Origin of the sequence: Paenibacillus urinalis, assembly GCF_028747985.1 — a bacterium.
Classification (GTDB): domain Bacteria; phylum Bacillota; class Bacilli; order Paenibacillales; family Paenibacillaceae; genus Paenibacillus; species Paenibacillus urinalis.
The window spans coordinates 312672-428014 of record NZ_CP118108.1 but is presented as its reverse complement, the minus strand read 5'-3'; the positions used below and the strand labels follow the sequence as shown (position 1 = coordinate 428014).

Annotated in this window: 101 protein-coding genes, 1 pseudogene and 2 riboswitches (2 of these 104 cut by a window edge); of the genes and pseudogenes, 46 read left to right on the top strand and 56 right to left on the bottom strand. The window is 47.6% G+C overall.

The window, feature by feature from the left end:
• Positions 1-5156 carry the 5' portion of an Ig-like domain-containing protein gene (locus PUW25_RS02000; RefSeq protein ID WP_274337950.1) on the bottom strand. 2695 nt of this gene lie to the left of the window's left edge, so the window shows 5156 of its 7851 coding nt (coding positions 1-5156); the start codon lies at positions 5154-5156; the stop codon falls past the left edge of the window.
• Between the two features lie 220 nt (positions 5157-5376).
• Positions 5377-6447 carry a lactonase family protein gene (locus PUW25_RS01995; RefSeq protein WP_238546337.1) on the bottom strand — a complete coding sequence of 357 codons (1071 nt, stop codon included), beginning with the start codon at positions 6445-6447 and terminating at the stop codon, positions 5377-5379.
• Positions 6448-6665: 218 nt separating this feature from the next.
• Between PUW25_RS01995 and PUW25_RS01990 the strand changes: the two genes are divergently transcribed.
• Together PUW25_RS01990 and PUW25_RS01985 are read left to right on the top strand one after the other, a co-directional pair.
• Positions 6666-8105: a glycoside hydrolase family 1 protein gene (locus PUW25_RS01990; RefSeq protein WP_047911417.1), complete on the top strand. Its 1440-nt coding sequence runs from the start codon at positions 6666-6668 to the stop codon at positions 8103-8105.
• Between the two features lie 167 nt (positions 8106-8272).
• Complete coding sequence (locus PUW25_RS01985; RefSeq protein ID WP_047911416.1) at positions 8273-9256, top strand: LacI family DNA-binding transcriptional regulator; 984 nt, start codon at positions 8273-8275, stop codon at positions 9254-9256.
• A 20-nt stretch (positions 9257-9276) separates the two neighbouring features.
• Here the strand turns inward: PUW25_RS01985 and PUW25_RS01980 are convergent, their stop codons facing one another.
• The 5 genes from PUW25_RS01980 to PUW25_RS01960 form a co-directional block, all read right to left on the bottom strand.
• Positions 9277-11250, bottom strand: coding sequence for an RNA polymerase sigma factor (locus PUW25_RS01980; RefSeq protein ID WP_047911415.1), 1974 nt, complete (start codon positions 11248-11250; stop codon positions 9277-9279).
• 47 nt (positions 11251-11297) lie between these two features.
• Complete coding sequence (locus PUW25_RS01975) at positions 11298-13223, bottom strand: RNA polymerase sigma factor (RefSeq protein ID WP_047911414.1); 1926 nt, start codon at positions 13221-13223, stop codon at positions 11298-11300.
• Positions 13224-13284: 61 nt separating this feature from the next.
• Positions 13285-15192, bottom strand: a complete 1908-nt coding sequence (locus PUW25_RS01970; RefSeq protein WP_274337949.1) for a sigma-70 family RNA polymerase sigma factor — start codon at positions 15190-15192, stop codon at positions 13285-13287.
• Between the two features lie 151 nt (positions 15193-15343).
• Positions 15344-15781, bottom strand: coding sequence for an RrF2 family transcriptional regulator (locus PUW25_RS01965; protein ID WP_047911413.1), 438 nt, complete (start codon positions 15779-15781; stop codon positions 15344-15346).
• 264 nt (positions 15782-16045) lie between these two features.
• The gene (locus PUW25_RS01960) at positions 16046-17167 is read right to left on the bottom strand and encodes a hypothetical protein (protein WP_047911412.1); all 1122 of its coding nucleotides are present in this window, start codon (positions 17165-17167) and stop codon (positions 16046-16048) included.
• A 273-nt stretch (positions 17168-17440) separates the two neighbouring features.
• Here PUW25_RS01960 and PUW25_RS01955 point away from each other — a divergent pair, with 273 nt between their 5' ends.
• Positions 17441-17941: a CcdC family protein gene (locus tag PUW25_RS01955; protein WP_274520934.1), complete on the top strand. Its 501-nt coding sequence runs from the start codon at positions 17441-17443 to the stop codon at positions 17939-17941.
• A 257-nt stretch (positions 17942-18198) separates the two neighbouring features.
• Here the strand turns inward: PUW25_RS01955 and map are convergent, their stop codons facing one another.
• On the bottom strand, positions 18199-18945 hold the full coding sequence (gene map / locus PUW25_RS01950) for a type I methionyl aminopeptidase (protein ID WP_047911411.1): 747 nt from the start codon (positions 18943-18945) through the stop codon (positions 18199-18201).
• Positions 18946-19099: 154 nt separating this feature from the next.
• A complete protein-coding gene (locus PUW25_RS01945) occupies positions 19100-19744 on the bottom strand; it encodes a hypothetical protein (protein ID WP_047911410.1) in 645 nt (214 codons plus the stop codon).
• Between the two features lie 474 nt (positions 19745-20218).
• On the opposite strand from PUW25_RS01945, the gene PUW25_RS01940 reads away from it, so the two are divergent.
• Positions 20219-21187, top strand: coding sequence for an L-lactate dehydrogenase (locus tag PUW25_RS01940; protein WP_047911642.1), 969 nt, complete (start codon positions 20219-20221; stop codon positions 21185-21187).
• 149 nt (positions 21188-21336) lie between these two features.
• On the opposite strand, the gene PUW25_RS01935 is transcribed toward PUW25_RS01940, so the two are convergent.
• The 5 genes from PUW25_RS01935 to PUW25_RS01915 form a co-directional block, all read right to left on the bottom strand.
• Positions 21337-22059, bottom strand: a complete 723-nt coding sequence (locus PUW25_RS01935; RefSeq protein ID WP_047911409.1) for an ABC transporter permease — start codon at positions 22057-22059, stop codon at positions 21337-21339.
• A gap of 2 nt (positions 22060-22061) precedes the next feature.
• Positions 22062-22778, bottom strand: a complete 717-nt coding sequence (locus PUW25_RS01930) for an ABC transporter permease (protein ID WP_047911408.1) — start codon at positions 22776-22778, stop codon at positions 22062-22064.
• Positions 22775-23686, bottom strand: a complete 912-nt coding sequence (locus PUW25_RS01925) for an ABC transporter ATP-binding protein (protein WP_047911407.1) — start codon at positions 23684-23686, stop codon at positions 22775-22777. The genes PUW25_RS01930 and PUW25_RS01925 overlap by 4 nt, the downstream gene beginning before the upstream one ends.
• A gap of 82 nt (positions 23687-23768) precedes the next feature.
• Entirely contained in the window at positions 23769-25217 is a 1449-nt protein-coding gene (locus tag PUW25_RS01920) for a sensor histidine kinase (RefSeq protein ID WP_238546336.1), read from the bottom strand.
• Positions 25218-25225: 8 nt separating this feature from the next.
• On the bottom strand, positions 25226-25903 hold the full coding sequence (locus tag PUW25_RS01915) for a response regulator transcription factor (RefSeq protein WP_047911405.1): 678 nt from the start codon (positions 25901-25903) through the stop codon (positions 25226-25228).
• 255 nt (positions 25904-26158) lie between these two features.
• Between PUW25_RS01915 and PUW25_RS01910 the strand changes: the two genes are divergently transcribed.
• From PUW25_RS01910 to PUW25_RS01900, 3 genes are all read left to right on the top strand, one after another.
• Positions 26159-27901 carry an alpha-glycosidase gene (locus PUW25_RS01910; RefSeq protein ID WP_047911404.1) on the top strand — a complete coding sequence of 581 codons (1743 nt, stop codon included), beginning with the start codon at positions 26159-26161 and terminating at the stop codon, positions 27899-27901.
• Between the two features lie 223 nt (positions 27902-28124).
• The gene (locus PUW25_RS01905) at positions 28125-28415 is read left to right on the top strand and encodes an ArsR/SmtB family transcription factor (RefSeq protein WP_047911403.1); all 291 of its coding nucleotides are present in this window, start codon (positions 28125-28127) and stop codon (positions 28413-28415) included.
• Positions 28412-30994: a DsrE/DsrF/DrsH-like family protein gene (locus PUW25_RS01900; RefSeq protein ID WP_047911402.1), complete on the top strand. Its 2583-nt coding sequence runs from the start codon at positions 28412-28414 to the stop codon at positions 30992-30994. The genes PUW25_RS01905 and PUW25_RS01900 overlap by 4 nt, the downstream gene beginning before the upstream one ends.
• Positions 30995-31086: 92 nt before the next feature.
• Here PUW25_RS01900 and PUW25_RS01895 read toward each other — a convergent pair whose 3' ends face one another.
• Positions 31087-32331: an L-lactate MFS transporter gene (locus tag PUW25_RS01895; protein ID WP_047911401.1), complete on the bottom strand. Its 1245-nt coding sequence runs from the start codon at positions 32329-32331 to the stop codon at positions 31087-31089.
• A gap of 291 nt (positions 32332-32622) precedes the next feature.
• On the opposite strand from PUW25_RS01895, the gene PUW25_RS01890 reads away from it, so the two are divergent.
• From PUW25_RS01890 to PUW25_RS01880, 3 genes are all read left to right on the top strand, one after another.
• Positions 32623-33525 (top strand): LysR family transcriptional regulator, encoded by a 903-nt coding sequence (locus tag PUW25_RS01890; RefSeq protein WP_047911400.1) that lies wholly within the window; start codon positions 32623-32625, stop codon positions 33523-33525.
• 137 nt (positions 33526-33662) lie between these two features.
• Positions 33663-34400 carry an SDR family NAD(P)-dependent oxidoreductase gene (locus tag PUW25_RS01885; RefSeq protein ID WP_047911399.1) on the top strand — a complete coding sequence of 246 codons (738 nt, stop codon included), beginning with the start codon at positions 33663-33665 and terminating at the stop codon, positions 34398-34400.
• Between the two features lie 229 nt (positions 34401-34629).
• On the top strand, positions 34630-35652 hold the full coding sequence (locus PUW25_RS01880) for an LLM class flavin-dependent oxidoreductase (protein ID WP_047911398.1): 1023 nt from the start codon (positions 34630-34632) through the stop codon (positions 35650-35652).
• A gap of 183 nt (positions 35653-35835) precedes the next feature.
• On the opposite strand, the gene sdaAA is transcribed toward PUW25_RS01880, so the two are convergent.
• The 7 genes from sdaAA to PUW25_RS01845 form a co-directional block, all read right to left on the bottom strand.
• A complete protein-coding gene (gene sdaAA, locus PUW25_RS01875) occupies positions 35836-36759 on the bottom strand; it encodes an L-serine ammonia-lyase, iron-sulfur-dependent, subunit alpha (RefSeq protein ID WP_047911397.1) in 924 nt (307 codons plus the stop codon).
• Positions 36749-37444 (bottom strand): L-serine ammonia-lyase, iron-sulfur-dependent subunit beta, encoded by a 696-nt coding sequence (gene sdaAB / locus PUW25_RS01870; RefSeq protein WP_238546335.1) that lies wholly within the window; start codon positions 37442-37444, stop codon positions 36749-36751. The genes sdaAA and sdaAB overlap by 11 nt, the downstream gene beginning before the upstream one ends.
• A gap of 205 nt (positions 37445-37649) precedes the next feature.
• A riboswitch (glycine riboswitch) is annotated at positions 37650-37762 on the bottom strand.
• A gap of 258 nt (positions 37763-38020) precedes the next feature.
• Positions 38021-39265, bottom strand: a complete 1245-nt coding sequence (locus PUW25_RS01865; RefSeq protein WP_047911395.1) for an MFS transporter — start codon at positions 39263-39265, stop codon at positions 38021-38023.
• Positions 39266-39455: 190 nt separating this feature from the next.
• Positions 39456-40214 carry a phosphate ABC transporter ATP-binding protein PstB gene (gene pstB / locus PUW25_RS01860; protein WP_274337942.1) on the bottom strand — a complete coding sequence of 253 codons (759 nt, stop codon included), beginning with the start codon at positions 40212-40214 and terminating at the stop codon, positions 39456-39458.
• A 39-nt stretch (positions 40215-40253) separates the two neighbouring features.
• A complete protein-coding gene (gene pstA / locus PUW25_RS01855; protein ID WP_047911641.1) occupies positions 40254-41150 on the bottom strand; it encodes a phosphate ABC transporter permease PstA in 897 nt (298 codons plus the stop codon).
• Positions 41150-42082, bottom strand: a complete 933-nt coding sequence (gene pstC / locus PUW25_RS01850; RefSeq protein ID WP_047911393.1) for a phosphate ABC transporter permease subunit PstC — start codon at positions 42080-42082, stop codon at positions 41150-41152. The genes pstA and pstC overlap by 1 nt, the downstream gene beginning before the upstream one ends.
• A 157-nt stretch (positions 42083-42239) precedes the next feature.
• Entirely contained in the window at positions 42240-43190 is a 951-nt protein-coding gene (locus PUW25_RS01845) for a phosphate ABC transporter substrate-binding protein PstS family protein (protein ID WP_274337941.1), read from the bottom strand.
• Between the two features lie 322 nt (positions 43191-43512).
• On the opposite strand from PUW25_RS01845, the gene PUW25_RS01840 reads away from it, so the two are divergent.
• Both PUW25_RS01840 and PUW25_RS01835 read left to right on the top strand, forming a co-directional pair.
• Positions 43513-44409, top strand: a complete 897-nt coding sequence (locus PUW25_RS01840) for a LysR family transcriptional regulator (protein WP_052511863.1) — start codon at positions 43513-43515, stop codon at positions 44407-44409.
• 25 nt (positions 44410-44434) lie between these two features.
• Positions 44435-45109 (top strand): hypothetical protein, encoded by a 675-nt coding sequence (locus PUW25_RS01835; RefSeq protein ID WP_047911391.1) that lies wholly within the window; start codon positions 44435-44437, stop codon positions 45107-45109.
• A 137-nt stretch (positions 45110-45246) separates the two neighbouring features.
• Here PUW25_RS01835 and PUW25_RS01830 read toward each other — a convergent pair whose 3' ends face one another.
• From PUW25_RS01830 to PUW25_RS01815, 4 genes are all read right to left on the bottom strand, one after another.
• Positions 45247-46974 (bottom strand): alpha-amylase family glycosyl hydrolase, encoded by a 1728-nt coding sequence (locus tag PUW25_RS01830; RefSeq protein WP_047911390.1) that lies wholly within the window; start codon positions 46972-46974, stop codon positions 45247-45249.
• Between the two features lie 6 nt (positions 46975-46980).
• Positions 46981-47823: a sugar ABC transporter permease gene (locus PUW25_RS01825; protein WP_047911389.1), complete on the bottom strand. Its 843-nt coding sequence runs from the start codon at positions 47821-47823 to the stop codon at positions 46981-46983.
• A complete protein-coding gene (locus PUW25_RS01820; RefSeq protein ID WP_047911639.1) occupies positions 47820-49160 on the bottom strand; it encodes a carbohydrate ABC transporter permease in 1341 nt (446 codons plus the stop codon). Before PUW25_RS01820 ends, PUW25_RS01825 begins: the two co-directional genes overlap by 4 nt.
• Positions 49161-49300: 140 nt before the next feature.
• The gene (locus tag PUW25_RS01815; protein WP_052511861.1) at positions 49301-50593 is read right to left on the bottom strand and encodes a sugar ABC transporter substrate-binding protein; all 1293 of its coding nucleotides are present in this window, start codon (positions 50591-50593) and stop codon (positions 49301-49303) included.
• A 591-nt stretch (positions 50594-51184) separates the two neighbouring features.
• On the opposite strand from PUW25_RS01815, the gene PUW25_RS01810 reads away from it, so the two are divergent.
• Positions 51185-52222, top strand: a complete 1038-nt coding sequence (locus PUW25_RS01810; protein WP_047911388.1) for a LacI family DNA-binding transcriptional regulator — start codon at positions 51185-51187, stop codon at positions 52220-52222.
• Positions 52223-52457: 235 nt separating this feature from the next.
• Here the strand turns inward: PUW25_RS01810 and PUW25_RS01805 are convergent, their stop codons facing one another.
• Together PUW25_RS01805 and PUW25_RS01800 are read right to left on the bottom strand one after the other, a co-directional pair.
• On the bottom strand, positions 52458-52724 hold the full coding sequence (locus tag PUW25_RS01805) for a hypothetical protein (protein WP_047911386.1): 267 nt from the start codon (positions 52722-52724) through the stop codon (positions 52458-52460).
• Positions 52676-53014 (bottom strand): RNA polymerase sigma factor, encoded by a 339-nt coding sequence (locus tag PUW25_RS01800; RefSeq protein ID WP_081872357.1) that lies wholly within the window; start codon positions 53012-53014, stop codon positions 52676-52678. Before PUW25_RS01800 ends, PUW25_RS01805 begins: the two co-directional genes overlap by 49 nt.
• A 326-nt stretch (positions 53015-53340) precedes the next feature.
• Here PUW25_RS01800 and PUW25_RS01795 point away from each other — a divergent pair, with 326 nt between their 5' ends.
• Complete coding sequence (locus PUW25_RS01795) at positions 53341-54426, top strand: hypothetical protein (RefSeq protein ID WP_337999895.1); 1086 nt, start codon at positions 53341-53343, stop codon at positions 54424-54426.
• A 465-nt stretch (positions 54427-54891) separates the two neighbouring features.
• Here PUW25_RS01795 and PUW25_RS01790 read toward each other — a convergent pair whose 3' ends face one another.
• The 6 genes from PUW25_RS01790 to serS all read right to left on the bottom strand — a co-directional run bounded on the left by PUW25_RS01790 (position 54892) and on the right by serS (position 61733).
• Positions 54892-55068, bottom strand: coding sequence for a hypothetical protein (locus tag PUW25_RS01790; protein ID WP_193746018.1), 177 nt, complete (start codon positions 55066-55068; stop codon positions 54892-54894).
• Positions 55069-55378: 310 nt separating this feature from the next.
• Entirely contained in the window at positions 55379-55981 is a 603-nt protein-coding gene (locus tag PUW25_RS01785) for a hypothetical protein (RefSeq protein ID WP_205054453.1), read from the bottom strand.
• Positions 55982-56072: 91 nt separating this feature from the next.
• Positions 56073-56885, bottom strand: coding sequence for a hypothetical protein (locus PUW25_RS01780; RefSeq protein WP_047911383.1), 813 nt, complete (start codon positions 56883-56885; stop codon positions 56073-56075).
• Between the two features lie 300 nt (positions 56886-57185).
• On the bottom strand, positions 57186-59438 hold the full coding sequence (locus PUW25_RS01775) for a bifunctional 2',3'-cyclic-nucleotide 2'-phosphodiesterase/3'-nucleotidase (protein WP_420799965.1): 2253 nt from the start codon (positions 59436-59438) through the stop codon (positions 57186-57188).
• A gap of 419 nt (positions 59439-59857) precedes the next feature.
• On the bottom strand, positions 59858-60274 hold the full coding sequence (locus PUW25_RS01770) for a pyridoxamine 5'-phosphate oxidase family protein (protein WP_047911382.1): 417 nt from the start codon (positions 60272-60274) through the stop codon (positions 59858-59860).
• 163 nt (positions 60275-60437) lie between these two features.
• Complete coding sequence (serS, locus tag PUW25_RS01765) at positions 60438-61733, bottom strand: serine--tRNA ligase (protein WP_274337940.1); 1296 nt, start codon at positions 61731-61733, stop codon at positions 60438-60440.
• Positions 61734-62111: 378 nt separating this feature from the next.
• Positions 62112-62231: riboswitch (TPP riboswitch) on the top strand.
• Positions 62232-62459: 228 nt separating this feature from the next.
• Between serS and PUW25_RS01760 the strand changes: the two genes are divergently transcribed.
• From PUW25_RS01760 to PUW25_RS01715, 10 genes are all read left to right on the top strand, one after another.
• Positions 62460-63467, top strand: coding sequence for an ABC transporter substrate-binding protein (locus tag PUW25_RS01760; RefSeq protein WP_274338259.1), 1008 nt, complete (start codon positions 62460-62462; stop codon positions 63465-63467).
• 27 nt (positions 63468-63494) lie between these two features.
• Positions 63495-63788, top strand: coding sequence for a thiamine-binding protein (locus PUW25_RS01755; RefSeq protein WP_047911380.1), 294 nt, complete (start codon positions 63495-63497; stop codon positions 63786-63788).
• Positions 63785-64558 carry an ABC transporter permease gene (locus PUW25_RS01750; RefSeq protein WP_076314863.1) on the top strand — a complete coding sequence of 258 codons (774 nt, stop codon included), beginning with the start codon at positions 63785-63787 and terminating at the stop codon, positions 64556-64558. Before PUW25_RS01755 ends, PUW25_RS01750 begins: the two co-directional genes overlap by 4 nt.
• Before the next feature lie 50 nt (positions 64559-64608).
• Positions 64609-65430, top strand: a complete 822-nt coding sequence (locus PUW25_RS01745) for an ABC transporter ATP-binding protein (RefSeq protein WP_238546334.1) — start codon at positions 64609-64611, stop codon at positions 65428-65430.
• 23 nt (positions 65431-65453) lie between these two features.
• A complete protein-coding gene (locus PUW25_RS01740; RefSeq protein WP_274337939.1) occupies positions 65454-66260 on the top strand; it encodes a TatD family hydrolase in 807 nt (268 codons plus the stop codon).
• A gap of 336 nt (positions 66261-66596) precedes the next feature.
• Complete coding sequence (locus PUW25_RS01735) at positions 66597-68366, top strand: sensor histidine kinase (RefSeq protein WP_274338258.1); 1770 nt, start codon at positions 66597-66599, stop codon at positions 68364-68366.
• Positions 68341-69132 carry a response regulator gene (locus tag PUW25_RS01730; RefSeq protein ID WP_274337938.1) on the top strand — a complete coding sequence of 264 codons (792 nt, stop codon included), beginning with the start codon at positions 68341-68343 and terminating at the stop codon, positions 69130-69132. Before PUW25_RS01735 ends, PUW25_RS01730 begins: the two co-directional genes overlap by 26 nt.
• A 155-nt stretch (positions 69133-69287) precedes the next feature.
• Entirely contained in the window at positions 69288-70574 is a 1287-nt protein-coding gene (locus tag PUW25_RS01725; RefSeq protein WP_047911375.1) for an ABC transporter substrate-binding protein, read from the top strand.
• A gap of 93 nt (positions 70575-70667) precedes the next feature.
• Positions 70668-71549: a carbohydrate ABC transporter permease gene (locus PUW25_RS01720; protein ID WP_274337937.1), complete on the top strand. Its 882-nt coding sequence runs from the start codon at positions 70668-70670 to the stop codon at positions 71547-71549.
• Between the two features lie 13 nt (positions 71550-71562).
• Positions 71563-72441 carry a carbohydrate ABC transporter permease gene (locus tag PUW25_RS01715; RefSeq protein WP_047911373.1) on the top strand — a complete coding sequence of 293 codons (879 nt, stop codon included), beginning with the start codon at positions 71563-71565 and terminating at the stop codon, positions 72439-72441.
• Between the two features lie 98 nt (positions 72442-72539).
• On the opposite strand, the gene PUW25_RS01710 is transcribed toward PUW25_RS01715, so the two are convergent.
• On the bottom strand, positions 72540-74156 hold the full coding sequence (locus tag PUW25_RS01710; RefSeq protein ID WP_274337936.1) for a glycoside hydrolase family 43 protein: 1617 nt from the start codon (positions 74154-74156) through the stop codon (positions 72540-72542).
• A 215-nt stretch (positions 74157-74371) separates the two neighbouring features.
• Here PUW25_RS01710 and PUW25_RS01705 point away from each other — a divergent pair, with 215 nt between their 5' ends.
• Positions 74372-75316, top strand: a complete 945-nt coding sequence (locus tag PUW25_RS01705) for a helix-turn-helix transcriptional regulator (protein ID WP_238546333.1) — start codon at positions 74372-74374, stop codon at positions 75314-75316.
• Positions 75317-75504: 188 nt separating this feature from the next.
• Here PUW25_RS01705 and nfsA read toward each other — a convergent pair whose 3' ends face one another.
• The 3 genes from nfsA to PUW25_RS01690 form a co-directional block, all read right to left on the bottom strand.
• Positions 75505-76248, bottom strand: a complete 744-nt coding sequence (gene nfsA / locus PUW25_RS01700; protein WP_047911371.1) for an oxygen-insensitive NADPH nitroreductase — start codon at positions 76246-76248, stop codon at positions 75505-75507.
• A 123-nt stretch (positions 76249-76371) separates the two neighbouring features.
• Positions 76372-76818 (bottom strand): DoxX family protein, encoded by a 447-nt coding sequence (locus PUW25_RS01695; RefSeq protein ID WP_205054462.1) that lies wholly within the window; start codon positions 76816-76818, stop codon positions 76372-76374.
• A 51-nt stretch (positions 76819-76869) separates the two neighbouring features.
• Positions 76870-77466 (bottom strand): TetR/AcrR family transcriptional regulator, encoded by a 597-nt coding sequence (locus PUW25_RS01690; protein WP_047911369.1) that lies wholly within the window; start codon positions 77464-77466, stop codon positions 76870-76872.
• A gap of 1272 nt (positions 77467-78738) precedes the next feature.
• Here PUW25_RS01690 and PUW25_RS01685 point away from each other — a divergent pair.
• The gene (locus PUW25_RS01685) at positions 78739-79296 is read left to right on the top strand and encodes an RNA polymerase sigma factor (RefSeq protein WP_338000041.1); all 558 of its coding nucleotides are present in this window, start codon (positions 78739-78741) and stop codon (positions 79294-79296) included.
• Complete coding sequence (locus PUW25_RS01680) at positions 79293-80261, top strand: hypothetical protein (protein WP_047911367.1); 969 nt, start codon at positions 79293-79295, stop codon at positions 80259-80261. Before PUW25_RS01685 ends, PUW25_RS01680 begins: the two co-directional genes overlap by 4 nt.
• Before the next feature lie 136 nt (positions 80262-80397).
• On the opposite strand, the gene PUW25_RS01675 is transcribed toward PUW25_RS01680, so the two are convergent.
• The 3 genes from PUW25_RS01675 to PUW25_RS01665 all read right to left on the bottom strand — a co-directional run bounded on the left by PUW25_RS01675 (position 80398) and on the right by PUW25_RS01665 (position 83572).
• Positions 80398-82827, bottom strand: a complete 2430-nt coding sequence (locus PUW25_RS01675; protein ID WP_047911632.1) for a heavy metal translocating P-type ATPase — start codon at positions 82825-82827, stop codon at positions 80398-80400.
• 112 nt (positions 82828-82939) lie between these two features.
• A complete protein-coding gene (locus PUW25_RS01670; RefSeq protein WP_047911366.1) occupies positions 82940-83140 on the bottom strand; it encodes a copper ion binding protein in 201 nt (66 codons plus the stop codon).
• Between the two features lie 72 nt (positions 83141-83212).
• Positions 83213-83572 (bottom strand): metal-sensitive transcriptional regulator, encoded by a 360-nt coding sequence (locus PUW25_RS01665; protein WP_047911365.1) that lies wholly within the window; start codon positions 83570-83572, stop codon positions 83213-83215.
• Positions 83573-83858: 286 nt separating this feature from the next.
• Here PUW25_RS01665 and PUW25_RS01660 point away from each other — a divergent pair, with 286 nt between their 5' ends.
• Together PUW25_RS01660 and PUW25_RS01655 are read left to right on the top strand one after the other, a co-directional pair.
• Positions 83859-84461 (top strand): DUF5317 domain-containing protein, encoded by a 603-nt coding sequence (locus PUW25_RS01660; RefSeq protein WP_047911364.1) that lies wholly within the window; start codon positions 83859-83861, stop codon positions 84459-84461.
• A 331-nt stretch (positions 84462-84792) separates the two neighbouring features.
• Positions 84793-86656 (top strand): annotated as a pseudogene (locus PUW25_RS01655) (bifunctional diguanylate cyclase/phosphohydrolase).
• A 131-nt stretch (positions 86657-86787) separates the two neighbouring features.
• On the opposite strand, the gene PUW25_RS01650 reads toward PUW25_RS01655, so the two are convergent.
• Positions 86788-86958 (bottom strand): hypothetical protein, encoded by a 171-nt coding sequence (locus PUW25_RS01650; RefSeq protein ID WP_170862498.1) that lies wholly within the window; start codon positions 86956-86958, stop codon positions 86788-86790.
• 249 nt (positions 86959-87207) lie between these two features.
• On the opposite strand from PUW25_RS01650, the gene PUW25_RS01645 reads away from it, so the two are divergent.
• Positions 87208-88050: a sensor histidine kinase gene (locus PUW25_RS01645; RefSeq protein ID WP_205054463.1), complete on the top strand. Its 843-nt coding sequence runs from the start codon at positions 87208-87210 to the stop codon at positions 88048-88050.
• Entirely contained in the window at positions 88047-88703 is a 657-nt protein-coding gene (locus tag PUW25_RS01640; RefSeq protein ID WP_047911361.1) for a response regulator, read from the top strand. The genes PUW25_RS01645 and PUW25_RS01640 overlap by 4 nt, the downstream gene beginning before the upstream one ends.
• A gap of 127 nt (positions 88704-88830) precedes the next feature.
• Here the strand turns inward: PUW25_RS01640 and PUW25_RS01635 are convergent, their stop codons facing one another.
• The 10 genes from PUW25_RS01635 to PUW25_RS01590 all read right to left on the bottom strand — a co-directional run bounded on the left by PUW25_RS01635 (position 88831) and on the right by PUW25_RS01590 (position 98767).
• Positions 88831-90081 (bottom strand): DUF445 domain-containing protein, encoded by a 1251-nt coding sequence (locus PUW25_RS01635; RefSeq protein WP_047911360.1) that lies wholly within the window; start codon positions 90079-90081, stop codon positions 88831-88833.
• 247 nt (positions 90082-90328) lie between these two features.
• A complete protein-coding gene (locus PUW25_RS01630; RefSeq protein ID WP_047911359.1) occupies positions 90329-90793 on the bottom strand; it encodes a cupin domain-containing protein in 465 nt (154 codons plus the stop codon).
• Between the two features lie 113 nt (positions 90794-90906).
• Positions 90907-91509: an ABC transporter ATP-binding protein gene (locus tag PUW25_RS01625; protein WP_047911358.1), complete on the bottom strand. Its 603-nt coding sequence runs from the start codon at positions 91507-91509 to the stop codon at positions 90907-90909.
• The gene (locus tag PUW25_RS01620) at positions 91499-92494 is read right to left on the bottom strand and encodes an ATP-binding cassette domain-containing protein (protein ID WP_047911357.1); all 996 of its coding nucleotides are present in this window, start codon (positions 92492-92494) and stop codon (positions 91499-91501) included. Before PUW25_RS01620 ends, PUW25_RS01625 begins: the two co-directional genes overlap by 11 nt.
• 21 nt (positions 92495-92515) lie before the next feature.
• Positions 92516-93376: an ABC transporter permease gene (locus PUW25_RS01615; protein WP_047911356.1), complete on the bottom strand. Its 861-nt coding sequence runs from the start codon at positions 93374-93376 to the stop codon at positions 92516-92518.
• Positions 93377-94390 (bottom strand): ABC transporter permease, encoded by a 1014-nt coding sequence (locus PUW25_RS01610; RefSeq protein ID WP_274337935.1) that lies wholly within the window; start codon positions 94388-94390, stop codon positions 93377-93379.
• On the bottom strand, positions 94390-96015 hold the full coding sequence (locus PUW25_RS01605) for an ABC transporter substrate-binding protein (RefSeq protein WP_047911355.1): 1626 nt from the start codon (positions 96013-96015) through the stop codon (positions 94390-94392). The genes PUW25_RS01610 and PUW25_RS01605 overlap by 1 nt, the downstream gene beginning before the upstream one ends.
• Before the next feature lie 271 nt (positions 96016-96286).
• Positions 96287-96502 carry a hypothetical protein gene (locus tag PUW25_RS01600; protein ID WP_047911354.1) on the bottom strand — a complete coding sequence of 72 codons (216 nt, stop codon included), beginning with the start codon at positions 96500-96502 and terminating at the stop codon, positions 96287-96289.
• 114 nt (positions 96503-96616) lie between these two features.
• On the bottom strand, positions 96617-97063 hold the full coding sequence (gene nikR, locus PUW25_RS01595; RefSeq protein ID WP_047911353.1) for a nickel-responsive transcriptional regulator NikR: 447 nt from the start codon (positions 97061-97063) through the stop codon (positions 96617-96619).
• A gap of 102 nt (positions 97064-97165) precedes the next feature.
• The gene (locus PUW25_RS01590; protein ID WP_274338509.1) at positions 97166-98767 is read right to left on the bottom strand and encodes a glycoside hydrolase family 28 protein; all 1602 of its coding nucleotides are present in this window, start codon (positions 98765-98767) and stop codon (positions 97166-97168) included.
• A 353-nt stretch (positions 98768-99120) separates the two neighbouring features.
• Here PUW25_RS01590 and PUW25_RS01585 point away from each other — a divergent pair, with 353 nt between their 5' ends.
• From PUW25_RS01585 to PUW25_RS01555, 7 genes are all read left to right on the top strand, one after another.
• The gene (locus PUW25_RS01585; protein WP_274337932.1) at positions 99121-99849 is read left to right on the top strand and encodes an amino acid ABC transporter ATP-binding protein; all 729 of its coding nucleotides are present in this window, start codon (positions 99121-99123) and stop codon (positions 99847-99849) included.
• Positions 99850-99883: 34 nt separating this feature from the next.
• Positions 99884-100756: a glutamate ABC transporter substrate-binding protein gene (locus PUW25_RS01580; protein WP_274337931.1), complete on the top strand. Its 873-nt coding sequence runs from the start codon at positions 99884-99886 to the stop codon at positions 100754-100756.
• Positions 100757-100829: 73 nt separating this feature from the next.
• Positions 100830-101555: an amino acid ABC transporter permease gene (locus tag PUW25_RS01575; protein WP_274337930.1), complete on the top strand. Its 726-nt coding sequence runs from the start codon at positions 100830-100832 to the stop codon at positions 101553-101555.
• Between the two features lie 30 nt (positions 101556-101585).
• Positions 101586-102239, top strand: a complete 654-nt coding sequence (locus PUW25_RS01570; RefSeq protein ID WP_047912466.1) for an amino acid ABC transporter permease — start codon at positions 101586-101588, stop codon at positions 102237-102239.
• Positions 102240-102378: 139 nt separating this feature from the next.
• Positions 102379-102762, top strand: coding sequence for a hypothetical protein (locus PUW25_RS01565; protein ID WP_274337929.1), 384 nt, complete (start codon positions 102379-102381; stop codon positions 102760-102762).
• A 168-nt stretch (positions 102763-102930) separates the two neighbouring features.
• On the top strand, positions 102931-103224 hold the full coding sequence (locus tag PUW25_RS01560; RefSeq protein WP_047912468.1) for a hypothetical protein: 294 nt from the start codon (positions 102931-102933) through the stop codon (positions 103222-103224).
• Positions 103225-103388: 164 nt separating this feature from the next.
• Complete coding sequence (locus PUW25_RS01555) at positions 103389-103544, top strand: hypothetical protein (protein ID WP_177178771.1); 156 nt, start codon at positions 103389-103391, stop codon at positions 103542-103544.
• A 110-nt stretch (positions 103545-103654) separates the two neighbouring features.
• Here PUW25_RS01555 and PUW25_RS01550 read toward each other — a convergent pair whose 3' ends face one another.
• Positions 103655-104401, bottom strand: a complete 747-nt coding sequence (locus PUW25_RS01550; protein ID WP_274337928.1) for a Crp/Fnr family transcriptional regulator — start codon at positions 104399-104401, stop codon at positions 103655-103657.
• A 247-nt stretch (positions 104402-104648) separates the two neighbouring features.
• Between PUW25_RS01550 and PUW25_RS01545 the strand changes: the two genes are divergently transcribed.
• The 3 genes from PUW25_RS01545 (at position 104649) to PUW25_RS01535 (ending at position 106969) form a co-directional block, all read left to right on the top strand.
• Positions 104649-105101 carry a GAF domain-containing protein gene (locus PUW25_RS01545; RefSeq protein ID WP_205054471.1) on the top strand — a complete coding sequence of 151 codons (453 nt, stop codon included), beginning with the start codon at positions 104649-104651 and terminating at the stop codon, positions 105099-105101.
• Between the two features lie 109 nt (positions 105102-105210).
• Complete coding sequence (locus tag PUW25_RS01540) at positions 105211-105864, top strand: response regulator (protein WP_047912470.1); 654 nt, start codon at positions 105211-105213, stop codon at positions 105862-105864.
• Positions 105857-106969, top strand: a complete 1113-nt coding sequence (locus PUW25_RS01535; RefSeq protein ID WP_274337927.1) for a PAS domain-containing sensor histidine kinase — start codon at positions 105857-105859, stop codon at positions 106967-106969. Before PUW25_RS01540 ends, PUW25_RS01535 begins: the two co-directional genes overlap by 8 nt.
• 221 nt (positions 106970-107190) lie before the next feature.
• On the opposite strand, the gene PUW25_RS01530 is transcribed toward PUW25_RS01535, so the two are convergent.
• The gene (locus PUW25_RS01530) at positions 107191-108423 is read right to left on the bottom strand and encodes an MFS transporter (protein WP_274338257.1); all 1233 of its coding nucleotides are present in this window, start codon (positions 108421-108423) and stop codon (positions 107191-107193) included.
• A 357-nt stretch (positions 108424-108780) separates the two neighbouring features.
• Between PUW25_RS01530 and PUW25_RS01525 the strand changes: the two genes are divergently transcribed.
• Genes PUW25_RS01525 through PUW25_RS01515 form a run of 3 tightly spaced genes read left to right on the top strand, consistent with a single transcriptional unit; the run spans position 108781 to position 110439 of the window.
• On the top strand, positions 108781-109281 hold the full coding sequence (locus PUW25_RS01525; RefSeq protein ID WP_047912473.1) for a chromate efflux transcriptional regulator ChrS: 501 nt from the start codon (positions 108781-108783) through the stop codon (positions 109279-109281).
• A gap of 15 nt (positions 109282-109296) precedes the next feature.
• Positions 109297-109884: a chromate efflux transporter ChrB gene (locus tag PUW25_RS01520; RefSeq protein WP_205054473.1), complete on the top strand. Its 588-nt coding sequence runs from the start codon at positions 109297-109299 to the stop codon at positions 109882-109884.
• A gap of 3 nt (positions 109885-109887) precedes the next feature.
• Positions 109888-110439 carry a chromate efflux transporter ChrA gene (locus PUW25_RS01515; protein WP_047912475.1) on the top strand — a complete coding sequence of 184 codons (552 nt, stop codon included), beginning with the start codon at positions 109888-109890 and terminating at the stop codon, positions 110437-110439.
• Between the two features lie 80 nt (positions 110440-110519).
• On the opposite strand, the gene PUW25_RS01510 is transcribed toward PUW25_RS01515, so the two are convergent.
• A complete protein-coding gene (locus PUW25_RS01510; RefSeq protein WP_047912476.1) occupies positions 110520-112892 on the bottom strand; it encodes an Ig-like domain-containing protein in 2373 nt (790 codons plus the stop codon).
• A gap of 222 nt (positions 112893-113114) precedes the next feature.
• On the opposite strand from PUW25_RS01510, the gene PUW25_RS01505 reads away from it, so the two are divergent.
• On the top strand, positions 113115-113429 hold the full coding sequence (locus tag PUW25_RS01505; protein ID WP_274337926.1) for a hypothetical protein: 315 nt from the start codon (positions 113115-113117) through the stop codon (positions 113427-113429).
• Complete coding sequence (locus tag PUW25_RS01500; RefSeq protein WP_274337925.1) at positions 113387-113707, top strand: class I SAM-dependent methyltransferase; 321 nt, start codon at positions 113387-113389, stop codon at positions 113705-113707. Before PUW25_RS01505 ends, PUW25_RS01500 begins: the two co-directional genes overlap by 43 nt.
• A 347-nt stretch (positions 113708-114054) precedes the next feature.
• On the opposite strand, the gene PUW25_RS01495 is transcribed toward PUW25_RS01500, so the two are convergent.
• Positions 114055-115343: the 3' portion of a heparinase II/III family protein gene (locus PUW25_RS01495; protein ID WP_274337924.1), read on the bottom strand. Its footprint extends 694 nt past the window's final position; 1289 of the gene's 1983 nt are visible here — the last part of the coding sequence; its start codon lies beyond the right edge, outside the window; its stop codon occupies positions 114055-114057.

Below are 115343 nucleotides of genomic sequence, written 5' to 3'. Positions count from 1 at the left end.
ATAGCAACATCAATTGTGATAACCCCAAAGGTGATCCCACCCCGTCCATCACTGACCGCTACAGTGAAGAAATCGGTACCGAAGAAGGTCGGAATGGGTGTGTAAGTGAAGGTACCATCCGGGTTAAGCAATACCGTTCCACTCGCTGGAGGTGTATCTATCACATAGCTCAGCGGATCGCCATCCGGGTCACTTGCCGTGACAATACCTGAGACGGGTACTGACTGTACCGTACCGTATGTTGTATTGGATACAACCGGCGGACGATTGACGACTTGGACCGTGACGGTGGATACTGCCGTTCCGCCCTTCCCATCGCTCACCAGCACGGTGAAGCTGTCAGGGCCGCTGTAACCCGTGTTCGGCGTATAGATAAACGTTCCATCCGGATTCACCTCGGCAATACCATTTGCTGCAAGTGACAGAATGCCGAAGGTTAGTGGATCGCCATCTGGGTCTGCCGCTGTCACTTGCCCGGCTACCGGCGTGTTAATATTCGTTGTCAGACTCAGATCTGATGTCACCGGCGGATTGTCTGTGACGGTAACTTCAACCGAGGCAATAGCTGTACCTCCCAATCCATCACTGACAAGGACCGTGAAGCTGTCCGGCCCTACATAACCGGTATTCGGGAAATAACTAAATGTACCGTCAGCATTAACAACCGCTGTTCCATTCACCGGTGAACTGAGCAGTGAGAAGGTCAGGGGATTACCTTCTGGATCGACGGCAGTGACCGCACCATTGGCTGGTGTATTCTGCGGCGTCGTCACACTCGTCCCTGTCGCTACAGGTGGAGCATTGGTCACTGTAATACTCACCGTAGAGATGGCGGTGCCGCCTTTCCCGTCATCCACCAGAACGGTGAAGCTGTCTGGTCCTACATAACCTGCATTGGGTGTATAGGTGAATGTACCGTCCGGGTTGACCACAGCTGTTCCAAAGACCGGGGCAGCATTGAGACTGAAGGTAAGCGGATCCCCGTCCGGATCGGTGGCGGTCACAGCGCCAGCCACTGGTATGCTGTTCGGTGTACTTAGACTTACATCCTGAGTTACAGGCGGACGATCAATAATATTCACCGTAACGACGGAAGTCGCCGTCCCACCCCGTCCGTCATCGACAAGCACAGAGAACGTATCTACACCAACGACACCTGCATTCGGTGTATACGTAAACGTACCATCCGCCGGGTTTAGCAATACGGTACCCAGTGCAGGCGGTACAGACAAGGTGTAGTTCAGCGGATTGCCGTCAGGGTCGCTCGCTGGAATCTGGCCTGCAACCGGAATGTTCTGGAACGTATCCAGCGTCAGGTTGCCTGCAATCGGTGGAACGTTGCTGACGTTGACCGTAACCAGTGAATCTGAGAATACGCCGCTTGTATTCGTAACTCGGACCGTGAAGGTATCTGTCCCGATAAAGCCTGCATTTGGTGTATAGGTAAACGTCCCATCTGCAGGATTCAGCAACACCGTACCATTCGCTGGCGGAACCAGCACAGCATAGGTCAGCGTTTGGCCTTGCGGATCGGTGGCAATGACTTGACCCCCAACCGGGACATCCGTGGTCGTATTTAAAGTAACATCTGAAGTTACCGGCGCATCAACAGGCACACCGATCGTAACCGTGGAAGTCGCAGTTCCTCCCTTACCATCACTGACGAGCACCGAGAATGTATCTGTCCCTACAAAATTAAAATTAGGAGTATACGTGAAGCTGCCGTCCGGATTTAGTACCACTGTCCCGTTTGCTGGTGGAACGGATACGGTATAGGTCAGCGCATCGCCATCTGGATCGGTCGCTGGAATTTGCCCTGCTACCGGTGTATTGACGTTTGTCGTGAGTGTCAAATCCTGTGCAACCGGCGGCTGATCGATGACCGTGATAATGGCTGTACCGACAGCGGTGCCGCCTTTGCCATCGCTGATCAGGGCTGTGAACGAATCGGTACCCACAAATCCTGCAGCCGGAGTATACGTGAAAGTACCATCAGGATTGACGACCGCTGTTCCATTCGCCGGAGGAGACAGGAGCGTAAAGGTCAGCGCATCGCCATCCGGATCGGTTGCAAGCAGCTGTCCTGGCAGCGGTGTATTTTGCAGTGTGCTGAAATTTTGTGTCTGCCCGATCGGCGGCTGATCGATCACCGTGATGAACACCGTGGATATGGCCGTGCCGCCGAGCCCATCCGATACAAGAACAGTGAAGCTGTCTGGACCCACATACCCCGTATTCGGCGTATAGGTAAACGTTCCGTCCGGATTCACTACCACAGTTCCATTAGCTGGTGCAGACAACTGTGAAAAGGTCAGCGGATCGCCATTCGGATCGGTCGCTACGACTTGGCCCCCGGCGGGCAGATTCTGCAGTGTAGATAGAGAAACATCGCTGGTTACCGGCGGCAGATTCTGCACACTGACCGTTACCGTGCCAATTGCTGTGCCGCCAAAGCCATCGGATACGAGAACGGTGAAGGAATCCACTCCAGCAAATCCAGGATTCGGCGTATACGTGAACGTACCATCCGGATTCACAATTACAGATCCGTTCATTGGCAGTGAATTCAAGCTGAATGTCAGTGGATTTCCATCCGGATCGGTCGCAATGACCTGACCTCCGGCTGGTGTGTTCCCTAACGTAGACAACGATAAATTCTGAACGATTGGCGGCTGATTCGTGACCGTAACGGTGACAACGGAAACCGCCGTCCCGCCATTCGGGTCGCTTACCAGCACGTTAAAGTTATCTACTCCAAGGAAGCCAGGATTCGGAGTGTACGTGAACGTACCATCCGGGTTGACCACGGCTGTACCATTGGATGGAGCAGACTGCAGTGTGAAGGTCAGCGGATCCCCGTTCGGATCGGTTGCTGTAACCTGACCTCCTGCAGGCACACCTAATGTTGTCGCTACACTCAGATTACTTGTTACCGGCGGCAGATTGATTACCTCTATCGTCACGGTAGAGATGGCAGTGCCCCCGCTCGGATCAGTGACCAGCACCGTGAAGGTATCTGTACCGATGAATCCAGGATTCGGATTGTACTGGAACGTTCCGTCTGCATTCACCACTACCGTTCCATTTACTGGCGGAGCATTTAATGTAAACGTCACTGTATCCCCATCCGGATCGGTCGCAATCACCTGACCTGTAATAAACAGATTCTCTGGCGTTATCAGATTTAGGTTCTGTGCCACGGGCGGCTGATTGAGAACGTGAACCGTGACGATTCCAATGGCTGTGCCTCCATTCGGATCGGTGACGAGATAGGTGAACGAATCGTTGCCCGCAAAGCCAGGGTTCGGATTATACTGGAAGGTTCCGTCTGGATTGAATACAACCGTACCGTTTGACGGTAATGAATTCAGACTGAACGTGAGCACATCTCCATTTGGATCCGTCGCTGTGACTTGACCTGTTGCAGGAACGTTCTTGGTCGTGGACACATCCAGGTTATTAGCAATAGGCGGCTGATTAAGCACCGTTACTGCAATCGTTGAAACTGCTGTTCCGCCGAAGCCATCGCTGACCAATACGGTAAAGGAGTCGTTCCCAACGAAGCCTGTGTTAGGGGTGTATTGATACGTGCCATCGGGATTGACGATTGCTGTTCCGCTTGTCGGCACCGAATTCAGTGAGAAGGTCAGCGCATCTCCGTCCGGATCCGTACCTGTAACCTGACCCCCGGCGGGAATATTCTCATTGGTGACAAGGGAATAGTTCTGTGTCGTTGGCGGCCGATTGCCGATTGAAATGCTGTTTCCGTTCGATTGAGACATCCCTTGGAAAGTCGGTCCGCCCGGAAGACTTTGAAAATTGTAGGTGAGATTTGCTACATTCGACTGTGTTGATCCTGGCGGCCTAGACACAATTTGAACCGAGTAGATAATCGTCAGCGTCTGCCCTGGAGCCACAGTACCCAGATTGACCCCAACCGTTGGATCTGCACCTGGCTGTGCTACACCATTCACGGAGAAGGAGCCCGGAACGAATACGCCGGAAGCAGAAAATGTATCCTGCAGCAGCACCAAATTGGCAGAGGCCGTACCTGTATTGCCTGCGGTGAGTGTATACTGAACCACATCTCCAACCAGTGCACTGCTCACATTGGAGCTCTTATTAAATACAAAAAATGGCGCATTCACGTCCACTTGAAGTCCGAGACCATTTACAAGATAAGCATCCCCCTGGGATGTGGCCTGAATGACAGCAGAAGTCTGCGAATTGACAAGTCTGGAGGATACGTCAACATTGGTTATATCCCACCCTTGTCTGGCACCAATGACCGCATTACCTGGCGTACTATTTAGACTGCCAAACGTTCCCCTTGTATCCAAGAGCCCCAGATTGTTGTTGATCTGCGAACCAAAAAAATTACTGACCGGATTGTTCGGACCTGATATGGCTACAAGCGTTGCTGTTGTTGGTCCAAACCTCAGCTGATCACCTAGCAGCTGAGGATCACCCTCTCCTGCGCTGACCATCAGCCTTCCGCTCACGACACCAGTAACAGGTGTAGCGAACCCGGTAATCGTAGCGGTCGCCGCACCAAGCGCCTGGTTCACGACCTCTGCACCGACAAACACGCTCATGTTCCTTGACGGGAGGAACGGATTCTCATACACGACAGCCAGCGTCCATCCGGCGAAGTTATCATTGTTATTCGATGCTGTGACCGTCCCTGGCACCGCCCCCGTTATATAAGTACCGGCTCCCCCTTGCTGGACAAGAGCCGTTACATTTGCCGAATTGACATAATCATTCGCTGTCGGTGCGGTATTCCGCGCTGTCGCCGGATCAGGAGCAACGGAGAAGGTTCCTGCCGGTGTAGTGAATAACACAGGGTTGCCGATCTGCCCAATGACGTTATTCCCCCCCGTATTGTAGCTGGCTGCCCAGATCAATTCGGCATACAGAACCGTCGAACCGCTAGGCAAATCCAAAATAGCAGTTGATGCATTCTGGGTATAATCCAGCGTTGTTCCCAGCGGGAAATTACCGACCCGGACCGAAGTATTCAACGTGCTGAATGCTCCAATTGAGCCTGTATTTCCCTGATTATTCTGATTGGTTACCTTGTTTAGCCCCAGTGTATTGCCTGTAAAAGTCATAGCTCCGTTCATTGTTGTATTAAACCTTAATATAAAAGGCATCTTGCGCTGTCCACCCCCAAAAATAGCATAAATCCCCATACAATATATTGTTTATGACTTTGTACTATGCAGATTAATTATGAAAACAGCAAAAAAGGCATAATCCAGATCTGGATCATGCCTCACAAGGACCATATAATTCATGGCATTTCATATTTATATAGGGAATCAATTTCATCATCCCTTTAATGAGTTATGAAATTGATTCAACCAATAAATGTTACCCCTTCTTACAGGGTTCAATGCAAACAGGAGCAGGGATTTCAAGCTCGTACCCAGTTGGCGTAAGTCGCCCGTTTTCACTGTCTATTTTGAAGGAAATAAGGTTGTCACTGTCCTGATTGGCCGCGATCAGCAAGCCGCCCTCCAGCAGATTGAAGTTTCTTGGCGTCTTGCCTTCTGTACCTGTACACTCTACTGCGGTAAGCTCACCGCTCTCCTCATTAATATGAAACAGCGCGATTGAATCATCACCACGGTTGGATACATAGAGGAAACGACCGCAGGAGGATATGCGTATATCCGCACCTGTATTTTCTGACTGTTCCGTTTCATCCCGTGTTGAGATATGATGCGTGATCTGGAATTCTCCACGATTCTTGTTGAAGGTTAGTGCCGTAACCGTATTGTTCAGCTCATTAACGACATAAGCAAATTTCTCATTGGGATGGATCACCAAATGTCTCGGACCTGAACCGGCAGGCAGCTTCAGCTCATAATGGGTTGACAGCTTACCCTCCTGCATACGGTACACAATGATCTGATCCAGCCCAAGATCACACACGATAGCATACTCACCTGCCGGATCCGGTACGATGGAATGTGCATGCGGTCCCTCCTGCCGATCTTCACGGAAGCCCTTGCCTACATGCTCAATCTTCGCAGACATCTCCACAGGAATGGAGGATTCATCCAGCTTATATACATTGACACTTCCACTTGAGTAGTTAGCTACAAGCACATAGCTGCCGCTCTGATCTACCGAAACATAGCAAGGGTCAGCACCTTCGGTCGGTTTACGGTCCAGAAGCTGCAGCTCACTCGTCGACGGATCTATTTTATAAGTAAACAGTTCCCCTTCACCTGTCTCGCTCACCGCATACAATACTTCACCATTCGGATGCAGCGCAAGGAAGGAGGGACGCTCGATTCCCGATGCCTGGTTCACAATTCGCATCTCTCCACTATCCTTGTTCACGGCCACCAAATAAATGCCAGGGTCTGCTGCCGCAGAATAAGTCCCCGTATAGAAACAAACCTCGTCTGATTTCTTCGCTTGTGGGTTCATCATCGATCGCTCCTTATATTCATATCATCACTGGATAGACTACTGGAATTGATATTAATCTATTAACCACAAATGACTTCCATCCCTTCAAAAACAAGGCGGTTTACAAAAATTTCACGAATAGACTATTGCTCTGAAATGCATTTCATAACTTAAGATGCTTATGTAAAAGCTATGGTCAGCTGTAATCATAGACATAACTTGCAAGGAGGACATAAAATATGATACATGAAAAATCACCTTCCTTCCCGGCGGACTTTCTCTGGGGCTCTGCTTCTGCTGCCTATCAGATTGAAGGCGCTTGGAATGAAGACGGCAAGGGACCTTCCGTATGGGATCTATATACCAAAATTCCAGGCACCACCTACAAGGATACGAGCGGGGATATCGCTGTAGATCACTATCACAGATACAAGGAAGACGTACAGCTCATGGCTGAGATGGGTCTTAAATCGTACCGATTCTCGGTCAGCTGGCCAAGAATTTATCCGCATGGCACAGGTGAAGTCAACGAAGCCGGACTCGCATTCTACGACAGCCTGATTGATGAGCTGGTCGCCCACAGCATTGAACCCGTGCTGACCCTATATCATTGGGATGTGCCGCAGGCACTTCAAGACCGTTACGGCGGCTGGGAATCACGGGAAATTATCGAAGATTTCAACCAGTACTGCATCACCTTGTACAAAAGATTCGGAGACCGGGTCAAATACTGGGTGTCTCTCAATGAACAGAATCATAATACCAATCATGCGTACATGCTTGGCATGCATCCACCCGCGGTCAAGGATCGCAAACGCTTCTATGAAGCCAACCACATCATGTTCCTTGCGAATGCGCAGGCCATCACCTCCTTCCGCAAGCATGTACCGGACGGCAAGATCGGACCCAGCTTTGCGTATACTCCTTCCTATCCGGCTTCGAGTTCACCAGAAGACATGCTGGCATATGAGAATGCAGAGGAGTTCACAAGCTATTGGTGGCTTGATGTCTATTGCCGGGGTGAATATCCCAGCATTCCTTACCGCCACTTGAAACAGCAGGGACTCGCTCCTGTGTTTGAGGAAGGAGATCAGGAGCTGCTGAAGCTGGGGATGCCTGATTTTGTCGGTGTCAATTATTATCAGACCATTACGTACGAGCATAATCCGCTGCATGGCGGAGTTTCTTCAGGCAAAATGAACAATACCGGCAAGAAGGGCAGCAATGAATCAACCGGAATTCCAGGTCTATATAAGACAGCGAACAATCCTCATATTGAAAAATCGAACTGGGACTGGAATATCGATCCCATCGGTCTTCGTATCGGTATGCGCAGGATTACGAGCCGCTATGATCTCCCCATCTTTATTACGGAGAACGGTCTTGGCGAGTTCGACAAGCTGGAGTCCGGAGACCAGGTTCATGATGAATACCGGATCGCCTACCTTAAGTCCCATCTTCATCAGTGCAAGCAGGCGATTGCTGACGGGGTGGAGCTGATTGGCTATTGCAGCTGGTCCTTCACGGATCTGCTCAGCTGGCTGAACGGCTATCAGAAGAGATATGGCTTCGTCTACGTCAACCAGGATGAGGAGGGCGGCAAGGATCTTCGCCGTATCAAGAAAGACAGCTACTTCTGGTACCAGGATGTTATTAAGACGAACGGAGAAAACATCTAATTTTACAGTCAACAGGATATTCTGGGTTTACCTCGAACTGGAACTGAATGTACTACAATAACTTTGCTTCTATTAAGCCCCTTTCGAGGGGCTTTTGTGTTTGTGGATTTCGCGATAAACCGTATCCAAGGGTATAATATCGTTAGATCAGGAGGTGAAACATATAGATGGCCAATATTAAATCCATTGCCAAGCTGGCCGGTGTATCTGTAACTACCGTGTCCCGCGTGCTGAACAATCATCCATACGTCAATGAAGCAACTCGCCAGAAAGTACAGCACATTATGGAGAAGGAAGGATATAAGCCGAATTCAAGCGCGGTGCATTTGATTAAGGGTCAAACCGATCGTGTCGGGGTCATCGTCCCGAACAGCCATCCCTATTTTCAAACGATATTGTCAGGCATTATGGATGAAGCTGCCAAGTCCGGCTATGGAACGCTGCTATACCAATCTCGGTACGAGACACAAGAAGAGCTTAAAGCACTTCAGCTGCTATCTACCAAGCAGATTGACGGTCTCATCTTCTGCTCCCGTGCACTTGAGCTTGAAGCTATTGCTGCTTACGCCAAGTATGGTCCCATCGTTACTTGTGAGTATACAGAGAATGAGCAAATTGCGGCTGTCTATACCGATCATTATGAAGCCTTTCTAAAGGGAATACAGTACCTGATTCAGCACGGTCATAGGGCCATCGGTTATTGTGTGGGGCGGCCTGACAGTGCAAGCAGCCAAGCCAGGTATCTTGCTTATAAGACCCTGCTTCATGAGCAGGGAGAAGTCTTGCATCCGGAATGGATCTTCACCGATTGCACAGAGATTAAAGACGGTATCCGTGTCATTGATACCCTCATGAAGATGAAGGAACGCCCCACCGCTCTGCTCGTTACTGGCGATGAAGCGGCAGCCGGAGTCATCCTGAGAGCTCAAGCCCTCGGGCTTCGCATTCCCCAGGATCTTGCCATTATCGGCTTCGACAATCTCCCGATCTCCGAGGCACTTGGTCTCACGTCCATTGACCAGCATCTTCAGGAGATCGGAAGAGAAGCCTTTCGCACGTTCTATAACAGCAGGAATGTGGAAGTGAAGGACAATGCGCCTAGTTCCAAGACCGTCATTCCTTTTGAATTAGTTGAAAGATCCAGTGTCTAATCGCGGTAGCTTCATAGCGACTAATTCTGTGGATTTATAATGAGGGGAACTGAAATACGACCTTCCAGCGGATCATAATTCGCTAGGTTATTGTCCGCACTCCGTTGATCCTGGTCGAGTATTGAGAAGTAAAAAGTAAGCGGCTGTTCATACTCTAGGTCTGGAATGTTCATTCTGACTTTATCCACTTCAAATATGTTATCTATCGCTGGATACACCTGACCTGCCGCATCCGTATAATAATCCGAAATCTCATATTGAATTCCTTCCCAAGCAGGAAAGTAGATCGTATGATATGGACCATCTGTATGCCCAGCATAGGTGACCCCGTAGGATTCAGGCTCCATCCCCGCTGGATACTGGACAAGCGCAGGATTATTTAGATCAATAACAAAAGGAGTCTCCAAGCTGAACAGCTCCTCAACTAAGGTAAGTTGGAGTTCTTCATATGAATCCTCATAATAGATGGATGGAAAGATCAGATCATCCCCTGCAATCTCCACTACTCTGCTTCCGGATCTCGAATTCTCTCTTACCCGGTCCAGACGAACATTCTTCAGACTCTCTATCCCTCTCTCATTGAGAATATCAGGCCTCATCTTCACCCGCGTGTAGTCCGAGCTGATCGTCATGCCGTTAATATGGTAGGTCTGGCCTTCAATTGTGAAGCTCTCATCCATCGCGATCTCTTTGGCCGGCTGCTCGACCTCATGAGGATAGTCTGTTTCTAACATGACGGTATGCGTCTCATCCCCCTGAACCTCAACTTCGAATTGGAGCAAGGCACCTTCCGAAGAAACCGTGGGATTGGTTCGAACAAACGTAACAAAACCTTTCTCAGCCTGCTCTGTCTCTTCAAGAACCATCTGATTCTGCAAATAACCTAACAGCAGCAAAGTCGATCGCTCCAGAATAGATCCGTCCACGATCGAAGCAGAGACCTCGGGCTCTTTCTTTTCCAGCGTATACATTAATAATGTTTCTCTTCCATAATCAATCGCTCCGTCAATGATCAGCCGGGATCCATCATCTAATTTCATTGCATAACCGAGCTTCTCGTAATCCCCATCCGCAACCCGTGATCTGAGATACCCATCGCTGCTCGCAGTAGTATTGATTAAGCTCTCATCCGGGACGACTCTTGTGCCGGAAAAATTAAGAGACGCGTGAATCTCCTTCTCGCGGAAAGGATTAAGCACAAGGATAGCAAGGACAACTACACCAAGCGATACACCAAGCGTCCAAGCCCATACCTTCTTGTTCCTGTGCCTCGGGAGAACACCCTGCCCAGCCTGGAGTAGTCCCTTCTGTACTGCTGCCTCTGCATCATTACTCACCTCTACCGAGCTCAAGTATTCTTTTTCCTTGGAAAAGTGCTTGCGGATAAAAGACGTGACCGCTGCGACTTCGCTTTCCCCCATCTCTTTGGCCACAGCATTCAGCATCTCATCAAGCCGTCTAGAAGTTGTCTTCTCCGATCTTGATATGTATTTTGCTATCTCCGCTATGGGCTGTTCTGCAATATAAGTCAGCAGGAATACGACACTGTGTTCAAAGCTCATCTGGCTCATGAGTGTCTCCATCAATTCGGCTCGGTTGCTGCGCATCACTTGAACATGCTCACCCGCTACAGCCGGGTCACCCAGCTTATTAGAGCTAGGTGTAAGCTCATCAGATTCACCCACTGCCGTGGATGGTTCTATTGCAGCATCAGCTCCATCTGCTCTTCTTAACCGCTTAGCATAGAGCAGCATGTTACGAAACAAGGCAGTCACGAGATCCTCTCGCCGCTTCCCTGCTTTGACCTGATGCCAGGTGATGGACACCGTGGCCGATACAAGTGCATCCGCGGTGCTCCTGCTTCGGGATATCGCATAGGCTGTGACAAACAGACTTGCCGCATGACGCTTCAACAGGTGCTCATAAGCATCGAAACCCCCACTAAACGCCATTTTCTCTAAATCCCGATCGTTCATCTTATCAAAACTTTGCACCGTATCACCTCTTTTTCCTCATCCGATCACAGTCTGGGGGTCTGCCCTTATTTTTTTACCAAGGTTAAGTTAATGGCATCACCGTTGTCTATATAAGCATTCTCATCGCCGGACACTAACTTCTCGATCTGAAAGGTCAAAGGCTGCGCATAGTCATAATCAGTCACTTTATACGCCAGTCTTCCGCCCACTTGATCGATGCCTTGTGCAAAGTAGGACACACCCTCCGCATCCGAATATTGATAGTCGAGTGTATAGCTCGACTCCTCTGACGAAGGAAAGAAAATGTAGAAGAAAGCATCACTGGCAACATCCGTAATCTCAATTTCTCCATCGTACACTTCCGGTGCTTCTACAATCTCGCCGGTGTCTGTGTTTACCTCGATAACCGGATTAGCCTGCTCCCCCATTCCACTTATACTATGAAAGCTGAGTCTGATCTCAGAATAATCATCATAATACATCGAATCAAAATACCATTCGGTTTCATTCCCGAATCCTTCAATCCAGTCCTTCCCTTCACCCGTCATACTCATCAAGCTCTTTTCTATCACTGATAGAAGGGGTAAGTTTAATTGATCCATAGTTATGATAGTTGAAGAATCTGCCCCCAACTGAACAATTGTCGCATCGGTCGTCAGGCGCAGTTCATCAATATGAATGCTGCGGTCTTGAATCTCGAAGGTTTGGTTTATCTCAATATGCTTAACAGGCTTTTCCTCGAAATCAGGAACAGGCACTTCGAAGGAAGCCCATCGATATGTATCGGTATCGTCCTCCTGCACATTGGCAGGAAATACAATGGTATGCTCACTGGACAAAGAAGTGCCGCTGGACATCTGGTGTTTAGACAACAGAATTTTCCCAAATGTTCGATTTCCGTCTCCCCACATTCGCATGTTGTCCCGGTCGAATTCAGAACCAACCTCTCGATACACGTCACTCCAAAGAATGACTCGATCTGGGATTGGAGCTGCTGCACCCTCCGTATTCTCGAGCCTGTACCACAGCATCAGTCCGTCACTCGTCTGCATCGCACCGTCCACATACAGGCGAAGACCATTCTGCTCAGGCAGCACTTTTCCTATCTTGACGAAATCTCCTTCAGCCAGCCTTTGCTGCGATATGGGATCTTCCTTAAGCGTCCTTTCCCAGTAGCTCTGATCGAAGGTCTCCATTTCTTGGGGCTTCTCTGGAGCTGCTTGATATATACTGCCAAGAAGAAACAAGCCCACAAGCCCTGCTGCCACGCTCCAGATCAACCTGTTGCTTATGCTGCGCTTTGCCATTTTGCCAGTCTTGGCCTCATCCAGACCTTGCTGAACCCCTCTCTCCAGCTCGATCTCAGATATGGACAGCAGAGCTTCATGGTCCTTCCTAAAATGCTGCTTCAAGAATGCTTCGCTGATCGTCTCCTTCTGCTTCTCTGCATGTATGTTGATTCTCTGAAGAGCCTCACTTCGTTTTCGCTCAACCTGTGACTCTGAAGTAAATCCATACGATATCATTTCTTGAATATCTAACCTTGCGGCGTAACTGAGCAGGAATACAGTCCTCTCCTCGGCTCCCATACGAGACAATGCTTCTTCTACCACGAGAGCACGATGGTTCAGCATTTGACCTGGAGTATTCTGCAGAATCTCTTGTACGTCGGTTACAGCTATATCCGGTCTATCGGGTTTGCCAGCTCTGTCAGCACCGTTTAAATTACTGCTCACTGCAGATCCCCATATCTCCTTAAGCAGGAGGTTCAGCATTTTATCTTTAGCCTTTATTTTACTTCTATGATGCCAGGTCTTTGATATGGAACGGGTCATTAACTGCTGTGCTGCCGTGTTATCCCGCGATGTGATGTATGCGAGTATGTATATCTTTTTGCCATGACGCCGAACTACCTCCTCATACGCTTCAACATCACCCTGGCATGCGGTAATCGACAATTCGGAATCATTAAGGTCAGTATAAGTTCTCATAGCCCCAACTCTTTTCAATTATTGTTTAATAGAATCAATTTTAATGTTTTATGAAATTGATTCATAAGAGAGGAATATTTAATGTCTCCTCGTCTAATTTTTCGTAAACTACAGGAATCGTAATCGGCTGAGGATAATCCCCATCCTGAATGTAGTACGTGCGCCATTCTCCCTCATAACCTGTTCCGCTGGAAGCATAATAATTGCCCTCCGCATCATAAAAGTCAAATACCAGCTGTCCATTTGGTACACCCTCTAAAGAGGACAAAACCTCTTCGTTGATGTATCCCGCATCCTTAAAGTACAGCTTCATCTCAGAACCATCACCTGAACGCTTCATTTTAAAATCTCCATTGAAATGATCTGGATAACCAACTAATTTCCCCTCATCCAGATCTACTTTAAACTCTTCGGTTATGGTTACAAGTCCAGCATCCTTCACCAGTGACAGTCCACTGTAATCAAGATAATACACCGGAGGATATATCAGTGTCGTTCGCCCTTCTTCGTCAGTCTCGTAGTTCATTGACTGCCCGTTCAGGCCCAAATAACTCTGATCATTAGAACCAAGCCTCAGCCTTAAGCTGCGTAGCAGTGCCGCATCCTCCTCCTGCCTTGATTCTGGTTCAATCACAATCTTGGTATAATTTTCGGTAAGTTCAGCCTGCTTGATCATAAAAGAACGATGATTCAGCTCAAATTCCTGGTTGACCGTGATAAGCTCATGCGCCTGTGATGGCACGGATGGAACCGTTAGGCTTAGTGAGATTACTGACTCCGGACGTTCCGCATCTGCCGCATTAAAGATGACTACCCATTCCTCCGGGACTGTCTGATGAACGATATCATGCAGGCTATCGAATATCATCATCCCTTGTATTGTAGAGGGGTTCTCTGTCTGCACAATTTCATTTCCCGATCGAGTTCGCAACGTATCGCTCAAATTAAAGCTATGGCTTCCATACATATAGCCACTTAGCTTATCCGGCATTACTTGCCCATTCTTCGCAGTTAAGGTATACCAGATCAGGGTTGAATCGCCTTGTGTCATCATTCCATCAATAATCAGCTTCAGCCCGCCCTGTTCAGCCACATAGCCCAAATATTGAGCATCCCCTTCCTGCAGCCTTCTCTCCGCAACACGATCCGAGCTTACGGTGCTCAGCCAGTAGCTGTCATCCGGTACGACTCGGGTTCCTGCCCTATTAAGGGGGTCGTGAATCCCCTTTCCTCCCCAGGAATCTAGACCAACTACCAGTATTATGGCGATACCGATCACCACAACGCCTGCTGCACCCCATGTTCTCCTTAGCCGCTTGGAGAATCTGCCAGCCCTGGCATCGGTTAAACCTTGTTGAAGTGCGTCTTCCAAATTTTCATGCTCGTGTGCATAAACAGTCATGCGATCCTTCTCGAAAAAAGTATTAAGAGATGGCGATGATTCTTTCATCATCTGCTTGGCTTGCTGTAAACTGGCGGCAGCCCTCATCTCTCCTATTCCCGTAAACTTTCCGAACTCGGCAGGCATTTTGGCTAATATGTATGAAGCTTGTAACATCGTACGTTCTTCAAACGGCAGACTATTCATTTTTTGTGACAGCAAACGGTCGGTATCCCTTGTCATTTGAGAGGTAGTCTCGTCTTGCACCGTTGATGGAGAGTAAGATATCTTATTCCAAGCCGTAGCTCTATATTGCTTTCTTGCAGTAATATACATCGTTCGAAACAGGAGCTTTACAAGCTGAGCCTCATCCTTAAGTTTATTACGCTGACACCAGCTCTTCGAGATTGATTCTATGAGTAAACGTCTCCTAACCTGTTCTTCTCTGCTGTATATATAAGACCACGCATAGAGCTCCTTGCCATGACGCCGAACTAACTCCTCATACGCTTCAATATCACCCTGGCATGCGGCAATCGACAATTCGGAATCCTCCATCTGTAGGTATAAGTCCATGTCTGATCTCATAGGTCACTTCCTCTATTTTAAGAATGCGGAATAGCAGCTGCTTTCATTGTATATTAAAATCCATTTTAAGGTAAAATAATCCTTCTGAGTACTATTAATGGAAAATAAAAAAAGACCCGGTACCCGACCGGATCTTTCATAAACCATAGGCTTAGGTTAAATCTCTATTCTTCCATCTATCCTCCAAGCGATGCTTCACTTCCGCAAGGGTAATGCTGTCCAGATATTGCTCCACCACGTGCTCTCCGTCATGATATATGGTACCCATGACATCCTTGATATTAGAGGATACCATGCAGCTGGAGTCCTCATCCCCCGAACGCCAATGAGGCCCAAAGGATCCTAACGCAAACAAGCGATACAAATCACCAAGTCTCACTTCATCCGGCTTGCTGTTCAGCATATAACCGCCGTGAGCCCCTTCCTTTGTCATTACATACTGATGCTTGCGCAGCACACTAAGCACTTTGCGTACTCTGGCAGGATGCGTCGATACACTCTCTGCAATGTCCTCGCTATTTGCTATGCGTCCTTCACGGATACCCAAAAACAACAGGCAATGCACTGCAATCGTGAACTCACTGTTCATTACCCTGACCTCCTGTATTAGCGCTCAAAGCTTCCTGTCTCCCGTTTCTTTATCATTTAGTTATGCCCTGAAATCGTCTATAAATCTCGGACTCATCCTTCGTATATATCATAAGTTAAGATAAACGCACTTCCCAGCAACTGTTATTCTATTGATAACAGTTTTGTTTGTCAAGTTTACATCCAATCCAATACTTACAAATAAAAAGAGTCCACAGATTCTTATGGATCTGTATAGACTCTTCTTTGTCAAATTTCATATCGATCAAACCCGGTTACTCTCAATATCAGACAAAATCGTCTTCATCAACGGAATATAGATATTCCAATAAAAAGCATTCGGGCTGGAATTAGGCACAAAGAGGCCCACAAACTGATCCCAGCCTTTATATTGAACCATGAAGGGAGAGACTGTTCGCTCTGCAAAATCACCCGCAAAATAATAAGATTGATGCGATTTCTGCTCCTTATGAATAATGGCCGGAAACTGCGCAGGGACTCCCGCTGTTCTCAGCTTCTCCGAACCGGAGCTTGTTAATTCGAGCTTATAATCCGCTACAGTCTCCGTGCCTGGCTTGGGAGTAACAACCTCAAACCATTGATGATAGCGGGCTGATCTTTCAACATTGTATTTATCACTGTTTTCTTTGGAGAAGGAGATGGACATGCCCGGCTCCCTTAGATCTTGTCTATCGAGCACAATGACCTCCCCTTCATGATGAACGAGTACCATCCCTGTGCCGCTGTAGGACCATTCCTTGCCTGTCTGTCCTGTATAATTCTCCATGATATGGAGGGGCACTTCTGTTGATAAATTCTCATAAAATTTCCCTGCCCAGCCCTTCCATTCCACACCCAGCATCTTCTGCAGCTGCCTGCTGACAGATTCTGCTGTTGGGGCTGCCAGTATACTGTGTTCAGCAATAATTGTTGTTCCTGTCATAGCAGCAGCCTGAATTTTTTGGACATCTGTCAAATTCATGCCGCCGTACACCAGCTGCTCGATTTGCTCCTCCCTTTCTTCCTGCGAACGTACAGATTCATAGATGCCATAGGAGTCTGCAAGATAGATCAGATCGGTTCCGCGAAGTGTAGCAGGCAAACGCCTCATTCGTTCATCTCCGACTTTGTGAGGATGGTATCCATAATAAGATTCATCATATGCGTATCCCGCTCCGTTATGATCCACAACCTTCTGCTGATTGAGCAGCCAGGTCAAGCCTTTATGCTCACGGTATGTAATGTCCGGAACGGTCTTATCTACAATCACAACATCAATAACCCGGCTCGGGGCCGCTCTCCATTGAATCCAGGGGAAAGTGAGAAGCAGCAATACACCAACCAAAATCGCAAGTCCTGCTTTGAGCTTCCATTCCCTTGGTCTCACTTCTCTTTTCCCCCTTTAATAGAAAGTATATATACGTAGAGGCCTGCTTCATCAAAATATAGAAGTACTCTCCTAGTATATGACCTGTTTCCGCAAATTGGAAGAAAAGTTCTTGATCATTCGATAATTTTCTACAAATTCCTACAACAACGTATTCTCGATTAGATCTCGTTCTATATAACTCTTATATTTCACGGGATATACTTACAGTATTTCTAGGGAATTATGATATACTAATGAAAAATGATTTCCAATTAGAGAGAGGTCCTGTACGTGGCTATAAACTCCTCATTTCTCCAGATCGCAGCAACAGTCGGTATGATCTTTATTGCTGTGAGCGCTATCTTTATCCGTATGAAGGCCGCCAATCGGCCAATTAACAAGAAAAGAATCATTATTCCGCCGCTCGGCATGAGCACGGGATTTCTTATGTTTGTTGTGCCGGACACGCATATTCCATGGCTGTGGGCACTCATTGCGTTTCTGGTCGGCTGGTTTATCTTCTCGTATCCGCTGATCAAGAGCACCAAGTTTGAAGTTAGAGACGGAGCGGTCTTTGTTACCAGCTCGAAGAGCTTCATGTTCATTCTGGTCGGTCTTCTGATCGTCAGACTTGTGCTGCATGAAGTCGTTTATCAGTATATATCCGTTGTGCAGACAGGAGCCGTCTTCTTCATTCTAGCCTTCGGCATGCTGCTCCACTGGAGACTGTATATGCTGAAGCATTACAACGAAACCTTCGGTTCGTCCTTTGAACCTTCAGCTAAGCAGTAACGATGTATGTATTCATCGTGAGGTAACAGGCTCATTCGATCAACTATGATTCATTTCATTTCAAAAAGCTCAGTACAAAGGATGAATTTTCTCCTGCTTGTGCTGAGCTTTTGTATTAGAGAGATACTCCTTCCAAATAATAAAGAGCAGCATCCCTTCATATGGAGGATAGAAGGAACGCTGCTCTCTATTTATGCGGCCGTATGGCCTTGAATGATCTTGGGGGCAGCAAGCTTCCCTGCTGCAGGTCATTCTTCTTATTGCTCGGTTAGAATAACCGGGCCGTCTGCTGTAATGGCAATCGTATGCTCGTACTGTGCAGACAATTCGCCGTCCTGTGTACGGGCTGTCCATCCGTCACTGTCCAGCTTGCTGCGGAAGGTGCCGACATTCAGCATCGGCTCAATCGTAATGACCATGCCTTCCTTCAGACGCGGTCCGCGTCCGGCGGGTCCATAATGAGGCACTTGGGGCTCTTCATGCATATCCTGACCGATCCCATGCCCAATGAATTCCCGAACGACCGAGAATCCTTCGCCCTCGGCATATACCTGGATCGCGTTGGAAATATCCCCGATCCGGTTGCCAAGAACGGCTTTTTCAATACCCTTGTACAGGGATTCTTTGGTCACATCCAGCAGCTTCTGCGCCTGCTCGGATACGTTACCTACCGCATAAGACCAAGCGGAATCCGCCAGCCAGCCGTCTAGATTAACGACCATATCCACCGTTACGATATCCCCGTCCTTCAGCGCGTATTTTCCAGGGAACCCATGGCAGATTACATCATTAACCGAAGCGCAGGTCGCATACGGATAACCGTTGTAGCCCTTCTGCTCCGGAGTCGCTCCATGCTTCTTCATGAAGCTCTCTGCAAATGCATCAATCTCTTGGGTCTGAATGCCAGGGCGAATGAGCCCGGCAATCTCTCTATGGCAAGCAGCGAGAATCTCGCCAGCCTTCTTCATGTACTGTATTTCATCTTTGCTCTTCAAAATAATCATTTATGGCTCTCCTTGTCGCTAGTATCAATCACTCCTTTCTATTGTAACTCTAATACTGTAAAAATAAAAACAAATTCCTATGCTTTAGGCGGTCCTGTATCTTGATTCGTCACTTTTTGATGCAGGGTGGAGTGGATGAATATTCGCATCATCATCACGCCTCCCTCCTACTCTTTGGGAGCAATCCGAACAACATCCTCAGTGAATGTCCCCTCTGCTTGGGCTTTGGCTTCTGATTACGCCCCTGATAGCTTCGCAAATTCGTGATCAGCTGACGGTCTCGATCCTCATCCAGCTTCTCCTTGATCCATAAGCGCTGTTCTTCTACCTGCTCCTGCAGCTGTTCATTCTGCTTCATCAGCTTCGTTTGCTCACGTTCAAGCTCAGCCATGCGTTCCTGCAGAATTTGCCACTCCGAATTGAGCTGCTTAACTTGCTCCTGCTCGACTCCGGCCTTCTGGAGAACCTTCTCCTGCTCAATGAGGGGTGAGTGTGCACTTGTCTGTTCTATATCCGAGCCATCCTTGGCCGCTGCAGCCATCTCATGATTCAGCTCCATAACGAGTACAGCTGCATCATTCAGCGGCAGGTTTTGCTCTCTCATCAAATTCATCATTTCCTTAATCCGCTCTATTTCAAGCGTTCCGAACAGTCTCGATTTATTCGCAGCCCGTTCAAAACGATGTCCATGCTCCTCCAGCGCAGCCGCATATTTGCGGAGTGTGCTTGCGCCGATCCCCAGTTCCTTAGCCGTTTCCGTCGTAGCTCCTGCTTCATTCATATTCAAATGCATATTCATTATCATTCCCTCCCGAATTTTTTAGGGTCTAATAAATCATTAACGTATGCCGACAGTAATCAAACTTCATACTACCTGTTTAAGAAACAGCACTATTTCTTCCGCTTGATCAGGGCGGACACAGCGAAATAGTTGTCTGTGAGATAAGCAATTCGCCTTTCTACCCTTCAATCCCTTTGGCATATTTCTTCTAAGAATGTGGTATCGTAAGAAGTTTTGTCAGGGTGGAATTACGACGTTACCCTACGTTCTTTCGACACATTCTATAAATTTACAAAGGAATATGAAGCAGAATTTTCAGTCCACGTCACCTATTTGTAATAAATGTTCACTTGATTTGCCCTATAACCTAAATTTCCATTGCTGTTCAGGAGAAAATTATGTTATCTTATGTAACGTTGAATAGGTATATGCATAAAATACAATTATAGATGATAGGATGATAACGATATGGAGACAGGGGGCAGGCAGATTATGCGAAATCGAACAGGAAAAGTGGCGATTGTTGGAGCGGGTCTTGTCGGATCAAGCGCAGCTTATTCCATGATTAATCAGGCGATCGCAGGAGAAATTATGCTCATTGGCCGCACTTATGAGAAGGCGTTTGGGCAAGCGCTCGACTTGTCCCACAGCATGGATTTTACGTATCAGCGCACCAAGGTCCATGCTGGAACTTATGCGGATTGCAAGGATATGGATGTCATTGTCCTGACGGCAGGAGCTAATATCAAACCTGGTCAGACCCGGCTTGATATTCTGGAAGAAGCTGAGATTATAACGAAGGATATCGTTCAGCCTATTATGGAAAGCGGCTTTAACGGTGTATTTGTCGTTGCGGCGAATCCTGTGGACATTATTACGTATCTGGTGTGGAAGCTGTCCGGACTGCCGCGGAATCAGGTCATTGGCACAGGCACATCCATTGACTCATCGAGGCTTAAGACGATCCTGTCCGAAGTGTTCTCGATCGACCCGCGCAGCGTTCACGGCTATGCTCTTGGCGAGCATGGAGAATCCCAATTTGTCGCCTGGTCTCATGTCACAATTGGAGGTAAGCCAATTCTGCATATTCTTGACCAGCATAAAGAGAGATTCAAAACACTGGATCTTGAGGATATTGCACGCAAGACCCGAGATGCAGGCTGGGAGATCTTCACCCGCAAAGGCTCCACCCAATTTGGCATTGGCAGCGCCATCGCTTTTATTACCCGTTCCATTCTAACGGATGATCATAAGATCATAGCGGTGTCCGCGATTCTGGACGGTGAGTACGGCGAGACGGACATGTGCATCGGGGTTCCGGCTATTATCGGCAGCGACGGAATTAAGGAGCTGCTTGAATTAAACCTGAGCTCGGAAGAAATGGTCAAGTTCAAGCACTCTTGCCAAGTTCTTAGAAACAACATCAACAACTTAACGATCGACGATATCGCAATGCGCTAAAATACTTGATTGGAAGCTGTGCAGAATAAATTACAGGGCTGCTTATTACGCTGGTTAGCGAATAGCAGCCCTGTTTTGATTATAACTCTACCAGTTAAATCCCCTCTATGAATTCCAGCAGCGCTTCGCTCACCGATTCCACAGTATCGTCAAATTTCCTTCCGTCTGAAATACACGACCCCAAGGAGTATAAAGAACAGTGCACTGCCCAATACGACAGGCAATATGGTTGACATTGGCACCATAAATGCACCAAAACTATATTCTTCTCTCGGCATCATGAGCAGGAAGGGCTGCGCCCACGGATAATACGGGGCAATGTCGCTGGAGTTCACGATCAGCAGGTTCGGGATCGTCAGCATAAAATTAATGCCGAGCGGCGCACCAAAGCTGCTCCACATCAAGGATACGAGCAGCTGCAGTGCTGCAAGAGGCAGTACAGCCAGCCACCCCGCACCTACACTTTGCAGGAGCATCCCCCATGGAATTTCATTGTTCAGCCCGTGATAAGCACCTGCCGCAAGCAAACTGAGCAAGAGCAGCAGCTGGATGACCAGAATTAACACCATGATGACCGTCAGCTTGGCTGCATAGAAAGTGGACCGGCTCACCGGGAGTACTAATACCTGCTTCCAGCCACCCGCCGCATGCTCAAACCTGCAGATAAAAGAAGCGAATATTCCAGTGAAGATCGGAAGAAACAGCATCGCATGAAAAGTAGACTGGGAAGCTACCAGATCCCAATAACCGGCTGGCTCCGCAATAAATCCTAACAGCAGAGCAATGGCTGGACTGACGAGCACCAGCAGCCAGACCCACGATTTCATGATTTTTAGTCTTTCCGCAGATAGGAGACGCAAGTATGCACGCATGGTCAGGCCACCTCCTTTTTACCGAATACCGACATTCCGGCCAGAAGCAGTACTACGCCAAGACCAAGACCGAATAAAGCCAGCTTCTCTCCATCCGGCAGCATAATGCTGAACATCGGCCAGGAGAGCGGCACAAATTCGGGAAGCTGGGCGCTGAACAAGCCCATGATCGCAAGTGTAATCCCGATGGTCACAGACAAGGCCTGATTCTCATACGTCATCGTCAGCATAAACAAGAGTGCAATCATCGGCGAAGATGCTGCAAGCGGAAGAAAGCATAGCTTCAGCAGATCAAGCCAGGGAATATGCATATTGAATCCAAGGGCCAGTCCAAGAAGAATAACGCCAATGTACAGCAATACACATGAGCACAGCAGCAGCAGCAAAATGACAGAAAACTTGGATAAATACACCTTCCATCTGGATACGGGAAGAGCAAGCAGCTGCTTCCAGGAGCCCTGCTGATACTCTACCCCTGCCAGCATGGAGCTCAGAATGGTAGCGCCAAGAAGAATGGCCAGGGGGACAAAAGGTTCGAAATTGTAGAGTAATCCATCCCACATTCCCTCTTCACCGTACAATCCCTGCAAATAATCCAGACGAAGTCCAAAATTGAGGGCATTCATTGCAACCAGCCCGATGGGAGCTAGAAAGACGAGAAACCATAAGCCTTTTTTTCGTATCTTGAGAAGATCACTATTCAACAGCCGCATCATCATTTAACGACCCCTCCAACTACTTCGAGGAAGAAGTCCTCCAGCGACTGTCTATGCTCCTCAACCCGGTATATGCTGTGATCCTGCTCCACCAATCGGCGGACCAGCGCGGCAATGAGATGATCGTCCATATGGTTGAACGTCAGCCTTGCTCCTTCGACCTGTCCCCATTGTCCAAGCTCTCTTGCAATGTGCAGAGCAGCTTCTGCATCAGATACGGTGAGACGGATCGTGCTTCCAGCCTCTTGGTGCAGCCGCTCAATCGTATTTTGAAATACAAGCTGTCCTTCGCGAATAATACCAACAGTGCTTGCCATCTGCTCCACTTCGCTGAGCAAGTGGCTGGAGACCAGCACGGTGATACCGTACTCCTGCGGCATTCGTTTGATAAGCTCACGAATCTCCTGAATTCCTGAAGGATCAAGCCCATTTGTCGGCTCATCCAGGATGAGCAGCTCGGGATTACCAAGCAGCGCATTTGCAATACCGAGCCTCTGCTTCATTCCGAGAGAATACCCCTTCACCGGACGATTGGCATCCTTCGTCAGATCCACAATACGCAGTACTTCGTCGATTCTCGATTTTGGGACATCCAGCAAAAGACGGCTCGTCTCCAAATTTTGAATAGCATTCAAATGGCCATAGTAGGATGGATACTCGACCAGGGAACCCACCTTCCGGAGAATTTCCATCCGGTGGTTCCGGATATCCTTGCCGAAGATACGGATATATCCCTTCGTCGGTTTAATAAGACCGAGCAGCATCCGAATCATCGTTGTTTTTCCAGCGCCGTTCGGTCCCAGGAAGCCGTAAATTTCACCTTTCTTTATTTGCAAGCTGAGCTCTTTGACCGCTGCCTTGCCGCGGTATGTCTTCCACACATCAGCTGTTTCAATCATCCATTCATTCATTTGTTTATCACCTCGGGAACTATCATAACGCTCCCGGTTTAAGGTGAAGTAGGTACGAAGTTTAAGTTTTGTTTAAATTATACTAATCACGGCTATCACTAGAGCGCGGCCCAATCATGATGCTTGTCCCCTGTTCAGAGCTTTCTGTTTCCCGTTCGAGCTCCATTCCTTCAAGCAGCAAATCCACGATTCGCAGGCCGATCCCTGCACCGGCTGACGCAGAATCTCTGCTTATGCCAGGTCCATGATCCTCGATCACAATGCATGCCTTGCCAAGATGCTGTGCTGTTGCCACTCTCACATACCTGCCTGAATTGGCATGACGCATAATATTCTGAAACAGGTTGTCCAGTACGCGGCGGAAGCCTTGAATATCGACATTCCATATCAACGGCTGCTCGCTGAGCTCAATATCAATGGTAAACCCAGCAGATTCCCATAACGGATACCAAGCCGCTGTGCTCTCTCTTACAATCCGGACCACATCCGCTTGCTGCAGCTTCATCGTATACTTTCCGCTCGACAGTAAATTATAGGACAGCAGGTTGTCGATTAATCCCCCAAGGTCGTCAATCTTCCCCTCTATTCGGTGAAGAGATTCCTGTCCATTCGCTGTGAGCGGCTCTTTATGAAGCGCATGCAGATGTCCGCGTACGACAGTCAGCGGCGTTCTCAGATCATGTGACAGGTCAGCGATCAAATTTTTACGCAGCTGCTCCTCCTCCTGCTGTCTCCCTCTGCTGTCTCTAAGCTGATGTACCATCCCATTGAATGACTTCTCCAGCTGTCCAATTTCGTCCGGCTGTCTGACCTCCACCGGCAGCGGAATACCGTCAGCGCCAGGCGTGGACACTGCGTTCTCTAGCCTTGTCAGCCGCTTGCTGATGCGCCGGAAGAATGACCAGGAGATGAGCATAAACAGCCCTAAAATGATGATCATAGCGAGTGTGTTATAGATCGCCCAGCCTCCCGTGTCAGAAGAGCGGCTCAGCACCTCCCTTGGCAGCGCGAGGGATATAAATCCTTCACCCAGATCCTCCTGCCCGCCTCCGATAAAGGCTACGACAGTATAGACCTCCGTGTTATTTTGTGCATTCTTCATATATTCCACAGCATCAGAAGGCTCCCAGCGGGATTGAATCTGCAGGGTGTCCGGCTTCTTGAAGCTGGTCATACCCGTATCATCCACCCAGAGAATCGTCGATTCCTTATAATGCTCGCCAAGCTCTGCCAGCCTCAACTTAACGCTGTCCTCCGGCAATCCGCTGAGCTTCTTCGCTTCTTCATGCCAGTCCGTTTCGATCTGAATGGAATTGCCGTAAGGCAGATTATCGTTATTTGCCGAGTTGACAAATGGATACAGAATGCCGAAGAGAAGCCCTGTCGACATAAAGGCGATCGGCAGGAACACCATCGCAACGATGACGATCAGCAGATATCGCGACATCAGTGAATTTTTAAAATGAATCCTCCCATTGCGTTGGCGAAGCCCTCGTTCGTTCTTCTCGCCTTCTCTAAGGTCTTGTCTCATCCTGTAGCTCATGCCTTCACCCGGTAGCCTACACCCCTGATCGTCTCAATAATTTTGGGTTCAGCCGGATCCTGCTCCAATTTCTCTCGCAAGTGACGAATATGGACCATAAGCGTCTTGTCACCTTCCATATATGGCTCACCCCATACGGCTTCATAGATCTGCTCTTTTGTTTTGATCTGCCCCAAATGTCTCAGTAAATAATTAAAAATATGAAACTGCTTGCCGGTAAGCACAATTTCTTCATTCACTGATGTATCGATGATTCGCTGTTCGTCCATATAAACATTCAAATGATCTAGCACGATGTGCTCAGAACGGGGCAGTGCCTGTCCATTTCGCCGAAGCAGCACCTCTACTCTGGCCGCAAGCTCATCCGGATGAAAGGGCTTGGTCAAATAATCATCGGCAAATTCGAGTCCCTGCAGCTTGTCATCAATGGACGTTCGTGCAGAGAGCATCAAGATCGGCAGCTCCGGAAGCTCTTTCTTAAGCCGCTGGCCAACAGTGAAGCCATCAAGTCCGGGCAGCATAACATCCAGAATGGCCAGATGCGTCCCATGTGCCATGGAGACAGCCTTCTCTCCGCTCTTTAACCAGAGCACATCATAACCCCGGTCCTCAAGATCCGCCCTTACCAGATTCCCGATTTCGATATCATCCTCAATATAGAGCAGTGTTGTCATTCCAGTAACACCTCGTTTATAAAATATGTACGCGCTTCATTGCAGAAACCAGGATCTGCATGGTATATTACAAAATGAAGCAAATCTGCTGCAAAGTTCTACAATTCAGTATAACTTCCTGCATTTTAACTCACAATTAAAAGGCCATGTTATCTGTGATGAATCATGTACAGGTACAACCTCGGAGAACATTATCTCTCTTTGGTTGTGCCTTTTGTTTTTTCTATGCAATATATACAAGGGAGGAACAATACTATGCTATTAGAAGCCATTTATCATCATCCGAAACAGCAGTGGTCCTGCGCTTATGACAAGGATACCATTATTATTCGAATTCGCACCAAAAGAGATGATGTTCATAAGGTCTCCATCTTAACGGGAGATAAATACGACTGGGAGCGAACTAAAAAGTACATACCTCTTAGCAAGATGACCTCCGATTCCATGTACGACTATTACAGCTGTGAAGTACAGCCGCCTTACCGTCGCCTGCGCTACGCCTTCCTGCTGGAGGATGGGGAAGAGAGCATCTGGATGGATGAGAATAACTTTCTCGAAGAAGAGCCGGACAATCCGGACCGAATGTTTGAATTCCCTTATATTAACGGAGTTGATGTATTTACCCCGCCTGCTTGGGTTAAGGACGCCATATTTTATCAGATCTTCCCGGAACGTTTTGCCAATGGTGACAAGAGCAATGATCCAGAGAGTGTACTGCCTTGGGGTGGGAAGCCTGAGCGTGATAACTTCTTTGGTGGAGATCTTCAAGGGGTCATGGATCACCTGGATTATTTGAGCGAGCTCGGGATTACAGCCATTTATTTTACTCCGATCTTTGAAGCAACTACCAACCACAAGTATGATACCGAGGATTATATGCGGATTGATCCGCACTTTGGAGATGCTGACACATTGAAGAAGCTGGTGAAGCAGTGCCATAAGCGTGGTATCAAAGTGCTCCTTGATGCCGTGTTTAACCACTCCGGCCGTACATTCAAGCCCTTCGTCGATCTGCAGAAGAATGGTGAGCAGTCCAAATATAAGGATTGGTTCTATATTCGCAGCTTCCCGATTGAAGTGGTTGACGGCATTCCGAGCTATGAAACGTTCTCCTTTGAGCCGCTCATGCCGAAGCTGAACACCGAGAATCCTGAGGTCAAGGAGTATCTTCTCAATGTGGCGGAGTACTGGATTAAGGAGATCGGAGTCGACGGCTGGCGTCTAGATGTAGCGAATGAGGTAGATCATGAATTTTGGAGAGAATTCCGTCACACGGTCAAAAAGGTAAACCCGGATGCCTATATCCTTGGAGAAGTGTGGAATGATGCTTCCCCATGGCTGCAAGGGGATCAATTTGATGCGGCAATGAACTATCCGTTCACGAATGCGGTCGTTGACTTTTTTATCAAGGACGAAATTGACGCCTATCATTTTGCCAACTCGATCGGACGGCAGCTATCCCGCTACTCGCTTCAAGCGACAGAGGTGGCCTTCAACCTGCTGGACAGTCACGATACGCCCCGTCTGCTCACTTTGAGCAAGGGAGACAAACGCAAAATGAAGCTGGCTGCCCTCTTCCAATTCACTTATATCGGCACTCCTTGTATATACTATGGAGATGAGATCGGGATGGATGGCGATCATGACCCGGGCTGCCGCAAATGTATGGAATGGGATGAGTCCAAACAGGACCGCGAGCTGTTCACTTACTATCAGCATCTGATTGAACTGCGCAAATCACATCCTGCCCTTCGTACAGGCAGTGTTCACTTCCTGGAAGCCGAGCAGGACGGTACGAAGCTGGCCTACGCACGGACAGACGAGAATGAAACCATCGTTATATTGACCAGCACTTCCGAGGATCCAGAATCCTTCGCTGTGGAGGTGGATGGAGACTCTTACCTCGATCTCCTGTCCGGCAATGAATGGCCGGTTACAGACGGTAAGCTGCAAATGGAGCTGCCTCCATTCGGTTATGCGGTTCTGAAATCTGTATAGTTACACACAGCCGGATGTTATCCTTCCTTGTGATTTTAATTTCCCTGGGAAGCATCATCTGGCTTTTTTATGCAAATTGGGCTTAGGGTTGATTTATATATCACTATATCGTAATATTACAATATATTGATTTATAAATCGTAAATGAATCATAAATTTGAGTATTCATAACGATTCGTTTATTACCCATCACCTTGAAGTTCTTAAGAGGAGGCTGTTATCCGTGAATAATAATATCAAAATATATAACGAAATGGCCGAGTGTCTGAAGGCGCTGGCCCATCCGGTTCGGCTATGTATTGTAAGAGGACTGCTTCAGAAGGGCAGCTGTAACGTCAGCTACATGCAGGAATGTCTGGAGCTTCCTCAATCGACCGTATCCCAGCATCTGCAGAAGCTGCGGAGCCTGGGCATTGTCGAGGCTGAACGGCATGGACTCGAAGTGACTTATTCCGTAAAAGATCCCCGAGTTAAAGGGATTATTGAAGTATTTTTTCAGGAGGAAGAGAAATGAGTAAAAAGGTAATTATTGTCGGCGGCGTTGCTGGCGGCGCTTCTGCTGCTGCAAGGCTGCGGCGTCTGGATGAAACAGCACATATCATCATGTTCGAACGGGACGAGTACATCTCATTTGCCAATTGCGGACTCCCCTACTACATCGGAAATACGATTCAGGACCGCTCCAAACTGATTGTTCAAACACCGGAAGCGATGACGAAGCGTTTTAATCTCGATATTCGGACTCGAAGTGAAGTCATCTCCATTGATCCCAGCGCCAAAAAGGTAACGGTTAGAAGCTTAGAGCGTGGAATCTATGAGGAGAGCTATGATGCACTTGTGCTCTCACCAGGGGCCAGACCCATTCGTCCGGAGCTGCCAGGGATAGATCTTCCCCACATCTATTCAGTACGCAACATTCCAGATACCGATCGGATTAAGCAGCAGGTCATCTCTCCGGACACCCGCTCTGCGGTGGTTATAGGTGGAGGATATATCGGTGTGGAAATGGCTGAGAACCTAAAGCTGGCTGGACTTGAAGTGACACTCGTGCAATCTGGACCACAGATCATGAATTCCTTTGACCCGGAGATGGCAGGGGTACTGGCAAAGGAAATGGAAGAGCAAGGTGTGCAGCTCATTGTTAATGATAAGGTGCGGTCATTTAAGGAGCATGGCGCTCAAGTTGAAGCAGTACTGGAGAGTGGACAGACGCTGCATAGCGATATTGTCATTCTTGCCGTAGGCGTTGCACCGGATACAGGATTCCTGGCAGGAAGCAGCATCAAGCTGGGCGAGAGAGGACATATCCAGGTAAACGAAGCACTCGAGACTAATGTAGAAGGTGTTTACGCCGTAGGAGATGCTGTCGAGATTCATGCGGGCAACGGGAAGACGGCTATCCCTCTTGCCGGACCGGCGAATAAACAAGGCAGAATTGCGGCTGACCGCATCGCAGGTCTAAGCACCACATACAGCGTATCTCAAGGAACTTCTATTATTAAGGTGTTTGATGTGACAGGGGCCCAAACCGGACTGAGCGAGAAAACATTGAAATTAATTGGGCTGGAATATCAAGCTGTTTATATTCATCCAAATGCTCATGCTGCATATTACCCTGGCGCAACTCCCCTTACGATGAAGCTGCTCTTTGATTCTCAGGGCAAGATTCTGGGGGCTTCAGCTGTCGGGCGTACGGGTGTAGATAAACGGATCGATGATATTGCAGCTGTACTGCATTTTGGAGGGACTGTCACCGATCTGACCGAGCTGGATCTCGCTTACGCTCCGCCCTTCTCATCTGCCAAGGATCCCGTCAATATGCTCGGATATGTCGCCGAGAATGTGGTAACCGGGAAGACGTCGGTGTATGTGAGTGCAGATTTGCAGAACCGAAATCCGGAGACCACACTGCTCGTCGATGTCAGATCAGAGCTCGAGCATCAGAACGGCCACATCCCTGACTCCGTTAATATTCCGGTCGATGAGTTGAGAGCTCGATTATCTGAGCTGGATCGAAACAAAGAAATCTGGGTGTATTGCCAAGTAGGACTTCGTGGATACACATCAGCCCGTATTCTCGAGCAGCACGGATATCAGGTCCGCAACCTGACAGGAGGATACAAAACGTATATGATGGACAAGTTTGAGCCGAAAAGGCCGGTAGCCAAGGGTGTTCAGGAAAAGGAAGCATTCACCGAAACCGGACAGAGGCCTGATCCTGCAGCTAATGGAGAAGAAGCAGGATCAGGACTGGCGTTGAGCTCGGCTGTGACCGGATCTCCTCCATCCGATTCGGCTGCCGAGAAGGTAAGCCTCAAGCTAGAAGGCACCCGCATCCATGCAGATATGAAGCTCGATGCATGCGGCTTGTCCTGTCCTGGACCTCTTGTCCAAGCAAAGCAAGCGATGGATGGTATCCAATCAGGACAGATCCTGCACATTACCGCTACTGACCCTGGATTTTACGAAGATGTACAATCCTTTGCCCGTATGTCGGGTCATGAAGTGCTGTCCGTAAGTAAACAGCCGGACGGAGAAATAAGCGCACATCTGAAAAAGGATGGGGTTAAGCAACAACCTGCTGCGCTTTCACAGCAAGCCGAGCCTCAGGCCGCCCCAAGACCGGAAGGAACTACGATGGTCGTATTCAGCGGCGATCTGGATAAAGCGATCGCTTCCTTCATTATTGCAAACGGTGCTGCAGCAAGCGGCAAGAAGGTTACCCTGTTCTTCACCTTCTGGGGACTGAATATTCTTCGGAAAACCGAGCCGGTGGATGTGAAGAAGAACTTCATGGGGCGCATGTTCGGCATGATGATGCCAAGAGGAAGCCGGAAGCTTGGCCTCTCTCGTATGAACATGCTGGGTGCAGGCTCCAGGATGATTCGCGGAGTGATGAAGCGAAGCAACATCTCCTCGCTGGAAGAGCTGATGGACACCGCAGTTTCTCAGGGTGTTGAGCTTGTCGCTTGCCAAATGTCGATGGATGTCATGGGCATCAAGCAAGAAGAGCTGATCGATGGGGTGAAGATCGGCGGAGTTGGATACTATCTGGGACAAGCCGATCAATCCGGGATTAATTTATTCATCTAAATTTTAAATTAACAAGAGGAGCAGCACTCATGGTTGATACCACGAGAGCTGCTCCCTTTGCTATATCCCCGATCTGGAGTTCGGAGACGTCTTTAAATCGCTGATTTCTCCAGTCTTTTTTTATTCATATACATAATGACACCGACGAGCATAATTCCGATAGCGGTGAGCACTGCAGCCGATACGTATGCACTTGTAAATGCTCCTGTCGTTTCTTTATAGTAGGAGGCGATCCGAGGGCCCACAAATGAACCGCCGGAATAACCAACAAACACGATCGCATAATTGATACCCAGATTCTTAGGTCCGAACGACTTGCTCGTCAGTGGAGGGAACACAACTAGTAAACCCCCAAAGGAAAAACCAAGCAATATGATACAGATTGCAAAGAATGTATAATCCTTAGCTACCGTCATCAATAGAAGTGCAGCAATGGTCATGAGTAGACTTACAAGCAATGCAGCGTAGTCACCAAATTTATCGTAAATAACACCAAAGCTGAGTCTACCAACAAAGTTGGCAAGCGTGCTGATGCTGACAATGATTGCGCCTGCTGCAGCTGTTAATCCAATCTGGTCCTGAGCTATAATGGAAGCCGAGCTGACCATCATGGTACCTGCTGTACTTGCGCTGACCAGCGTTAAGAAGAGCAGATAGAACAGCGGCGATTTCAGCATCTCCTTCCAGTTATAATTCATCACCGTGCCCGTTGAAGTGCTGCCGGAGGTGGATTGATCCGGATTCCAGCCCTTAGGTCTGTAATCCGCAGGCGGAGAGACTAACAACCACCCCGTAAGGAGAATCGCAATGGTATAGAATATCCCCAGGATCTGATAAGATGAAACAACCCCCATCCGTTCGATCAACGTCGCAGAAACCGGTGACAGAATAAACGGACCAATTGCCGCACTGGACAATAATAGCCCGGAAATTTTCCCACCCTTATCCGGGAACCAACGGACTGCTGTAACAAGGGCGGAGTTGTACATCAGTCCTGCTCCTCCACCGGCAATCAAGCTAAAGGTTACATAGAACATCGGAATACTTTGGACATAACCGGTAAGAAACCAACCAAGCCCGAATAGTACACCCCCTACATACATTAACACTCTCGCCCCATATTTATCGGTTATTCTTCCCGCATAAATAGCAATCAAAGCAAAAATCAAGGTGTACAAGGAATAAGCCAAGTTGTAATCTGATGTGGCCCATCCATGAGCTTTGGTCATCGGATCCGAAAACACACTGTAGATGGCTACAGAGGATACACAGAAAATAATAATCCAAGCTGCTGCAAAAACAGCCCATCGGTTAAACTGTTTGGGTTGAGATGACATGCATAACATCCCCTTTCTCTTTTTTCAACTCATTTTTTGAAAGCGTTTACTCAAAGAGGCGTCACAACTTATAGAAGCAACTATTACAATAAGAAATCCCCTGTAGGGTCATTGGTCATGACTTCTTGATTCATTAAATTGTCTCTATATACACATCATAAAATTGACGGAATTGTGACATCGCTCTTTCTTCCACTATCTTATAAGAATATAATAACAATGTATAATACATATTTATTAATAAAATCATTCCATCGAGGTTATCAATTATAGAAAGCAGGTTACAACAATATGGAACTTCAGCAGCTTCGCTACTTTCAAGTTACCGCCCGCTGTGAACACATGACGAAGGCAGCTCAGGAACTCAATGTTTCTCAGCCTGCACTAAGCAAAACCATTGCCCGCCTTGAAGAAGGACTCGGAGCACCACTCTTCCATCGGGAAGGCAGACAAATCAGACTCAATAATTTCGGGAGTTCGTTTCTTGTACGAGTCGATCGTATCTTTCAAGAGATTGAAGAAGGTCAGCGCCAAATTCGCGATATGTCCGGTCTCGATAATGGCATCATATCGGTTGGCACTTCGTTGCCGCATATTTTGCCCTTTCTGCTGACTGATTTCTTGAAGCTCCACCCCAAGGTCGAAATCAAGCAATATCAAATTCATTCAAAAGATATGAGGGGCCCGCTTGAACAAGGCAGTATGGACATATGCATTTCCTCCAGCCCTATATTTGGAGGTCATATCGAATGGATGCCACTGCTTGAAGAGGAGATTTTCCTCTCCGTTCCGAGCAACCACCCCTTTGCAGATCGCGACAGCATTTCTCTCGAGGAAGTCAAGGATGAGATTTTTATTAATCGTTTTATTGGATATGAATTTCGGGATCTATGTGATCACTTCTGCAGTCAGGCTGGATTTACAGCGAACACTTCAATTGAACTGGAGGAGGCAGGGGCGATCCTGCGATTGGTAGAGCTCGGTGCAGGTATCTCTTTTACGCCTCAATTATCTCTACTGAACAAGTGGGGTCCTAATACGGTCCAGCTTCGGATCAGTAACCCGAACTGTAAGCGTACCATCGGTATTGCCTGGAACAAGGAACATTATCTTACCAAAGCGGCCGTGGAATTTCGGCAGTTTACGGTTGATTTTTTTCGCAACATCGTCTCTACGTATTACCATCAAACCTAGAATTACTCGAAATCTTTTTTATAACTTTAAGGTTATAGAATTATGTCTAAATATGTATTAGATATTATATAAGAGAAGTCTATAATTAAACCTGTAAGAGTTAGTTACATTCATCCACTTTACAGGGGGTAATTATAATGAGATTACAAAATAAAGTCGCAATCATTACCGGATCAGCCTCCGGTATGGGTAAAGCGGAAGCGCTTGCATTTGCTAGAGAAGGCGCTAAAGTCATCGTAGCCGATATGAACCTCGAAGGTGCAGAGCAAGTCGCAGCGCAAATTAAAGAGAACGGCGGCCAAGCCGCAGCTGTCAAAGTGAACGTCACTGTGCTGGAAGATCTCTCGAATATGGTTGAATATACGAAGAATACCTTCGGTCAGATTGACATCGTTGTTAACAACGCCGGGATCTTTGACAAGTATACGAACAGTCTGGAAACGACTGAAGAACAATGGGACTTAATGTTCGATATTAATCTCAAAGCCATCTTCCGTATTTCCAATCTAGTACTGCCTCATATGATCGAGCGTAAACAAGGAACCATCGTGAATATTGCTTCTATTGCTGGACTCGTTGCCCAGATGGGAGGCGCAGCCTATACTGCATCCAAGCATGGAGTGATTGGTTATACGAAGCACCTCGCGGCAGTGTATGGCAGGTACAATATTAAGATCAATGCGATTTGCCCGGGTACAATCTCTACTCCAATGACAGAAGAGATGCTCAAGACTCGCCCTACCGACAAGATTCCATTGGATCGCTTCGGTCAAGCCCAAGAAGTTGCTGATCTAGCTGTATTCCTCGCTTCTGATGAGGCCAAATTCATGAACGGTGCTATGGTACCGATTGACGGCGGATACACTATCGTTTAACTCTTCTTGGTGAACTGAATTCTATTTGTGATAGACAAGCCGGCTCCGCTATATGGAGCCGGCTTTTTTTACATGCATGCCACAGCCCTAACTTACACATAACTAATATGAATTCAGGCAAGATCCACATATCTATAATTTATGATATAATGAAAATGCTATTCTTTTTATGCCCTATCTCGAAAGATTAACGATACAAACTAACCACAAGGAGGCTTACTACACATCAATGACTACTGAATCTACAACTCATAAGAAATTAGAGGAGATTCCCTTCTCCATTCTGGATCTGGCCACAGTAACAGAAGGCTCCAACATCGGCAATGCGCTGAAGAACTCCCTTGAGCTGGCTCAGCATGCAGACGAGCTTGGCTATAACCGCTTCTGGCTGGCCGAGCATCATAACATGCCGGGGATTGCAAGCTCAGCAACTTCTGTCGTTATCGGTCATATTGCAGGCGGGACGAAGCGTATTCGCGTCGGCTCTGGCGGTATTATGTTGCCAAACCATGCCCCTCTCGTTATTGCAGAGCAGTTTGGTACACTCGAATCTCTGTATCCTGGACGCATCGATCTGGGTCTCGGACGTGCTCCGGGTTCTGACCAGCTGACATCTCGCGCGCTTCGCCGCGGACCAGGAAGTGACGGTCAGGATTTCCCGCAGCGCCTAGAGGAGCTGCAGCATTATTTCAAACCGACGTCGACCTCATCAATGCAGGTGCATGCATATCCAGGACGTGGACTCGACATCCCGATCTGGCTGCTCGGATCAAGCGGCTTCAGCGCCGAGCTTGCAGCTCGCAAAGGTCTGCCGTTTTCTTTTGCCAGCCATTTCGCTCCAGACTATCTGCTGCCTGCACTGGATTACTACTATAACAACTTCCAGCCTTCCGAAGTGCTGGAGGAGCCTTATGCCATGGTCGCTCTAAACGCTTTTGTGGCAGAGACAGATGCAGAAGCCCATAAGCTTGCAACTTCACATCAGAAGCAATTCCTCAATATGATCCGTGGACGCTTCGGTCTGATGCAGCCTCCGGTTGACGAGCTGGACTGGAATATGCAGGAGAAAGCCATTGTGAAAGGGCAGCTCCGCTATTCTGTCATGGGAGATAAGGACAGTGTCCGTGATCAATTGAATCAAATGCTGAAGCAAACCGGCGCTAACGAGTTCATTGTAACCAGCCCGATCTATGATCATCAGGCAAGATTACATTCGATTAAGCTGCTCAGTGAAATATTTAACCAAGCTTAATAACGCGAATATAAAAAGCCAAGACGAGCAGGGACCTCATTTGAAAACCTATACAATCGTCTTGGCTTTTTTTGGTGTTGTTACATAAGGGATAACCCACTATGGAGCTCAATAAATTCCGTGGCTAAGACACGTTCCATATTTTCGGACTCTTGAATCCACTACACCATGCTCCAACATCCACTACATTTCTGCTTCATCTGCCGCTTTCTTAGGCTTGGTTTTTTCCTTCTTCGTATCTGCCAGCTGTTTCGTCAGCTTCTTACCCGTTGGCGTCTGCGCGAGTCCGCCCTGGGCCGTCTCCCGATGACGGCTCGGCATTGCGCTTCCCACCTCAAGCATGACGTCGATGACTTCGTCAGAAGGAATCGCGCTCCGTACCCCTGCCAGCGCCATATCTGCAGCTGCAAGCGCCGTAACTGCCCCTAATCCGTTCCTTACAATACACGGAATCTCAACCAGCCCTGCCACCGGATCGCAGATCAATCCGAGTGTATTTTTCAGAGCTAAGCCGACCGCATGTACAACCTGTTCCGGTGTTCCGCCGCGAAGCTCAACCATCGCCCCGGCTGCCATCCCGATCGCTGATCCGACTTCTGCCTGACATCCGCCCTCGGCACCCGAGATGAAGGAATTGTTGGCAATGACATAACCTATGGCCCCAGCAGAGAATAAGCCATTCACCATATGCTCATCTTCCCAGCCAAAACGCTCCTGCGCACTTACGAAAACACCGGGAATGATGCCTGCCGAACCCGCCGTAGGCGTTGCCACAATTCTTCCCATGGAAGCATTCACTTCCGACACACCAAGCGCATAGGCCATAGCAAGTGTAGAGGCGTCACCCGAGCAGCTCTGATTGTTCTGCAAATAATGGCGGACCCGCTGGCCGTCTCCACCCGTCAGTCCACTGCGCGAGGTTGTATCCTCGTTCATCCCTTTATGCACAGCCTGCTTCATGACCTGATAGTAATCCGACATCTGCCTCACAACCTCAGCCTCTGGTGTTCCGGTCTCCTTCACCTGTTCTTCAACCATCAGCTCAGCCAGCGTCTTGCCTTCTGCCGTACAAATTGCATTCAAATCCTTCAAGTGCTTAAACCGCATCGGTATCGTCCCCCTTCTTCAAATCAATGACCTTAATATCATAAATATGAGGCAGAGACTTCAGTCTGTTAAGCACATCCGAAGCCGGTATCGTATCTGTCTCCATTGCTGTCAGCGCTTCTCCATCCCGGCCCTTACGATCGACCTGCATGAAGCCAATATTAACACCGGACTCACTTATCGCAGATGTTACTGAAGCGATGACCCCGGCTTTATCCGAGTGCCTCAGCACCACCGCAGGAAAATCACCTGTCAGCTGTACCCGAAAATCATCCAATAAAGAGACGGTAACGTTCCCTCCACCAATCGAAGCTCCCACCATCGTACAAGCCCGATCTCCTGCAGACAGCTCAAACTTGACGGTATTCGGATGTGCCGCCGGAAGACCGCTCGTGACAAACTCATATTCCATTCCCAGCTGCTCAGCCCACTCTTCTGCATTCGGTATCCGCTCATCATCGGTAGCCATATTCATCAGTCCACTGATCAGCGCCAGATCTGTTCCATGTCCTGTATAAGTGTCGGCAAAAGAGCCGTATAATATCATCTTCGCTTTCTCCGGTCTCGTTCCAAGCCACTGCCGGGCAATACGCCCAAGTCTAACAGCCCCTGCAGTATGGGAGCTGGACGGTCCCGTCATTGCCGGCCCGATAATTGAGAATACATCCTTGAACCTTGTCATCATAACTCCCCATTTCTCATTGTTTTAGGTTCTAGCTTATTGTGTGCAGAATTATCCGTTCTTCCACGCAAAAAAGGACAGAGTAAGGGTGTACATCCCCTCTCTCTGTCCTGGTACCTGAAAGTTTCGTCAGAAGTGGCCGGCGTACAGCAATCGCCCTCACTCTCACTTACCCCTTTGGCGGCGCATCGGCTCTCTCCAGAGTTGCGTCGAATCAAGGTTCTTCTACCTGAGAGATTCTGCTGTATAAGCCGGGTGCTTATCAGCTTGCTCCTTCGGTGTCCCGTGGTTTCCCCACGCGATCTCTCCCATTGATCTTCATCCGCAGTCCTATTCTTTTGTATTTATTCAAAGCTTCAAATTCACTATAAACAGATTAATCGATAAGCCGACCTCATGTCAACAAAAGTAACGATGACACCTTGTATAAAACTGGTTTGTGTTATATTTTCTAACGCATTGATATTTAAATTCTGATGGATTCACTATTGCTTCTATAATATATTATGCATAATCTTTTATATTTGCTTATACTTCTACCCCTGTTAATGCCATTGCATACGTTGATGTTAGTCTGTCCTACAATCTAATCTGTGACTTGTCTTCATCGAAATAGCCGCCTCTCGAACGCTGAAGACTAATTAACCAGAGCAACAACGATAGAAGGACTAGCACGATCGATACTGTAAAATAGACGTAACGCAGCGACACGAGCTCGGCAATAACACCAAACGTTATAATAGCAGCTATCTGAAGCAGACTAACCATCAGGCCGAATATGCTTGTTACCCTGCCCATCATGGCTGCAGGAACATTATTTTGATAAAAGGTCGCCAGACCCGTATTGGAGAAAGACGAGAAAAAGCCCAGTAGGATGAAACCAGCTGCAGCCCATACGAATGAATTCGAGATGGAGAAGATCAGATACCCTGCAGATACAAGCAGCATTCCCCCTCCCAGCATATGTTTGACTGGAATCCATTTTGCTAATATCGAATTCAGAAATGCTCCGGCGACACTTCCTGCTCCTGTCAGACTGACAATCAATCCGTATTCCAGCTCAGACATCTTAAGGGTACTGCGAATAAATACAACCTCCTGTGAGTCCAGCGCCATACCTAGCAGTAAAATAAAATGAAACAGACTGTAGACAAATATGACATATGCGTTAGATCTACTGAACTTCATTACACCGCTCCAATCAGCTGCTATCATGCGATAAGTTATCCTCTGTCCTGCCGCTTCTCCCTCTTGCACCTCTATAGGTAGCTTGGGGAGCAGCGATAACAAGAAGGCTGATATCAAGAAGGATGCTGCGTTAATATAGATCGCAATATCAGGCTTCATATATATGAGCAGCACCCCGGCAATGGCCGGACCCACCAGAAAAGCCCCCGAGGTCGTTAAACCCTGAAAAGCATTAAACTGCTTGCGTTCTGCTGCTGGTACAAGTCTAACGATATAGGTCATCGAAGCCGGTTGAAAAATAGAAGAGGCCATACTGTTAATCATCAGGCAGGCATAAATCATCCACAGCTCGGGCAGCAGCGGGAGAGCAGCTACAAATACAGTCCGGATCAAATCAGTAATGATCATAATCTGCCGCTGATTGTATCGATCCACCAAGCTTCCAGCCCAGAATTTCGTCAGTAGTGAGGCTGCTGGTGCAATGATCCATAATCCTGCAACGGCTGCAGGAGAACCCGTCATATTCAGAATCAACACGTTAATCGCAATGAGATAGACAAAATCTCCAATCCTGGAGATCCCGATACTTCCAAGCAGCAAGCCTTTTCGACGCCAATTGGCGAATGATTGCTCCATAAATAGTCCCTTTCAGGTTAGCATTGGATTGAAGAAGCTTATTTATACTTTTTCTATATTTATCCATTCAAACCCTCTCTCTAATAACCTGACTCAACGGACTACTATGCAAAAAGAGCACAGCCTCGGCTCGTTAAGCCGTAAGTATGCTGTGCTCTTCTGACTATTATGAATGCTCGATGATTTTGGATCAGCCGAAACGTCCCATAATATATTCTTGAGTCGATTGGTTCTCCGGATTGGAGAAGATTTTCTCGGTTACATCGCGCTCCATGAGATTGCCCAGGAAGAGGTACGCTGTAAAATCGGAAATCCGTGCTGCCTGCTGCATGTTATGAGTAACAATAACGATACGCAGATCTTTTTTGAGCTCTGTAATCAGCTCTTCAATCTTTCCTGTGGATACCGGGTCTAGTGCAGATGCCGGCTCATCCAGCAGCAATATTTGCGGCTCGACCGACAGTGCGCGAGCGATGCATAGACGCTGCTGTTGTCCACCCGACAGAGCCAAGGCAGAATCGTTAAGCCGATCCTTGACCTCGTCCCACAGAGCGGCGCGACGCAGGCTTTTTTCCACAATTTCGTCCAGATCCTTCTTCTTCTTCATACCACGGTATTTCGGACCAAATGCAATATTGTTATAGATCGATTTGTGGAACGGGTTTGGCTTCTGCCACACCATTCCGATGTTCTGTCGAAGCTTGATAACATCTGTGCCTGGCGCATTCAAGTCTTTGCCGTCCATCCAGATATGACCTGTTACGCGAGCCCCGGCGATCTCATCATTCATTCGGTTCAAAGATCTCAGGAACGTGGATTTACCACATCCAGAAGGACCGATCAAGGCAGTTACCGTATTCTTCGGGAACTCCATACTGATTCCCTTCACTGCTTCTTTCTCCCCGTAAAAAACACTCAGATCCTCTGTGCTAAAAGGTTGTTGTGGCATTATTCAAAGTACCTCCCTATATACAAAAAGCCGATTCTACTAGTTCATACGCTTAGCTGCTGTCATTTTACGATATACAACGCGTCCAAGCCAGCGCGCAAGCAGGTTAAAGATGAGAACGAGGATAACGAGCACAGCTGAAGCTCCTGCCGCAATCTCAACCGCATCAGGCGCAAGCTGCTCACTATTTACTTTCCAGATATGCACGGCAAGTGTTTCTGCCGGACGCATCGGATTCAGCGGTGATCTTTCGCTGAACGGATTCCAGTCCGTAAAGTCAAGCGGCGGACTACTCATACCGGCTGTATACATCAGGGCTGCCGCTTCACCGAAGATCCGTCCTGCAGCAAGAATCGTACCTGTAATCATGCTAGGCAGCGCAACAGGAAGCAGAATGGAAGTAATGATCTTCCACTTGGACAAGCCGAGTGCAAGGCCCGCCTCCTTCTGTGCCGTCGGAACAGAACGGAAGGCCTGCTCTGTTGTACGCACCATCAGCGGCAGATTAAATACCGCGAGCGCGAGCGCACCGGACAAGAGCGAGAAGCCAAACCCGAAGGTGTTAACAAGTAATAACAAACCGAACAAACCGATAACGATGGAAGGGAAAGAAGACAGTACTTCAACAACCAATCGAATAAAGTTTGTAATTTTGCCGGGTTTCGCATATTCCGCCATATAAATACCGGCTCCCCAGCCGAGCGGAATGGTGATGATCAGGGTCAAGACAAGCAGGAACACGGAGTTAAAGAGCTGCGGCCCAATACCGCCTCCTCCGCGAAGGTTTTGCGGCCGGCTGGTAAGGAAGTCCCAGCTGATATGGCTGACGCCGCGGAATATAATATAACCGATCAAACCCACCAAGATCGCAATAATAAATACAGCGAAAGCGATGATGATGCCAGTAGCTAATTTATCGGCTGTTTTTGGTTTCATCATACCCGGTTTCTCCTTTCAAGCAAACGCACCAGCAGGACGAACAAGAAGGTCATAATCAGCAGGACAAGCGCCATACTCCACAACGCATTGTTGTGCACTGAACCCATTGCCGTGTTACCCATGCTAAGCGTAATTACACTCGTTAATGTTGATGCTGACTCCAGTAATGAAGTTGGAACAAATGGAGCGTTACCGATGACCATCTGTACCGCCAGCGCTTCACCAAACGCACGTGCCATACCCAGCACGACACCCGTCAGGAGCGCAGGAAGCATCGTCGGAATAACAACACGGGCAATGGTTTGCCAGCGAGTAGCTCCGAGTGCATAAGAGGATTCACGGAGCCCTCCAGGAAGAGACGTAATCGCATCTGCCATAATACTTGTAATGGTAGGAAGAATCATGACGGATAAGACTAGGCATCCTGCAAGAATACCAACCCCTGTACCTCCGAAGATCGAACGCAGTAACGGAACGATAACACTCAGACCAACAAAACCATAAACAACTGAAGGAATACCGGACAGAAGCTCAATGGCCGGCTGTAGAATTCGCTTACCCTTACCAGGTACAATCTCGGTCATAAACAGTGCGGCGCAGAGCGCCAAGGGACTTGCAATTAGTGCTGCCAGAATTGTAACAGCGAAGGAGCCGACAATGAATGGCAGAGCCCCGTAAGAAGCCGGATCAGATGTCGGACTCCATGTTGCTGATGTGAAAAACTCTTTGACGCTTACGCCGTCAACAAAGAAGGTAGCAAGCCCTTTGGAGGCTACAAAATAAACAATTGATACTATGACGACGATAAGGAAAACTACACAGATGGAAGTATATATTTTACCGATCCAATCCTCGTAGAAATGCTTCTCCCGCTTGGGACGAGACTGTTCGCCGGATTCAAGCGCCGGCTCCCTCTTCGTTAGGCTCATCTAAACCATCCTTTTGAATCATTTTAGTATAATTTGTATATCATCTCGTTAACCGAACGAAAGAGGTCGGGCAAATTTGCCCGCCTCTTCTCATTAGGTCATGTATGAAATCATTACTTAGAATCTAGATTTCATACCGCTTAATTCGTATTCAGCATTATTTTTCAGTGATGTTACCTTCTACGTCACGCTCAACTTGCATACCGCTAACCGGGATGTAACCAAGCTCTACAACATAAGTGTTCTGGATATCGTCAGAAACCATGTAGTCAAGAAATGCTTTTGTTACTTCATTCGGCTCGCCGTTTGTGTACATATGCTGGTAAGCCCACACTGGATATTCACCAGATTCAATGTTTTCTACAGTTGCTTCAATACCTTCATATTTCACTGCAGTCAGCGTATCATCCAAGTAGGACAATGCCAGGTAGCCGATTGCACCAGGAGTTTCAGTTACGAGCTTCTTAACGTTACCAGAGGATTCTTCTTGAATAGAACCTTCAAGGTCAGGAGCTGCTCCGCCAAGTGCATATTTCTCGAAAGTAGCACGAGTACCAGAGCTTGCTGGACGGTTGATGATTACGATCTCTTGATCGGCTCCACCAACTTCACTCCAGTTCTTTACTTTACCGTTGAAGATATCGGACAGCTGTTGTTTAGTCAGATCCGTCACGCCTACTTCTTTATTAACTACTGCTGCCATACCAACAACAGCTACTTGGTGGTCAACGAGTTGTTCTGCTTGATCCGCTTCAAGCTTCTCTTCAGCGAATACGTCAGAGTTACCGATATCTGCTTGCTTATCAGCGACTTGTGTAAGACCTGTACCGCTACCGCCGCCTTGAACTTGAACTGTAATGTTCTCATTGCCTTCTATCATCATGAAGTCTTGTGCAGCTTGGTCAACAAGCGGCTGAAGCGCTGTAGATCCTACTGCAAGTACGGAACCGCTAAGCTGTGTTGCTTCTCCGCCGCTGCCATTCGAACTTCCTGCTGGGTCTGTATTTCCAGATCCGCTCGTATCCGTACCTGATCCGCAGGCTGCGAGTACGACGGTCATCGCTAGTGTAGTCATCATCAAAGGTAATTTCTTAACTCTTTTGAACATGTTAGGTTGTCCTCCCCCAATTTGTGTGTGGTCTTATTTGTGTTCACCACTTACATTACTCATTCTAGTGGTAGTGCATCATCTTAAAATTTATCCTTTGTTAAATGTGTATTAAATATGTATACATGAAATCTATTAAAACATATAATAAATCTATAATAGATATAAAGAAGCACGCCTTTTTACCTGCAATCCCTCTTATAATGAGCTAATTTATGAGCTTATATCCCAAATATAGCGTCTATTTTTACAATATCACTATATGTTGATGTTAAATGTTCGTTTACAAATGTCAGTGCTTCAACCCAGGAGGAACAACGCAATGAATTTAATTAAATTTCAAATTCTTGTTTTGATAGATAAGTGGAATAAGGTTACGGATGTCGCCAAGGAGCTTGAGATGAAGCAGCCAACAGTTTCTTTTCATATGAAGAGCCTTGAGAAGGATATGGGGACCGCTCTATTCATCTCAACACGGGGAAGAATTCTGCTTACAGAGGCGGGAAAAGCCATCCTGCCTTATGCCAAGCAAATGATCAATCTGGATCAGACGGCACGGCGGACCGCACAGTTGTTCAGTGAACTGAATCAAGGAAGCCTTCAGATCAAATCGGATCCCATTGTCTCTACCTATTATCTATCCAGTCTTATCGCTCAATTCGCAGATCAATATCCTGGCATCCGGATTTCAAATCGTTTGTTTGATGAGGTATCAGATCCAGGCAGTGAGGAGAACTTTATTGCGGCCAGGCTGGACAAGCTGGGCAGCCCATTAGAGGAGTCTTCTGACAAGGTGCTGATTCGGACAGATGAACTGATTCTTCTCGTCCCCGAGAACCATCCCTTTGCGCACGAGTCAAATTTGCATCCTGGAGAACTAAGCAAATATATGTTTGTTAATTATGAGAGCTGCGGATGGATATCTGAGCGAATGGGGCGCTTTACACAGATAACAGGCGCCCATTTGTGGGAGAGAGTGTTTGCAGCGACACCCGAAGCAGCTGTAAACATGGTTGCGGCAGGCAAAGCAATTACTTTTTTTCCTGAAAGCGCAGTAACATCGGCTAATCGAGGAGTCATAAAGCTACCAATCCCCGGCCTATCGAAGGAAGATGTCTTAATACACATCACATTATCTAAAATGAACGAGCTGACACCGGCAGGTCAACAATTTTGGTCCTTCCTCAGCCATGAATACAGGAACCCAGAAGCTCCCTAACCCATATATATAAGAGCATGGGCGTATGCACCAAGTTACTGTATGGGAGCTGATTCAATTGTCATTCATACCGATACTTCCCCCAGCAGGGGCAGGAGGCGGAGCTATACCGCTTCAAAGTTTGCTCGGGTCGATTAATGTAGGAAGCTTAGCTGCTACACCGAATGCTACTCAAGCCATTCCTTCCAATATACTTACCTCATTACCAAGTCCTCCACTTCAAGCCATTCAGCAGTATCAGCTGTTAACTTCAAATCCGGCACAGGCACAAAGCTTAGTCGCACAATCCAGTCAGCAGACAGGACCAGGCGGCTCAGCCTGGCAGATCCCTTCAGGTGGAATAGGTTCTTCTTCCATTGGAGGCATTGGCGTACCAAGCGGAAGCGGTTCTCCTGGAGGAATTCTAGGCAATCTTCTTCCCGGCTTAGGCGGGCCAAGACCAGAGGATGCACCTGTTTACTCAGAGGATACGGAGTCAGAGTATACCGAGTATCGCAGTGCCCGATTCCCTTGGATGCTGCCTTATTGTACGTATCGCTGGGCCGTCTTGATCACGGGGCCGAATCCTTTTAATTTAACGGTTCGTCTTGGTATTGTTCTCTTCACCAATCCCGGTGTAACCGTACTGCTGCAGACGCAGCCCTTCCCGATAATTCAGACTATTCCAACTTGGCAAATACTATATGTGCAGTGTTATTAATCAGATAGCTGCCTGTTCCTCTGCTTCTGCCTGTCATTCGTCTTAAAAACGAGAAAGACCCTCTCCTACATGGCCCTGGTCAAGGAAATTGACTCAGCGTTTGAGAGAGGGTCTTTCTTCATTATAATATGGCTGAATTATTTTATAATCACGGAAGTATAGGGCGGCAGCGTCAATGTCTGATCTGCCCATTGTACTTCTGCGTTTGTGGCATGTAGAAGCTCGCTATACTTCACTTCTGAATCGTCCAGAGCAACTTCCTTCTCCTCATTAGAGAGGTTATGAAGGACGAGCACCCGCTCACCCTCTGCTGCCCTGACATACCCTAGCAATTGATCGTCATCCAGATCATAATCGGCAATAGTCCCATCTGTAAGGGCTCTGCTTCCATTTCTCCAATCGATCAGTTCACGATAATGAGACAGAAGGGATGAGCTGTCCTGCAGCTGATCCTCCACGCTCACCGCATCCTCTCCGAGATTATGCTTCGGTGTCTGCCACGTTGTCTGTCCAGCTCCAGCCTCCGCTTGATACCATAACATAGGCTCGCGAATCTGCTCATCCGGCTTAGCACCTTCCATTCCGATTTCTTCACCATAATAGATGAAGGGATTACCGGGAAGGGTTAATAGAATGGATGCCGCCATATGTGCATGATCTGCCGATCCGCCCAGCTGACTCATCACGCGATTCTGATCGTGATTGGCCAGAAAGACGGCATCAACAAAGGCTCCTTCGGACTTCTCATTGAACAGCTCATAATTCCGGGTTAGCTGCACGATGAACCCTCCATTCGTCTCATTGGTCACCGTACGAATGATTTGATCTGCCAGTCCGAAGTTAAAGCCCGAGTCAAACGCGTTGTCCAAATAAGGTGCTACAGAGACAGGGGAGTTCTCCCACACCTCTCCGACAATATAAGCATCTTCCTTAACCTGATTCATGGCCGTTCTAAACTCCTGCCACCAAGCTACATTCTTCTCCGTTGTTTCTGCGCTGCGGTCGCTCTGCACATCCTCGTAAATATGCTTTGCTGCATCAAGCCGGAATCCGTCAAAGCCAAACTCCAGCCAGTGCTGACCGATCGCCAGCATCTCAGATTGAACTTCTTCATTATCAAAGTTGAGGTCAGGCATTCCACTCCAGAAGGTACCCAAATAATGCTTGCCGCCCAGCTCGTGCCAAGCCGGTCCACTGCCTGCGGCACTCATGCCTGTTGTATTCTCGCCTGTGTCCTCTGCCCAGCTGTACCAATCACGATATGCACTATCCAAGGATGCACTCGATTCCTTAAACCATGGATGCTCTGTGCTCGTATGATTGACGACCAGATCCATAATGACCTTGATGCCCCGTTCATGCGCTTCATCCAGCAGGTGCTTCAAGTCATCCTTCGTTCCGTAATCGGGATGGACATCATAATAATCTGTCACATCATATCCGTGATAGCTTGGAGAGGGATTGATTGGCATCAGCCAGATGCCTCCCACCCCAAGATCATCTCCACCAGGCTGACCATCATTTAAGTAGTCCAGCTTCTCCGTAATTCCGTTCAGATCCCCGATCCCATCCCCATCGGAATCATAGAAGGAACGAACAAAGATCTCATAATAAACGGTTGACGGCTGTTCATCGATTACGAGCTCAGCGTTACCTTGGCCCCCTGCTTCTGATTCCTCGGCGGAATGATTCCCATCAGAGCTCTTCTGCCCAGCCTCGGTATTTATTGCAGCAGAGTCTTCTCCTTGCTGCGATGGCTGTTCTGCTCCTTCACTACTGCACGCAGCCAGCATGCAAGCCATTAAGAGAACAATGGCGGGATAACCAAATCGTTTGTTTAGCCCAAGCAGATGGCGCGGCGCCATAGAACCTCACCCTTTCGTTGCTCCCGCAGTCAAGCCATCCACCAGGAAGCGCTGCAGGAACATGTATAGGAGTGTAATCGGCAGGGCTACGAGAACAGATCCCGCCGCAAACAGCGTAAATTCGGTACTCGTGTAGCTGTTCACCAGCTCATACAAGCCAACGGCCAATGTCCAGTTTTCACGTGAGCGCAGGATCAGTCTGGCAAATATAAAGTCAACCCATGCGCCGCTGAATGTCATCAAAGAAATGTACGTAATAATCGGTTTGGATAACGGCAGTATAATAGAAACAAAAATTCTCATATGACTCGCCCCATCGAGCAATGCCGATTCTTCAAGCGCACGTGGAATGGTATCGAAGAAGCCCTTCGCTACAAACATACCGAGTGCTGCACCCGACGTGTACACCAGAATAAGAGCCCAAGCTGAATCCAGCAGATTCATTTGCAGGAGCATTACGTATACAGCAATCATACTCATGAAGCCTGGGAACATCCCAAGAATCAAAATAACAGACATAGCCGTCTGACGTCCCTTAAACCGGAACCGAGACATCGCATAGGCAGTAAGCACTTGAATTATCGTTCCGAGCACCATACTGGTGACCGCAATCTTCAGCGTATTCCAGTACCACTGGAGAAAAGGAATATCCTTGTCAGCCTGCGGCATAAACAGATCTTTATAGTGCTGAAGTGTAAATTGTTCAGGTATGATCGTCTCACTGTACAGAGAATCCCCCACTTTAAGGGATGACATGATAATCCATAGAGCAGGATATATACATACGATGGCGATCAGAATCAGCAAAATATAACTGAAGGTGAGCTTAATCCGTTTTTTTCTCTTCATTGAATCATATCCTCCTCTTTAAACGAACGACTTCTGCGATAGTTATAGATCGAGAACGAGGCGATGATTAAGAATATGAGAATACCGATCGCAGATGCAAAGTTGTACCTTTGATTATCCAGCGTCAGCTTGTAAAGCCACGTTACGAGAAGGTCTGTACTACCCGCAAATGCATAGTCACCGTTCGCCGGAGCACCTCCGGTCAACAGGAAGATGACGTTAAAGTTATTGATGTTGCCCGCAAACTGCATGATCAGAATCGGCGCAGTCTGGAATAGTACAAAGGGCATTGTAATGTTGCGGAATTTCTGGAATGCGGATGCTCCGTCTACCTCGGCCGCTTCATACAAATCCTTCGGAATCGCTGTAAGCACACCAAGCACAAGAATCATGGATACCGGAATACCAATCCACATATTGACGAGTATAACCGTCACTTTGGCCATGAATGGATCATTCAGCCACGGCAGCCCGCCAAGTCCCAGCATGCCTAGATATTGATTGATCGGTCCAAATTGTGAATTGAACAGGTTCTTCATAATCAGCAGCGAGATAAACTGTGGAATTGCATAAGGGATAATAAAAATCGTACGCCACATTGTTTTGAAGCGAATCCCATGCTGCTGAATGAGCAAAGCGACCAGGATACCTCCAAAATACGTCGTTACCGTAGCCACGATCGCCCAGATAATGGTCCAGATCAATACGCCAAAGAAGGTATTACTCCAAGCCGTCAGCGTAAAGAGATTCTTAAAAGTATCGAAGCCGACCCAATCCACAAGATTCTTCGGCGGGATATGGTCGGGGGCGGAATAATTCGTGAAGGCCATCAGGACCATAAACAAGATTGGTAATATAGTAAAAAAGAGCACACCGATGGTCGGGAGCGATAGCAGCAGATATGGGAAACCTTTGTCCAGCAGCTGCTTTACCGTTTCGCGGAAGGATGGTGCCTGCTTCCCTTGATCACGGAGCTGTCCGATACGATGAGCATCCTTGATATTTCCAATGTAAAAAGCAATAAGAAGCACGAAGTATATCAATGCTACGAGCCCATATATCATCATGAATATGGAATGATCACCCGGCACATTTTGATATAGACGTCCTACCTTCTCCATTCTGGCAGGTGAATCTCCCAGTGTTACGAGCCCCCATAGATTGGCCCCCAGCTGTGTAATGATCAAATATAAACTAATGACTTCGACTAGAAAAAAGATTGCGCCTTTTACCCATTGTCTGTGATACCATTGCCCAAGCCCCATGAATACAGCTGATAAAATAGCGCCTGTGCGGGCATGGCTCCCCGAAGCCGACTGCGGCTTCCCGGTTGACATCATTGCCGGTGATTGTCCTCTACTCATGTATGGTCCCAGCCCTTCCTTCCGATAGATGGTATGGAGCCACCGCGAGAAACTCATGTTACTGAAGTCTCACGCGATGGCCTCTTGTCTTTTTCTACATATTAATCTACGTATTAAGAACCTGTTTGAATGTTGCTCTTCATTTGCTCTACCATGCTGTCCATCGCTGCTTTAGGATCTTTGTTGTTATTCCACAGCTCGGACAGAGCTGCTTCCATTGGAGACCAGAATTGGGCCATAGCCGGAATGGAAGGCATCGGAATGGAATTCTCGAATTGTGCAAGGAAAGCAGAAGCAATCTCATCGTTCTTCACCGCTTCACTTGCTGCAGCTTCTGTATTTGCAGGAAGCGCACCTGTCATTTCAAAGTTCTTCGTTTGGTTCTCTGCATTTGTAATAAAGTCAGCGAACAGCTTAGCTGCATTCGGGTACTTCGTATTTGCATTTACAAAATAGCTCTTCACGCCAGAGAACGGCTTCATTGGCTCACCATTAGGAAGGTTAGGATATACGCCAACTCCGAGATTAGCTACGCCTTCCTTCAGAGAACCCACATCCCAAGGACCCGATACGTTCATCGCCAGCTTGCCTTCAGTGAACAAGGATTTACGAATGTCACCATTAATGTTGGAGGAATTGAGCGGCAGAATCTCTTTCAGACTTTGCAGGAAAGTCGCTGCTTCAATTCCTTGCTCATTGTTCAAGCCGATATCTGTAGGATCTGTGCCATCACTTCCAAATACATAAGAACCATATCCACCAAAGAACGGGAACGCGTTATAACCATTACCTACATCCCACATAATTGCGAACTTATTGCTCTTCGTATCATTGAAGGTGCTTGCAAACTCCTTCACACCATCCCAGTCAGCAGGAACTGCATCAATCAAATCTTTGTTGTAGAACACAGCCGTTGTTTCAACCGATTTTGGATAACCGTATAGAATTCCATCATATGTCAGAGCATTAACAGCCACTTCACTGTTTCTTGCTTTGGTATCTTCTTCAAACCAGTCATTTGGCATAATAACCCCTGCAGTAACGCCTTGACCGATCTGGTCATGCACGCCTGCGAATACGTCAGCGCCTACACCGGCAGGTCCGTCCGTTACCATCTGGCTCATTGCCTTGTCAGCTCCAAGCTCAGTGAAGGTGACTTTGACCCCATGTTTCTCTTCAAATGCTTTGGCCACTTCTTCAATAAATCCTTTCTGATCGCCGCCATCCCATACGGTAAGCTCAGCGCCTTCTTCAGGAAGAAGCTCCTCTAATTCAGCAGGTGGTGTCTCTGCCCCTGGTGCTGGTTCAGTTTCGGCAGGTGCATTGTTACCGGTGCCGCATGCAGCCAAAAAGACCGTCATGGCAAGCGAGAGTGTCATAAAACTAAATTTTTTACCTTTTTTCATGTGTAAATCATCCCTTCCCCTTTTTGTTCTGCATGCGCTTAACCCGATCAAGCACCTGTTCAGAAATATTTGGATCTCATACAAATGTTTGCGTTTTAGATGATCCAGAATATTGTGCAAACGTTTGTCCAAATAGTTAGATTTATTCCTCTTTCTATAGGCACTTGACTCAAATTACAGAGGGTATCGATAAAATCCAGGTTAAGTAAGCGCTTTATCAGCAAGCTAATCATAACCGAGAATTCAAATTTGTTAAAACGTTTGCATAGATCATTTTCAGCCATATTTGATCATTTCAATCATATTATTACCTTGTTATCTTCATTATCCGTTTCTATACTGCTATTTACTTCATTTTTTAACTATACCGCTTGTGAATCCTAGGTATTTTATACCAATAATATTTATAGTTCTATAATCCGGGGTAAATTTATCATGTGGGTTTATAGGCTTTTTACTGGCGATTTATCAAATTAACTCATTTTTGATGACGATCTCCATAACGGACAAAAAATCTCATTTACAAATATGCAATTCATGGATTAACATAATCGGTAAAACGCAAACGGTTCCACGGAGGAGGTGAAACAAATGGCGGTAACGATCAAAGACGTGGCAAAAATGGCAGGGGTATCACCATCCACGGTATCCCGTGTCTTGTCCGGGCATCCAAGAATCAGTCAGAAGACAGCCAGTAAGGTTCGAACGATCATGACGGAGCTGGGTTATCATCCGAACATGATGGCAAAGAGCCTCGTATCCAAAACGACTAAAAGTATTGGTGTCATTTTGCCCAAACCGGCAGAAGAGCTGTTCCTTAACACCTTCTTTATGGAGCTTATTCGTGGAATTGTATCTCAGGCCAACAAATCAGGCTACGATATTGTGATCAGCTCGGGGGCTAATGAGCAGGAGGAAGTCGAAGCCGTTGGAAGACTGGTTCATGGCGGACGAATTGACGGTGCGGTACTGCTTCACTCCAGGCAAAATGATCCTGTTGTAGAATATTTGCATAATCTGGACTTCCCATTTGTACTTGTGGGACGTAATGAACAGTATCAGGATGTATTATCAGTCGATACGGACAATGTACAGGCCGCCTATGATGCAACCCGTCATCTCATATCCTTCGGCCATGAACGAATAGGCTTTGTCAGCGGTCCAAAGAACCTCATTGTATCCAAAGACCGGATGAAGGGCTATAAGAAAGCCATGCATGAAGCGGGACTTTCTACCAAATCAGAATGGATTGTCGAAGATGATTTCCTGCAGGAAAGCGGGTACCGTGCCATGTCATTTTTCATGACGCTTCCCGAACGCCCAACTGCACTTGTCGTCATTGATGATGTGGTGAGCTTCGGTGTTCTTCGCGGGTTAAATGAATTGGGCTATAAGGTTCCTGAAGACTTATGTATTGTCAGCTTTAACAATAACGCAGTCTCGGAGCTGTACAGTCCTCCACTAAGCAGTGTAGACATTGGGATATACCATCTTGGATATGTGGCCTCACAGGCACTCATCCAAGCGATCCAAGGAGATGACAAGTCACTGTTCTGCAAGCGCCACATCATTCCGCATCGATTAATGGTTAGACAGTCTTCCATGTATAATGTGATGAGAACCACATAGTCATTTGCGAAACGTAAACACCTGCACACATCGTGCAGACATCAGTTCAAACGTTTGCATTACAGTTAACAACTCATTATCGATATTAAAAATCAGCTTGTGAGCTGGTGATTTTATTTGCACTATTTCACTTATAATAGCGCAAAAAATAGTGTACCCGCAGTCCTCCCGGGCAGCGGGTAATTCGTGCACAGTATAAACACTATAAACCACCATAATGACTACACTTCCTCCTCTACTCCTTCTCTTCCGATCCCTTCTTCTCATTACTCTCCTCTTCATCATACAAGGTGCTGTTCTTGATCAGCTCAATCAATTCTAGCTTCATACTTTGCAGCGCATCCTCCTTGGGCATCGGAATATACCGGCTTAGAATCCGCATATCTTCTTCGAACATCTCGATAATGCGGGTCATACTGTCTTCATCTCCGTGCTTCACACCTGCCACCAGTTTTAAGAACTCATTCTCTGGGATATGCTCTGGATCGATTTTCTTTTCCATTTGTTCACCGCCTGCTGGCTTATATTCATTCGTCTGGATATTTCTGCTTCACTATGTCCTTCTATATAGAACAGCCGAACCACTCGCTTGCCTGTCTCGGAGGGAATCAGCCCCAGCAGATATTCAACGTACAGCTTCGAGTCGACTTCCTGCTCAGTTGAGTTTGCAGACAAATGTACTTGCTCGAGCAAGATGGGCATCTCCCTGCGGCGCTCCGAACGGGCCCGATAACCAAGACGCCAAGCGATACGTTTAAGCTCCTGTTGATAATACTGAACGGTCTGAACCATATTCATACCACCTTTCGATTTAATAAAATAAGAACATTTGTTCCTATTTTTAAGCACATTATAATCGATCCCCCTCTTTCTTCCAAGTCCCAAAAATAGAGTTCTAATCTCCTACCGCTAGAATGTACTGCTGCTCGGCTGTTCTTTATTGAATTTTCACGGCATTCTCGATGTAGAAAAATGTTTTAAAACTTTTTTTGTGTAATAGGTTGTAAAAAGAACGGTTAAAACTCCTTTATAAGTGAAACAAATTCATAGCTCATTGCAAAAGGTACTATGAAATTGTTTCAAGAACAACAAAAAAACATTGTAGGAGGATGAACATAATGAGCTGCAAACAAACCAATCTGCCTGTAGAAACTTTAACGGTCCCGGGGAACATCAATATCGATATTGCCTCTGCTTCAAGAGGAGACGAAAGACGCTTGATGGTGAGCGATAACCCGGAGACTCTGACTGCCGAGAGCTTCCCGGTGGAGTACGGAACACTCTGGCATGACGTAGTCAAAACATCAAAACGCTCTGTAAAGCATCGTATTTTTGGATGGCATTACAACCGCACTGGTGCTCCTGTTAAGCTGGGTGTGACGATTGAGAATAAAGACAAGGATCGGATTGAAGTACGTCATATTGAAAGAGATCTGATCCTCGGACCGTCTACAGTCAGCTGGATTATAGATGTCGGGCAGTGCATCGCCAAGTCCTGCCTCGGCGGAACACTTGACCGGATTAAGCCTGTCGATCATTACAAATTCGGTACCGGCGTGGCGCTGATCGAGGAATTTATTATTGAGGAGGATGTACTCGCAGGATTTATCTATGAGTTTACAGTGGAGCATGCCGATGGAAAGGGCAGTCAGGATTATGAGATTCGTACTGTCGCCTCAAAACTGCTGGACAAGGATCTGCGCGAAATTACGACAGAGCCTGTACCGCCCCGCCCCGCGCCTCAAGCACATCCACGTGGCAGCTGGACCTTCTCTGAAACAGATGCCGTTACCCCTGTATATCGGGTAGGTCAAAGTGCGAACTACCGCACCTGTGCAGGAACCAAGCTCACGGGAGAAGCGCCGGCTGATCTGCTGTTTACCGCTGAGAACAGTACGCTGCCGAACTCCCTGACGAACCGCGGGCAATTCGGTGCAGTCTATCAGGTGACCATTCCGATTCTGAATGAGACGGACAGTGAAGCGTCCGTGCGCATACGTGTCAATCCTCGAGGCGGGGCCTTTGCCGGAGCTGCCCTGATTGATGGCAAGACCTATGGAATTCCGCTTCTGCGTAACAACACCCAGCTCAGCCCGATCGCGGACATTACGGTTCCGCCGGGTGAGAGCTCCTACAGCTTCAAATACATGACGGCAGGCAGTGCAAGTACGCCGCTCGGCATCTACGTAACCACCATTGTCTAGGTCAATGTCCGACCGTAGTGATCGACACACCACACCCAGGTCATTGGCGATCATCCGTTGTGGTTGATAAGGCTCTAACCCACAGTTGTGAGACGGAGGGATAGCATCTTCCGCATCTATAATGTAAACCCCATTTAGAGGCGGTAAGATCTCCTTACCGTCTTTTTTTAGTCCTACAACAATCTGACCGGAATAGCCACTATCTATGTGGTCCTTTAGTTCCTCGGTAGACCACTAATCTTGTTGCTGCTCACTTAACATCCCCCTCGATGCCGGCATCATAAATGATATCATCCGTCCAATCGAAGTAATCATTCATGATGTATCTTGAAAAATCATTATCTGCAGCACCTATAAGTATCTTTTGAATGTATTGTTCAGGCTTATGCCGGTAATCCGTCAGAAAAAAAAGTTTTTCTATTTGTTCTACCGACTCAATATAAGAATCTGAGAAAGAACCGATCTTTAACCGTATATACCGCCATATCGCTTAGCTAATCTCGGATTTCTTGAGCCCAATATCGACGGGATAAAAGGCTGCGGCAGAATGTTCTTTTCCTCTACAGTATCCGGATCAGCAATCATAAGAAAGGATGGAACATTATTAAATGCACTACTCATCATCTTAGTTAGACGTTGCACCGTATATCCACCATTCCCTCCTGCACCAATCAAAACTATGTGATACAGAAGAAGTAGATAATTAGTAGAAAGGGGATAAATAAAAGAGATTGCTAAAGCGTATATTCCGAATCAAATATATACTGACAGGCTGGGGAAGCTGTAACTGGGGGGCAGCGGAGCAAAACCATAAAAGATATTGAACTCAATCTAGAGCAGCACTACGTTAACAACTAAAAGAGATATAGTGTTACTTGGTACTGTAAAGGATAAGTAATGATGGAGGATTCTTTGTTTAGACTTCATCCACTCCTAATATAATTGCTTATGTTTATTCAGCAATACTCAGCTCTTTTATTGCATAAACAATACTATTAATTTCATTAAGTTTTACCTGATAAATATCTTCTTTATTGATCCAATCTTCCGGATAACTTATCAAGTTATACAAAGAAAAGTGTGAGCTATCATTAGATATAAGTAGAGTGTTAAGATCTTTTAGTTTATCTCGTAGAAGATCCCATTTTACTTCTAATGATTGTGTTTCAGCAGCACGTTCTAAGTAATCGTTTAGATAGAGTATGCTTTCTCTTATTTCTTTATTAATTAAAAAAATCTTATCCAGATATGCCTCTTGATCGTTGTACAAATTTCTAAGGGCTTCTTCCAACATAACATTATAATCATCATCATTTGTTGTTATGAATCCTTCAGAATAATAGAAGGCTTCATTTACATTATCAATGTTGATAATCAAAGAGAAAAAATTGAAGTTATTTTCTATATTATCAGCATAATTTGACGAGAGGTTATACTTATTTCCAACATGCAAAGTTAATTCTTCAGAAGAGTTTTTCTCAGAACACCCAATCAGAACAAGTGGGAAGATAATCATAATTGAAAGTATAAAATGATGTGATTTATAAAATTTCATATGATCCTCCTTAATAAATATATAATTTAAAAGAAATGAGAAGAGAAGAGATTTCAGATTTCATTCCCTTCTCGTCTCTTACAGAAGTATTTTATCTTACAGAGAAACTGGTTGTTCCTGATCTACTCCAGTTGGCTTCTACCTGAGTTGTTAGAACTGTATAAGTTACACCAAATGAAGGTCCTGGATTACCCCATTGATAGGATGCATTCCCTGAATACGTGGTTGTTTTAGCTGTTTTGTCATACGTATGAGTATATCTTATCTGCGTTGAGGTAGTTCCCGTTTTAGAACCCGCTTTTCTTAGCTCCACATAGAAGTGTATGGAAGTACCTCCTGGAAAATTATCTTTAAGATTAAATAAAAGGCTGCCCTTTTCCCTTTGGGTTGCATCATTCAGCCAAAAGTTCGAGGAAGATCCAGAAAGAAGACCCCAGGATCTATATTGTAGAAGGTCTGAATTCCAGTCGGCAGATACAACATCATAACTTGCAGGATGTGGTTCATGCATCCATCCTTGACCTAAATCCGCAATATGTTCAATCTTACCATAAATATTGTATTCTCCAGTCTGTGGATCATAGTCCATTGTGTTTGTTATTTTTCTATAAGCAGCATCGAGGGCTAGTGTACCAATACCATTTGGGTTAATTTCATTGCCATAAAGATCAACATAAACCTCACTTACATCCAGCACTTGTAACCCTTGACTCTCTTTAAAAGAAATAACCTCTTCCAGCGAAGCACCAGATTGATCAAGCTCAGCAGCTTGCTTCAAAATATTCTTGACTCTATCAGGGTTAGAAGTATTTTTGCTATCAGACAAAGTCTCTGCGTTGGCTACTGACATTGATAAGGTTAAGAGAACTGCTGCTGTCAAAGCTAAGATCTTTTTCTTGAACATTGAGAATCCTCTCCTTATTATTGGTTGGGTTTATAAATTGCTACCCTCCTTAACTTAAATTATAGATAATTTATGTATCTACATATTTAATAACAGTCAAAACTGGAAAATGTTTTAATTTATTTTATCTTTTTTTCATTTTACCTTAAAGCATCAGTGATTTATGTTACAACAAATAACAATCAACATCTACGTTCAAGCACTGCTCTGCCTCGTAATAATCCTTCCGCACAAAAAACCGTACCCGCTGGCCAGCACCTGGCCTCTTGCGGGTACGGTTTTCAGTTTCGTTCCTGTATCTTACGATGCAGGAATAATAATTTTTTGACCTATTTGCAGCTGATGTACATTGTTTATTTTATTTGCCTTGGCGATTGCATTCCAATCAACCCCGTATTTCAGACCAATTCGGTACAGGTTGTCCCCTTTTTTGATGACATACACCTGTTCCTTGCCCGCTTCCGGTTTCACAGGCTCAGGCTCCGGCTTCGGTGTTGGAGTTGTCGGTTTTGGTTCCGCTGGCGTCGTCTCTTCTGCTTCCGGTTCCTCAGCTTCTGGGGCAGTCGTGTCTGTGCCGCTGGATAAATCTAAGGAATATTTACCGAAGCCATCCTTATTCTCACCAAGATAAGTCATCGCTCCGTTAAGCTCTGCATCGGCAGTAACAATGCTGCTGGCTGCAGGAGAGGTATTGAAGATAATCTCTGGAGAGCCGGATACTTTGGTAAAGGACCAGTTTCCATCAGCGGACGGGTTAATCGTCTTGTTCTGTGCAATATAGTCAATAATGACTTGACGGCTCTCGTCTGGAGCAGCCATGATGATACGCTTGCCGTCCGGATTCGCTAGCTTGCTGGAGCCTGCACGATAGTTATTCGTCGCTACAATAAATTTTTGCTCCGGATCGATCGCTTTGCCTTCATATTTCAGGTTCTTGATCCGGTTGGAAGATGCACTCACGATGTTGCCTTTGCTGTCATATTTCGCTGGCTCTGTCACATCAATCTCGTAGGTTACACCATCAATGACATCATAGTTGTATGTCGGGAAGTCGACATTCACGAGCTCCTGCTCTCCACTCTTAGATGGATCAATGGTATTGAACTGTCCTGCAGACCATTCCAGCCATTCCTTCACTTCTGCTCCTGTCAGCTCAACCGCATGCACAGTATTAGGGTATACATATAAATCCGCCACGTTCTTAATTGCAATTGTACCTGACGGGATATCTGTATAATAGTCCGGACCCATGCGTCCGCCCGCCTTAAATGGAGCCCCCGCGGACAGAACCGGAATTCCTTCATACTCTGTGCCCTTCAGCTTGTTCTCTACATACCATTTCTGTGCATTCGTTACGATCTGAATGGATGGATCATCCTGTACCAGCGCAAAATAACTCGTGATCGGCGCGGTGGTTTCCCCTACAGGACCTCGCACGTACTCCACGGTTGCTTCGTGCTCCGCTTGTACCGCAGCCGCTATTTCTTTATCCAGTGCCGCAAGCGATTTAGCATTGGCTGAATCGTAGATTGGACGGGATACGGCTGCCGAATTGACTACCTCCCATTCTCCATCCACCTGCGCAAGCTCCAGATCAATGACACCAAGATTATCTCCCCATGCCCCCGGCTCAACAGCAGCAACTCCGTTGATGGTTCCTTTCTCCAGATCAATGCCCTTCATTCCTTCAAAAGCAGCACTTGGGAAAATCTTATGGGCATGTCCGAACAGAATTGCGTCAATGCCTTCCACTTCACTAAGCGGAAGTACCGCGTTCTCTGCCATCTCTGCAGGTGGATTCTCGTCATAACCCGAGTGTGCCAGAGCGACGATGAGATCTGCCCCTGCAGCTTCGATCTCAGGTACGAATTTCTCTGCCGTTTTGACAATGTCCTTGGTGATCACTTTACCTGTAAGGTATGCACTGTCCCATTGCATAATTTGAGGAGTAACGAGACCGATGACCCCAACCTTGAGCGTGTGCTCCTTACCGGACTCATCCGTTACCTTCTTCTCGATAATTTCGTACGGCTTATAATGGTTCACATCATTGCTCTCATCCTTATCGCCGTCGTCCTTATAAATATTAGCATTCACATAAGGGAACTCTGCCCCTTTCATGACCTGATCGAAAAATTCCAGTCCATAATTGAACTCATGATTCCCAGGTGTGGCCGCATCATAGTCAAGCAGATTCATCGCTTTATATACCGGATGGACCTCATCCCCCTTCAGCGGCTTAACCTTGGCTACGTAATCACCCAGAGGCGTGCCTTGAATAAGATCCCCGTTGTCAAATAGCATACTGTTCTTCGCTTCACTGCGTGCTTGCTTGATCAGTGTTGCTGTTCTAGCCAGACCATAGGTCTCAATCGCTTTATCCGTATAATAGTCATAGTCTACCAGGTTGGCATGAATATCTGTCGTTTCGAGAATACGAAGCTTAACCTTGGCTGCTTCCTCTGCGGACACCGGTTGTCCTGGAATGGCAAAGAGCTGAAACAACAGGGCTGCCGTGGCCATCCCTGCCAATAATGTATTCCTCTTCTTCAAAATGTACCCCTCCTGTATTAGGTCCTTCATTCTCTTGCCACTGACTCACTTTATGTAGAATCTATGCTGTCATCAAGCCTGACACCAAGACCTCCCTTGGAAGAAATATACTGCTAACTGATATTTTATACCAATATTTAGAAGTGTTAAAGAGAGAAGTTTTTGTTCACTGCACAACGTTCTGACTTATTTTTATTTAACACATACAAAAATGACTTTATTCTACAACGAACACGTTATATATTTTGACATAAGTATGTCGAGTATCCACGTTATATGTCCTTATACTGATCAGGGCTTAACTACATTCATACAAAAAAGAAGAGCAAAAGAAGCTTCCGTAAGCCTCTCTTGCTCTTCTCTCATTGTCGTATGAATGTCCACCGCTTGATGATCCGCTGATCCTGCAAACCATCAAATTACGCTTCCCATACCTGCATATCCTGACCCTTGCCTGTATACTCAATCCGTTTAGGCGTAATGTCCAAGATAACGTAATTGGGATCATCAGGTCCTGTAAACCATTTTTCCATATTGTTATTCCACAGCTGCTTACGGAGTTCACCATTACGGCTCACTTCTGCAGTACCTTCGATCTCGAGCAGGTCCTTCGTTCCGCCTGATTCGTAGCCGAGCAGCAGGCTGACATTCGGATTATCCTCCAGCTCCTCTACTTTGTGGGTACAACGGTTGGTCGCCATATAAATGCTCAGACCGTCATTATAGACAGCCATATATCTTGCCTTCGGCTTACCGCCTTCCACTGTTGCAAGCGAGCAATACGGATTGTCCTCAATAGCTTGTATAATATGTTGTTCCAGATCTGTTTTATTCATCGCACTTCAGGTCTCCTTTCAAAAATACACCCTCTATTATTAGTGTACCCTGCTCCTGAAAGTTGAACCCGTCGTTACCTAAAATAAACCTCTAAACCTCTACTTACACCGTTTACTCATTTACCAGGAAGCTGGTCCTTAGCCGAATAAACAAATACATCCTTTAACTCTCATCCTGCCGGACGGGAACCAGTCTCTCTCGATTTCCCATGTAAGGGCGGAGCGCCTTCGGTATATAAATGCTGCCATCCTCCTGCTGGTGATTCTCGAGAAGTGGAATCAGGATTCTTGGCGAGGCCACGGCCGTGTTGTTCAATGTATGGCAATACCTCAAATGACCTTCGTTATCCCGATAGCGGATATTAGAGCGGCGTGCCTGAAAATCATGCAGGTTCGATGAGGAATGCGTCTCCCCATAGCTGCCCCGGCTAGGCATCCAGGTTTCAATATCGTACTGTTTATATGTCTTTTGTGACATATCGCCTGTGCATACTGCCACGACCTGGTATGGAAGCTCCAGCGCCTGCAGCAGCTCTTCTGCGTAGCCTGTAATTTCCTGGAGCGCCTGCTCCGACACCTCCGGATCAGCCTCTGTCAGTACGACCATCTCTACTTTGGCAAACTGATGCACCCGATAGAGCCCGCGTACATCACGTCCTGCTGAGCCCACTTCACTCCGAAAGCTTGTCGATACGGCCGCAAGCCGAACGGGTGCTGCCACTTCAATGACTTCCCCGGCATAATACGAGATGAGCGGAACCTCTGAAGTACCGATCAGGAATTTGTCCTCTCCTGCAAGCTCATAAGTCTGTTCACGACCGGTTGGAAAAAATCCCGTGTTCTCCAGCGCCTCCTCCCGGACCATGATTGGCACCTCCATCGGCACGAAGCCGTGCTTCATCACGATATCCAGCGCAAGCTGCTGAACGGCGCGATGCAGCAGAACGCCGTCTCCCTTCAAATAGTAGCTGCGCGAGCCGCCAACCTTGACTCCACGCGGAGCATCAATGAGCTCATGGAGCTCTCCAAGTTCCATATGGTCCTTGATCGGGAATAGAGGATCACTGACCTCTCCGACCTGTTTTATAATGACATTATCCTTATCGCTCTGTCCTCTGGGCGTGTCAGGAGATACGATATTCGGAACGAGCAGCCGCAGCGCAGTATAACGGTCCGTCACCTCGGCTAGCCTTGCTTCTGCTTCTTCAATCTGCCCGTTCAACTGCCGCACTTCTTCACGAGCAGTCGCTGCCTCCTCCCGATTCCCCTCTCTCATCAACTGCCCTATTCTCTCCGAATCCATATTTCTCTGTTGCCTGAGCTTCTCCACTTCCGTCATCAGCTCACGACGTACATCATCACACGTTAGCAGCTCGTCTATAGATACGTCTATCTTCTTCCAATCCGCTGCTTCCTGAACCTGTGCAGCATGCTCTCTTAACCATTTCATGTCCAGCATTGTCGTCACCCCTAAGTTAAATTGGTCAAGCGAAAAAAAACATAGAGCGCCCTCATCCGTTGGGACGAGGAGCGCTCTATGCTCGCGGTGCCACCCAATTTATTGAAGCAGACTTCATGCGGTCAGCATTAGGTTCCACTTCAATCACTTTGGTTCCGCGATAACGGGCGGTGCCGATTAACTTAGGGGAAGACTAGCGCCTTCCCTTGGCGAGAATACCTCCGAGTTGGATGCTCTTCACAGGCATTTTTTCACGTTTTCAATTAACGGTATTATAATTTAGACATTTCCATATGACAATGATTTTATTCTTGATTATGCTGTACTTTCCAGCCAAGGAGGGCTATAATTAGCTTCTGAAATGTCCTAAACTTCATATTCAACCTCAAGGGGTGCTGGGTTAGCCGGCTGAGATAGTATCCGTGAAAGCGTGTTAGATACGTACCCTTTAAACCTGATCTGGGTAATGCCAGCGTAGGAATGGAGAGAATTCGAGTGTGCTGTTCTATTTTACTGACAGCCCTTAGCCCTTACGTCAGCATGCGTCCCTTATCCGGGACGCTTTTTTTATTATGGTCGCAAGAATGCCATTGCACTCTATCCGATCTCCCTTATCAGTATGGCTATCAAGGTAGCCTCAATTGAACTTATAGGAGTTATTATGGAAATTTCGTCAAGAATAGGGGTAATTGAAAAGGAGAGAGAAACGTGTACAAAAAGTTAGGAATGCTGTTTCTGGCGGTACTCATGATGATCATGACTGCCTGCGGCAATAGCGGCACATCGAATGAGGAATCTGGTGCAGGCGCGGAGGAGCCGGCAGCGAGCGATAGCCTCCGCGACATCAAGGTCGTCCTCGACTGGACGCCAAATACGAATCACACCGGCTTATATGCTGCAGTAAGTCAAGGCTTCTACAAGGAAGAAGGTCTGAATGTCGAGATTATTCAGCCCGGTCAAGCCGGTGCAGATACGATGGTCGCTTCTGGAGAGGTACCTTTTGGCGTAAGCTATCAGGAAGGGGTCACCCAAGCACGGACACAAGGCGTGCCGATCGTATCCATTGCTGCCGTCATTCAGCATAACACTTCCGGCTTTGCAGCTCCTGCGGACCGCAATATTGAATCTCCGAAGGACTTCGAGGGTAAAACCTATGGAGGATGGGGCAACCCGATTGACTCAGCGGTTCTGGATACAATTATGGGTCTTGAAGGTGCGGATGTAAGCAAAGTACACAATGTAAACATGGGGGATGCCGATTTCTTCACCGCAACGAAGCGAGACATCGATTTTGCCTGGATCTTCTACGCCTGGACGGGTATTGAAGCCGAGCTTCGCGGGGAACCGATCGATATGTTCTACGTTAAGGACTATTCCGAGAAGCTGGATTACTATACACCTGTACTTATTACGAATGAGGCGACCATTGACGAGGATCCGGAGCTGGTCAAAGCCTTCATGCGCGCAACGACCAAAGGCTATGAATATACAATTAATCATCCAGAGGAAGCCGCAGCGATACTCAGCGAGGCCGTGCCTGACCTCGACAAGGAGCTCGTGCTTGAGAGTCAGAAATGGCTCAGTCCGAAATATCAGGATGACGCCGCTCGCTGGGGCGAGCAAAAGGCAGAGGTATGGCAGAACTATTCCGACTGGATGGCTCAGCACGAGCTGCTGGACCAGCCGCTGGATGTCGAGAAAGCTTTTACGAATGAATTTCTGCCACAACAATAATTACTAAAGAAAGCGTTGGTGACCCATATGGCTCAAACATTGCTAAGTATTCAAGTCATTCCGAAGACACCTAATGGAGAAGATTCGATCCCTTATGTAGACCGTGCCATTGAAGTGATACAGCAATCCGGGGTGAAATATCAGGTCCATCCCCTTGAAACGACGCTGGAGGGCGAGCTTCCTGAGCTGCTCCAAATTGTGCAGAGAGTTCATGAGGTACTCATCGAGGCTGGCAGCCCGAGCATTATTTCACAAATCAAGATTGCCCATTACCCAAGCGGAATCAGCATGGAAGGACTAACGGAGAAGTATCCATCATGAAGCGTGTTGTAAGAAGTGTGCTGCCGCCTGTTGCGGCGGTCATCCTCTTTTTGGCGGTATGGCAAATAGCCGTGCCGCTTTTTCACATTGAGAAGTGGATTCTGCCAAGTCCTGTTGATATTACCCGTGAAGCAGCTGCACAAGCTGCAAGTCTTACTGAACATACTTGGGCGACTGTACAGCTTACTCTGCTCGGCTTCGGCATCGGCGCTGCGATCGGTCTTCTGACAGCCATGGTGCTGCATCTAGTTCCATTTATGAAAACGGCCCTGTATCCATTGCTCATTCTTAGCCAGAATATACCTACGATTGCACTCGCACCGCTTCTGATGATCTGGTTCGGATTCGGTCTGCTGCCCAAGATCATCGTTATTACACTGGTCTGCTTCTTTCCGATCGCAGTATCTGCTATGGACGGACTGATGCAAACGGACCGCGCGATGCTGAGCTACATGAGAATGGCCGGGGCCAGCAAGGGGCAAATCTTCCGCAAGCTGGAGGTGCCACACGCGCTCCCATCCATCTTCTCAGGTCTCAAGATCGCAGCAACCTACAGCGTCATGGGCGCAGTCATTGCCGAATGGATCGGGACAGACAAGGGCATCGGCTATTATATGATGCTGCAAAAATCGGCCTATCGGACAGATCGGGTATTCGTCGCCATGGCTATCATCGTTCTCTTGAGCCTGCTCCTCTTCGCCATCATCGCTATGCTGGAGAGAGCGCTCGTCCGCTATAAGACAGATGATCATAGAAAATCGGGTTCATAAGACGGTTTGAGTCGATGAATCTTATCCAATTACGAAAGGAGGATATCCTAATGCATCCTTTATTAGAAGTGTCAGACATCCGCTTATCATTTCGTCAGAAAAAGCAGCAGCTTCATGTCCTTGATCACATATCACTTACGGTTGGCCAGGGTGAATTCGTCTCGATTATCGGACCCTCGGGCAGCGGAAAGAGCTCTTTATTTCAAATCATTGGCGGACTTATTCAGCCTGATGCAGGAACAATCCGCTTGGACGGAGAAGTGGTAACAGGAACTCGTGGCAATATCAGCTATATGCCACAGCAGCCAGCCCTGCTCCCATGGCGGACAATCGCGGATAACATCAAGCTCGGCAGCGAGGTTGCTCCTGCTAAGTTCCGCAGCAGGCAAGGAGCAGATGATGCACGATCCACGCAGCAATGGATGGCTAAGGCTGGTCTGAGCGGCTTTGAAGATATGTATCCACACAAGCTGTCAGGCGGAATGCAGCAGCGGGCTGCCTTTTTGCGCGCACTCTTAAGTCCACAGGAGCTTATGCTGCTCGATGAGCCGTTCAGTGCGCTCGATGCACTGACGAGAAGCGAGATGCAGGAGTGGCTGCTCGGGATATGGGAGCAATCGAAGCGTTCGGTGCTATTCATTACGCATAATATTGAAGAAGCGCTTCTGCTGTCAGATCGGATCTATGTATTTTCGAATCGCCCGGCCACCGTACTCCATGAGGTGAAGGTCCCATTTGTCCGACCAAGACAGGAAGTGCTGACAGAGGACCCTCAATTTCTCCGCTTGAAGCGTGAAATATCCGAATGGATGCGGGAGGAAAGACGTAAACAGCCGGTGAATGCCGGCTCTTATCCGCCGAACACGAAGTAAATCACTAGGAGGTGATAAGCGTAATGCAGCAGTCTGAAGAGGATTTAGCGCCTGTCATTGACTCGCATATTCACCTGGATCAGTATGAAGACGAGAAGCAGCCCTTGCGTCTGTCGTTCGCACAGCATCAAGTGGAGGCTGTAATTGCTGTATCCACCCATCTTGTCTCCTGCCAGAGAACAGAGAAATTAGCGGCCTCCTCTCCTTCAGTGATCTATCCTGCGTATGGATATCATCCGGAGCAGCCCGTCCCTTCTGAGTCGGAGCTAACAGCATTATTTGAGTGGATGGAAGAGCATCTGAACCACATGATCGCCGTAGGTGAAGTCGGCCTGCCCTACTACACGAGATTGGAAGCCGAAGCCGATGGTAAGTCTCTGAAGATGCAGCCCTACATCCATATGCTGGACAAGTTCATCGGGTTCGCCAAGAAGCACGATAAGCCCATCATTCTGCATGCCGTTTATGAGGACGCAGACATTGCTGTCGAGCTCTTGGAGTCTCATCGCTATGCCAAAGCGCATTTCCACTGGTTCAAGGGTGCAGAGCACACAGTCATGCGCATGGCAAAGAACGGATATTTCATCTCTTTTACACCCGACATCGTATATGAAAAAGAAATTCAGGATCTTGCCAGCATCTATCCCCACGATCAGATTATGGCAGAGACGGATGGCCCTTGGCCTTTTGAAGGCCCTTTTGCCGCGCAGAAGACGCATCCGCGAATGGTAAAGGACGTGATCCGCGCCTGGTGTGATGTTACAGGAATCAAGCTGGAAGCAGCATTTGAGTTATTCTATAACAATACCAAACGCTTCTACGGGATTTAACACCAGGTATGGACAAGCCATGCATCTTACATATCAGCTTCGCCATTCATGCCCCCTGATAATTCAGGGGCTTTTTCAGCTTCATGAGCGGTGATCCCGTACATTTCTTTGTCCATTTCGTTCTCGTAGTTCCCCTTTTCATGCAGCCATTATTTGAACTATTGTCGTAAACGCAGGAAAGAATTAAAATTTGAGAGCAACCAGCATACGGGTACAAGAATTAGCTGAAGAAGTAAACCGTAACATTTCATGCGCTCACTTCAGTCTGATCTTATTCCATTTGCCGCCTTCAAAAATGTAAGCACTTTCATAAAAATGAAAGGAAACGTGGATTATATGTTTGGCTCCCGTTACTTTAATACACTTCGCAACCAAATCTTTATCGGCTCTTTGATCGTTATGCTGCTCGTCCTAGGCTCCATCGCACTTATCGTATACAACCAAATATCTGTCCTGCTGCGGAGTAACGCGGAGAGCCATATTCAGCAAACTGCCGTCCAGGCATCCGGCAAGCTGGATGTCCTTCTGAATCAGATCGAGAACTGGACATCCCAGGTGGCAACCGATGCCACGGTCCAGCATGATCTGGCACTCGAGGCCGCAGGGCAGCACATCAGCTTCTCACAGCGGCAGCAGCTGCAGGAGGAGGTTCGCAAGCTTGAGGCGTACGCCACATCGATTCGTTCTATTGAAATATATACTGCCGATTATCGCAGAATGCTTCCTCTTGATGATGCTGCGCTTGATGATCGTGTGCCTGCAGGCTGGATCACGAGGGCAGATGCAGCTGAAGGACGCCTTGTATGGTTTGGTATTGATCCCAGGGATTCGGCAAGTGTCGTTGCCATTCGTAATATACGAATTATTAATCAGTCCTATCAGGCGGCAGGATATGTCGTTGTTCGTATTGATAAGAGCTTCTTCCAGCTTGCAGATAATGACTCCGGGAAGCTCGAATTCTTGAATTTGTTTGATCATGAAGGGAAGCCGATCTCCCTTGCAGCCATGCCAGGTGTAAGTTCGGATATCCATCTGCGGGAGCTTCAGTCCTCTGTAGAGCTGGATGGTGAGCCGTACATCACGGTGGAACGACGATCCGAGAAAACTGGCTGGAATCTCGTCATCTTGTCTCCTGCCAATTACCAGGCAGAGGGAATCAGTCTATTACTCACCGTGATGATTATTTCTGTTATTGGCGGGGCATTGCTGTTCGTCATCCTCTCCTTCTTCCTGTCGACGATGATTACACAGCCCATTCTGAATATGATTAAAGTGATGAGGACCTCTAAATTCGGCACGCTCAAACCTAGTAAGGTCACTTCCGCTACGCTGGAAATCCAAGAGCTGAGTAACACATACAATCAGATGGCGGATCGGATGAATGAGCTTGTTGAGGTCGTATATCAGAAGGAGATTCTGCAGAGCCGCACGGAGCTCAAAGCACTTCAATCCCAAATTAATCCACACTTCCTGTTTAATACACTGGAGGCACTTTACTGGGCTCTCGATGAAAAAGGGGAGGAAGAGCTTGGTGAGGTCGTCATTGCGATGTCCGGTCTGTTCCGGTATGTCATCAGCCGGGGCGATGATGACGAGTGGGTAACGATTGATGATGAGCTCAGCCATGTAGAACGTTATCTAACGATTATGGATATCCGCATGGGAGACAGACTCTCCTGGAGGATCACTTGTGCCGAGTCCATGAGATCTGTGCCGATCCCCAAGCTGCTGATCCAGCCGCTCGTGGAGAATGCCATTCTTCACGGACTTGAACAGCAGGTCGGTGCCGGAAGTATTGAAGTTCTCGTTGCACCCTCCGACCGTGCGGGTTATATCGATGTCATGATCAAGGACAGCGGCCCCGGCATGAGTGAGGCGAAGCTTCGTTCTCTGTACACAGCTATGGAGGAGGGCCATTCTGCTTCCTCTAAGGGAACGGGCATCGGTATTGCCAACATCTACAGGAGATTAAAGCTCAGCTACAACCGGGAAGGAAGCGGACTCCACATAGCCAGCGATTTAGGCAAAGGCACCGTTGTTAAGATGACGATACCCAATGAACCAGGAGGTACTTTTTATCATGAAAAAGATACTTATCGTGGATGATGAGCCCAGAACGAGAGAAGGGATTCGCAAAACACTGGAATCCTGGTCTTCCGGACAGCATGAGATCGAGACTTCAGCCAGTGCGGTGGAAGCCCTCGAGCGACTAAGGATCAATAACGCGCATCTCGTTATTACGGATATTCGTATGCCTGAGATCAGCGGACTCGATCTGATTGAGCAGATTCACGACTCCCCCGTTCCACCCGTTGTCATTATCATCTCAGGTCATGCTGAATTTGACTATGCACAGCGAGCGCTGAAATATGGTGTGGTGGAATATTTGCTCAAGCCGATCGACAAGAAAAAGCTGGTTTCTGCTGCAGAGCTTGCTCTTCAGCGTTATGAGGATCAGAACCAGGTTAAGAAGATGAAGAAGCTCGTCGATCCGAAACTGATGGCTACCACGCAGGAAGAGCGCAAGTACAGCCTCCCTGTCCAGGAAGCGATCGATTATCTGGAGCAGCATTTGCATGAGCCTGTCTCCTTGCGAGATCTATCTGAGGTGCTCCACATGAACACAAGCTACCTGAGCGCCTTATTCAAGGAACAGACCGGGCTTACATTCAGTGATTATCTGACACGCAAGAGGCTTCAGCGGGCCAAGGAGCTGCTGCTAAATACCAGGCACTCTATCAATGAAATATCAGAGATGGTCGGATACCAGACTCCTAAATATTTTGTGAAAGTGTTTCGAACCGCCGAAAATGTAAGCCCAGGGAGATACAGACAGCACATGCTGGAGGGCTCAGAGGAAAAGATCCAATAAAAGTGGTATTTAACCTAAAACCTGTTACGTTATGCGCTTACAAAAGCTTTGCTACAATTCAACATAGAGACAAATAAAGCGGTTTCAATAACCGACTTAGATCATAAAGCAAAGGGGATGTAAACGTGTTTAAGACAAAAAAGAAGTGGTCATTCATGGCTGTGACTCTCTGCTGTGCTATTGCACTTGCAGGCTGTGGAAACAGTGAATCCGGCGGTAGTGCAGAAGGATCCGATGGCGGCAATAAAACAACGATTAATTTCATGCACTTGTGGCCGGAGGGCGTGTCCGCCGGACAGAACAAGATCGTAAATCAAATCATAGAAGATTACCAGACAGAGAACCCGGATGTCACCATCAAGACAGAGGTTCTCGATAACGAGCAATACAAGAATAAGCTTAAGGTCCTCTCTGCTTCCAATGAATTACCCGATGTCGGTATTACGTGGGCAGCAGGCTTCATGACACCTTACGTTGAAGGCGGATTGTTTACCCCTATTGATGATCTGCTCGGCGGTGAGCTGAACGGCAAATTCGTAGAAGGAACGACCGAAGCCTTCAACATTGACGGCAAGACGTACGGACTTCCACTCGAGTTTAATATTACACCTGTGTTCTATAACAAAGCGATCTTTGAACAGTATGGACTCGAGACTCCGCAAACCTATGAAGAACTAAAGGCAGTCATTTCGACTCTTACCGAAAACGGAGTAGCTCCGATTGCGCTGGGGAATAAGGACCGCTGGACTGGGTCACTAATTTATATGTTCCTTGCTGAACGCTTCGGCGGACAAGAAGCACTCGCCAGCGCCATTAATGGAGAAGGCTCCTTCACAGATGAAGGCCTGACAAAAGCAGCGGCAGAAGTACAGTCCCTTGTAGACAGCAATGCATTTATCAAAGGCTTTAACGGGCTGTCCAATGAAGAAGCCAAATCGGAGTTCCTGAACGGCAATGCAGCCATGTACATCATGAGCACATGGGAGCTTCCTAACTTTACGACGAATGAAGAAATTCCACAGGAATTCCGCGACAGCGTTGGATTCTTCAAGTTTCCTGAAGCCGAAGGCGGTAAAGGAAATGTAGACAGCTGGGTTGGCGGCCCTGGGGTTGGACTCTTCGTATCGGAGAATTCCGAAGTCAAGGATGAAGCGAAGATGTTCGTTGAATACTTTGTATCCCAATGGGGCGAGCAATCCGTAACTGGAGCAGGTGTTATTCCTGCAACCAAGGTAGACACAGCATCACTAGAGCTTCCTCAGCTGTATATCGACCTGTTCAATGAAATGAACAAAGCAACCAGCATCACCTTGTATGCCGATGTGCAGATGCAGGCATCTGCCGCAGAGACGCATCTGAATCAAATCCAGGCATTGTTCGGCAAGGCCGTGACTCCTGAAGTATTCGCGGAAGAGCATGACAAAGCCATTTCCGGAAACTAACCAAACACAGCTTAGAATAATCACATAACAGGTGAACTGGCCCGGTCCTGTACCGGGTCAGCTCGTTATATAACGGAAAGGAGTTTGATTCCTATGGACAAAGTGATGTCTAACAAGAAAATCATTGCACTGTACGTGCTTCCAGCCCTGCTGCTGATCTTGACACTTGTATATATTCCAATCATCTTGACGGGCTATTATGGTCTGCATGAATGGAACGGCATTGGTGCCATGAAATTTATTGGGTTCGATAATTATGCTAATCTGCTTCAGGATAAAACGTTTTGGGACAGTGCCTGGCACTCCCTGCTGCTTGCGATCTTCTCCGGCCTGAGTCTTCTTATCTACTTGGCTGTAGCGATGGTCGTTGCAGGACGCATCAAAGGAGCCAATCTCTTCCGCAAAATTTATCTTGTGCCGATGCTCCTGTCCTCTGTTGCAATCGCACAGCTATGGCTTCGGATGTACCATCCAACAAACGGTGTCATTAACAGCTTCTTAACCTCTATAGGCATTGATAACCCTCCTGCATGGCTGGCGGAGCCTTCACTAGTGCTGATTGCGCTCTTCATTCCGATTCTGTGGCAGTATGCAGGTTTCTATATTTTGATCTACTACTCTGCACTGAAGAATATCCCTACTTCACTTGAAGAAGTTGCCAAGATTGACGGTGCTACCGGAATTCAGATTGCGCTGAGAATCAAGCTTCCGCTCATTATGGAAGTGATCAAGGTTACCATCGTGCTTTCTCTTGTCGGTTCCCTTAAATATTTCGACTTGATCTACGTCATGACAGGCGGCGGACCCAATGGCTCTAGTGAAGTTATGGCCTCCTATATGTACAGTGAGGCGTTCAAATCCTACGACTTCGGCTACGGCAGTGCCATCGGCTTCTTCCTGCTCATTATCTGTCTTGTCGTGACCTGGATCATTCGTAAGCTGACAGCGACGAAAGATACGATTCAATACTCATAAGGAGGTAACCTTCATGATGCACACATCTGCTCAGATCGGTGGTACCGTAAAGTCCGGGTCCAGCATACTGAGAAAAATCGGCTATGCGCTGCTGTACATTATTCTCATCGGCGTGGCCGCATTTCAGCTGTTCCCGCTGCTATGGCTGCTGCTCTTCTCGCTTAAAAATAATCAGGAGGTCTTCAACCTGCCTCCCCTATCCCTCCCGCAGAATCCGAAGTGGGAGAACTACGCAAAGGTATGGAATTCAGGTAATATTGATGTATACTTCTTCAACAGTGTATGGATAACGGTTGCGGCAACGGTCATCACCGTCGTGCTTGGAAGCCTGGTGACCTTCGCGATTACACGGATGAAATGGAAAGGCAGCTCTCTTGTGCTCGGCCTGTTCATGGTTGCCATGATGATTCCCGTTCACTCCACGCTGATTCCTTTGTTCAGCATGTTCAACAAGGTTGGTCTGACCGATCATCCGCTGTCACTCGTGCTCTCCTATGTTGCATTTAATATGCCGATTACCATCATGATTCTGTTAGGCTTCTACTATGCGCTGCCTAAGGAAGTGGAAGAGGCTGCGATCATTGACGGCTGCAGTGTGAACCGCATGTTCTTCCGCATTGTACTGCCAATGACAAGCTCGGTTATTGCAACGACAGGTATTATTAACATGATCTATAACTGGAATGAATTCATCTTCGTCAACACGTTTATCAGCTCAGATCATTACAAGACGCTTACGGTAGGCGTGCAGAATTTCATTGGACAATATACGACAGATTGGGGAGCCATCGGCGCAACGCTGATGATCAGCATTCTGCCCATCCTCGTAGCCTATATGTTCCTTAGCGACCGGATCGTGGAAGGTATGGCGGCAGGAGCAGTAAAAGGTTAACGATGAGTTTTAAAAAAAGCTCCGAACCCTTCCGCATGGTGTTCATCCCATGCGAGGTGTTCGGAGCTTTTTATATGAATACAATCTAACTGAAGATATTATGAAATGGATTCACTCTTATAGATAAAGTAATCAAAATCAGCTGGCAGGCTCTGTCCAGAGGTATCCTGGCTGCGCATGCCGACGAACGCTCCTGTGAAGAAGCCGCCGCCCTGAATGTAATCATCAGACAGCTTATGAGATTGGAACTGCACCGGAATGGTCTTCCAGTCCTCTCCATCCCAAGAATAGGAATACTCATAAACGTCATATTTAACATCTACACGCAGGTATACGTATTCTACCTCATCTGGAATGACAATTTCATTCCCCTGCAAAGGCTGGGAGAAGGAGAAGTTATCGCAAGCGACCAGCTCGAGGATTCTTCCCTTCTCCTCGTTCCACGTGATCTGGCAGGAAGTCCAGTTCTGTGTATTGTAATAGTTGCTGAGTCCTGCAGACTGCTGGAATGTCGTCGGATTAAATGCCACCTTGGTCTCTGCCGTGAACCGGAAGTGCTGCCAGCGTCTCGCGATAAATGCCTGTGTGAACTTCGATGAGAACGACTCTTTGCCGTACAGTCTTAAATGTCCCGGACGATCTGTGAGTGACATAATCTCACTTCCGAGCGGAATCCGCAGGCTTTGGAAATGCAGGTTCAGCACTTCGCTGTCAAAATTGTCCTTCTCCGGGAAGTCCGGACCCCAAATGACCTCTTCCATATTCGGCCCTTCAATCTGAAGCGAAGGCTGGTTGCCGCCGACTACGTAAGGCCATCCATCTCTCCATTCGAGACGCTGAATCGCCGTTTCGCGGCCGAGCGGACAGTATCCTCTTGGATCAAGCAGCGGTTGTCCTTCTCTCGAGAGTGGTCTACCGGTCAGATGCACCAGGAACCATTCATCTGTATGGGTATGCACGATCGAGGAATGTCCTGCCTTCTGCAAAGGGTTGCGCGGATGAGCAAAGGAAGATATAAGCGGGTTCTCTGGATGCACCTCATAAGGACCACGCAGGTTTTTGGAACGCGCAAGTGTCGAGCAGTGATCATACTTCGTTCCGCCTTCTGCCGTGAGCAGGAAGTAAGTGCCGTCAATTTTATATAAATGCGGAGCTTCCGTCAGCTTAATATCCGTTCCCTTAAAAATGATCTCCGATTTGCCAACGAGCTTCTGCTGCTCAGGATCATATTCTTGAAGCGCAATACCATAAAAAGGATGATGTCCGATCCGCTGATCCCATACCATGTTAACCAGATACTTCTTGCCATCCTCATCATGGAACAAGGAAGGGTCGAATCCGGAGCTGTTCAGATAGATCGGCTCAGACCATTCTCCGTCAATCGTGTCACAGGTTACCAAGTAGTTATGGGAATCCTTCCACTGTCCCTCTGTCACTTTGACATCGGTGTAGATGAGCCAGAACTTGTCATCATGATAAGATAATGCTGGTGCCCATATCCCGCCCGAGTCGGGATTACCCATCATATTCAGCTGGCTCAGGCGATTAAGGGGTCTTGATACAAGTCTCCAATTCTTAAGATCTCTTGAATGATAGATTCCCACACCAGGGAACCACTCGAACGTTGATACGGCAATATAATAGTCATCCCCAGCACGGCAAATGCTTGGGTCCGGGTTAAATCCCGTCAAGATCGGGTTCTGGATTGTAGCCATCGATTATGCTCCTTCACATTACGGTCCATGCTGTTGTTTCAATAGATTTCATTTACCCAACTTATTCAGCATGATATGCCCCGTATATTTTTAGTAGTATGCTATAATCATAGCAAGGTTCAATACGTTTACCCATATCCAGAAGAAGTCACAATTTATCCAAATCGAGCAAATAAAATTCAGATCATGAAGAAGGCTAAGAAGGTGAATCCAGCGTGAACAATAGCAACGAACGTAAAAATGAACAGGCCCATCATCGGCTCAAGTTTCCGGCGGCAGAGCTTGGTCAGGACGAGCACAAGCGTACGGAATTTATGCTGCCTGATATGAATTCTACATTTCGTGTCTTTGCTGCCCATTATCGCACCGTAGACTCCGATTGGAGCTACCCTGCTCACACACATCCCTTTTTCGAGGTGAATCTCGTTCTGTCGGGTTCACAGCGCATGAAGGCAAACGGGCAGCCTTACCTGCAGCAGCCTGGCGACTTGATGCTGCTCATTCCTGGTGAGGAGCATGAGAGCTATGCAGCTTCTGCACAGGGAATGACCTATTACTGTATTCATTTTGACGTGGATGAGCCTGCATTCAGAGAGCTGCTATGTGCCCGAAGCGGTCCTTTCTTTGATTCGGGAAGTGAACTCAGCAAGCAGATCCGGCCTGCACTGGACAAGCTTATTATGCTTACCCTGGATGAAGCGGGTGTGCGTGTACAATCACGAATGATGATCCTCTCGGCCTTGTTCGAGCTGTTTGGAGCACTCAGTCATGTACTGTCCCAGGAAGAACACAGTACGCCTTCACAGATTAACCCGACTGCATCTTATGTGGCCTCCAGACTGGAACAGATGGTAGGAGATATTGAGAATGAGGATGGGGATGCCTTGGCGCATGATACCGTGGAGTCCATCGCTCAGGAGGTTGGCTATAGCACATCGTCGGTGAATCGGATGTTTTCCCGTGCGTTTGGCTTATCGCCAAGACAGTATATGTCCATGTTAATTCTTAAGAAAGCCAAGCTGCTGCTAATGGATCCCGATCTGTCCATTGAGGAGATCTCGATGAAGCTGGGATATAAGAACATCGCTCACTTCAGCAGACAATATAAGCGGTGGACGGATGAATCACCGAGCCAGTTCCGGGGTAGATTTCATAAATAGGATATGGAATGGCTTACCAAGCATATCAACGAGTAGTAAGTGGAATAACAACAACGCAGAATTATTCATCATAAAAAAAGACACTGTCCGTTTTAAGCAGGGACAGTGTCTTTATCTCGCCTGTATAAACTTACTAATCTGTATGGTTCATTATCGCGATCGCGGACTTCTCCTTTTATGAAGATCACTTAACGCTTCATGAAGCCCTTATCTTCAAGGAACGGCTTCAGCTGCAGCCGCGCAGGCTGAGTCAGACGCTTCGCCATCATTTCAGACCAGGTTGCAGTCTGCTTACCGGAGGAACGTTCCTGCATATACGACGATAGTGTCTTGTCGTATTCCTTGACCTGTACCATAGTCTCTTCATGGTCATATCCGTTCTTGTGAAGCACTGCAGGCAATGGCAGGCGCGGCCGAAGCAGAGGCTCTTGATCCGGAACACCAAGGCACATACCGAACACAGGGGATACAAGCTCCGGCAGACCCAGCAGCTCTGCAACCTCGGCAATTTGATTGCGAATGCCTCCAATATACACGATACCGAGACCGAGTGACTCTGCTGCAATCGCTGCATTTTGTGCGGCAAGCGCGACGTCAATCGTCGCTACCGTATAATTCTCCGTCGTATCCTCATAAGTCTCTTCGCCAGCTGCCTCCGAAGCGGCTGCTTCGCGAAGCCGGTACAGATCTGCGCACCAGACCAGGAAGACTGGGCATTCCTGAATATAGGCCTGGTTGCCGGCACGGGAAGCCAGCTCATTTTTCAAGCCTGGATCTGTGACGGCGATAACGCTGTAGGCTTGCACATTACTGGATGAAGAAGCCATCTGAGCCGCAGCAATGATCGTGTTAAGCTGCTCATCGGTGACGGGTTCATTTTTGTATTTGCGGATCGAACGATGATTCATTAACAGGTTAATCGTATCATTCACGACGTCTTTCACTCCGTTTTCTATATAAATTTTCATAGGCGATGGTTACGTCTATAAGTCTACTCTCATGCTGGGACCCTTTCAAGTTAACCGTCCCCGATATAAATGCGCTCATCACAAGGATTATACTATTCCCGGTGCGGACAAAAGAATGGCGGCAATAAACACCAGCTGGAGCACTGTTCGGACAGGCAGTGTTGGAACGGGCCGCCCGCCAATCGTTAGCCTCTCATTCGCAGCCTTCATGTTGGCGGGGAACATGGCGACCAAGAGTACCACCAAGCAAACCGCCGCTAGTGTAGAGAGAGCGGGAATTACGAGTCCAATTGCACCTGCGATTTCCAGCAATCCGGTAACTGTCACTACCCACTCCGGCTGTGGCACCCAGCTTGGCACCATCCTCACTAGATCGCCACGCTTGCTCCCCCAATGGGCAGAAGCCGCGAGCAGAAGCATGATGCCGGATGCTGCCTGAAGGGCAGGCTGCCAGCTGTCGAAGTACTCCCACCCTGCCCATCCTAAACATCTCAAGACGATGAATGAAACAATAAGAGCATAAAACGGTATCATACCCAGCTCCACTCCTTTTCATGAATCGTATCCATTGATAGTTACCAACAGCTAATCCCTTTTCAACATGCTCTGGATCAACGATGTAAAATCATCCGCTCTGAACAATCCCGGAGCAATTCCCGGAATAGACGACCGCAGTCGTTGGCCAAGCGAAATAAGAACCAGCAGCTCTGCCATCCGGTTGGCATCGACCGAATCGTGAATGACACCTGCCTGCTGTCCAGTTACAATCCACTCCCGGGAATAGCGGAATGTCTGCTCATAAAAAGTCTGCAGCACCTCCGCAACCGCCGGCTCCTGCTCCTTGCCCAGCAAATACATCAGAATTTGATTTGTTACGTTCTTTCCGTCCTCGAGTGCAGGAAAGCTTTCCGCTATGCGGCTCATCGGCCCATCAAACGTCTTCCCCCGCTCCTCCACTTCAGCCTCAAAACGGGCATGTGTTTCGGCCACAGCCTCTTGGAGAACCATTGCAAAAATTTCATCCTTCGTTTTTACATAATGGAAAATCGCCCCCTTGGATAACTGTGAACGCTCCATGATGTCCTTCATTTTAATCGTCTGACACCCTTGCTCACGCACAAGCTCCTTCGTTGCCTCCAGCAGATTCCTAACCGTTTGTCGTTTCCGTTCCTCCTGCTTCACTGGCTTCCTCCCAATCGTTTTACTGTAATAATTTGGTTGTAACCTCATTATAAAAACCGACCATCGGTTTGTAAACTGTTTTTTTCATGCCAGTGTACATTTGCTTTTTTCATGGATGTTATCTCCCTTCTTCATGTATCTTCCGATATGCTTATCCGATTTTTAATATTAGAATGAACATTGTTGATCAGCTTGAATCAGTCGCCCGTTGTATGCTGCCTCCCTTGAGGAGAGGCAGTGTACAACCTAAGGTACCCTTATACCCCAGCGAGTGTTTGCATGCAGAGCGACTTTTGGCTTTGGATGCTCCTGACTTCACTTCGAGGGAATGCTTCGCATCCAAAACAACCCGGAGTGAAGCAGGCAATACAGGAGTGCTTGGTTGCTCTCAAGATCTTCCCATACCCCAGCGAGTGTTTGCATGCAGAGCGACTTTTGGCTTTGGATGCTCCTGATTTCACATCGTAGGAATTACTTCGCATCCAAAACAACCCGGAGCGTGGCAGGCAATACAGGAGAGACTGGTTGTTCTTAAGATCTTCCCACACCCCAGCGAGTGTTTGCATGCAGAGCGACTTTTGGCTTTGGATGCTCCTGTTTTCTCTTCGTAGGAAATGCTTCGCATCTAAAACAACCCGGATTGTGGCAGGCAATACAGGAGCGACTGGTTGCTCTCAAGATCTTCCCATACCCTAGCGAGTGTTTGCATGCAGAGCGACTTTTGGCTTTGGATGCTCTGATTTCACTTCGAGGGAATGCTTCGCATCCAAAACAACCCGGAGTGATGCAGGCAATACAGGAGCGACTGGTTGCTCTCAAGATCTTCCCATACCCTAGCGAGTGTTTGCATGCAGAGCGACTTTTGGCTTTGGATGCTCTGATTTCACATCGTAGGAATTGCTTCGCATCCAAAACAACCCGGAGCGTGGCAGGCAATACAGGAGCGACTGGTTGCTCTCAAGATCTTCCCATACCCTAGCGAGTGTTTGCATGCAGAGCGACTTTTGGCTTTGGATGCTCTGATTTCACTTCGAGGGAATGCTTCGCATCCAAAACAACCCGGAGTGATGCAGGCAATACAGGAGCGACTGGTTGCTCTCAAGATCTTCCCATACCCTAGCGAGTGTTTGCATGCAGAGCGACTTTTGGCTTTGGATGCTCTGATTTCACATCGTAGGAATTGCTTCGCATCCAAAACAACCCGGAGCGTGGCAGGCAATACAGGAGCGCCCGGAACTTTTTGCGCGATCCCTAAGTCTAATGGTAAGAGAGGTGACGCACTTGGACTCAGATCATCAGATTTTATATAAACTCATGGACGAGTATGGCAACGACGTCTGGAATTACGCCTATTTTTTGACGGGGAACCGGGATCACGCAGATGAGATCTCCCAAGAGGTCTTTATTAAGGTCTATCAGGGGCTGCATACTTTTCGCGGAGACGCCTCTAGGAAGACATGGCTGTTTACGATTACAAGAAATACCGCTTTCTCCTATCGAAGATCCCGTTTCTTCAAGCAGGGCCTGCTTGGCGGCCGGGTCTCCTCATTGGATTATCCGGTGGAAGGCAGCAGCGCCGCAAAATACAGTACAAGCACCTCACCTTCTGCCGAGACAGAGGTATTGGAACAGCAGTACGCTGATGCGATATGGGACATCATTATGGAGCTTCCCGACAAATTCAGGGAGGTTCTTGTGCTCTCATTAAAATACGACATGAAAATAAAAGAGATCGCAGAGCTCCTGAACGTCTCGGAAGGCACCGTGAAATCCAGGCTGTCCCGCGCCAAACTGAAGGCGCAAAAAGAATTAAGGAGGCTCGAAGAATGACCGATCAACATGAAGACTGGCAGGAGCGATTGAAGAAGGGGCCTTTTACAGAGGAGCCTTTTACAGAAGACCATAAGCAGCGAGTCATCCAAACGGTACAGAATCTGACTCCACATCATTCTCAGCATAAGCCACGCCCTTGGCAGTGGAAACGCATGCTGCTCACTGTTGGTATCAGCGGAGCGGTGCTTGCTTCTATATGGTGGCTTGTACCTAATCGTGCGATGAACGAGAACATAGCGAGCTTATCGGATGAAGCAGCTGAGACCAGCCACACCGAATTCATGAGTGCTGAGATCGATTCGTCCCCTAATCAGAAAAACAACGATAATCCCAGTCCAGGACGGAACTCTCCCACCTCAACTCAGGAGCAATCTACCCAGCAAGGAGAGGCGGCTGCCGAGGCGGAGGACAGCTCCGTCAGTACGTCAGAGAATGTGGAGGAGGAGCTTACGACACAGCAGGACTCAGCAACAGACACATCCGGTTCTTCCTTGAGCTTGGCTGCCTCCTATCCCAGCTTCGAGACGCTCTTGGCCGATTCCGAGCTGGCTGCCGAGATTGAAGTGCTGAATACCCAATCAGACCCTTATATAATCGAAATCAAAGACATACTTTACTCAACAACCGGGGTTACACCCGGTGAGAAGATCGATCTGAATTATGCTGGTGTTACGCAAAGGAATGAGAACACACACGCTGAAGACAGCTACAATCCCCCGTTATCGAGCGGAGACCATGCTATTATGTTCTTAAAGAAAAGCGGGGATTCAGATTCTTATCACATCGCTGGGGTCTATCAGGGAAATTACATGATTCAGCAGGGTAAAGTATCCTCTGTTGGAGAGCGACCAAGTGCAGAGGAGCTGGAGCTTGTGCGGAAAGACAGCGGTACCTCACGATTCGTCATGGATATGGAATTAACGAAATTTAAAGAAATGCTCCGAACCATTGCCAAGAAGTGAAGCACTGAACTGGGCAGCTCTTTATGAATTCACTATTCATTTGTCCGTTAGCGACTATTGAACAAGCTAAAAATACCTGGTCATCTCCACAATGATGAGATGCCAGGTATTTTTCTTCTTTGCTTCCAGTTTGATTCTACAGCTTAATCCGCTGAAGTCTTAAGGCATTGAGCACAACAGAGATTGAGCTTAGCGCCATCGCCGCTCCTGCCAGCCACGGAGCCAGAAATCCGGCTGCAGCAATCGGAATGCCAATGACATTGTACCCCAGTGCCCAGAATAGATTCTGCTTAATGTTCCTCATCGTTCTGCGGCTCATTAGAATTGCATCGGGTATGCTGTTCAGGTCGCCGCGCATAAGCGTGACATCTGCTGCCTCCATGGCAACATCCGTACCCGTACCCATGGCCATACCGGTATCTGCTGTCGCCAAGGCCGGTGCATCGTTGATGCCATCACCTGCCATCGCTACTTTTTGGCCAGAGGCTTGAAGCTTCTTGACCTCCTCCGCCTTTCCTTCCGGCAGCACCTCGGCAAGTACATGGTCGATCCCTGCCTCAGCAGCAACCGCCTCAGCGGTACGCCGGTTATCCCCGGTCATCATGATAACCTGGATCCCCATTGCCTTCAGCCGCTCAACAGCAGCACGGGATGTGTTCTTGATCGTGTCCGCTACCGCAATGGTTCCGGCATAGACGCCATCTACGGCGATGAGCATAGCCGTCTTGCCAGTAGCTTCAAGCTCCTCCATCCCTTTCTCAGCAGCCGAGCTATCCACCTTGCGTGCAGCAAGCAATCTCCGTGTACCGATCAGCAGCTCATGTCCTTGTACCATAGCCTTGATCCCGTAGCCCGGCACATTCTCAAACTGTTCAGCCTCCGGAACAGCGATACCTCGCTCCCCGATCCCTGTAACGATTGCACCTGCCAAAGGGTGCTCCGATGCTGCTTCTGCTGCTCCAACAAGGGACAGCAGCTCCTCTTCAGAGCGGCCCTCTGCAATGATTACATCGGTCAGCTTCGGTTTTCCTTCTGTCACCGTCCCGGTCTTATCCAGTACAACTGTCGCGATCTCCTGAGCACGCTCCAGGTGCTCTCCGCCTTTAAACAGAATGCCATACTCGGCGGCCCGGCCCGAACCTGCCATAATAGAGGTCGGAGTCGCTAAGCCGAGAGCACAAGGGCAAGCAATAACGAGTACAGCGATTGCTTTTTCCAGAGCCGCTGCGAATTGGCCCTGCTCCACGAAGAAGAACCACACCACAAAGGTCACCATCGCAATCCCTACAACGATAGGAACAAAGATTCCAGAGATGACATCAGCGATTCGCTGAATCGGTGCCTTGGACCCCTGTGCTTCTTCAACCACCTTAATAATCTGGGCAAGTGCCGTATCCGAGCCAACTCGGGTTGCTCTAACTGTAAGCACGCCATTTTTATTAATCGTCGCACCCGTTACGTTGTCTCCCACTTGTTTATCTACAGGCAGACTCTCGCCGCTCAGCATGGATTCATCTACAGAGGAGCTCCCTCTCTCAACAATGCCATCTACAGGAAACTTCTCACCAGGCTTCACAATAAGCAGGTCGGATACAACAACATCTGCAGCCGGAATACTTATCTCCTGTCCGTCACGTATGACCATTGCTGACTGCGGTGCCAGCTCCATCAGACTGCGGATGGCCTGGGAAGAGCGGCCTTTCGCTACACTTTCGAACCATTTACCCACCAGCACCAGGGTAATCAGAATTGCACTGGTCTCGTAATACAGCTCGGCCCCGTGGTGCCCTCCTTCCATTGTCCAGCTGATCGTCAGATACAAGCTGTAGAAGTAGGCCGCCGAGGTACCGAGGGCAACGAGCACATCCATGTTCGCACTCTTGCTGCGAAGAGCAGCATAGGCACCTTTATAGAACTGAAAACCGATAATGAACTGAACCGGTGTTGCCAGTAGAAGCTGAAACCAAGGGTTCATGAACAGCTCAGGCACATAAATCCATGAAGTAAACGAGAAATGGCCTACCATAGCCCACAATAAGGGTATCGATAATATAGCAGATATGATCCATTTCCATTTCTTGCGTACCATTTCCTTCTGTCTGATTGCCGTGATGTCTTCCTTCGAATTCTGCAGCAGCGCGCCATAGCCAAGCTGTTCCACCTTACGGACCAAATCCTGGGGAGCAGCCTCACTCCCATCATATTCAACGTGGGCGGTTTCCAAAGCAAGATTAACACTCGCACTCGTCACGCCAGGTATTCGGCTAAGCCCTTTTTCAATCCGTGTCGCACATGCCGCGCAGGTCATCCCTGTAATGTCCAGATCTATCCGTTCCACTACCGTTCCATACCCGAGCGCTTCGACCTTGCTTCTAAGATCACTGACTTGAACGACGGCCGGATCATAACTCACCGTAGCTTGCTCTATAGCGAGATTCACATTCGCACTGTGTACACCCTCCATGCGCGATAGTCCTTTCTCAATGCGGGTAGAGCAGGCAGCACAGGTCATTCCTGTAATATTTAACTTTGTATGCTTCTCACTGCTTTCGGAAGGCGAATTCATATAAATCATCCCCTAATACCCCTTGGGGGTATATAATTGATCTGAAAAAAGCAGACCAGAACGGACTGCTCTTCGCTCATTGTTCACTTAATATAATCCATTCTCAAATACTTTAAACCACGTCATAGCCTTGATCTTCAATCGCATGCTTCACTTGATCTACTGTTACCTTTTGTTCATCATATTCTACCTTAACTGTACCGGAGGCCAAATCCACGGTACCCTTAGCTCCGACGCTTTCGAGTGCTCCTTCAACAGACTTCACACAATGGTTACAAGACATACCCTGTACATTCAACGTTACGTTACTCATATTAATTCCTCCCATTTAGTTGTGATTTATATATACATCCGGACTTTCATTACCATCGGAGTTGCAGCAATACTACTTCATAAGCTTCTTAACCGTCACCAGCAGCTCGTCAATCACTTCATGCTCACCCGCCTGGATTCGATCAATGACACAGCTCTTCATATGCCCCTCCAACAGAAGCTTGCCGACACCGTTAAGCGCAGATTGAACAGCAGCAATTTGCGTGAGCACATCATCACAATAGGTATCTCTCTCAATCATGCCCTTTATACCGCGAATTTGACCTTCAATCCGGTTAAGCCGGGTTGTCAGAATATTCTTCATTTCATCAGAGTGATGGCTGTGCCGTACTCCTTCCTCTTGATGGCCTGGATGGGAATCATGGCAATGCACTCTGTTCTCACCTTCAACAGCTATCTTCTTATCATCCATTCACATGACCTCCTTCCATTCCTACACTCAATATATTATACCCCCATAGGGTATGTCAATACACATTTCTTCAGAGAATTTCCTGAAAACTTTGTAGGTCTATGTACCTTTTTATAATTATTTGAAGCAAAAATACTATTAATTAGAAGGAATCAGACAAGAAAATGGGTATCAGACAAATTAATCAAAAAATATCAAAAAATTTTTAAAATCCATGAAGGATTTACCATTTTGAAGTCGAATAATAATGCTACGATAAAAATTTCAAACAAACGGAGATTGATACATGGTCTATGACGGTATAATTCTAGGACTTATCGTAGGACTTTTCAGAGGCGGCTTTAAGCACGGTCTCATGCAGTTTGGACAGATCAAGCTACGAGGCGGATTAATTTTCCCGATATTGCTGCTTATTCAGTTTATCATTTTCCGTTTTCAAGGCAACGCAGATTGGCTTGCACCCGTTTCAGGTTATTTCTTTATGTTCCTCTACATTGTGGGGATGTTCTTCTTGTGGGTTAACCGTCAGAATAAGGGGTTTCTGATCATTCTGATCGGCGTATTCCTGAACTTTATCGTTATGGCTGTCAACGGTGGCCGTATGCCTGTCTCTTTAGAAGCAGCCCAAGTTCTCGGGCCTTACTATACAGAGCTTCTGACCAGCGGTGACGCTGTTTACAAGCATTACATGCTTGATGCCTCCACCCGCTTATCTTTTCTGGGAGATATTATCCCGCTCTCGAGTCCTTACCCTCGAACCCAAGTCATTAGTATCGGGGACGTGGTCATGAACCTGGGTATATTCCTGTACATCCAGAGTATTATGGTACCGCCGAAGAAGGATGCTGAAGATCAAGATCTCGCACCAAGTTTAAATACATCAAATTAAGACGAAGGAGGATACATACTATGAAAAAATCTAACATCGCCCGCATCATCATGAACGGGGTAATTGTTGCTTCTGTCGTTGTGGCATTGACTTCTGGATTTGCTTTCGGCTAGGACTTATCAGCTTTATTCTTTTTTTCAAAACAGGCCACATAGCCTGTTTTTTTCTTTATACACGAATCTATTTCATCATAAGCCCAAGCCGCTCTAGTCGAGAGTATATCATTTTAGATTCTTCGTTTAATGAGTTATGAAATTAATTCACACAGTCGTTTAATGTCATGATAAATTATATAAACATACGATGAATTTAATAGGAGAAATTAGATTTCATGACAACCTTTCTATCAAAAATAAAAAAAGTAGATATTAGTCAGTGGTATATCGCTGTTCTGTGCTTAGCAGGTATAATCACCTTCAGTCAATATAATGGCGGAGCCTTCTTCAGTTACTCACCGGAAGAATGGGTCACCTTATACATCATGCTGGGTGCCACACTGATACTCAATAGTCTTACCTTTCGCTTACCTCCTGAAGGAAATGTGATGTCGTTTGACTCTTCCATATACCTTGCATGTATTTTCATATATGGGGGCGAAATGGCATTAAGCGTGTTGCTTTTTTCTTTTCTATGTTATCTGATCTACAAACGAAATGTCCCATGGTGGAAACAGCTAACGAACTTCACTCTGTATTCATTAATGATATCTTTATCGGATACGGTATACGAATCTCTGGGCGGAACACGCGGAAGTGTCGATGATCAAAATCTCCCCGTGTATATGATTTCGCTTGCGGTATATTTTTCAGTTAATACAATCGGAATGTTCATGTACTATTACCTTCTATACAGGAAGGATCTATACAACACTCTGAAAGGCTTCGTCAAAGAGACCATGCTCGTGTATTTATGTATGCTTATTCTGTCTCTCGTCCTTACCGTGCTGATTGTGCATAATGGGGTATTAGGCCTCATCCTGTTTCTAGGCTTGGCTATATTGCTGTCTCACGCGTTTCGACAATTGTTTAATATGTATCATCAGATTCTGAATCGTTCGAATTTGGATCAACGAACCGGACTGTACAACCACAGTTATTTTGAGAGCTCACTGGAGACAAGCAATCGACGAAGCACGCAAGAACGAGACGCCGCTCACTTTAGCGATGATTGATATCGATGATTTCAAGAAATACAATGACAGCTTCGGACACCTCAAGGGCGATACTCTTATCAGCTTTTTAGGCTCTCTGCTCAAGGAGGAAACCAAAGACACTCCGATCATAGCATCAAGATATGGAGGGGAAGAATTCACACTGCTGATGCCTGGATATGCCATAGAAGAAGCGCGCTCATTCGTCGATCGAATTCGAAAAAAATTAAACGATACTCCTTTTGATGGTGTAGAAGTTTTTCCTCATAAATGCTTATCCTTCTCTGCCGGTATTGCCGAATACGAAATTGAACTGTATGACAAATCCCAGCTGGTCGATTATGCGGATAAAGCACTCTACTATGCGAAGAAACAAGGCAAGAACACCGTGCATACCTACGGATGTAATGTCGAGATGGAAGCGGACATTGATCTGGATCAGGAAATTCATTATATCGAGCAGCAGCTTAATCTGTTTATATACAAGGACATTGACACATTCAAGCATTCGAAGCGGGTATATAAATATGCACTTGATATGAGCAGCCAGCTTGGTCTGGAGAAGGATGAAAGACGTAATTTTATACTCGGGGCCTTAATTCATGACATCGGAAAGCTCGAAATCCCTTGGGGTGTGCTCAACAAAAAAGGCAAGCTGACCTCAGAAGAATGGGAAACCGTCAAACAGCATGTCACTTGGGGCAAAAAAATCGCCATGACGGATCATCGGTTCAAGGACCTGATCCCTTATATCGAGCTTCATCATGAACGGTATGATGGCAAAGGCTATCCCCACGGACTTAAAGGCAAGGAGATTCCGAAGCTGTGCCGAATGCTTACCGTAATCGATTCCTTCGATGCTATGACTTCAGAAAGACCATATCAGAAGACAAAGACGTTCGAGGAAGCCATTGTGGAGCTGCGTGACTGTTCAGGAACACAGTTTGATCCGAAGCTGGTGGAGCTGTTCATCTCTTACATTCGAACACAGATGCCAAGATCGGAGTACGTAGAAATGGGCAGTACTACTGTCTTATCCAATTGACAGCCAGCTCAGCTCTACTAAATTAGGATTATCCATAAATTCTGACATCAAAAAACCTATGCGTTCCTACGAATAGCCGTAGTCATTGCATAGGTTTTTTACATGTTAGAACAACAAGTTCCTAAATTAAATTATGATTTCTTTACATCCAGTTCATGAGAGGTTTGATGAAGCTCTTTAATCATTTGCTGTAAAAACATACTTTGCTGTCTCGTAATGCCCCGTTGATTCTCTCTAATCAGCATCCGCTCGATATTCTTCTTCAGAATTTCACTTCGACGTTCCAATACGGCTTGACTCATGCTTTTACTACACTCTCCTTCAATCCATTTCTCTGTCTCTATACAAGTATATCGAATTGACCTCAGGTTAAGGAAGACGGATTCTCTGCGATAATATCAGCTCAGAAGTGCTTAGTCGGTATTTAACGTACACCTTCTTCTACAGCCATACAATTCCTCTTGAATGCTTGGGCATCTTAGGTGAAGAGTTTATAATAGAATAAATTACACATCTTCATAACTTGCCTAGAAGGAGACTGAAGTCTGGCGATGAGCTATAAACAAATGAAATGGATGATCTTGTTCATCCCTACCATCACCGTTGGTTTGTGGGAATATATTCGTCACCAGTTTCTTATGCCCTATCTCTCCATGGAGGCAGGGAACTGGCTGACACCGGTTATTATATATTTCATCAGCGTTACTTTATTGAATAAATTGTTTACGATTATGGAGAAATCACAGGCCGAGCTGGAACGAGAGAAGGCAGCAAAATCTGCGCTGGAAGCCAGGGAGCATCTGGCACGAGAATTGCATGATGGCATAGCCCAGTCTTTGTTCCTGCTGTCTGTTCAGCTTGATAAAGCCGAACGTAAACTGACAGGCACTCCTAACGAAGGCGAACTGCAGGATGTTAGAAAAACCGTACACGAAGTGCATCACTATGCCAGACAAGCGATTGCCCAGCTGAGAGTTCCTCACAGCGAAGAGAACCATGCCGATTCACCTCAGCAGCTGCTCAGACAGATCGAGGATATGGTTGCAGACGGCAGATATGTTTCCCGTATTCAATGGAAGCTCTCGGATGAAGCGCTCACGACCAAAGAACATGTCGAGCTCATTGCCTGTATTCGGGAAGCTATTCTAAACATTCGCAAGCATGCCAATGCCAGCACAATCTCGATAACAGGAACAGGAAATAAGGAGCATTGGAAGGTGTCCATTACAGATGACGGAATTGGCTATACTGGCGATCCGGAGCAGCGCAAGGGCCGATACGGGCTTCGAATAACGAGAGGTCGTGCGGAGGAAATGGGCTGGAGATTTCACTTCAGCAACATGGAGGGCCACGGAACCTGCATGCAGATTATCAAAGGAGAGGACGCTTCATGAACAAGACACGCGTACTTATTGTCGACGATTCAGCCCATGCCAGAGCTGCCATGGAGTCGATATTATCGGAGGAGCCGCTGTTTGATATTGTAGCTACCGCATCAAGCGGTGAAGAAGCACTGGTGTTGACCGAGGAATGGATGCCGGACCTCATCCTCATGGATATCCGCATGCCAGGAATGGACGGACTGGAGACAACACGGGCAATCAAGCAGCGCTACCCGTATGTGATCATCGTGATGGTAACGGTCTCCGATGATGTGACACATCTGTTCGAAGCACTCAAACAAGGAGCGCAAGGATACCTGTTCAAGAACTTGTCCTCCTCAACCTGGCTGGAATATCTAAAGGCTGTTGTCAGTGACGAAGCCCCGGTTAACCCGGAGCTGGCCTACCGCATATTGCAGGAGTTTCCGAAGACCAAGAAGAGAGACGATGGCAGCACACCGCTGACCACCCGAGAACGGGAAATTCTGAACTGGGTTGCCTCTGGCAGGACCAATCGGGAGATCGCCGACCGACTCGGGATTTCGGATCAGACGGTGAAGAATCATCTCAAAAATATTTTACAGAAGCTCCAGCTGGAGAATCGTGTCCAGCTCACGAGGTATGCCCTGGAGCAGGGCTGGATCGAGCGTGATTTTCAGAATTAAAATATACAAAGTTCATACAAGACCCATTCTTTAACTCGCGAATGTGTTGATCTTGTACACCCTATTAAAAACAGCTGTCTCCTGAATGCAGGAAACAGCTGTTTAACTTATATAGCGCCAAAATCGATTAGGCCAGTGCCAGCTGCAATGCAGTCAGAACAATCCCGATCATGAAACCGGTCACCGCACCGTTAATCCGAATCCACTGCAGATCCTCACCGAGCTTATCCTCCATCATGGCAATTAGGGTTTTGTTATCCATCTTATCGATATTCTCACGTACGAGCTGGCCGATCTTGGAATGATTACGCTCCAGCAAGGTCGTTACGCTGACTACAATCTTCTGGTTGATGCGTTCCAGAAGCTCAGCATCCTCTTTCACCTCAGCAACAAGGGATGAAATGACCGGAATAAGCTGCTTCTCTACGTAGCTTCCATCTTCCATATAACCCAGCATCTGTTCTCGGAATTCCACCAGCTTGCTCAACACAGCTGATTCTGCGTCCCAGTTCTGAAGCACGGAATTCTTCCACTCTTCAAGACCGCTTGCAACCTTCTTGCTGTGCGCTAAACGCTGGACCTGTACGCGAATAGCATTTAATGCACTGTGTCTGCGAGGGTGACCTTCATACTTCAAATCCTGTACCTGATCATACAGGAAGCGCTGAAGAATACCTCCCAGCCGTTCCTCATTCAAATATCCCATGAGTGCATTCAGAGCAAACTGCATCAGACCGTTAACCTGCAGGGAGTTCAGCGCCCTCATCCCTATTTCGCCGAGTGTATATTGGGTATCCGGTTTAACGAGCCACGCCTCTGCCTGATCAAGTCCGTAGTCCAGAGCCATACGGTCGTATCCCTTACTCGTAATATACTGCTCTGCCTTCGACAGCAGCGGCTCCATCTCTATACGTTCCACCTGACGCTTAAGCTCTTCGGCAACAAGTGGTGCGATCTTCTCCAGCGGTAATGATGAAACGATACGTTTGGCAAGCTTATCAATCGCCTCATGTGTTGTCGTCGTATGAAGCTCTTTCTCTGCCATCTCCAGGATCATTTGTGACACCGGCATTTCGGCAATCTTGGCAGCAATGCTGTCTTTGTTCAGCAGATTGTTCTCTACTGCAGATACGAGGGCCTCCGTAATTTTCTTACGGTTCTTCGGGAGCAGCGCCGTATGTGGTATTTTGAGTCCCAGTGGATGGCGAAAGAGGGCCGTGACTGCAAACCAGTCAGCAAGCCCGCCAACGAGTCCGGCTTCAAAGGAACCGACAAGCATCTTACCAACCGTACTATCTTGAAAGGGCAGCGATGCTGCGAACCCAGCACCCATAATAACAAGCGACCATGCTGCGGCTTTTTTCGTCTGTTTAACCATTTGGGTTGACTCCTTCAACTACTTAATCTATATAGAATACATGTGTAGATCATGCGTATGGATAAAGCTATGTATAATATTCATCTTATCACCACAATTGTATTATTCCAAACTCTGGATAAACAAAAAAAACGGGCCGACCTATGGTCGCCCCGTATTTATGCTGAGCCTTAATATGAATCGATCTCGCCGCATGAAAGCTGTACGTCTCCATTCCGCTAAGGCCCAGCTTATTACTCTCATGTTACTACTCTCCACGCTGGATCAGCCGGAAATCATCATAGTGGAATCCTGGTGCAACTACACAGGACACTAGCACCGGCTCATCTCCGAGTGGCCGAGCCATCTGCCATTGTCCGCCTGGCGCCAGTGCCTGAGGATGCTGCCCTGCTACAACGTCTGGGCCCAGAATGAAGGATTCTGTCTGATTCGGATCCCCTTCACCGCTGCCGCCGATGATAAGCTCGAGTGGACTGCCAGAGTGCCACATCCACAGCTCATCGGAATGAACGACGTGCCAATCTGAGAATTCACCAGGGTGCAGCAAGAAATAAATCGAGGTAGCCGCTGGGCGCGCTCCGGAGTATACACCTGGCAGTACGGATTGAGGAATTTGGTATGCCGCCTTCCAGATCTCCTTGTACCAGCCACCTTCCGGATGCGGCTCCATGGAGAGCGCAGCAACCAATGGTGATAAATTACGTTCTGTCATATTCGTTAACCCTGCCTTTTATATAATAATTTCTAACAGCTTCCTTGATACTATAGAGTGTATCATACTAGAAAACCTGGATGCTCTCAAACGAATAGGATCACAAAATCACTTCATTTCCATTCAATAATCCGGCTGCACAGCTGAGACAACAGATTTCCCTCATGGCTAATGACCAGTATACCCAATTCGCGTTCTACAGCCATCTTCTTAACGACATTCCAGATCTGAGCCTGTGTTACAGCATCCAGCATGGTGGTCATTTCATCTGCAATGAGAAATTTCGTGCCGACTCCGAGTGCACGGGCTACGCAAAAACGCTGCAGCTCGCCGCCTGACAGCTCACCCGGTCTTCGTGCAAGCCAGTCCTCTTCAATTCCTAGCGAGTGCAGCAGCTCTCTATCATACACACCCGCTTCCTGCAGCACTTTATGCATGTGCCATCTTGGATTAACCGCGGATTCTGGATGCTGTAAGACCAGCTGAACCGGTGCATAACCTGTATATAAAGACAGCGGCGCGCCATCCAGAAGCACCTCACCCTCAAGCGGCTGTAAATAACCTGCCAGCAGCCTGGCCAGTGTTGATTTCCCAGCACCACTCGGTCCCCGAAGACCCACCATCTCGCCAGAGGAAATAGACAGATGGATATCCCTCATACACCAATCCTGACGACGACCGTACCGAAAACCAAGCTTCTTCGCCTCAAGTTGCATGAATGCATCTCACCTCTCCGCCCCGCAGCACCCGGAGGGGTGGCAGCTCTTCTGTACATTGCCAGGTTGCCATTGGACATCGGTTGGCATACTTACACCCGCTTGAATGAAGTCTTCTATCCAGTGTCAGTTGAGGTCTTGGAGGCATCTTAAAGCCATTATGCGGCAATGCGTTCCAGAGCGCCTTCGAATACGGATGCCTCAGCCGCTCTCCGTTGCCTGTGAAATCTTCCGGCCGTGCAGTCTCTACATTGGTTCCTGCGTAAAAAACAACGAGCTCGTCTGCAATTTGAAGTGCGGATTCAACATCGTGGGTTATCCATAGGATACCTGCCCCTTGGTCGGCAATGGAGCGAAAATGTCTCAGCGTCTCAGACAGTGCCTCCACATGAATACCAGGCGTCGGCTCATCTGCAACAATCAGCTCCGGTTCGCCTGCCGTTGCAATGGATAACAGCACTCGCCTCGCCATACCGCCGGACAGCTCAAATGGATACCGCTCTGTCACATCGGTGGCTAAGCCATATTTACTTAGAATCTCACTCAGTCTCTCATGCATAAGCCTCTTCTTTGTATGTCTTCGGGAGGTGGTAGTGCCTTTCATCTCGATCAGGTCATTACGTTCATTACTTCGTTCAAAGCTGTAGCTTATCTGGGGGCCTACCTTCATCAGAGGGTCGAGGTATTGTACAGACTGTGGTACCAGCGCAAGACGGCTGCCTCGAAGCGCTGTCTGAGCAGCGATATTCAATGGTTTACCGTTATAATAAAGCGTTCCGCGAGTAATCGCATTAGACGGAAGAATGCCCAGAATCGCATGGGCCAGCAGGCTTTTTCCCGATCCGCTCGCGCCGATCACTGCTGTAATTCGGCCTGCTTTGGCGGTCATACTCAGTCCATGGATGACCTCGGTCTCCTCTACCTGGAATAATCCCTTGCCGCGCGCAAATGCGACCGATAAGTTGTCTATTTTGAGCAAAGTCATATCAACTCTATACCCCTCTCTTTATCGCTCAAGCCTGATCGGTTCACTATAGCTTCTAATTCCGTGACCCAGAGTATCAAAAGCAAGCACCGTAAGCACGAGTGCCAGTCCGGGGAAGAAGGCCAGCCACCACATTCCTGCCGATAAATATCGCATTGATTCTGACAAGATAATGCCGATGGCAGGCTGCTGGGGTGATAAACCGAGACCTAGAAAGGTAATGGCCGCCTCATGCAATATCGCATGGGGAAACACGAGGAGCAGACCGACAAGCAGCTGCGGGATCAGATGCGGAAGCATATGATGCAGGGCAACATAGCCCTGTGACTTCCCCATTCTCCGAGATACCTGTATATAATCAGCCGACTTCAGCTGAAGCATGTCAGCACGGATCACTCGGGCTAGCTGCGGCCAGTGTGTGCATGCGATTGCGATAATGACTCCTTTGGCTCCGCCGCCAAAGACGAAGGCGATCAGAATGAGCGATACCAAATGCGGAACACTCATAAACAGATCAATAAACCAGGCTACAGCCTGATCCATTCTTCTGCCCACAGCTGCAAGCAGGCCGACCAGCAAGGCGATAAGACTGGAAGAGGCTGCTGCCATGAGCCCAACTTGTATACTGTAAGCTAGCCCTTTCAAGGTGCGGTTAAACATATCACGCCCAAGCCAATCCGTCCCGAACAAATGCCCGGCACCCGGTGCGAGGTTACGTTCCGTTAGCGACGTATAGGCTGCCTGCTCTGGCAGGAATGAGCCCAAGAGCAGGACCGCAGCCAAGAATCCGGCACTTGCTAGAATTCGAATTAGATTTTTGCCTCGGGTATTCCGTGTTCGTCTGACTCCGGCAGGGGCAGAGGATCGTTCCAGCTGCTGCATTTACACCGCCTCCTTTGTATCGAACCGTGGATCAATCCAGCGGTATAACAGGTCGGCAATGAAATTGCCGGTGAAGACGAACAGTGTGCTGCACAGAACCAGTCCCAGCAGGAGAGGCACGTCGCCGCGAAGCCCTGCTTCAACCGTGGCTTGTCCCAGTCCGGGGTAAGAGAATACCTGTTCCGCCAGTACGGCCCCGCCAAACAGTTCACTAAAGGACGCAAATTGAAGCGTTATTGCAGGCAGCAGGATATTGCGAAGTCCATGACGCCGGAACAGCGTGAAGCCTTGCTCCCCCCTGGCACGTGCATACAGCACGTAATCCGACTCCAGCACATCGATCAGCTTCTGACGGGTGTGAAGCGCAATATTTGCTACTCCCGTTACACTTAGTGTCAGTGCTGGGAGAATCATATGCCGCAGTCTTTCTATGATGGTCACCTCACTGCTGAGCACTCCTGCAGGCACACCGAGTCCGATGGGAAACCAGCCGAGCCAAACGCCAAATACCATCAGTGCCAGCAGGGCGAGCCAGAAGGCGGGTGTGGAAGCGAGCACATAGCAATACCCTTTGACCACATGATCCAGCCAGCTTCCCTTATTCATTGCGGCTAACGAGCCGAGGGCAAATCCGAGCACACCCGAGATCATCCAAGCCGTTCCCATCAGTGCGAGAGAAGCCATAAACCGATCCTGAATCAAATCCAGAACCGGCTCCCGATAGATCATGGAAGTCCCAAAATCCCCTTGCAATAGGGATGACAACCACTTGCCGTACCTAACCAGCGGCTCCTCATCTAATCCCCAGCGCTCTCTGATCTGCTCCAGCTGCTCAGGACTTACCTTGATGGCATCTGCACCTACATACGCCATCACCGGATCCACTGGTGAATACTCCATCAGCATAAAGGCAATGAAGCTGACTGCGGCCAGCAGTGATGCAAGCCGGAGCACTTTTTTCAATAGATATAACATCCAGCTGCTAAATGGTACGCGCTGTCCACTGCCCTGCATTACTGCGACCCTTCCCAGGTCCACTCTTCAATATTAGAGGTAATCGGCCATCCATGACCGTGCGGATGGATCTGCTGCTCGCCGATATTCAGTCCTTCACGCACGAGATAGATATGATCGACATTAACGAGCCATGCCCATGGCGCATCCCCTTGGAAGCCAAAGCCAGTCGTTCCATCCCATAGTGCCTTCTGCCAATACTCCCATGCTTCCTCTTCGTCGGTTGCCTTCATCGCTTTATCCATCCACGCATCGACCGTAGGATTACTGTACTGTCCAGCGTTGTAATATCCCACTCCATTTTTGGTACTGGAGTATAGATTGTAGGTTTCAAGCGGATCATGGCTTCCCCACCCGAACAGCACCGGATTCGCATACATCAGCTTCTGTACTTCTTCCCGGCTCTTCCCTTCAACCTCAATCTGAATACCCGCTGACTTCACCATATCGGCTACAGTCAGGGCAATCGACTGTCTGGTCATATCTCCGGCAAAATAATACAGTTTAAAGCTCGCTTCAAGTGCGCCTTTCTCTACAATTCCATCATTATCTGTATCATGCCATCCTGCTGCTTCGAGAATCCGCTTTGCTTCTGCCGGATCCGCATCCTCAAACTGTGCTTCCTCACTGCCCCACGGCAGATCATCCGCTACAGAGTATGCTGGACGACCATACCCCTCAAGCACACCTTCTACCAGCGCCTCTCGGTCAATCGCCACATTCACAGCCTTTCGGATCGCTGCATCAGCGGTTACATCATTGCCGGTCATTATCCCTTCTGAGGTTGTCCCTCCTGCCGGATTGTACGGAAATACAATTCCGCGATTGTCTACGGTTTTCACGGCTTCAAGCTTCATGCCCGGAACCTCTTGTCTGGTAAAAGCGGCAGGAATCGCCGCTACATCCACCGTACCTGCCTGCGCCGCAGCATAGGCCGCGTCCTCTTCCAGGAACAAGAAGGTCAAGCGATTGAAATATGGCTGTTCCCCATAGTACTCCGGATTCCGCTCCACGATGACCTGCTGACCCTTGTCCCACTGCACCAGCTTATACGGGCCTGAGCCGATCGGCTGCTCTGCGTAGCTCTCATCATAAGCATGCTCCGGCACAATGCCGAGTGTAGTCAAAAGCGATATGAACGTTGACTGCGCTTCTACTAATGTGAACACTACCGTGGCAGCATCAGCCGCCTCTACTTTCTCCATGTTGGTTAGATCAATGATGGACGCGCTCTTCGCAGCAGTCTCGAAGGTAAAGACCACATCCTCCGCTGTCAGCGCCTCACCGTCCGAGAACTGGACGTCCTCCCTCAGCTTAACCGTCCAGGTCTTGCCATCCTCGCTTACTGTATAATCCGTTGCCAGATCATTCACCACATTGAGGTCCGCATCCCGTTTAAGTAATGTACTCTGAAACAGTGGAGAACCATATTGCCCCCAGCCTGTTGTCGGGTCATATCCTGCCTCCGTCTCTGTACCGATGGCCAGAATCAGCTCGTCCTTCACATCAAGTGCTGTCATCTGTCCTTGGGTTACTGCATTCTTATCCCCCTGGGTACAGCCTGCAAGAATGATTGAAAATGATGTTGACATAACTAACATGGATTTCAATAACCGAAGCTTCATTGGACCGTTCTCCCCCGTATTTTGTCTATATTCAGATATCGTGCTACAAATTTTACTAATTGTAGCACGATATTCGGAGAGCCATCAACCATATTTTGGATTAAAACCACTGGTGGCGTAATGAAAGTTGACATAAGTCAATCATGCCAGAAAAAAATCAACACGGAGAGAAATCATAAAGCGAATAAAAAAGAGCATAAAAAAGAGGACCCTCATTCACCATTAGGCAAATTTGAAGATCCTCTGCTGATATATAGACTGCAGCTATAACTTAAGAAGCACAGTTCTCACATTCAAAATAACGATTGGATGCGTCCATCGTTTTGAGTAGTTTACCCACGACGACATCCTCCAGGTCTGTAAATTCAAGATCAGCGATCCGCTCACGGACAGCTTCTTTTGCCTTCTCTTCAGACTCCTCTACCCAGCTGAATTCACCGCGGAAGCCAGTGGATTGTAGTTCATATTCGAAGAGATAGCGGTTCATCTAATATTCCCTCCCATTTCTATATCGCAGCTTAAAAATACCAATATAATACAATAGATAGTGGTAACCTCTATTGTATACCCCTATATATAGTCTGTAAAGAGGGATAGCCACTTAAATATGTGAATGGGCTTTCTCTTTCTCATCATCATTAAACGTCACAGACAGCTCAGCATAGTGTACACCCTTCTGAACCTGGATCTGTTGATGCAATGAGCGAAGGCTGCTGACAGATCCGCGAACAGCAATGACTTCTAGACACTGATGATGATTGAGATGAACGTGCATATTTGAAATAATGTCTTGGTGATAATGATGCTGCAATTCCATAAGCTTACTCGGCAGCTCACTGGCATGATGGTCATAGACCATCACAATCACACCGGCCACCTGCTCGTCCGAATGCAGTCTTGAAGGCTCAAGCATCGTTCTTCTAGCCAGATCACGAATGGCTTCGGAACGATTCTTATAGCCCTGTTCCAGTATATATTTGTCAAACTGTTCGATCAGCGGCGTCGGGAATGCTACGCCAAATCGAGTCAGCTCATCCTTATCGTTCATGTTGAACCCTCCTGTCCTTCAATTAAACATCATATGAACAGAAGTTTAACATAGGAACGTGGTTTGAAATATAGAAATGAACCCTAATCGCTAACTGCCGCTTCATCTTCTCCGTATCAGCGAGCCGCTTCGCACACCCGGTCCTGCTAATATTTGGCACCCTTCCTGCTCGCTTGCGACCCCGTAGACAATACCAGTGCTATCCGATCCTGTTACCACGAGCAGCCGTCCGTCGGCTCCGAGTCCTTCGAGCTCGGACAGCTCTACACCACGGCATTGATGCAAGCTGACAAGAGAGCCTTGATCTACCTTTGCTGTAATATGTGTCAGCTTCAGATGCTTGGCCTGAGAACATACGAATCCATTTACTGCTTGTACGTGATAATTGTCCACACTTAGATCTTCCACAGGCATTTCAGGGAGACCATTCATGTACAGTGCAGTTTGGGCTCCACTGCATACCACCTCACGAATGGATATATTACGAAAAATCGGCGTCCCCTCGCCCACAGCATAGATCTTCTCATCTCCTCGGCCCGAGCCTTCCTTCCCCTCATAGAAGAGTGAGAAGGAAATGGCCTCCTTCGTTATATCAAGCATCCGGATCCGCTCTATGATAATATCCTCTACAATCCCGCCGCGGCCTCTCGCGCTCTTAAAGCGCAGACCGATATCCGTTCCCATAAACATACAATCGGAGACTCGGATATGCCGAACGCCGCCGGACATCTCACTGCCGATGACAAATCCGCCGTGCCCATGATACACCGTAGAGTGGCGAATGGTTACATATTCAGTAGGGATGCCGAGCTCGCGTCCCTCTGCGTCTTTGCCTGATTTAAGACAGATGGCATCATCTCCGACATCGAAGGAGCAGTACTCAACGAGCGCATGCCTTACTGAATCGAGATCGAGCCCATCCCCGTTCTGTGCGTACCACGGATTCCTGACATTCACATGGCGAATCGTAACATGCTCACAGGCCCATGGATGCAAGTTCCACGCCGGGGAATTCTGAAAGGTGACTCCTTCCAAGAGCACTCGCTTACAGCGGCGCAGACTGAGTAGATTAGGACGCAGATATTCATGAGCCGGCTCATAAGCTGCCTTGTCCCTTACTCCGGATGTATGGAGGGCCTCCGTCAGGGAAGCACCGTTCATTGCCCGTTCGGACGGCCACCAGATGGAATTCCCTCCTTCACGCTCGTTAACAACACCACCGGAGGCGACGAGTGCTCCCCAGGCTGAAGCGGTGAGCTTGTTCTGCTTCACAGGTCTCCATGCATCACCGCTGCCATCGAATATACCTTCCCCGGTTATAGCCACATCTGTGAGATTCTCACCGTCCAGCGGAGATCTTGAGCGGATCACCTCACGCCCTTCATAGCTTGATAGGATGAGTGGATAATCCGTATATTCTCTGCTAAACCGAACGAGGGCCCCCCGCTCTAAATGCAGCTCTGTTCGGCTCTGAAGCAGGATCGGTCCTGTCAGCCATATACCGGCAGGGATAATGACTCTGCCCCCGCCTGCTTGCGCACAGGCCGCCAGCGCTGAGTTAATATGATCTGTATTATCGTATAGCCCATTGCCAAGGGCACCAAAGTCCACAATTCGAAATTCACGCTGCGGGATATCCGGAAGTTTAACATGATACAGAGAAGTTTCCGTTCCATCGATCTCATGCACGTTCAGTTCCTTCACAGGCATCAAATCTCCTTTGTACTTATATAATGAAGTTCAAGATTCCATTGCTCTCCCGTGATATATTCGCAGCTTCTCTATCATATTCCTTGCAAAAAAGATCATATTTTTGAAAATATTGCTTATTTATGTTTTAAGACCCATTTTATAGACAATGCCAGCACCTCAATTTCATTATTCCTAACAAGCAACTCACATTCATACAACAAAAGTACTAGATCAATTGCTACTTATGTAATGTTTCATGACAAATAGATTGCTCTACTCTTTGGTCTTATTGTATCATTATATTCATATTTCCTTTATATTCCTTAGATGGATGAGTAGAAATAGAAAAGGGCGGTGATCTCCCATTGATTGAGTTTAAAAATGTTAACAAACATTACGGCAGCTTTCACGTACTCAAGAACATCGACCTCCAGATTAAGGAAGGCGAAGTCGTCGTGATCATCGGCCCTTCCGGTTCAGGCAAAAGCACCTTGCTGCGCTGCATCAATCGTCTGGAGACGATATCCGGCGGAGAGCTGCATGTCAGCGGCGTTCCTCTGCATCAGCGCAAGATCGACATTAACAAATTCCGCAAAGACATCAGCATGGTATTCCAGCATTTCAATCTATACCCCCACAAGAAGGTTATCGAGAATATTACACTGGCTCCTATCAAGGTGAAGAAGGAGTCCAAGGCTGCTGCAGCTGAGACCGCGATGAAATATTTATCCCGTGTCGGCATTGCAGAGAAGGCAGATAGTTATCCCAGCCAGCTCTCCGGCGGACAGCAGCAGCGTGTAGCCATCGCAAGAGGACTCGCCATGGATCCCAAAATCATGCTGTTTGACGAACCCACCTCGGCACTCGATCCCGAGATGATCGGCGAAGTTCTTGATGTCATGCGAACTTTGGCAAACTCGGGGATGACGATGGTGATCGTCACACATGAGATGGGCTTTGCCCGCGAAGTAGCCGACCGGGTTATTTTTATGGACGAGGGACAGATCCTGGAGGATGCTGCCGCAGAACAATTCTTCTCTAACCCTAGAGAAGAACGCGCACGCCAATTTCTCAGCCGTTTAATCCATCATTAATTCATAAATGATAAAAAAAGGGGTGTTTTTATTTATGAAAACGAAGAAGAGATTTAAAGGTTCCAAGCTCTCGCTCTTATTCATGCTTATGTTTGTTATTGTACTCGCCGGCTGCGGCAATGATGAAGCATCGCCAGCTACAGGCTCCTCAGGAACATCAGGCGGCCAGGAAGCATCAGAGAACATAGATACCATCGCAGCGATCAAGGAACGCGGCAAAGTCATTGCAGGTGTTAAATACGACACCCGGCTGTTTGGACTGAAGGATCCTATATCCGGCAATGTTGAAGGCTTCGATATCGATATGGCCAAGGCGCTCGCCAAGAAGATACTCGGCGATGAGACCAAAGTAGAGCTGAAGGAGGTCACCTCCAAGACCCGGACACCGCTTCTTCAGAACGGCGAGATCGACATTATCATCGCGACGATGACTATTACTGAGGATCGTAAGAAGGAAGTCGACTTCAGCGATGTTTATTTTAATGCAGGTCAGTCTCTGCTTGTAGCCAAGGGCAGTCCGATCACAGGGATTGATAGCCTCAATGCGGATACGACAGTACTTGCCGTTAAAGGCTCAACCTCTGTTACGAACATTAAGGAAAAAGCACCGGATGCCAAAGTACTCGAATTCGAGAACTACCAAGAAGCCTTCACTGCGCTGAAAGCGAACAAAGGCGATGTGCTGACCACAGACAACTCCATTCTTCTGGGTATGATGCAGGACGATCCGAACTTCGAAATGGTTGGAGACATCTTCACTGACGAGCCTTACGGCATGGCCATTCGCAAAGGCGATCAACAAATGGTCGATACCGTCAATGAAATGCTTCAAGAGATGAAAGACAGCGGAGAATATGATGAGCTCTATGAAAAATGGCTGGGAACAAGTCCGCCAAGCGCGGAGTAACCCGTATACTCATCCTTTCGTAAGGGCGGCTCGGCCGCCCTTCTTTATTTGCAACTAAGAAGGAGTGAATCCGATGCCAGAAATTGATATAAGTGTGCTATGGCGATACTGGGATGATTTCTCGGCAGGCTTTCTGAATACGCTGAAGATCAGTCTCATGGCGCTGATCGGCAGCTTTCTGATCGGTGCCGTTATCGCTGTATTTCGAATTGCACCCATCAAGCCGCTTAACTGGTTTGGTGCGGCCTATGTTGAATTCATACGTAATATTCCACTACTTGTGACGATTTTCTTTTTCTATTATGGGCTCTCATCTGTAGGACTCAATCTAGATGGCTTCGTATCCGGGACACTGGGTCTAACCATCTACACCTCTGCCTTTGTGGCCGAATCCATCCGGGCAGGGATTCAATCCGTACCCAAGGGGCAGCTGGAGGCAGCCCGCTCTTCGGGGCTCAGCTATATCCAGACGATGGTGCATGTCGTGATGCCTCAGGCTGTTCGTATCGTGCTCCCTGCCATGGGGAATCAGTCCATCAATCTGGTGAAGAATTCTTCCATACTGGCTGTCGTTGCCGGACTGGATCTGATGTATTTTGCAGACAGCGTCAATTCAGCTACCTTCCAGACGCTATCGGTCTACACCGTTGTTGCTATTCTCTATCTCGTGATTACACTTCCGTTAAACTTCCTTGTCCACTACTTGGAGAAACGCTTAAATCAGCGTGAGATCCGAAATACAACCAAAAAACCGCGTTCACCCAAGCTGCCAAGAGGACTGGACAGGCCGCTTAACTAGCTTCTTCAGACGTGAAAGGAGGAGGACAAAATGGATTTTGCAGGCGCTTATACCTGGCCCTATATACGATTTCTTCTTGAAGGCTTCATGCTGACATTGCAGGTCGCCGGTGTCGCCATCCTGCTCAGCTTCATCGTTGGCATCATCCTAGGCACCATTCGATATACGAAGTTTCCCGTTATTTCGCAGATCGTTGCCGTGGTCGTGGATACGATCCGCAACCTCCCGCTCTTTCTCATCATTCTGGTATCATACCTGATCCTTCCCCAGTTCGGAATCAACATGTCCGTATTCTGGGCTGCTGTATTCGGACTGACGATATTTGAAGGCTGTATGATCGCCGAGATACTCCGCGGCGGACTTAATTCCATAGATAAAGGGCAGATTGAAGCAGCACGTTCATCGGGCCTCAGTTACTTTCAGACACTGCGTCTGATTACACTCCCGCAGGCGCTGCGCCGCATGGTACCTCCCCTGCTCAGCCAGACCATATCATTGCTGAAGGATACTTCACTTGCTGTCGCCATCTCCTTGCCGGAGCTGATGAATCACGTGCGTATTGTCGGAGGCCAAAATCCAGATTTCTACCTTCCGATGATTGTTTTTGCCGCGATGCTCTACTTTATCGTTAATTATTCGCTATCTCTCTTTGCCCGGAGACTCGAGACCCGCGTCGACGCTTAATCATCTTAAGGGTAGAGGCTGGATAAGTGAAACTGCACCCCGATTGTTAGATACTCACTAACAGTTGGAGGTGCAGTTTTTATATGATTAAATAGACTTTGAACTGTATCCACTTGTTAGCATAGGAGGATCAATCATTTTGAAGAAAAAGAAATGGATCTTATCGTTTATTTCCTTGTTCATTCTCATTTACATTGCATTCGGCTTTTGGATAGCGAGCGATACCAAACTAATTTTAGAAAAATCTCTTGAATCTGTTGATGATTATACCGAATACATGAGCCAACCATTTTTTGATAACACCAATTTAACAGCAAGAGGCGATACTTCAAGCCGTTTTACATATCATCCTGAAAATCATAAACTAGGCACTGTTTTCGCACTACATTTCTTCTTCATTTCAAAAGTATTTGTAACGCATGAATACGATCAGCCTGACTTCGGATTTCGTGAAACACTCACAATAAATCTAAAGCTTATGAACGGGCACTGGTATGCTTCAAACGTTAAATTTAATCCGTAGCGGCTCAGGCAACCTCATATCCTTCTTCAAGTCGAACAGAGCGCAGATCATCTTTTTTTCTCATTTCCACACAGAACCTGAATATCCTATTCATAAGGATTTCCAGTTTCTTTTGTATGCTTCGTCTTGAAGATGTCGATACTTGCAATAAAAGGAGGCTGCCTTGACGTGAACACCTTGCTTATTGCCCTGTTTATTATTCTACCCTTCATTCTGAGTGCCATTTCTCTGCTCTTCAAGCCGATACAGAGAGTGCTGCACTTCATTGCCTTGTTCTGTTTCTATGCTGCAGGGGTATGCCTGCTAATCTCTGTCTATCACACGAATATGAGCGGCATGACCTTTACGACACAGATTCATCACATCCTGCTCGACCCGCTGTTCGTCATTCCCGCTGCTTACCTTGGAATCTACATTCCATTCCTCATCATTACGTACCTTCTGCTCCCCAAGAAGAAATGATGATTGTTACGGCTTAATAAAAATAATCCAACAAAATACAGATTAACAATTGCAATTTGATTAAAAAACATGCATAATAAAATCATTGATAATGATTATCATTATTGTAGGTTGTCTTCATGGCAAACTGCAAATTTTCTATATAAAGGGGACTCTAAGACAGAATGAAAGCATCCGTAACCAAAACTACTCTGCAGCTTGATGATTATCTGGACCTGCTTAATCTGGCGGTGTCCATTGGCGACGAGAAATGGCAGAAGGAAATTATTCGCAAATTGTCTTATACTTATCCTGCAAAAGCCGCTACCCATATGAAGTAACTCATACTTAACTCACATATAGAATTGAGAGCCTGCTGTCGATTCTTATTCCATTCAAAGACACCCATTCCAGAGCGGCGGGTGTCTATTTTATTTGATCCATAGATTATTTATAATCTGCAAATCTTCGAAGAGCACGCATGATTCGAAGGGCAGCCGCAAATTTCATGCAGTTCCTTCAGCTCACGAATGAGTATTTTCCCTTGGGTCACTTCAATGATCCCTTGATCCTTCCATCCGCTCAGCGTCTTCGTCACATTCTCACGTGTCGCACCAATCATCTCAGCAAGATCGGCATGGTTCAGCTTTTTCATAACTAGAATTCCTTCTGGCGTCGCTTTACCATAACTGTTGCTCGCTCTCACCAGCATCGATGCCAGCGCTCCAGCCTTGCCGTTCATTAACAAATCGCGAAGCTTAAGCTGCGTTATCCGCTGCATCGTTCCCATCCACCGAATGAACTCCAGCGCTATATTTCCGTTCTCACTAAGGAGTTTCTCCAGATCATTCATCATGATGACTCCAACCACGCCGCTCTCAACCACTTCCGCCCCTTGCCCGTAGACTTCACCGTCTACACCGCCGAACTCCCCTAGCAGATCGCCGGCATGCATGAAGGACAATATGATCTGCTTCCCGTCCTCGCTCATCTTGGTCATCTTGATCCGACCCGATTTGACATAATAAATCGCTTCTACATCGTCACCTTCGTAATACAATATTTCTCCGGCCGTGATCGTCTTGGGCTGCATGATGCTTAGAAGGGCCTCTTTAAGCAACGCCTCTCCTTGAATGTCCGTTCCGCCAATACCACTCACCGTCGCCTCACGTCTCCTTTGGTTAAGTACAATTGTCATCTCCATCCGCCTCCACTCTCTCTTTGATTCTATTGTACCGTGTACGGGTCGGGGCTGTGATCAGGGAAACACCTGATTTTTGAAGTGAATTCCCCCTAAATTCATCCATTATTTCTCCAAGTGAAGTTTTTCACTGCCGCCGTATACATTTACGGTAATGATTAATGCATGAATCCATAACATCCATGATTAAATTATTGAAATGGAATCATACAAGTGGAAAAATATAAAAAGGATGTGATGACCCATGCACCGCTTAACCCTATTGGACGAAGAGGCTTTAAACCGTTTGCATCAAAATTTGACATCCGACTTTACTGCGATCGTGCTTCTCACAGAGCCTGAGGGCAAGCTTAGGGTCATTTCAAGCTTAGGCCGCCGCAGCGAACGCACGAGCAAACTAGCCTTCCGCCCAAGCCAAGGAATAGCCCAGTATGTATTTAAGTATGGGCGTAAATATATGATTGATGGATCCAGTCTGGACCTGTCCGGGCTCCGCCAGACCTGCCCTCTCCTGCTCGCTGAGCGGCTGAAGAGCATCATCGCCGTACCGATCCTGCATAACAAACTACCCGTCGGCCTGATCATTACCGGCCATCGTTCTAACTACACTTTCACCGACACCGATATTAAACGAGCACAGAATGAAGCTAATGTTATTTCTCAATCTATAAACGCGTTTTATCCCGTATCTCCCTGATCATTCATGTATATAAGAGACCTGTTGATATGGATTCGTCTGCAGCTTTTTCCTGTGTGTAGTAGAATGGTAGTTAGATGACACTGTCAGGGAAACGGAGGAGAGTCTATTGATTAGGATCGTGATTGTAGATGACCACGTCGTCGTTCGTTCCGGACTCAGCGCACTGCTGAACGGCAAACATGATATCGAAGTGATCGGCGATGCTGCAGACGGTGATGAAGCCATTACCAAGACAGAGGAGCTGAGGCCTGATGTCGTGCTCATGGACTTCAGCATGCCTCCAGGTAAGGATGGTCTCACCGCGACAACAGAGCTGAAGAAGAAAATGCCCGATGTCCACGTCCTTATTCTTACCATGCATGATGATGAAGAATATTTGTTTCGCGCCATTCAGGCAGGCGCATCCGGATATATTTTGAAGAGCGCACCGTATGAGGAGCTGATCACCGCTATTCGTTCTGTCGCGGAAGGCAGCGCCTATCTCTATCCGAGTGCAACGAAGAAGCTGATGCAGGAATACTCTGAAATGATACGCCGGGGAGATACAGACGGTCCGTTCGAATCTTTGTCTGAGCGGGAAAAAGAAATCATGGCCTGGATTGCCAAGGGCTACTCCAACAAGGAAATTGCCGAGCATCTCGTTATCAGTGTGAAGACGGTCGAATCTCACAAAAGCAACCTGATGGATAAGCTTGGCTTGAAGAGCCGGCCAGAGCTGGTCAAGCTCGCCATGAAGAAGGGACTGCTCTCTTATGACTGATCAGCAGCAGAGCTTTACCACCCCTTTTGGCAGCTATTCAGTTGATACACTACTGACCGAAGTGGATCGGCATATCGAGGAGATCCCTGTCAAAACAGAGCTGAAAAGTGCGCTCCGCGAGCTCAGCGACCTGAAGCTGGCGCTTGACGAGTCTTCAATCGTCGCCCTGACTGACCAAAGGGGAACGATTCTGTACGTCAACGATAAATTTTGCGAAGTGTCCAAGTATCCCAGAGAAGAGCTGATTGGTCAGGACCACCGGATTATCAACTCAAAATATCATAGCAAGGAATTTATGAAGGACATGTGGCGAACCATCGGTCAAGGCAAAGTGTGGCATGGCGAGCTTCGAAACATCGCGAAGGACGGCAGCATTTACTGGGTAAACACAACGATTGTCCCGATCTTGAACGAACAAGGAAGACCCAAGCATTACCTCGCTGTGCGAAATGAGGTTACCAAGCTCAAACAGGTTGAAGCCGAGCTGCAATCCATGATGAGCAAGGTGATCAGCATCCAGGAGGAAGAACGTAAACGCTTCTCACGAGAGCTTCATGATGGCCTCGGGCAGAGCCTATACTCCCTCGTCATCCAGATTGATCAGCTCGCTTCGAGTCAGAGCGATAGGCCCAATGACCTCGGGCCTCTGCGGGATCAGGTTACTTCCATTATTGAAGAGGTTCGAGGGCTTGCGTGGCAGCTTCGCCCCTCTGTGCTCGATGATCTCGGTGTCGTCCCTGCCATTCGTTCTTATATTGAGAATTATCGTAATTACTACGGGATTGAAGTCACCTTTGAATGCAGTCTGCATCGTCGTCTGCCCCACCGTCAGGAGCTGGCCGTCTATCGGATCATTCAGGAGGCACTCACCAATACCGCAAAGCATGCGGATGCGTCTTATGCCAGTGTCATTATTGATGACAGCGAGCAAGAGCTGACGATCGTCATTGCCGATCAGGGGGAAGGCTTCAATCGAGAAATCCCCGGAGCCGGCGTCGGGATGTTCAGTATGGAGGAGCGTGCACGAAGCGCGGGTGGAGCTCTATCTATTGAAACGAGTATAGGCGAAGGCACGAGGATTACAGTGTCCTTCCCCAAGAGATAGAACGAATGAAGGACATGCTGCGAGCAGCATGTCCTTCTGCATCCTCTGCATCCTTGTATCCTTATACGTTCTCTCTTCCCTTTGCTCCTCTACATCCTTGTATCCTTCTTATACGCCATCTTGCCCTTAGAGATGATGATGCCTCTTTCTCCTCTTCACTCCACCCCCCTCTCTCTGTCTGCTTGTTATTTGAATTAACCCGTAAGAAGCCATGGACTCACTTATTTCGTTGCCGCGATTTGAGGACCGGTTACCTTGCTCTTCACTCCTGCATCCCCTTTGACGAATAAGAAGAGCACCCCTCCGATGAGCAGCAGAACGCCGGATAGATAAAAACCAACCTCAATGTTCCCTGTAACGTCTGACAAGTAGCCTGTAATATACGGTGCAAAGATCGAGGAGAGCATGCCTGCAAAGTTAAAGAAGCTGTAAGCCTTAGAATACATATGAGACTTCGTGTTATCTGCTACAAAAGAAATTAGAATCGGATCCAAAGCCAGCTTGCCGACAAAACCATAAATGATCAGTCCAACAATCATGAGCGAATAATTTTCAACATAAGGAATGACGAATTGGCATATTGCACCGAAGAATACGAGGATAAGGATAAGCGGCTTCTTGTTCTTGGCCCGATCGGACAAATAACCGAACAAGATCGCTCCCGGAATCGAGGCCCATGGAACCAGCGAGGCAATGATACCCGTCTCAGAGCCCTCAAGACCGCGTGACTCCTGCAGGTAGAACGGCAGCCAGGTCATCATGCCGAAGAAGCCGTAGAGTGAACAGAAGATGAGAATATACGTTAGAATGTGATTTCTGGTAAATAGATCGCGGATGTTCCCCTTCTCTGCCGGCGCTGCAGCCTCCGATTGAACGACTTCTTTGCTGCGGTCGTCTTTGACGAATACGGCAATCGCAATGGCCACGAAGATCGTCAGCACTCCAAATAGATAGAAGGTGAACTGCCAGCTCATGCCGAGCTCAAAGGTAAAATAACTGGAAGCGATAAAGCCAAGGGAGATGCCGAGTGCCATGCCGCTGTTGATTAGTGCTGAGGACACGCCCCGATACTTCTTGGGGATCGCATTAGCAGATATACCGTACTGAGGACCGTAATACGTTCCTTCTCCAAGTCCGGTAATTGCGCGTATCACGAGGAATACAATGAAGCCGGGAGCAAATCCGCTGAGAATGGTGCCGATCCCGAACAGGATGTAGCCGGCTACAAGCACCTTTACTCTTCCGAAGCGGTCTGCCAAATAGCCCGAAGGAATCTGCATTGCAGCATAGGTAATAAAAAACACAGTCGACATTAACCCAAGCTCCGTGTTGTTTAATCCCCAATCCTCCCCAATGACACCCATGACCGGAGATAAAATATTGCGATCTGCGTACATAAAAGTCCAGCCTAATGCAAACAAAATGATAAGTACCACCGGATTGCTTGTCTTCAAGGATTTCATCATAAATCACTCCCTCATATTTTATGTAAATTTTAATGACACAAAATATTTACACAGACAAAATTATGAGCAAAAACCTCCTTTTTATTAAAAAAGTACAAACAATAATAGAATATTCGGGATTTAAGTGTCATTTAAACTAACATGTTGAAAGAATATCATGACCTTTTCATCGTAGTCAACAACGTTTTGAAAGCAGTAGTAATATATAATGAACATTTTGCATAAAAATGATTGACTTCTCTTTCGAAAAGTTTTTAAATAAGCAATGTGAGTTACATAAAGATGGTTTGGGAATGAAATAATATGCTTTCAGCTTACATCATGTAAGAAAGGTGGTTTTTTGAAATGAGCGAAGAATTTTATGTAAAAAAGAACTCAACAGAGATTCCGCATATGCACAGTCTCGATGAGATAGATCGCAAAATATTAATCGCACTGCATCAGAACAGCCGGATTTCCTATACGGATCTGGGGCAGCAGATCGGACTATCGCGCGTCGCTGTCCAGGCTCGAATTAATGCACTCGCTGAGAAGGAGATTATTGAACGCTTTACAGTTGTCATTAATCCGGTCAAGGTGGGGTTGTCCGTGTCCGCCTTTTTTAATGTAGACATTGAGCCGATGTATTTGGATGAAGTGGCTGAACGGCTGGATCAAGAGCCTGCTGTTACAAGCTTGTACCATATGACAGGTCCGAGCACGCTGCACATGCATGGTATTTTTGCGGATATGGAAGAGATGGAGCAATTTCTGCTTGAGAAATTATACAAAATGCCCGGGATCGTCAAAGTCGAGTCCCAGCTGCTGCTCAAACGCTACAAGAGCCGCATGGGCATGCGTTTATAGGAGGGAACACTTACGATGGACTTACAGCCTTACAAGGAACTTGCGATTGGGATGGCCAGAACAGGCGTGCTTGGCTATGGAGGCGGCCCGTCCGTTATTCCGCTCATTCGCTATGAAGCAGTGACCCGATACAAGTGGATGGAAGATGAAGAATTCGGGGAAACACTCGCGCTCGCAAATGCACTTCCCGGTCCGATCGCCACCAAGATGGCAGCTTATCTTGGATACAAGAAGAAGGGCGTGCTTGGCGCTATTATCTCAGTACTCGCTCATATTTTACCTTCAAGCATCGCGATCGTCGCCCTTCTCGGTGTCATGTATACCCTGAAAGACTCTAAATACATAGCAGGCATGATTGCCGCCGTACGTCCTGTGATCGTCGTCATGCTCGGAATTATGGCTTACGAATTTGCGACGAAGGCCTGGAAAGGGCTGGGCAGGGGGTTTGCAATATTGTTCGGCGTGCTCGCTTTTGTTCTGCTGCAGCTGCTTCAGGTTCACCCGGGTATTGTCGTCATCCTCTTCCTCGGCTACGGCATGTTCCATTTGAATCTTGTGCAGAAATACAAGCGGAATAAACAGAACGATAAAGGAGTGTCTTAAGCGATGGAACGTTTGCAAACATGGTGGGAACTATTCTGGGGCTTCTTTGTCGCGAATGTGCTCGGTTACGGCGGAGGGCCTGCCTCCATTCCACTCATGCAGGAGGAGATCGTTAATCACTACAACTGGATGACGAATGAACAATTCGGCGACGTCCTTGCGATTGGGAACGCCCTGCCGGGTCCAATTGCGACGAAAATAGCGGCATTTGTAGGCTATCAAGTTGCCAGCTGGCCGGGATTCATTATTGCGACCTTCGCCACCGTAGTCCCTTCAGCGGCAGCCCTGATTCTGCTGCTCAGTCTCCTAAATAAATACCGTACCTCAAATGTCGTAAAAGGCATGACACTGCTCGTACAGCCTGTAATCGCTGTGCTGATGATCCTGCTGACATGGGAGATGGGTGTCGTCTCTGTCGAGGTAATTAACTTGTGGCAGACACTTGCTATAGCTGCGATCGCGCTCTGGGTACTGACCAAGACCAAGATTCACCCTGCGCTTGTCATTCTGGCGTCCTTTGCATATGGGGCACTCGTCATCTCGCATACGATATAACATAAGGTATAAAAAAAGAGGCGTTCCGGCCACCTGCTCCCCATGGGGCAGATCTCCGGCAAACGCCTCTTTTCTATAAACTACTCTGTAACAATAACGCTGACCTTCGTCTTCTCTCCAGCAAAATCAACAGTAATGGTTGCTTTACCTTTACCTGTGGCCCTAATCACGCCATCCTTCACCGTAGCAACAGTGATGCGGGATGATTTCCACAGGGCAGGCTTGGACACATTGGCTTCCGTACCATCTGCATAAGTAGCCGTAGCGATGACGCTGGCAGATTTGCCTTTTTTCAGCTCCAGCACAACCTCATCGGTTTGCAAATACTTGAGTGTATCGACATCCAGCGGAATGCTGACCGATTTGGTTCCGTATTTGCCTGTGATTTTGGTCTTGCCATATCCTACAGCGGTTACTTCTCCCTTGCTGACCGACGCTACTTTGTAGCTGCTCGCCTTCCATTCAGCGATGTCCGTAACATCGCGGGAGGAACCATCACTCAGGAATACCGTGAGCGTAATCTCCGCTTTGTCTCCCGACTTCATAGATAGAGAGTCCACGGAAGCTTCAATCCGATCGATATCATCTACTTCTACCGATACCGTAATCTTCTGCTCGCCGTATTCTGCCGTAATGGTCGATTTGCCTTTGCTGTATGCCGTAACGAGTCCTTTCTTCACATCAGCAACACGAGTGCTGCTTGATTTCCATATTGCATCATTGCTTACATCCTGTTCATTTCCATACTGATCCGATGCGGTCAGCTTGATTTGATAAGTCTCTTTGGACAAGAGGGCAACGACAGGTACATCGGCGGACAAGCCGCTTGCCAGGCCCACTTCTACAGACATCGTGTACGACTTACCGTCATACTTTGCCGTAATGTTTGCCTTACCTGTTGCAACACCCGTAATCAGTCCTTCAGAAGAAACATCGGCTACCTTCTCATTGCTGGAGCTCCATTCCGCTTCGTCATTAATGACAACCTCGCGGTTATCTCCATCGAGCGCATAAGTAGCAATCAAATTCGCCTGCAGTGTACCCGCTTCAGGTAATACACCTTTTTTATTTTGAAGCTCTACCTTGTTCGGAATATCAACACTGATCGCAACTTGGACGGTTTTGCCGCCATATGAGGCCTTGATCGTTGCTTTTCCTGATTTATAAGCATGTACGTTACCTTTGGACACATAAACGATATCCGCGTCACTGGAAGTCCAGTCTGCCTTGCCTGTAACCTCTTCCGTTGTACCATCTAGGTAAGTCGCATTCAGCTTAAAAGCATGCGTTCCGCCTACCGTCATCCCAAGCTCTTCTTCCATGATATCTAGATATCTTGCAACTTCAACGTCAACCGGGATTTCAATGCTGCGATCCCCGTATTTGGCTGTGATCGTTGCTGAGCCAGAACCATTGGCATATACTTTGCCATTAATAACATCAACTACTTTTTCATTACTGGAAGTCCATGTTGCATTATTGGTAACAACCGTTTCCTTGTCGTCTGGATATACCGCCGTCAAGCTCAGATTGTCTGTATCTCCAATCTTCATAAACAGACTCGGCTTGTTCACGGTCAGCTTGCGTGTCTTGTCGACATCTACTTCCAGCGTTGTTGTCTTGGTTCCATACTCGGCTGTAATCGTCGCTGTTCCAGCCTTATAAGCAACCACTTTGCCCTGGTAAGCATCCGCTACGTTCTCGTTGCTCGAGGACCATACGGCCTCTGTGGTCACATCCTTAGTAGATCCGTCCGGGTAGGTAGCAATAAGCTCCACCGTCTGCTCTTCTGATAGAAGCAGGGATAGATTAGCGTAATCTTTAACTTCAATGCGTCTTACAACTTCTACATTGACATCAAGCGACACACTTTGCTTGCCCAGCTTGGCTGTAATCGTCGCCGTACCTGCAGATAAACCTCTTACACTTCCGTTAATGACCGTAGCGACTTTGCCATCCGAGGAAGACCACTCCGCCTTACTCGATACTGCTTCCGTAGTATTATCACTATAGATAGCCGTTAGCTCAATCTGCTCTTTGTCCCCGATCCGAAGATCCAGGCTCTGTTTATCCTTTGTCAATGCCTTTACTTTCTTCGTTACTTTGACTTCAACCGCCTGAGATTCTCCTTCATAAGCAGCCACAATCGTCGCTGTTCCTTCTCCCTTGGCTGTGATCGTTCCGTTATATACCGAAGCGACTGTACTATCTTCACTTGTCCAATCCGTATTCACCGTTACATTGCTCGACTTACCATCACTGTAAACAGCTGTCGCTGTGAGTGTAATGGAATCTTCCATTTCCAGATTCACTGTGTTCGTCGATAGCACAAGTTTGCTTAGTTCAGCATCTGCAGCAGAGACGCTCTTCATGGAAGTCAGTCCTGTCGTTGATAGAATCAGGAGCAGTGCCATAAATACCGTGAACACTTTTGCATAGCTATGCTTTAACATGATTTCCCCCCAAATATGAATAAAAGTATTGTCTTCTCTTATGTCGGTCAGGGGCGAGCAATTAATTAGTTTTACAATTGTTTTTTATGTAATGATGTCACTTCAATCCCCCTATGTGAAGAGCGTGCCGCAAGGGTACAGGCTGCTGGAGCATGGGAATACGAATACAAAGCATACCTGGGGCGGGATATCGCATACGTTACAGGAGAGGAGGGAACACCTATGTCATTTGACTATATTGGATATTGGGAAAATACCTATAAAAATGGGGGCAACTCCGGAGCTGGCTCGTACGGGATGCTGGCTGAATTCAAGGCAGAGGTCATTAATCGAGTCATTGCATTGCATAAGCTCACGCGCGTCATTGAATTCGGCTGTGGGGACGGCAACCAGCTAAGCTACATGGACTATAAAAAATATCTTGGACTGGACGTGTCGGCTCTTCCATTCAGATGTGCACAAAGCGATTCGCTTCCGATCCTTCCAAGAGCTTCATGTTATACAATCCAGGATCGTTTCTCAATCAGGGGTTTATAGAAGCCGACCTTGCTGTATGTCTTGATGTGCTGTATCACATTACCAACGAAGAGGACTATATCAGCACGCTTCGAGATCTGCTCAGCGTATCGGCCGATTGGGTGATCATCTATACGCGAATAACGAATGCCCATTCTACCTCGGGAGTAGAAACGATCCAGGATCGAAACATATTTGATTACTTGGCGGCGTTCCCGGAATACAAGGTAGAGGAGATCATTCCCCAGCGTTATCCGGACTTATCCTCTGCTGATTTTTTGCTGCTGCGAAAAGCTTGAGCACTTTTGTTTTGAAAATATTATAATTTTGTCTCTTTTTACTAACATTTGATGTGTATAATAGCTAATGATGCCATTATTAATTAAGGATCTCATCCATCAGCACGCAAATGAATAGGTAAAAGGAGTTTATTATGCTACAAAAGTTAGTGTTCTGGACCGTGGGCGCGGCTGTCATCATCAGCATCGTAGTGCTGTCCATTTATTTCAACAGCGGAATTGTTCCACAGGATACGATTCAATAGTACACAAGATCATTGGCCGCTGAAAAAGGCTGCGAGAGCATAGGTTTCTCTGCAGCCTTTTTTTATGTCATTTCAGGATTTAACTATACAATCCTTCCTTTTCTATTGTAGGTCAGGCTCTACTGCCCGCATTTCAAATTTTAGCCTGCAATGTGTTTCTAGCTCTGCAGATGGAGCATTCCTATGTGTAAGGCAGGTCGTATAAAAAGTAAACGGATGTCCATCATGATCCACATGATCAGTAGAGTACATGGACACCTCCAGCTGCTCCGGATCATAGCTTAATTGGAGCACAGCCTGGGCCCCATACCAATACACCATTCCTTTATCCACGATTACTGGCTTGAAGCGGCTGATCAGCCGTTCCTCAAAATGCTTCTCCTCACCATCCCAGATGAACCGGTCGGTCAGCTTCAGTGTGGCCGTGTCCTCGGCAGGAGGACAAATCCACTGTGCATAACGAGTATAGCGAGCAAGCCCTGCATCAGGATAGGCCTCTGTCAAATCCAGCTCTACCTCAAGCCCGAGCTCATCCGTTCTCTGCATGTTGGTTCTGGCGCGATATTCACTGCCGCTTCCCTGCATCATTCCGTTAATAACAGGCACATTGTGCCCGCCGGACGATATGTTAATGATCTGCTCTCTTCCTGCTTGAAAATATGCCTGAGTATACATGCCTGCCCCAAGGTCACATAGGATATTATCTCCGCCTGCATGCAGTATAAATTGACCCAGATCATTATGATTATGCGGCTCTCCATTATGCCCCCCTTTGATGGCAAATCCGCAGGCTATAGATCTCTTCTCATGCTCATATTCATGTTCATATTCAGTCTCAGTCTCATTCTGATTCGCTCCAGATCGCTCAGTCCGGCAGATCCACCATCCAAGTTCGTTGAATGCATTGACATTCGAATTAGAGGGACTATGCTCCTTCACCTGCGTGGTGAGCTCCTCGGCCTGAGCCTCTTCTCCAGCTGTCCACAGCCCATTTCGCAGCACATGCGCCCACCGCCTCACGGGATCGCTTAACAATCCCGGTACGGCGTCATAAGGAAGGACTCGCGATCCGGTCCGCTCCATTAAACGATGAAGGAGACCTGTGGGAAGCACCTCCCTCTCACCACTATCGGAGAAATTGACATACACACCTTGAGAGAGATGAATTCGCTCTGGAAAACCGGCGATGGTGCGAGGGTGAGCTGATGCCAGCAAATCCAGCCCGCCATTCGTCCGCTCTCTCAGCATTTCTGCAAAATACGTGTAGTACCCGAAGCCGTACACCCAATATCCCAGTCCCTCAGCACATCCACCATCTGCTCCATAGCCGCTGAGAAAAGATTCAAGCGAAGCACAGACCTGCTCAATGGCGGCTGCAAGCTCGTCTGCAT

Coding starts and splice junctions, on each gene's coding strand:
- PUW25_RS01995 (WP_238546337.1), bottom strand. CDS start 6,447: ATGATGAACCCACAAGCGAAGAAATCAGACGAGGTTTGTTTCTATACG.
- PUW25_RS01990 (WP_047911417.1), top strand. CDS start 6,666: ATGATACATGAAAAATCACCTTCCTTCCCGGCGGACTTTCTCTGGGGC.
- PUW25_RS01985 (WP_047911416.1), top strand. CDS start 8,273: ATGGCCAATATTAAATCCATTGCCAAGCTGGCCGGTGTATCTGTAACT.
- PUW25_RS01975 (WP_047911414.1), bottom strand. CDS start 13,223: ATGAGAACTTATACTGACCTTAATGATTCCGAATTGTCGATTACCGCA.
- PUW25_RS01970 (WP_274337949.1), bottom strand. CDS start 15,192: ATGAGATCAGACATGGACTTATACCTACAGATGGAGGATTCCGAATTG.
- PUW25_RS01965 (WP_047911413.1), bottom strand. CDS start 15,781: ATGAACAGTGAGTTCACGATTGCAGTGCATTGCCTGTTGTTTTTGGGT.
- map (WP_047911411.1), bottom strand. CDS start 18,945: ATGATTATTTTGAAGAGCAAAGATGAAATACAGTACATGAAGAAGGCT.
- PUW25_RS01945 (WP_047911410.1), bottom strand. CDS start 19,744: ATGAATATGCATTTGAATATGAATGAAGCAGGAGCTACGACGGAAACG.
- PUW25_RS01940 (WP_047911642.1), top strand. CDS start 20,219: ATGCGAAATCGAACAGGAAAAGTGGCGATTGTTGGAGCGGGTCTTGTC.
- PUW25_RS01935 (WP_047911409.1), bottom strand. CDS start 22,059: ATGCGTGCATACTTGCGTCTCCTATCTGCGGAAAGACTAAAAATCATG.
- PUW25_RS01930 (WP_047911408.1), bottom strand. CDS start 22,778: ATGATGATGCGGCTGTTGAATAGTGATCTTCTCAAGATACGAAAAAAA.
- PUW25_RS01925 (WP_047911407.1), bottom strand. CDS start 23,686: ATGAATGAATGGATGATTGAAACAGCTGATGTGTGGAAGACATACCGC.
- PUW25_RS01920 (WP_238546336.1), bottom strand. CDS start 25,217: ATGAGACAAGACCTTAGAGAAGGCGAGAAGAACGAACGAGGGCTTCGC.
- PUW25_RS01915 (WP_047911405.1), bottom strand. CDS start 25,903: ATGACAACACTGCTCTATATTGAGGATGATATCGAAATCGGGAATCTG.
- PUW25_RS01910 (WP_047911404.1), top strand. CDS start 26,159: ATGCTATTAGAAGCCATTTATCATCATCCGAAACAGCAGTGGTCCTGC.
- PUW25_RS01900 (WP_047911402.1), top strand. CDS start 28,412: ATGAGTAAAAAGGTAATTATTGTCGGCGGCGTTGCTGGCGGCGCTTCT.
- PUW25_RS01895 (WP_047911401.1), bottom strand. CDS start 32,331: ATGTCATCTCAACCCAAACAGTTTAACCGATGGGCTGTTTTTGCAGCA.
- PUW25_RS01890 (WP_047911400.1), top strand. CDS start 32,623: ATGGAACTTCAGCAGCTTCGCTACTTTCAAGTTACCGCCCGCTGTGAA.
- PUW25_RS01885 (WP_047911399.1), top strand. CDS start 33,663: ATGAGATTACAAAATAAAGTCGCAATCATTACCGGATCAGCCTCCGGT.
- PUW25_RS01880 (WP_047911398.1), top strand. CDS start 34,630: ATGACTACTGAATCTACAACTCATAAGAAATTAGAGGAGATTCCCTTC.
- sdaAA (WP_047911397.1), bottom strand. CDS start 36,759: ATGCGGTTTAAGCACTTGAAGGATTTGAATGCAATTTGTACGGCAGAA.
- sdaAB (WP_238546335.1), bottom strand. CDS start 37,444: ATGATGACAAGGTTCAAGGATGTATTCTCAATTATCGGGCCGGCAATG.
- PUW25_RS01865 (WP_047911395.1), bottom strand. CDS start 39,265: ATGGAGCAATCATTCGCCAATTGGCGTCGAAAAGGCTTGCTGCTTGGA.
- pstB (WP_274337942.1), bottom strand. CDS start 40,214: ATGCCACAACAACCTTTTAGCACAGAGGATCTGAGTGTTTTTTACGGG.
- pstA (WP_047911641.1), bottom strand. CDS start 41,150: ATGAAACCAAAAACAGCCGATAAATTAGCTACTGGCATCATCATCGCT.
- pstC (WP_047911393.1), bottom strand. CDS start 42,082: ATGAGCCTAACGAAGAGGGAGCCGGCGCTTGAATCCGGCGAACAGTCT.
- PUW25_RS01845 (WP_274337941.1), bottom strand. CDS start 43,190: ATGTTCAAAAGAGTTAAGAAATTACCTTTGATGATGACTACACTAGCG.
- PUW25_RS01840 (WP_052511863.1), top strand. CDS start 43,513: ATGAATTTAATTAAATTTCAAATTCTTGTTTTGATAGATAAGTGGAAT.
- PUW25_RS01835 (WP_047911391.1), top strand. CDS start 44,435: ATGCACCAAGTTACTGTATGGGAGCTGATTCAATTGTCATTCATACCG.
- PUW25_RS01830 (WP_047911390.1), bottom strand. CDS start 46,974: ATGGCGCCGCGCCATCTGCTTGGGCTAAACAAACGATTTGGTTATCCC.
- PUW25_RS01825 (WP_047911389.1), bottom strand. CDS start 47,823: ATGAAGAGAAAAAAACGGATTAAGCTCACCTTCAGTTATATTTTGCTG.
- PUW25_RS01820 (WP_047911639.1), bottom strand. CDS start 49,160: ATGTCAACCGGGAAGCCGCAGTCGGCTTCGGGGAGCCATGCCCGCACA.
- PUW25_RS01815 (WP_052511861.1), bottom strand. CDS start 50,593: ATGAAAAAAGGTAAAAAATTTAGTTTTATGACACTCTCGCTTGCCATG.
- PUW25_RS01810 (WP_047911388.1), top strand. CDS start 51,185: ATGGCGGTAACGATCAAAGACGTGGCAAAAATGGCAGGGGTATCACCA.
- PUW25_RS01805 (WP_047911386.1), bottom strand. CDS start 52,724: ATGGAAAAGAAAATCGATCCAGAGCATATCCCAGAGAATGAGTTCTTA.
- PUW25_RS01800 (WP_081872357.1), bottom strand. CDS start 53,014: ATGGTTCAGACCGTTCAGTATTATCAACAGGAGCTTAAACGTATCGCT.
- PUW25_RS01795 (WP_337999895.1), top strand. CDS start 53,341: ATGAGCTGCAAACAAACCAATCTGCCTGTAGAAACTTTAACGGTCCCG.
- PUW25_RS01785 (WP_205054453.1), bottom strand. CDS start 55,981: ATGAAATTTTATAAATCACATCATTTTATACTTTCAATTATGATTATC.
- PUW25_RS01780 (WP_047911383.1), bottom strand. CDS start 56,885: ATGTTCAAGAAAAAGATCTTAGCTTTGACAGCAGCAGTTCTCTTAACC.
- PUW25_RS01770 (WP_047911382.1), bottom strand. CDS start 60,274: ATGAATAAAACAGATCTGGAACAACATATTATACAAGCTATTGAGGAC.
- serS (WP_274337940.1), bottom strand. CDS start 61,733: ATGCTGGACATGAAATGGTTAAGAGAGCATGCTGCACAGGTTCAGGAA.
- PUW25_RS01760 (WP_274338259.1), top strand. CDS start 62,460: ATGCTGTTTCTGGCGGTACTCATGATGATCATGACTGCCTGCGGCAAT.
- PUW25_RS01755 (WP_047911380.1), top strand. CDS start 63,495: ATGGCTCAAACATTGCTAAGTATTCAAGTCATTCCGAAGACACCTAAT.
- PUW25_RS01750 (WP_076314863.1), top strand. CDS start 63,785: ATGAAGCGTGTTGTAAGAAGTGTGCTGCCGCCTGTTGCGGCGGTCATC.
- PUW25_RS01745 (WP_238546334.1), top strand. CDS start 64,609: ATGCATCCTTTATTAGAAGTGTCAGACATCCGCTTATCATTTCGTCAG.
- PUW25_RS01740 (WP_274337939.1), top strand. CDS start 65,454: ATGCAGCAGTCTGAAGAGGATTTAGCGCCTGTCATTGACTCGCATATT.
- PUW25_RS01735 (WP_274338258.1), top strand. CDS start 66,597: ATGTTTGGCTCCCGTTACTTTAATACACTTCGCAACCAAATCTTTATC.
- PUW25_RS01730 (WP_274337938.1), top strand. CDS start 68,341: ATGAAAAAGATACTTATCGTGGATGATGAGCCCAGAACGAGAGAAGGG.
- PUW25_RS01725 (WP_047911375.1), top strand. CDS start 69,288: ATGGCTGTGACTCTCTGCTGTGCTATTGCACTTGCAGGCTGTGGAAAC.
- PUW25_RS01720 (WP_274337937.1), top strand. CDS start 70,668: ATGGACAAAGTGATGTCTAACAAGAAAATCATTGCACTGTACGTGCTT.
- PUW25_RS01715 (WP_047911373.1), top strand. CDS start 71,563: ATGATGCACACATCTGCTCAGATCGGTGGTACCGTAAAGTCCGGGTCC.
- PUW25_RS01710 (WP_274337936.1), bottom strand. CDS start 74,156: ATGGCTACAATCCAGAACCCGATCTTGACGGGATTTAACCCGGACCCA.
- PUW25_RS01695 (WP_205054462.1), bottom strand. CDS start 76,818: ATGATACCGTTTTATGCTCTTATTGTTTCATTCATCGTCTTGAGATGT.
- PUW25_RS01680 (WP_047911367.1), top strand. CDS start 79,293: ATGACCGATCAACATGAAGACTGGCAGGAGCGATTGAAGAAGGGGCCT.
- PUW25_RS01675 (WP_047911632.1), bottom strand. CDS start 82,827: ATGAATTCGCCTTCCGAAAGCAGTGAGAAGCATACAAAGTTAAATATT.
- PUW25_RS01670 (WP_047911366.1), bottom strand. CDS start 83,140: ATGAGTAACGTAACGTTGAATGTACAGGGTATGTCTTGTAACCATTGT.
- PUW25_RS01665 (WP_047911365.1), bottom strand. CDS start 83,572: ATGGATGATAAGAAGATAGCTGTTGAAGGTGAGAACAGAGTGCATTGC.
- PUW25_RS01660 (WP_047911364.1), top strand. CDS start 83,859: ATGGTCTATGACGGTATAATTCTAGGACTTATCGTAGGACTTTTCAGA.
- PUW25_RS01650 (WP_170862498.1), bottom strand. CDS start 86,958: ATGAGTCAAGCCGTATTGGAACGTCGAAGTGAAATTCTGAAGAAGAAT.
- PUW25_RS01645 (WP_205054463.1), top strand. CDS start 87,208: ATGAGCTATAAACAAATGAAATGGATGATCTTGTTCATCCCTACCATC.
- PUW25_RS01640 (WP_047911361.1), top strand. CDS start 88,047: ATGAACAAGACACGCGTACTTATTGTCGACGATTCAGCCCATGCCAGA.
- PUW25_RS01635 (WP_047911360.1), bottom strand. CDS start 90,081: ATGGTTAAACAGACGAAAAAAGCCGCAGCATGGTCGCTTGTTATTATG.
- PUW25_RS01630 (WP_047911359.1), bottom strand. CDS start 90,793: ATGACAGAACGTAATTTATCACCATTGGTTGCTGCGCTCTCCATGGAG.
- PUW25_RS01625 (WP_047911358.1), bottom strand. CDS start 91,509: ATGCAACTTGAGGCGAAGAAGCTTGGTTTTCGGTACGGTCGTCGTCAG.
- PUW25_RS01620 (WP_047911357.1), bottom strand. CDS start 92,494: ATGACTTTGCTCAAAATAGACAACTTATCGGTCGCATTTGCGCGCGGC.
- PUW25_RS01615 (WP_047911356.1), bottom strand. CDS start 93,376: ATGCAGCAGCTGGAACGATCCTCTGCCCCTGCCGGAGTCAGACGAACA.
- PUW25_RS01610 (WP_274337935.1), bottom strand. CDS start 94,390: ATGCAGGGCAGTGGACAGCGCGTACCATTTAGCAGCTGGATGTTATAT.
- PUW25_RS01605 (WP_047911355.1), bottom strand. CDS start 96,015: ATGAAGCTTCGGTTATTGAAATCCATGTTAGTTATGTCAACATCATTT.
- PUW25_RS01600 (WP_047911354.1), bottom strand. CDS start 96,502: ATGAACCGCTATCTCTTCGAATATGAACTACAATCCACTGGCTTCCGC.
- nikR (WP_047911353.1), bottom strand. CDS start 97,063: ATGAACGATAAGGATGAGCTGACTCGATTTGGCGTAGCATTCCCGACG.
- PUW25_RS01580 (WP_274337931.1), top strand. CDS start 99,884: ATGAAAACGAAGAAGAGATTTAAAGGTTCCAAGCTCTCGCTCTTATTC.
- PUW25_RS01575 (WP_274337930.1), top strand. CDS start 100,830: ATGCCAGAAATTGATATAAGTGTGCTATGGCGATACTGGGATGATTTC.
- PUW25_RS01570 (WP_047912466.1), top strand. CDS start 101,586: ATGGATTTTGCAGGCGCTTATACCTGGCCCTATATACGATTTCTTCTT.
- PUW25_RS01555 (WP_177178771.1), top strand. CDS start 103,389: ATGAAAGCATCCGTAACCAAAACTACTCTGCAGCTTGATGATTATCTG.
- PUW25_RS01550 (WP_274337928.1), bottom strand. CDS start 104,401: ATGACAATTGTACTTAACCAAAGGAGACGTGAGGCGACGGTGAGTGGT.
- PUW25_RS01545 (WP_205054471.1), top strand. CDS start 104,649: ATGCACCGCTTAACCCTATTGGACGAAGAGGCTTTAAACCGTTTGCAT.
- PUW25_RS01535 (WP_274337927.1), top strand. CDS start 105,857: ATGACTGATCAGCAGCAGAGCTTTACCACCCCTTTTGGCAGCTATTCA.
- PUW25_RS01525 (WP_047912473.1), top strand. CDS start 108,781: ATGAGCGAAGAATTTTATGTAAAAAAGAACTCAACAGAGATTCCGCAT.
- PUW25_RS01520 (WP_205054473.1), top strand. CDS start 109,297: ATGGACTTACAGCCTTACAAGGAACTTGCGATTGGGATGGCCAGAACA.
- PUW25_RS01515 (WP_047912475.1), top strand. CDS start 109,888: ATGGAACGTTTGCAAACATGGTGGGAACTATTCTGGGGCTTCTTTGTC.
- PUW25_RS01510 (WP_047912476.1), bottom strand. CDS start 112,892: ATGTTAAAGCATAGCTATGCAAAAGTGTTCACGGTATTTATGGCACTG.
- PUW25_RS01505 (WP_274337926.1), top strand. CDS start 113,115: ATGTCATTTGACTATATTGGATATTGGGAAAATACCTATAAAAATGGG.
- PUW25_RS01500 (WP_274337925.1), top strand. CDS start 113,387: ATGTTATACAATCCAGGATCGTTTCTCAATCAGGGGTTTATAGAAGCC.